Source organism: Cytobacillus firmus DS1, from assembly GCF_000565285.1.
In the GTDB taxonomy this organism is placed as follows: Bacteria; Bacillota; Bacilli; order Bacillales; family Cytobacillaceae; genus Cytobacillus; species Cytobacillus firmus_A.
Genome location: NZ_APVL01000001.1, coordinates 229,529 through 344,871 on the forward strand (window position 1 = coordinate 229,529; position 115,343 = coordinate 344,871).

General features: G+C 44.3%; 107 protein-coding genes and 1 other annotated feature (2 of these 108 running past the window's edge). Of the genes, 83 read left to right on the top strand and 24 right to left on the bottom strand.

What is annotated here, in order from left to right; genetic code table 11:
- The 16 genes from PBF_RS01180 to PBF_RS01255 form a co-directional block, all read left to right on the top strand.
- Positions 1 to 171: the 3' end of a DUF3231 family protein gene (locus PBF_RS01180; protein WP_035326011.1), read on the top strand. Its footprint begins 831 nt before the window's first position; only the last 171 of its 1,002 coding nucleotides appear in the window; its start codon lies off the left edge, out of view; it ends in the stop codon at positions 169 to 171.
- 144 nt (positions 172 to 315) lie between these two features.
- Positions 316 to 1,524 carry a benzoate/H(+) symporter BenE family transporter gene (locus tag PBF_RS01185; protein WP_035326014.1) on the top strand — a complete coding sequence of 403 codons (1,209 nt, stop codon included), beginning with the start codon at positions 316 to 318 and terminating at the stop codon, positions 1,522 to 1,524.
- A 92-nt stretch (positions 1,525 to 1,616) separates the two neighbouring features.
- On the top strand, positions 1,617 to 3,203 hold the full coding sequence (locus PBF_RS01190) for a helix-turn-helix domain-containing protein (RefSeq protein ID WP_035326016.1): 1,587 nt from the start codon (positions 1,617 to 1,619) through the stop codon (positions 3,201 to 3,203).
- Between the two features lie 107 nt (positions 3,204 to 3,310).
- Entirely contained in the window at positions 3,311 to 4,807 is a 1,497-nt protein-coding gene (locus PBF_RS01195) for an aldehyde dehydrogenase family protein (protein ID WP_035326019.1), read from the top strand.
- 11 nt (positions 4,808 to 4,818) lie between these two features.
- Entirely contained in the window at positions 4,819 to 5,679 is an 861-nt protein-coding gene (locus PBF_RS01200) for an NAD(P)-dependent oxidoreductase (RefSeq protein WP_035326021.1), read from the top strand.
- A gap of 26 nt (positions 5,680 to 5,705) precedes the next feature.
- The gene (locus PBF_RS01205; protein WP_035326022.1) at positions 5,706 to 6,527 is read left to right on the top strand and encodes a DUF3100 domain-containing protein; all 822 of its coding nucleotides are present in this window, start codon (positions 5,706 to 5,708) and stop codon (positions 6,525 to 6,527) included.
- The gene (locus PBF_RS01210) at positions 6,520 to 6,972 is read left to right on the top strand and encodes a hypothetical protein (protein ID WP_035326024.1); all 453 of its coding nucleotides are present in this window, start codon (positions 6,520 to 6,522) and stop codon (positions 6,970 to 6,972) included. Before PBF_RS01205 ends, PBF_RS01210 begins: the two co-directional genes overlap by 8 nt.
- 271 nt (positions 6,973 to 7,243) lie before the next feature.
- Entirely contained in the window at positions 7,244 to 8,527 is a 1,284-nt protein-coding gene (locus PBF_RS01215; protein ID WP_035326026.1) for a M20 family metallo-hydrolase, read from the top strand.
- 17 nt (positions 8,528 to 8,544) lie between these two features.
- Positions 8,545 to 9,042 carry a GNAT family N-acetyltransferase gene (locus PBF_RS01220; RefSeq protein ID WP_035326028.1) on the top strand — a complete coding sequence of 166 codons (498 nt, stop codon included), beginning with the start codon at positions 8,545 to 8,547 and terminating at the stop codon, positions 9,040 to 9,042.
- A 391-nt stretch (positions 9,043 to 9,433) separates the two neighbouring features.
- The gene (locus tag PBF_RS01225; RefSeq protein ID WP_035326030.1) at positions 9,434 to 10,450 is read left to right on the top strand and encodes a TAXI family TRAP transporter solute-binding subunit; all 1,017 of its coding nucleotides are present in this window, start codon (positions 9,434 to 9,436) and stop codon (positions 10,448 to 10,450) included.
- A gap of 13 nt (positions 10,451 to 10,463) precedes the next feature.
- Positions 10,464 to 12,428 (top strand): TRAP transporter permease, encoded by a 1,965-nt coding sequence (locus PBF_RS01230; protein WP_035326032.1) that lies wholly within the window; start codon positions 10,464 to 10,466, stop codon positions 12,426 to 12,428.
- Between the two features lie 13 nt (positions 12,429 to 12,441).
- Entirely contained in the window at positions 12,442 to 13,161 is a 720-nt protein-coding gene (locus PBF_RS01235) for a FadR/GntR family transcriptional regulator (protein ID WP_035326034.1), read from the top strand.
- Complete coding sequence (locus tag PBF_RS01240; RefSeq protein ID WP_035326036.1) at positions 13,158 to 14,573, top strand: FAD-binding oxidoreductase; 1,416 nt, start codon at positions 13,158 to 13,160, stop codon at positions 14,571 to 14,573. Before PBF_RS01235 ends, PBF_RS01240 begins: the two co-directional genes overlap by 4 nt.
- Positions 14,566 to 15,831, top strand: coding sequence for a (Fe-S)-binding protein (locus PBF_RS01245; protein ID WP_035326038.1), 1,266 nt, complete (start codon positions 14,566 to 14,568; stop codon positions 15,829 to 15,831). Before PBF_RS01240 ends, PBF_RS01245 begins: the two co-directional genes overlap by 8 nt.
- 18 nt (positions 15,832 to 15,849) lie before the next feature.
- A complete protein-coding gene (lhgO, locus tag PBF_RS01250) occupies positions 15,850 to 17,058 on the top strand; it encodes an L-2-hydroxyglutarate oxidase (RefSeq protein WP_035326044.1) in 1,209 nt (402 codons plus the stop codon).
- Positions 17,059 to 17,119: 61 nt separating this feature from the next.
- Entirely contained in the window at positions 17,120 to 17,575 is a 456-nt protein-coding gene (locus PBF_RS01255) for a hypothetical protein (RefSeq protein WP_035326046.1), read from the top strand.
- 37 nt (positions 17,576 to 17,612) lie between these two features.
- Here the strand turns inward: PBF_RS01255 and cbpA are convergent, their stop codons facing one another.
- A complete protein-coding gene (gene cbpA / locus PBF_RS01260) occupies positions 17,613 to 18,257 on the bottom strand; it encodes a cyclic di-AMP binding protein CbpA (protein WP_035326048.1) in 645 nt (214 codons plus the stop codon).
- 118 nt (positions 18,258 to 18,375) lie between these two features.
- On the opposite strand from cbpA, the gene PBF_RS01265 reads away from it, so the two are divergent.
- From PBF_RS01265 to PBF_RS01275, 3 genes are all read left to right on the top strand, one after another.
- Positions 18,376 to 19,041 (top strand): LytTR family DNA-binding domain-containing protein, encoded by a 666-nt coding sequence (locus PBF_RS01265; protein WP_430515272.1) that lies wholly within the window; start codon positions 18,376 to 18,378, stop codon positions 19,039 to 19,041.
- 130 nt (positions 19,042 to 19,171) lie between these two features.
- Positions 19,172 to 20,695 (top strand): acetyl-CoA hydrolase/transferase family protein, encoded by a 1,524-nt coding sequence (locus tag PBF_RS01270; protein ID WP_035326050.1) that lies wholly within the window; start codon positions 19,172 to 19,174, stop codon positions 20,693 to 20,695.
- 107 nt (positions 20,696 to 20,802) lie between these two features.
- Complete coding sequence (locus PBF_RS01275; RefSeq protein ID WP_035326052.1) at positions 20,803 to 21,996, top strand: class I SAM-dependent rRNA methyltransferase; 1,194 nt, start codon at positions 20,803 to 20,805, stop codon at positions 21,994 to 21,996.
- Between the two features lie 58 nt (positions 21,997 to 22,054).
- Here PBF_RS01275 and PBF_RS01280 read toward each other — a convergent pair whose 3' ends face one another.
- Entirely contained in the window at positions 22,055 to 23,110 is a 1,056-nt protein-coding gene (locus tag PBF_RS01280; RefSeq protein WP_035326058.1) for a TRAP transporter substrate-binding protein, read from the bottom strand.
- 90 nt (positions 23,111 to 23,200) lie between these two features.
- On the opposite strand from PBF_RS01280, the gene PBF_RS01285 reads away from it, so the two are divergent.
- The 5 genes from PBF_RS01285 to PBF_RS01305 all read left to right on the top strand — a co-directional run bounded on the left by PBF_RS01285 (position 23,201) and on the right by PBF_RS01305 (position 29,421).
- The gene (locus tag PBF_RS01285) at positions 23,201 to 24,793 is read left to right on the top strand and encodes an ATP-binding protein (RefSeq protein WP_430515275.1); all 1,593 of its coding nucleotides are present in this window, start codon (positions 23,201 to 23,203) and stop codon (positions 24,791 to 24,793) included.
- Complete coding sequence (locus tag PBF_RS01290; protein ID WP_035326065.1) at positions 24,783 to 25,469, top strand: response regulator; 687 nt, start codon at positions 24,783 to 24,785, stop codon at positions 25,467 to 25,469. Before PBF_RS01285 ends, PBF_RS01290 begins: the two co-directional genes overlap by 11 nt.
- Before the next feature lie 122 nt (positions 25,470 to 25,591).
- The gene (gene dctP, locus PBF_RS01295; RefSeq protein WP_035326067.1) at positions 25,592 to 26,881 is read left to right on the top strand and encodes a C4-dicarboxylate transporter DctP; all 1,290 of its coding nucleotides are present in this window, start codon (positions 25,592 to 25,594) and stop codon (positions 26,879 to 26,881) included.
- Positions 26,882 to 27,183: 302 nt separating this feature from the next.
- On the top strand, positions 27,184 to 28,497 hold the full coding sequence (locus tag PBF_RS01300; RefSeq protein ID WP_035326069.1) for an MFS transporter: 1,314 nt from the start codon (positions 27,184 to 27,186) through the stop codon (positions 28,495 to 28,497).
- A 78-nt stretch (positions 28,498 to 28,575) separates the two neighbouring features.
- Positions 28,576 to 29,421 carry an STAS domain-containing protein gene (locus tag PBF_RS01305; protein ID WP_035326071.1) on the top strand — a complete coding sequence of 282 codons (846 nt, stop codon included), beginning with the start codon at positions 28,576 to 28,578 and terminating at the stop codon, positions 29,419 to 29,421.
- A 40-nt stretch (positions 29,422 to 29,461) separates the two neighbouring features.
- Here PBF_RS01305 and PBF_RS01310 read toward each other — a convergent pair whose 3' ends face one another.
- Positions 29,462 to 31,144, bottom strand: a complete 1,683-nt coding sequence (locus tag PBF_RS01310) for a membrane protein (RefSeq protein WP_035326073.1) — start codon at positions 31,142 to 31,144, stop codon at positions 29,462 to 29,464.
- A 137-nt stretch (positions 31,145 to 31,281) separates the two neighbouring features.
- Here PBF_RS01310 and PBF_RS01315 point away from each other — a divergent pair, with 137 nt between their 5' ends.
- The 6 genes from PBF_RS01315 (at position 31,282) to PBF_RS01340 (ending at position 34,865) form a co-directional block, all read left to right on the top strand.
- Positions 31,282 to 31,674, top strand: coding sequence for a DUF3139 domain-containing protein (locus tag PBF_RS01315; protein WP_035326075.1), 393 nt, complete (start codon positions 31,282 to 31,284; stop codon positions 31,672 to 31,674).
- A gap of 66 nt (positions 31,675 to 31,740) precedes the next feature.
- Positions 31,741 to 32,139 carry a GNAT family N-acetyltransferase gene (locus PBF_RS01320; RefSeq protein WP_035326077.1) on the top strand — a complete coding sequence of 133 codons (399 nt, stop codon included), beginning with the start codon at positions 31,741 to 31,743 and terminating at the stop codon, positions 32,137 to 32,139.
- Positions 32,140 to 32,235: 96 nt separating this feature from the next.
- A complete protein-coding gene (locus PBF_RS01325) occupies positions 32,236 to 33,060 on the top strand; it encodes an MBL fold metallo-hydrolase (protein ID WP_035326079.1) in 825 nt (274 codons plus the stop codon).
- A 58-nt stretch (positions 33,061 to 33,118) separates the two neighbouring features.
- A complete protein-coding gene (locus PBF_RS01330) occupies positions 33,119 to 33,661 on the top strand; it encodes a DinB family protein (protein WP_035326081.1) in 543 nt (180 codons plus the stop codon).
- Complete coding sequence (lepB, locus tag PBF_RS01335) at positions 33,654 to 34,175, top strand: signal peptidase I (protein ID WP_035326084.1); 522 nt, start codon at positions 33,654 to 33,656, stop codon at positions 34,173 to 34,175. Before PBF_RS01330 ends, lepB begins: the two co-directional genes overlap by 8 nt.
- A gap of 96 nt (positions 34,176 to 34,271) precedes the next feature.
- Complete coding sequence (locus tag PBF_RS01340) at positions 34,272 to 34,865, top strand: histidine phosphatase family protein (protein ID WP_035326086.1); 594 nt, start codon at positions 34,272 to 34,274, stop codon at positions 34,863 to 34,865.
- 95 nt (positions 34,866 to 34,960) lie between these two features.
- Here the strand turns inward: PBF_RS01340 and PBF_RS01345 are convergent, their stop codons facing one another.
- From PBF_RS01345 to PBF_RS01355, 3 genes are all read right to left on the bottom strand, one after another.
- The gene (locus tag PBF_RS01345; protein ID WP_035326092.1) at positions 34,961 to 36,013 is read right to left on the bottom strand and encodes a DUF4030 domain-containing protein; all 1,053 of its coding nucleotides are present in this window, start codon (positions 36,011 to 36,013) and stop codon (positions 34,961 to 34,963) included.
- Complete coding sequence (locus tag PBF_RS01350; RefSeq protein WP_051488777.1) at positions 36,010 to 36,579, bottom strand: sigma-70 family RNA polymerase sigma factor; 570 nt, start codon at positions 36,577 to 36,579, stop codon at positions 36,010 to 36,012. Before PBF_RS01350 ends, PBF_RS01345 begins: the two co-directional genes overlap by 4 nt.
- A 105-nt stretch (positions 36,580 to 36,684) precedes the next feature.
- Positions 36,685 to 37,944 (bottom strand): sensor histidine kinase, encoded by a 1,260-nt coding sequence (locus tag PBF_RS01355; RefSeq protein WP_035326094.1) that lies wholly within the window; start codon positions 37,942 to 37,944, stop codon positions 36,685 to 36,687.
- Between the two features lie 454 nt (positions 37,945 to 38,398).
- Here PBF_RS01355 and PBF_RS01360 point away from each other — a divergent pair, with 454 nt between their 5' ends.
- Both PBF_RS01360 and PBF_RS01370 read left to right on the top strand, forming a co-directional pair.
- Positions 38,399 to 40,486, top strand: coding sequence for a catalase (locus PBF_RS01360; RefSeq protein ID WP_035326096.1), 2,088 nt, complete (start codon positions 38,399 to 38,401; stop codon positions 40,484 to 40,486).
- Positions 40,487 to 40,984: 498 nt separating this feature from the next.
- The gene (locus PBF_RS01370) at positions 40,985 to 41,848 is read left to right on the top strand and encodes an AraC family transcriptional regulator (protein WP_035326105.1); all 864 of its coding nucleotides are present in this window, start codon (positions 40,985 to 40,987) and stop codon (positions 41,846 to 41,848) included.
- A 43-nt stretch (positions 41,849 to 41,891) separates the two neighbouring features.
- On the opposite strand, the gene PBF_RS01375 is transcribed toward PBF_RS01370, so the two are convergent.
- On the bottom strand, positions 41,892 to 43,406 hold the full coding sequence (locus tag PBF_RS01375; RefSeq protein ID WP_035326107.1) for a glycine betaine uptake BCCT transporter: 1,515 nt from the start codon (positions 43,404 to 43,406) through the stop codon (positions 41,892 to 41,894).
- Between the two features lie 140 nt (positions 43,407 to 43,546).
- Between PBF_RS01375 and PBF_RS01380 the strand changes: the two genes are divergently transcribed.
- The 4 genes from PBF_RS01380 (at position 43,547) to PBF_RS01395 (ending at position 46,955) form a co-directional block, all read left to right on the top strand.
- Positions 43,547 to 44,029, top strand: a complete 483-nt coding sequence (locus tag PBF_RS01380; protein ID WP_035326109.1) for a DinB family protein — start codon at positions 43,547 to 43,549, stop codon at positions 44,027 to 44,029.
- Entirely contained in the window at positions 44,010 to 44,810 is an 801-nt protein-coding gene (locus PBF_RS01385; protein WP_035326114.1) for a GNAT family N-acetyltransferase, read from the top strand. The genes PBF_RS01380 and PBF_RS01385 overlap by 20 nt, the downstream gene beginning before the upstream one ends.
- Positions 44,811 to 44,944: 134 nt before the next feature.
- Entirely contained in the window at positions 44,945 to 45,496 is a 552-nt protein-coding gene (locus PBF_RS01390; protein WP_035326116.1) for a cytochrome c oxidase subunit II, read from the top strand.
- Entirely contained in the window at positions 45,489 to 46,955 is a 1,467-nt protein-coding gene (locus PBF_RS01395; RefSeq protein ID WP_035326122.1) for a cbb3-type cytochrome c oxidase subunit I, read from the top strand. Before PBF_RS01390 ends, PBF_RS01395 begins: the two co-directional genes overlap by 8 nt.
- 243 nt (positions 46,956 to 47,198) lie before the next feature.
- Here the strand turns inward: PBF_RS01395 and PBF_RS01400 are convergent, their stop codons facing one another.
- Entirely contained in the window at positions 47,199 to 48,155 is a 957-nt protein-coding gene (locus PBF_RS01400) for a calcium/sodium antiporter (RefSeq protein WP_035326124.1), read from the bottom strand.
- An 81-nt stretch (positions 48,156 to 48,236) separates the two neighbouring features.
- On the bottom strand, positions 48,237 to 48,965 hold the full coding sequence (locus tag PBF_RS01405) for a DUF3784 domain-containing protein (RefSeq protein WP_035326126.1): 729 nt from the start codon (positions 48,963 to 48,965) through the stop codon (positions 48,237 to 48,239).
- Between the two features lie 114 nt (positions 48,966 to 49,079).
- On the opposite strand from PBF_RS01405, the gene PBF_RS01410 reads away from it, so the two are divergent.
- Both PBF_RS01410 and PBF_RS01415 read left to right on the top strand, forming a co-directional pair.
- On the top strand, positions 49,080 to 49,304 hold the full coding sequence (locus PBF_RS01410) for a hypothetical protein (RefSeq protein ID WP_035326128.1): 225 nt from the start codon (positions 49,080 to 49,082) through the stop codon (positions 49,302 to 49,304).
- A 69-nt stretch (positions 49,305 to 49,373) separates the two neighbouring features.
- Positions 49,374 to 49,982, top strand: a complete 609-nt coding sequence (locus PBF_RS01415) for an exonuclease domain-containing protein (protein ID WP_035326130.1) — start codon at positions 49,374 to 49,376, stop codon at positions 49,980 to 49,982.
- Between the two features lie 39 nt (positions 49,983 to 50,021).
- Here the strand turns inward: PBF_RS01415 and PBF_RS01420 are convergent, their stop codons facing one another.
- Genes PBF_RS01420 through PBF_RS01430 form a run of 3 tightly spaced genes read right to left on the bottom strand, consistent with a single transcriptional unit; the run spans position 50,022 to position 51,700 of the window.
- The gene (locus tag PBF_RS01420) at positions 50,022 to 51,275 is read right to left on the bottom strand and encodes an ATP-binding protein (protein ID WP_035326132.1); all 1,254 of its coding nucleotides are present in this window, start codon (positions 51,273 to 51,275) and stop codon (positions 50,022 to 50,024) included.
- A gap of 39 nt (positions 51,276 to 51,314) precedes the next feature.
- Positions 51,315 to 51,512 carry a YwbE family protein gene (locus PBF_RS01425; RefSeq protein ID WP_035326135.1) on the bottom strand — a complete coding sequence of 66 codons (198 nt, stop codon included), beginning with the start codon at positions 51,510 to 51,512 and terminating at the stop codon, positions 51,315 to 51,317.
- A complete protein-coding gene (locus tag PBF_RS01430) occupies positions 51,512 to 51,700 on the bottom strand; it encodes a hypothetical protein (RefSeq protein ID WP_035326137.1) in 189 nt (62 codons plus the stop codon). Before PBF_RS01430 ends, PBF_RS01425 begins: the two co-directional genes overlap by 1 nt.
- 209 nt (positions 51,701 to 51,909) lie before the next feature.
- On the opposite strand from PBF_RS01430, the gene PBF_RS01435 reads away from it, so the two are divergent.
- The gene (locus PBF_RS01435) at positions 51,910 to 53,745 is read left to right on the top strand and encodes a M6 family metalloprotease domain-containing protein (protein ID WP_235192177.1); all 1,836 of its coding nucleotides are present in this window, start codon (positions 51,910 to 51,912) and stop codon (positions 53,743 to 53,745) included.
- A gap of 42 nt (positions 53,746 to 53,787) precedes the next feature.
- Here the strand turns inward: PBF_RS01435 and PBF_RS01440 are convergent, their stop codons facing one another.
- The 4 genes from PBF_RS01440 to PBF_RS01455 form a co-directional block, all read right to left on the bottom strand.
- Positions 53,788 to 54,708 (bottom strand): ketopantoate reductase family protein, encoded by a 921-nt coding sequence (locus PBF_RS01440; RefSeq protein ID WP_035326141.1) that lies wholly within the window; start codon positions 54,706 to 54,708, stop codon positions 53,788 to 53,790.
- Positions 54,709 to 54,924: 216 nt separating this feature from the next.
- Positions 54,925 to 56,376 carry a carbon starvation CstA family protein gene (locus PBF_RS01445; RefSeq protein ID WP_035326143.1) on the bottom strand — a complete coding sequence of 484 codons (1,452 nt, stop codon included), beginning with the start codon at positions 56,374 to 56,376 and terminating at the stop codon, positions 54,925 to 54,927.
- Positions 56,377 to 56,582: 206 nt separating this feature from the next.
- Positions 56,583 to 57,314: a LytR/AlgR family response regulator transcription factor gene (locus PBF_RS01450; protein ID WP_035326145.1), complete on the bottom strand. Its 732-nt coding sequence runs from the start codon at positions 57,312 to 57,314 to the stop codon at positions 56,583 to 56,585.
- Positions 57,283 to 59,052 (bottom strand): sensor histidine kinase, encoded by a 1,770-nt coding sequence (locus PBF_RS01455; protein ID WP_035326147.1) that lies wholly within the window; start codon positions 59,050 to 59,052, stop codon positions 57,283 to 57,285. Before PBF_RS01455 ends, PBF_RS01450 begins: the two co-directional genes overlap by 32 nt.
- A gap of 159 nt (positions 59,053 to 59,211) precedes the next feature.
- Here PBF_RS01455 and PBF_RS01460 point away from each other — a divergent pair, with 159 nt between their 5' ends.
- The 9 genes from PBF_RS01460 (at position 59,212) to PBF_RS24830 (ending at position 67,224) form a co-directional block, all read left to right on the top strand.
- Positions 59,212 to 59,997: a DUF2268 domain-containing putative Zn-dependent protease gene (locus tag PBF_RS01460; protein ID WP_235192178.1), complete on the top strand. Its 786-nt coding sequence runs from the start codon at positions 59,212 to 59,214 to the stop codon at positions 59,995 to 59,997.
- A gap of 37 nt (positions 59,998 to 60,034) precedes the next feature.
- Positions 60,035 to 60,667 (top strand): NUDIX hydrolase, encoded by a 633-nt coding sequence (locus PBF_RS01465; RefSeq protein WP_035326157.1) that lies wholly within the window; start codon positions 60,035 to 60,037, stop codon positions 60,665 to 60,667.
- The gene (locus PBF_RS01470; RefSeq protein ID WP_035326159.1) at positions 60,657 to 61,232 is read left to right on the top strand and encodes a nucleotidyltransferase family protein; all 576 of its coding nucleotides are present in this window, start codon (positions 60,657 to 60,659) and stop codon (positions 61,230 to 61,232) included. Before PBF_RS01465 ends, PBF_RS01470 begins: the two co-directional genes overlap by 11 nt.
- A gap of 17 nt (positions 61,233 to 61,249) precedes the next feature.
- Positions 61,250 to 61,603, top strand: coding sequence for a hypothetical protein (locus tag PBF_RS26670; RefSeq protein ID WP_235192179.1), 354 nt, complete (start codon positions 61,250 to 61,252; stop codon positions 61,601 to 61,603).
- Complete coding sequence (locus PBF_RS26675) at positions 61,604 to 61,810, top strand: hypothetical protein (protein WP_235192180.1); 207 nt, start codon at positions 61,604 to 61,606, stop codon at positions 61,808 to 61,810.
- 59 nt (positions 61,811 to 61,869) lie between these two features.
- On the top strand, positions 61,870 to 62,610 hold the full coding sequence (map, locus tag PBF_RS01480) for a type I methionyl aminopeptidase (RefSeq protein ID WP_035326161.1): 741 nt from the start codon (positions 61,870 to 61,872) through the stop codon (positions 62,608 to 62,610).
- A 110-nt stretch (positions 62,611 to 62,720) separates the two neighbouring features.
- Positions 62,721 to 62,928 (top strand) — a binding site (T-box leader).
- 48 nt (positions 62,929 to 62,976) lie between these two features.
- Positions 62,977 to 64,224 carry a tyrosine--tRNA ligase gene (tyrS, locus tag PBF_RS01485; RefSeq protein WP_035326163.1) on the top strand — a complete coding sequence of 416 codons (1,248 nt, stop codon included), beginning with the start codon at positions 62,977 to 62,979 and terminating at the stop codon, positions 64,222 to 64,224.
- Between the two features lie 78 nt (positions 64,225 to 64,302).
- Positions 64,303 to 65,295, top strand: a complete 993-nt coding sequence (locus PBF_RS01490; protein WP_035326165.1) for a zinc-binding dehydrogenase — start codon at positions 64,303 to 64,305, stop codon at positions 65,293 to 65,295.
- 138 nt (positions 65,296 to 65,433) lie between these two features.
- Positions 65,434 to 67,224 carry a methyl-accepting chemotaxis protein gene (locus tag PBF_RS24830; RefSeq protein ID WP_051488778.1) on the top strand — a complete coding sequence of 597 codons (1,791 nt, stop codon included), beginning with the start codon at positions 65,434 to 65,436 and terminating at the stop codon, positions 67,222 to 67,224.
- 34 nt (positions 67,225 to 67,258) lie between these two features.
- Here PBF_RS24830 and PBF_RS01500 read toward each other — a convergent pair whose 3' ends face one another.
- Complete coding sequence (locus PBF_RS01500; RefSeq protein WP_035326167.1) at positions 67,259 to 68,302, bottom strand: lactonase family protein; 1,044 nt, start codon at positions 68,300 to 68,302, stop codon at positions 67,259 to 67,261.
- Between the two features lie 122 nt (positions 68,303 to 68,424).
- On the opposite strand from PBF_RS01500, the gene PBF_RS01505 reads away from it, so the two are divergent.
- The 9 genes from PBF_RS01505 to PBF_RS01545 all read left to right on the top strand — a co-directional run bounded on the left by PBF_RS01505 (position 68,425) and on the right by PBF_RS01545 (position 77,546).
- On the top strand, positions 68,425 to 69,192 hold the full coding sequence (locus PBF_RS01505; RefSeq protein ID WP_035326169.1) for a hypothetical protein: 768 nt from the start codon (positions 68,425 to 68,427) through the stop codon (positions 69,190 to 69,192).
- 150 nt (positions 69,193 to 69,342) lie between these two features.
- The gene (locus tag PBF_RS26680) at positions 69,343 to 69,510 is read left to right on the top strand and encodes a hypothetical protein (RefSeq protein WP_235192181.1); all 168 of its coding nucleotides are present in this window, start codon (positions 69,343 to 69,345) and stop codon (positions 69,508 to 69,510) included.
- A 249-nt stretch (positions 69,511 to 69,759) separates the two neighbouring features.
- The gene (locus PBF_RS01515) at positions 69,760 to 70,578 is read left to right on the top strand and encodes an STAS domain-containing protein (protein WP_035326172.1); all 819 of its coding nucleotides are present in this window, start codon (positions 69,760 to 69,762) and stop codon (positions 70,576 to 70,578) included.
- A 148-nt stretch (positions 70,579 to 70,726) separates the two neighbouring features.
- On the top strand, positions 70,727 to 71,950 hold the full coding sequence (mtnK, locus tag PBF_RS01520; RefSeq protein WP_035326174.1) for an S-methyl-5-thioribose kinase: 1,224 nt from the start codon (positions 70,727 to 70,729) through the stop codon (positions 71,948 to 71,950).
- 13 nt (positions 71,951 to 71,963) lie between these two features.
- Positions 71,964 to 73,025, top strand: coding sequence for an S-methyl-5-thioribose-1-phosphate isomerase (gene mtnA, locus PBF_RS01525; RefSeq protein ID WP_035326176.1), 1,062 nt, complete (start codon positions 71,964 to 71,966; stop codon positions 73,023 to 73,025).
- Positions 73,026 to 73,427: 402 nt separating this feature from the next.
- The gene (locus PBF_RS01530) at positions 73,428 to 74,699 is read left to right on the top strand and encodes a S8 family peptidase (protein ID WP_035326178.1); all 1,272 of its coding nucleotides are present in this window, start codon (positions 73,428 to 73,430) and stop codon (positions 74,697 to 74,699) included.
- 176 nt (positions 74,700 to 74,875) lie between these two features.
- Positions 74,876 to 75,664 (top strand): class II aldolase/adducin family protein, encoded by a 789-nt coding sequence (locus tag PBF_RS01535; RefSeq protein WP_035326180.1) that lies wholly within the window; start codon positions 74,876 to 74,878, stop codon positions 75,662 to 75,664.
- 100 nt (positions 75,665 to 75,764) lie between these two features.
- Positions 75,765 to 77,102 carry a CoA-disulfide reductase gene (locus PBF_RS01540; protein WP_035326182.1) on the top strand — a complete coding sequence of 446 codons (1,338 nt, stop codon included), beginning with the start codon at positions 75,765 to 75,767 and terminating at the stop codon, positions 77,100 to 77,102.
- Between the two features lie 96 nt (positions 77,103 to 77,198).
- On the top strand, positions 77,199 to 77,546 hold the full coding sequence (locus PBF_RS01545) for a VOC family protein (protein WP_064503394.1): 348 nt from the start codon (positions 77,199 to 77,201) through the stop codon (positions 77,544 to 77,546).
- 33 nt (positions 77,547 to 77,579) lie between these two features.
- Here the strand turns inward: PBF_RS01545 and PBF_RS01550 are convergent, their stop codons facing one another.
- Complete coding sequence (locus PBF_RS01550; RefSeq protein ID WP_035326186.1) at positions 77,580 to 78,791, bottom strand: MFS transporter; 1,212 nt, start codon at positions 78,789 to 78,791, stop codon at positions 77,580 to 77,582.
- Positions 78,792 to 79,058: 267 nt separating this feature from the next.
- Here PBF_RS01550 and PBF_RS01555 point away from each other — a divergent pair, with 267 nt between their 5' ends.
- The 12 genes from PBF_RS01555 (at position 79,059) to PBF_RS26980 (ending at position 96,837) form a co-directional block, all read left to right on the top strand.
- Positions 79,059 to 80,516, top strand: coding sequence for an alanine/glycine:cation symporter family protein (locus tag PBF_RS01555; RefSeq protein WP_035326188.1), 1,458 nt, complete (start codon positions 79,059 to 79,061; stop codon positions 80,514 to 80,516).
- A gap of 180 nt (positions 80,517 to 80,696) precedes the next feature.
- Complete coding sequence (locus PBF_RS01560) at positions 80,697 to 82,337, top strand: PhoX family protein (RefSeq protein ID WP_035326190.1); 1,641 nt, start codon at positions 80,697 to 80,699, stop codon at positions 82,335 to 82,337.
- Between the two features lie 9 nt (positions 82,338 to 82,346).
- A complete protein-coding gene (locus tag PBF_RS01565) occupies positions 82,347 to 82,532 on the top strand; it encodes a twin-arginine translocase TatA/TatE family subunit (RefSeq protein WP_035326193.1) in 186 nt (61 codons plus the stop codon).
- 55 nt (positions 82,533 to 82,587) lie between these two features.
- A complete protein-coding gene (gene tatC, locus PBF_RS01570; protein WP_035326196.1) occupies positions 82,588 to 83,313 on the top strand; it encodes a twin-arginine translocase subunit TatC in 726 nt (241 codons plus the stop codon).
- 105 nt (positions 83,314 to 83,418) lie between these two features.
- Entirely contained in the window at positions 83,419 to 84,552 is a 1,134-nt protein-coding gene (locus PBF_RS01575) for a zinc-dependent alcohol dehydrogenase (RefSeq protein ID WP_035326198.1), read from the top strand.
- 142 nt (positions 84,553 to 84,694) lie between these two features.
- Positions 84,695 to 85,942, top strand: a complete 1,248-nt coding sequence (locus PBF_RS01580; protein ID WP_035326200.1) for an ATP-binding protein — start codon at positions 84,695 to 84,697, stop codon at positions 85,940 to 85,942.
- A 149-nt stretch (positions 85,943 to 86,091) separates the two neighbouring features.
- On the top strand, positions 86,092 to 87,408 hold the full coding sequence (locus PBF_RS01585; protein WP_051488779.1) for a globin-coupled sensor protein: 1,317 nt from the start codon (positions 86,092 to 86,094) through the stop codon (positions 87,406 to 87,408).
- 203 nt (positions 87,409 to 87,611) lie between these two features.
- Positions 87,612 to 91,130: a bifunctional 2',3'-cyclic-nucleotide 2'-phosphodiesterase/3'-nucleotidase gene (locus PBF_RS01590; protein WP_035326202.1), complete on the top strand. Its 3,519-nt coding sequence runs from the start codon at positions 87,612 to 87,614 to the stop codon at positions 91,128 to 91,130.
- A gap of 230 nt (positions 91,131 to 91,360) precedes the next feature.
- Positions 91,361 to 93,751 carry an immune inhibitor A domain-containing protein gene (locus PBF_RS01595; RefSeq protein WP_035326204.1) on the top strand — a complete coding sequence of 797 codons (2,391 nt, stop codon included), beginning with the start codon at positions 91,361 to 91,363 and terminating at the stop codon, positions 93,749 to 93,751.
- 166 nt (positions 93,752 to 93,917) lie between these two features.
- A complete protein-coding gene (locus PBF_RS01600; RefSeq protein WP_035326206.1) occupies positions 93,918 to 95,042 on the top strand; it encodes a DEAD/DEAH box helicase in 1,125 nt (374 codons plus the stop codon).
- Between the two features lie 123 nt (positions 95,043 to 95,165).
- Positions 95,166 to 96,647 carry an amidase family protein gene (locus PBF_RS01605; RefSeq protein WP_035326212.1) on the top strand — a complete coding sequence of 494 codons (1,482 nt, stop codon included), beginning with the start codon at positions 95,166 to 95,168 and terminating at the stop codon, positions 96,645 to 96,647.
- 55 nt (positions 96,648 to 96,702) lie between these two features.
- Positions 96,703 to 96,837 carry a hypothetical protein gene (locus PBF_RS26980; RefSeq protein ID WP_258549819.1) on the top strand — a complete coding sequence of 45 codons (135 nt, stop codon included), beginning with the start codon at positions 96,703 to 96,705 and terminating at the stop codon, positions 96,835 to 96,837.
- A gap of 326 nt (positions 96,838 to 97,163) precedes the next feature.
- Here PBF_RS26980 and PBF_RS01615 read toward each other — a convergent pair whose 3' ends face one another.
- Positions 97,164 to 98,690, bottom strand: a complete 1,527-nt coding sequence (locus PBF_RS01615; protein ID WP_035326218.1) for an FAD-dependent oxidoreductase — start codon at positions 98,688 to 98,690, stop codon at positions 97,164 to 97,166.
- Between the two features lie 196 nt (positions 98,691 to 98,886).
- Between PBF_RS01615 and PBF_RS01620 the strand changes: the two genes are divergently transcribed.
- From PBF_RS01620 to PBF_RS01640, 5 genes are all read left to right on the top strand, one after another.
- A complete protein-coding gene (locus PBF_RS01620; RefSeq protein WP_035326221.1) occupies positions 98,887 to 99,117 on the top strand; it encodes a hypothetical protein in 231 nt (76 codons plus the stop codon).
- 50 nt (positions 99,118 to 99,167) lie between these two features.
- Entirely contained in the window at positions 99,168 to 100,289 is a 1,122-nt protein-coding gene (locus PBF_RS01625) for a GerAB/ArcD/ProY family transporter (protein ID WP_035326229.1), read from the top strand.
- On the top strand, positions 100,286 to 101,875 hold the full coding sequence (locus PBF_RS01630) for a spore germination protein (RefSeq protein WP_035326232.1): 1,590 nt from the start codon (positions 100,286 to 100,288) through the stop codon (positions 101,873 to 101,875). The genes PBF_RS01625 and PBF_RS01630 overlap by 4 nt, the downstream gene beginning before the upstream one ends.
- Positions 101,872 to 103,065, top strand: coding sequence for a Ger(x)C family spore germination protein (locus tag PBF_RS01635; protein ID WP_035326234.1), 1,194 nt, complete (start codon positions 101,872 to 101,874; stop codon positions 103,063 to 103,065). The genes PBF_RS01630 and PBF_RS01635 overlap by 4 nt, the downstream gene beginning before the upstream one ends.
- A gap of 124 nt (positions 103,066 to 103,189) precedes the next feature.
- Positions 103,190 to 104,323 (top strand): trans-sulfuration enzyme family protein, encoded by a 1,134-nt coding sequence (locus PBF_RS01640; RefSeq protein ID WP_035326241.1) that lies wholly within the window; start codon positions 103,190 to 103,192, stop codon positions 104,321 to 104,323.
- A 5-nt stretch (positions 104,324 to 104,328) separates the two neighbouring features.
- On the opposite strand, the gene PBF_RS01645 is transcribed toward PBF_RS01640, so the two are convergent.
- Positions 104,329 to 104,820: a hypothetical protein gene (locus PBF_RS01645; protein WP_051488780.1), complete on the bottom strand. Its 492-nt coding sequence runs from the start codon at positions 104,818 to 104,820 to the stop codon at positions 104,329 to 104,331.
- Positions 104,821 to 104,992: 172 nt separating this feature from the next.
- On the opposite strand from PBF_RS01645, the gene mutM reads away from it, so the two are divergent.
- A complete protein-coding gene (gene mutM / locus PBF_RS01650; protein ID WP_035326244.1) occupies positions 104,993 to 105,802 on the top strand; it encodes a bifunctional DNA-formamidopyrimidine glycosylase/DNA-(apurinic or apyrimidinic site) lyase in 810 nt (269 codons plus the stop codon).
- A gap of 31 nt (positions 105,803 to 105,833) precedes the next feature.
- Here the strand turns inward: mutM and PBF_RS26360 are convergent, their stop codons facing one another.
- Positions 105,834 to 105,980, bottom strand: a complete 147-nt coding sequence (locus tag PBF_RS26360) for a hypothetical protein (protein ID WP_200869990.1) — start codon at positions 105,978 to 105,980, stop codon at positions 105,834 to 105,836.
- Between the two features lie 180 nt (positions 105,981 to 106,160).
- On the opposite strand from PBF_RS26360, the gene rraA reads away from it, so the two are divergent.
- Positions 106,161 to 106,640 (top strand): ribonuclease E activity regulator RraA, encoded by a 480-nt coding sequence (gene rraA / locus PBF_RS01655; protein WP_035326252.1) that lies wholly within the window; start codon positions 106,161 to 106,163, stop codon positions 106,638 to 106,640.
- Positions 106,641 to 107,023: 383 nt separating this feature from the next.
- Here the strand turns inward: rraA and PBF_RS01660 are convergent, their stop codons facing one another.
- Together PBF_RS01660 and PBF_RS01665 are read right to left on the bottom strand one after the other, a co-directional pair.
- A complete protein-coding gene (locus PBF_RS01660; protein ID WP_035326255.1) occupies positions 107,024 to 107,959 on the bottom strand; it encodes a VanW family protein in 936 nt (311 codons plus the stop codon).
- Between the two features lie 175 nt (positions 107,960 to 108,134).
- The gene (locus tag PBF_RS01665) at positions 108,135 to 108,644 is read right to left on the bottom strand and encodes a membrane protein (protein ID WP_035326257.1); all 510 of its coding nucleotides are present in this window, start codon (positions 108,642 to 108,644) and stop codon (positions 108,135 to 108,137) included.
- Positions 108,645 to 108,892: 248 nt separating this feature from the next.
- On the opposite strand from PBF_RS01665, the gene PBF_RS01670 reads away from it, so the two are divergent.
- The 6 genes from PBF_RS01670 to PBF_RS01695 all read left to right on the top strand — a co-directional run bounded on the left by PBF_RS01670 (position 108,893) and on the right by PBF_RS01695 (position 113,870).
- Complete coding sequence (locus tag PBF_RS01670; protein ID WP_035326260.1) at positions 108,893 to 109,240, top strand: hypothetical protein; 348 nt, start codon at positions 108,893 to 108,895, stop codon at positions 109,238 to 109,240.
- Positions 109,241 to 109,257: 17 nt separating this feature from the next.
- Positions 109,258 to 109,890: a PspA/IM30 family protein gene (locus PBF_RS01675; RefSeq protein WP_035326262.1), complete on the top strand. Its 633-nt coding sequence runs from the start codon at positions 109,258 to 109,260 to the stop codon at positions 109,888 to 109,890.
- Between the two features lie 491 nt (positions 109,891 to 110,381).
- Complete coding sequence (gene liaF, locus PBF_RS01680) at positions 110,382 to 111,116, top strand: cell wall-active antibiotics response protein LiaF (RefSeq protein ID WP_035326264.1); 735 nt, start codon at positions 110,382 to 110,384, stop codon at positions 111,114 to 111,116.
- A complete protein-coding gene (locus tag PBF_RS01685) occupies positions 111,113 to 112,129 on the top strand; it encodes a sensor histidine kinase (RefSeq protein ID WP_035326265.1) in 1,017 nt (338 codons plus the stop codon). The genes liaF and PBF_RS01685 overlap by 4 nt, the downstream gene beginning before the upstream one ends.
- Before the next feature lie 43 nt (positions 112,130 to 112,172).
- Positions 112,173 to 112,805 carry a response regulator transcription factor gene (locus PBF_RS01690; protein WP_035326266.1) on the top strand — a complete coding sequence of 211 codons (633 nt, stop codon included), beginning with the start codon at positions 112,173 to 112,175 and terminating at the stop codon, positions 112,803 to 112,805.
- Positions 112,806 to 112,919: 114 nt separating this feature from the next.
- Complete coding sequence (locus PBF_RS01695) at positions 112,920 to 113,870, top strand: cation diffusion facilitator family transporter (protein ID WP_035326268.1); 951 nt, start codon at positions 112,920 to 112,922, stop codon at positions 113,868 to 113,870.
- A 43-nt stretch (positions 113,871 to 113,913) separates the two neighbouring features.
- Here the strand turns inward: PBF_RS01695 and PBF_RS01700 are convergent, their stop codons facing one another.
- A complete protein-coding gene (locus tag PBF_RS01700; protein WP_051488791.1) occupies positions 113,914 to 114,594 on the bottom strand; it encodes a TspO/MBR family protein in 681 nt (226 codons plus the stop codon).
- A gap of 442 nt (positions 114,595 to 115,036) precedes the next feature.
- On the opposite strand from PBF_RS01700, the gene PBF_RS01705 reads away from it, so the two are divergent.
- On the top strand, positions 115,037 to 115,343 hold the 5' end (the start) of the coding sequence (locus PBF_RS01705) for a sigma-54 interaction domain-containing protein (RefSeq protein ID WP_035326273.1). Its footprint extends 1,070 nt past the window's final position; 307 of the gene's 1,377 nt are visible here — the first part of the coding sequence; its start codon is at positions 115,037 to 115,039; its stop codon lies off the right edge, out of view.

Genomic DNA, 115,343 nt, shown 5'->3' on the forward strand with positions numbered 1-115,343 from the left:
AAAAATGCAATCGGAACAGCCTTCAGCCTAAGAAACGACATTCCGGCCAAAGCCGCCATCTTTACAAAAGACATCTTCGAATACGCCCACCGCGGCGCCAAAATCATGATCCAGAACGGCTGGATGGAAGAACCGCCGCAAATGGAAGAGCGCCGGAATCTCATAAAGTGACAGGCACCACCCGAAATTTGTCGAATCAGAGAAATATCCTTGTGAGGGTATTTCTTTTTTGTTTCTAAATGCGGAATAGTTTGACAATTACCCCGTTTAAAATCATGATAGTAAGTAAAATATTCGAAAGTCGGGGGCAGAAAAATGGGTTTGCCGAAGGAGAGGCATAACGGATACAGTCAGGCGGAACAAAAGGGTTCCTTCATAAGGGATTTGACAGCGGAAAACATTTCATCTGGAATCATTGCAAGCACGCTGGTCATGACGGGGCCGGCACTGATCATTCTTCAGGCGGCGTCAGCAGGGGGATTCACGGATCAGCAGACGATTAACTGGATGTTTGCAGTATATTTTTTCGGAGGTGTCTACAGCATTCTTATGCCGCTACTTTATCGTATTCCCATTACAGGGGGGCATTCGATTACAGGTGCTGCATTTTTGGCGACGGTGACTGCGCAATACTCATATCCTGAGCTGATCGGCGGGTATGTGATGTCCGGGCTGCTGATATTTCTGGTCGGCATATCCGGCCTGTTTACAAAAATCATTGGCTGGGTGCCAAAAGAGGTCATCGCCTCCATGCTTGGCGGGCTGGTTGCCGGGTATGTCGTGAAGCTTGTGCCGGCCATACAGGAAATGCCTGTTGTCGGAGGAGCGGCATTAATCAGTTTTCTTCTTTTTACGAGGTACGTGAAAAAGTTTCCGCCTGTGCTCGCAGCCGGTGCGGCTGCCTTTGCCGCATTGCTTTTGACAGCCGATGTACATCCGGCCAAAGAGATAGCTTATTTCCTGCCGTCTATCCAAATGCCGGAATTCAGCTGGATGGGGCTCGTAACAATTGCTCTGCCGCTGGCGATGCTAATACTCAGCAATGATGCTGCACCGGGAATCGGGGCTCTCGAAAGTGAGGACTTTAAACCGCCAATTCGTAAAATCGTCTCGTCCAGTGGTTTCTTCTCCGTAATCACAAGCTTCTTTGGCGGCCAGTGTGCCAATATTGCCGGCATGATGAGCGCCATCTGTGCCGGGCCGGATTCAGGGCCGAGGGAGAAAAGGTATATGGGAGCAGTTGTATCAGGCGCGATTACGATTGTCTTCGGCATATTTGCCTGGAAAATCGTGCCCTTTATCCAGTCGCTTCCCCAAGCTTTCGTTTCATTGCTGGCAGGGTTCGCTCTGATTGGCGTCCTGCATTCCAGCCTGCAAACAGGCTTTTCCGGAAACCGGTACAGGTTAAGTGCCCTCGCAGCCTTCATCGTCACCCTATCAGGCGTGAGCTTTCTCCATATCAGCGCGCCAGTTTGGGGACTCATTGCCGGGGCGGTATTGGCGCGGACAATAGAGAGGCATTGAAGTGAAAAAGGATAGATTGTCAGAAAAATAGACAGGTTGAGCAATAATAGACTGTAATGACATTCACCAACCAGTTAGAAAGGAGAACAGCCATGACCATCTTACGGAACAAAATCTCAAGTCTGCTGGAAATCAATCGCAGTTTAACCCAGTCTCTTGAACTTGAGGAGATTCTAAAGAGGCTGGTACAAGCAGCCTTTGATTTAGTAGATCATGCGGACACGACCATTCTTTACACATTAAAGGAAGATGGTTTATTGCATTTTTCCAGCGGGGTTGGGGTGGAGACAGGCTTTATGAGCCAGGTGAAGTTTGAGCCTGGAGAATCCCTGACTGGACAGGTATTTCTGACTAAGAAGGGCGTAATTGCTTCAGGATATGAGTTCAGGGAGCATATGAGCCGGATGTCTGAGACAAATTATGTTCACTTTTTTAATGGCGTTTTCCAGCGGGAAGTGAAAAGCGGAATCGTCGTCCCATTGGTTTATAAGGAGAATTGCATCGGCGTTCTTGTGGTGGATAACTTCGACAGGGATGTACAGTTTACTGAAGCTGACTTTCGAGTGCTGGAGGTGGTGGCAGATCAGGCGGCTATTGCTATCATGAACTCAAAGCTTTACGAAGAAGTGAAGCGGAAAAATGAAGAACTGAGCCAATCCCTTGATATCCACCGGAAATTCACGAAGATTCTGTTGGAGGGAAGGGGGACTTCGTATATCCTGGATACGATCAGTCATATTTTGAGTACCCCGGTAATCTTTGCAGAGTCGACAGTTGAGCCATCTCATTCATTTCCGATCATAAATTCCAACGAACTTTTCGGATACTTCCTTTTGAATGAACCAATCGAGCGTTTGACAAATATCCAGAAGGCTGCTCTTGAACATGCTTCAACGGCTTTGTCGCTGGAGTTTGTCAGGCAGAATACGCTTTTTGAAAAAGAGATGCATCTAAGGGAAGAGGCCTTTCATGATTTAATCAATGGAGGACGCCTGAATACCAGGATTCTGGAAACCTTCCGCCTGAACGAGAAAAGCAGCGTCGCCTGTATGATGGTGGACTGCAAGTCTGGTTTTATATGGGATGCAGCGTCCATCCTTCAAAAAGAAAAGCTTATCCGATCGATTGAGCAGGTCATTATGAAATACTGTGAAACCTCAATCGTTTTTACGAAATCAAACCAAATCATAGCTCTCCTGGTGAATGGACGGAAAAAATATGACCAATCTCTGGCTGATGCTATTCAGAAAAAAGTGAACAGAGCTGTCATAGGTTTGGGCAGAGAGGTTGCCTTAACAGATATGACAGATACCTATCAGGAAGCGGCCGAAGCCCTGTCATTTGCCAAAAATCATCAGCACAAATCCTTTATCACTTATTCTGAGCTTGGTGCTGAAAGACTGTGGCTCAACACCGACCGCAGCTTGCTGAATAAATTTGTATCCGATAAAATTGGCTCTCTTTTAAAGATGGAGCCTGAATATTTGAAAACGATGCAAATCTTTCTGTCACATAATCAAAGCCACAAACAAACAGCAGAAGAGATGCATATCCATCCCAATACCCTGGCATACCGGCTGAAAAAAATCGAGAGCGAACTGCAGCTTGATTTTTCCCGGAAAGAAGATTGGATTACAGTTGTCCTTGCCTTCCAGGTTTTCGACTTTTTAAACCCTTAATTGGGGATTGCCACAAAGAAGAGAAGGAATATTTGTCTACTGGCACGTGTACATAGAATATTCTAAATATTATAATAATCTCAACTTAAGCGATAAGGAGAGATTGGATGAGTACAGAGGTTAATAGCCAGAAAACTGCGGTCAGGAATACTGGTGCAGAAACTTATTACAATTACATTGGAGGGGAATGGGTTCCTTCTGTGACAGGGGAGACTTATCCAAGTGTGAATCCAGCCAATACAGATGAGGTACTTGGTTACTTTCAGAAATCGAATGAGATTGATGTGCAAAAAGCAATCGAGAGTGCAAAGAGGGCTTTTCCCGAATGGAAAAATACATCTCCAATCAGCCGGGGGGACATCCTTTTTAAACTGATCTTTCTTATCCAGCAGGAAAAAGAGGAATTAGCAGAAATCATTACGAAGGAAGTCGGCAAAACGATCGGGGCAGCCCGCAAGGAAGTGGATGCAACGGTTCAGGCTCTGAAGCATTTCAGCGGCGAGGCGAATCGGATTTCAGGTGAAACCGTGCCTGCGATTGATCCGAAAACCTTTGCCTGCACGATACAGGAGCCGCTGGGAGTGGTGGCTGTTGTTACGCCATTTAATTTTCCGCTCGGAATCGCCATTTATAAAATTGCACCTTCCATGCTGGCTGGAAATACGATCATCTATAAGGCTGCAAGCGATACGTCTCTAATCGCAGTGAAGGTAGTCGAGCTGTTTGAAAAGGCTGGAATGCCAGCGGGCGTGCTGAATATGATCACGGGCCCGGGTTCTGTCGTGGGAGAAGAGCTTGGAACCAATCCGGAAATTAAGGCAGTCTCGTTTACAGGCTCCTCCGATGTCGGCATCCATCTTGGCAAGCTTGTGACAGCCCATGGCGGAAAAATGCAGGCAGAAATGGGCGGGAAGAATGCGACAATTATTCTGGAGGATGCCAATCTGGAAGAGGCTGTTCAGAGCGTGGTCATCAGCGGATTTTATAATAACGGCCAAAGCTGTACGGGAACCAGCCGCGTGATTGTGCCCCGTTCCATTTCGCGAAAGGTCATTGATTTATTAGTTGAAAAAGCGAAGCAAGTAAAAGTCGGCAATGGAGTGCGGGAAGGATATGACAACGGTGCGGTTGCGAATAAGCATCAATTGAATACGTATCTCCATTATGTGAATAGCGCCATCGAAGAAGGAGCGGTTCTCGAATATGGTGGAAAGCAGCTGACAGATGGCGATATGGCGAATGGCTATTTCGTTGCTCCGACAGTTTTCAGTAAAGTGACGAAGGATTTTACAATCGCCCAGGAAGAGATTTTCGGGCCGGTTGTGGCTGTGATGGAAGTGGATTCTTATGACGAGGCAATTGAGCTTGCAAATGATACGGACTTTGGCCTGTCATCTGCCATTTTTACGAATGACCTTCAAAAAGCATTCGATTTTGTCAGGAAAATTGAAACAGGCGTCACACACGTGAATATCCCATCCAACCATTATGAAAACCAGCTTCCATTTGGCGGCAAAAAGACATCCAGCATTGGGCCGCGTGAACAGGGCAGCACCGCATTGGATTTCTGGCTGGATACAAAAACAGTTTATATAAAACCTTAAGGAGGGAGAGGATGAAAAACATAGGCGTGATTGGCTGCGGGGCCATGGGAAAGGGCATTGTGAAAAATTTAATCAAAAACCGATATCAGGTGTATGCTTATGACCCAAGTCAGGAGGCACTCGCAAAATGCGGGGAGCTGGGGGCGATTCCCCAGCCTTCTCCATTCGAGGCAGCAAGACAGGCGGATCTAGTAATTTCTTCATTGCCTGGACCAGGTATTGTAAAAGATGTTATGATGGGTGGAAGTGGAGTCTTTTCCGCTTTAAAGCCTCACAGTTTCGTTCTGGATATGAGCACCATTGACCCAAAAACAGCCCAGGAATTGAATCAGGCTGCAAAGGCGAACGCCATCCATTTTTATGACTGTCCGTTAAGCGGGGGACCAAAGGGTGCTGATGCCGGTACGCTGACCATAATGGTTGGGGGAGACGATAAATTCTTGCCGGAAATTCGCCCGGTCCTGGAGAGCGTTGGAAAGGATATCTTTCTGCTCGGCCCTTCAGGATCAGGCCAGGTGGCGAAGCTGTGCCACAATATGCTGGTTGCTTTAACGACTGCAGGCCTGGGTGAGGTCCTTGCAGTAGGGGAGAAAGCAGGTGTCAGCCGGTCTCAGCTGGCGGAAGTTATTCAAAGCGGGTCTGCGCATAATCGCGTGCTGACCGTATTCGGTGAAAATATCCTTCAGCATACATACGAGAATGTGCTGTTCAGCCTGGAGCACATGAATAAGGATATTCACTTATACAAGAACACAGCTGAATTTTATAGCGAAGATTCTCCTTTGGGCCAGCTGGTGTGCGATATCTATGAAAAGGCGATGGAGCAAGGGAAGGGCAAGCTTGATTCTTCCGCCGTGTGCGGATCTATCTAGTAATCTTTTAATCCAGGGGGGAAAACATGAAAAACGAAAAGACAGAAATTTTAAAAGATTGGCGCTTGCATGCCGTTGTGCTGGTTCTGGTTGCGGCAACCGAAGCGATTGGACAGATCAGCTTTAAAGTAGGAGCAGGGGTTATTCTGCTGCTGCCTATGCTATATGCTTTTTTCCTGGGGCTGGGTCTTTACTTCACTCCGCTTATTAAGGAAAAACAGGCTAAAAATGCAGAGCCCCTCATTGTGCTCGGGGTTACTCTTTTAATTGCGAAAATTGGGGTAACAATCGGGCCGCAAATCGAGGCAATCATTGCAGCGGGGCCATCATTATTGCTGCAGGAACTTGGTAACCTGGGAACGATCTTATTTGCACTGCCAGTGGCCATTTTTCTTGGTTTTAAAAGAGAAGCCATTGGCATGACTCACTCGATTGGCCGGGAGCCGAACGTCGGGCTGATTATGAATAAATACGGATTTGATTCGCCAGAAGGCAGAGGAGTTATGGCTATTTATATTTTCGGTACTGTGTTTGGTGCTGCCTTCCTTGGATTGATTTCCGGATTCCTGGCAACCATTACCCCGCTCCATCCGCTGTCTTTCGCGATGGCATCAGGGGTGGGAAGCGGCAGCATGATGGCGGCCGCCAGCGGATCGCTCGTTGCTGCCTTCCCTGAAATGGAGGCGCAGATTGTTGCCTTCGCAGGCGCCAGTAACCTGCTTTCACTTTCAACGGGTCTGTATGCCAGTATTTTTATTGGATTGCCTCTTACTGAGAAGCTGTACAGCATCATGATGAAACGCAAGGAGAAAAAAGCTGCGGACAAAGGGGGAGATATCCATGCTTAGAAATATCACTGAATGGTTTTTGATATTGGCGATTTTTGGTCTTTCAGCGCTGATCGGAAACTGGGTAGGCTACGATATCCTGCCATCTGCAGCCATTCCGGGCATGCTCGTTTTAATTGTCATCAGTGTGCTGGGCCTGATTCTTGAAAAAGTGCTGCCAGGAAATATCCCGAGTGTCGGATATATCGGGATTATCGGAATCATCGTTTCCATTCCGGGAGTACCGGGATCTGAATATGTTGTCGAATGGACAACTCAGGTGAATATACTCGCTCTTGCTACGCCAATTCTGGCTTATGCAGGGATCTCAATCGGAAAGAACTGGGCTGACTTTTCCAAGCTGGGCTGGAGAAGCATTATTGTCGCAGTCTTCGTGTTTTTCGGAACCTTCATCGGATCTGCAGTAATTGCCGAGATTATTCTGCGAATGCAGGGGATTATTTAATGAATTGCGGCCTGGCAGGTGGAAATCTGCCGGGCTTTTGCTCTGAATCAGACATAAAGTCATTATTTTGGCACTGTTTCTAAAGATATCGGCCTCTTTTACAGGTTTATCGGCCAGATTAATAATTTATCGGTTACTTTTTTGATATATCGGTCGAAATTCTATTTTATCGGTCAGTTTTCCAAAATATCGGTCACTTCGCGCAGAATCAACATTCCAGTAATCTCACAGTGTCAATAGTATCTCAACAAAATTAGAAAGAGTGAAACCCATGAACCTTTATGAACAGTTAATAAAAGATTATGACCAGGAACTTACTCATTCGGGTGTAAACGGCGAAAGAATGGCCTCAAGACTTGATGAGCTTTCAAGGATAGGCCTCATGAACAGCGGCGGGGTGACCCGCCCGGGCTATTCTGCCGAAGAGAAAGAAGCGAAAGAGCTAGTAATCAAGTGGATGAAAAACGCTGGTCTTACTGTGGCTGAAGATGGAGCAGGGAATGTATTCGGCAGATTGGAAGGCAAAACAGCAGGACCCTCAATCGCTTCCGGTTCCCATGTTGACAGTGTTCCAAATGGAGGGCACTTTGATGGGCCGTTAGGGGTTCTCTCAGCATTGGAAGTTGCCGAGTCATGGAGAGAAACAGGACTCATACCGGAGAAGCCGTACGAGATTGTGATTTTTTCAGATGAAGAGGGTTCGAGATTCAAGAGCAGCTTAACAGGCAGCCGGGCATTTATGGGTCAGCTGAAGCCGGAGGAAATGGATAGCCTGCGGGATGAAAATGGCATGTCGTTTCGGGAAGTGCTGACCGAATATGGCAGCAGTGCGGAAGAGTGCTTAAAGGCAGGAGAAAACAGACGTGAAATCGAAACCTTTGTAGAAGTCCATATCGAGCAGGGGAAGGTGCTGGAAAGAGAGAATCAGCCAGTTGGAGTGGTAAAAGGCATTGCAGGGCCAGCCTCGCTGGAGGTTACCTTTACAGGAGAAGCCGGCCATGCAGGAAATACGCCGATGGCTGGACGAAAAGATCCGTTGGTGGCTGCCTCATTGTTTGTAGCTGCCATTGAGAATTTTCCAAAGCAGGTCAGTGATACGGCTGTTGCGACTGTCGGAAAGCTGAACGTGCATCCAAATGGCTTCAATGTCATTGCCCAGAAAGTAATATTAACCGTTGATATCAGGGATATTTTTGAAGGAACCCGGGATCAGCTGCTTGATCAAATTAAGACCGAAGCGGTGAAAATAGCAGAGGAACGAGGTATTGATGTGCAAATGAACCTGAATGCCAAAATCAAACCTCTGCCAATTAGTGAAATTCTGCAGGCTGGTATTGCAGAATCCCTGACTAAGTTTAATATTAATCCTGTTTACATCCCGAGCGGCGCCGGCCATGATACCATGATCGTCGGGACCGAAGTGCCGGCCGCCATGCTGTTCGTCCGCAGCAGGGATGGCATCAGCCACAATCCCCGGGAATGGACGTCATTAAATGACTGTGTATATGGTGTACATGTTTTGAAAGATTTTGTTGAAGGGCTTATGAAAAAATAAAAAAAGGGGAAATCCGCATGATTATCCGCCACATAACCCCAGCAGACGCTCAGTCCCTGGCAGATCTAATTACCCAAGTAGAAAACGAATCAGACTACATGCTATTTGAGCCAGGTGAAAGGCAGACGTCAGCCGATGCACAGCGTAAAAGAATCGAGACCATCCAAAAAGAAGATCATTCAACCATAATTGTAGCGGAACAGAATAACAGATTGATCGGCTTCGTAATGGCCATCGGCGGTGCAGCAAAAAGAAACAGGCACTCAGCCTATCTCATTGCAGGCATCCTCAGAGAACACAGAGGCCAGGGAATCGGCACAAAGTTGTTTGAAGAGCTTGACCGCTGGGCACGTAAACACGATATCCACAGGCTGGAACTTACTGCAGTTATTCACAATCAGGCCGGTGTAGCTCTCTATAAAAAGGCGGGATTCCAGATCGAAGGCACCAAAAAACACTCGCTTATAATAAACGGCGAACTTGTGGATGAATACTATATGGGTAAGCTGCTATAACAGAAAGGTCATTTCCTTTAAAACAAGGGGAATGGCCTTTTCTTTATAGGGAATAGCTAAACCCTGATGGCACTACAGACAGAGACAGAAGAAATCGGGGAGTTTGAGTCCGAACCCGGTTCAACTTCTGACAGAGAAAGCCGAAATCCCGCTGGCAGAGTCCGAACCCCCTGCACAACCTAACTTAATAGAATAACCCTATAAATCCCCACAAGGTAAATTGTCCTATTTTCAATTCAGAAACCCCTGTATTCTCAAGGAATCTAGCATACAATTCCACAAAACAAAAAGAAAAATCAGAATTTTAATTGAATTCAAAACATGTAATCTTGTATACTTGTAATACAAGTTTGAAAAAGCGCTTACATCTTTGATGGAAAGGGAGGATTTTATGATTCGAAAAAAGTGGAAAATTATCATATCGGTGCTGACACTTGTCTTTATTGCGATTGTTGGCGTGCGGACAGCGGCCGAGAACAAGGATAAAAAATTCGTATCCGTTGCGACCGCATCAACCGGAGGTACATATTATCCGATTGGGGTTGGAATGGCCAATATCTGGAGCAGCCATTTAAAGGGTGAGAAAATCCAGGCGAGCGGCCAGTCCTCTGCCGGATCTATTGAAAATATTGAACTGCTTCGTGAAGGGGAAGCTCAGCTTGCCATTCTTCAGGGGTTAATTTCGTCCCAGGCTTATGCCGGTGACGACTCTTTTGAAGGAAAGCGCTATGAGGATCTGCGCACAATCTCCATGCTCTGGCCCAATGTGGAACATTTCGTGCTGATGAACAATAAGATCAAAAGCGGAACTATCGACGATATAAAAGGAACGCAATTTTCTGTTGGGCCGCAGGCCAGCGGTACGGAGCAATCCACAGTCGTGATGATGGATGGCCTTGGTCTTACGAAGAAGGATATTTCTCCTGAGTATCTGGGCTACAGTGACACGGTTTCCGCGATGCGTGACGGGAGATTGGATGGAGGCTCTCTTCCGGCAGGTATCCCGATTTCCGCTGTAACAGATATGTATGCAAGTAATGTCAAAGCATCAATCCTGGAAGTAACTGATGAGCAGCTGGATGCCATTAATGCAGTGTCTGACAGCTGGTACCGCTATGTAATTCCTGGCGGGACATATCCTCGGATTGACGAAGATATCAACACCATTGCCCAGCCGAACCTTTTATCCACAACAAAAGAAATGGATGAAGAAACCATCTATATTTTAACCAAAACACTCTATGAAAATCTGGATGAAATGTATGAGGTTCATAGCTCTGCCAAGGAGATGACTCTTGAAACTGCTCTTGATGGCGTATCTGTGCCATTGCATGCCGGAGCCTACAGATATTTTAAAGAAGCAGGTCTTGATATACCTGAAAATCTAATTCCGCCGGAAGCGAAATAAAGGAGGGAAAAGAATGACAAAATCAACAAACGAACCTATTGTACAGCCAGCCGATCTTGATAAAGAAGCTGGCGGCGGCATGCGCCTCCTGGAGGGTCCATACAAAAAAGCTGCTGCCATCATCGCTGTATTGTTTTCTGTTTTTGCCATTTATTCGAATGGATTATCCAATATTCAAGAGATTTATAGAAACCTGATTTTCCTGGGCATCCTTTTGGTAATGACTTTTTTCTATTATCCGGCCGGAAAATCTTCCAATCAAAAAAGGTTTACAGTCCCTGATTACATATTTGCGGCACTTGCCATTGCAGGTCTGGGCTACCTGCTCCTGAATTACACAACGATTCATGTGGACAGGGGCTCACAGCCGATTATGATTGACTATGTCTTTGGAGCCATTACGATCATCGTCCTCCTTGAAGCTTCGAGACGGGCTGTTGGAATCTTTATCCCGATCCTGTGCGGAGGCGCTATTGTATATGCCCTGTTTGGCACATACTTCCCGTGGATTTTCGGACATGCCGGCTTTTCACTGGAACGCCTTCTGTACCGTCTTTATATGACTACTGAGGGCGTGCTGGGATTAACGCTTTCGACGGCATCCACGTTCATCGTCATGTTCGTTCTCTTCGGCGCCTTCCTGTCTGTCAGCGGTGCCACCCAGCTTTTCAATGATCTCGCCCTTGCCATTGCAGGCAGAAAGCGCGGAGGCCCTGCTCAGGTTGCGGTCATCTCCAGTGCACTGACAGGATCTTTGAGCGGAAGTGCGGTTGCCAATGTTGCGACAACAGGAGCATTTACGATTCCATTGATGAAATCCATTGGCCTTAAGCCAAAGTTTGCCGGTGCCGTTGAGGCGGCTGCTTCAACAGGAGGTATGATCATGCCGCCGATTATGGGTGCTGCTGCCTTCATCATGGCCGGTTTCCTTGGAATCTCTTATACGACGGTCATTCTCGCAGCGATCATTCCAAGCTTTCTCTACTATATTGCATTGATTTTTGCCATTGATATTGAAGCGAAAAAACAAGGCCTGAAAGGCATCAGTAAAGAAAATATCCCGGATGTCGTCCAAATCCTGAAGGAACGCGGGGTTCTCCTTATCCCAATTATCGTTGTTATCACCACACTTTTAATGGGAAAAACAGCCCTGTTTGCCGGATTTGCCGGAATCGGCGCTGTTATTGTGGCGAGCTGGCTGGCAAAGGATAAATCTTCAAGAATCACGATCTCAAAAACAATTGAAGCTTTTATTGAAGGCGGAAGAGGGACGATTCAAGTCGGGATTGCCTGTGCCGCCATCGGAATCATCATCTGCGTTGTCACCATGACGGGAATTGGATCTACATTAGCTTATAATATTGTTGAATTAACGGGCGGTCAGCTTTGGCTGATTTTAATCGTCGTCATGCTCACTTGCATCGTTTTAAGCATGGGGCTTCCATCCACAGCTCTTTACATCGTCGTTGCCGTTACGGCAGCTCCTGCACTTGTGGAAGCGGGCGTTAACCCGATCGCGGCACACTTCTTTGTGTTCTGGTTTGGTGCATTGTCCAATATTACACCGCCTGTGGCATTGGCATCTTATACAGCCGCAGGATTGGCCGGCGCCAATGCGATGCAGACATCATGGGAAGCGCTTAGAATTTCACTTCCGGGGTTTATTATCCCATTCATGATTGCCTATAATCCTATTATTCTGCTTCAGGCAGCAGAGGGAGAAACGATATCCATTTTATCAGTTGCGTTAGTGGTCATCACAAGCACGCTGGGCATTTACGCCCTGGCAAGTTCACTTGGAAACTACCTGAATGCCAGGCTGACGATTGTTGAAAGAGTCCTAATGTTTGCAGGGGCATTAATGCTGATTAAGCCAGGCATGATCACGGATATTGCCGGACTCGGGCTTTGTGTGTTTGCGATTCTCTTCCATATCATCAGAGTTAAAAAAAGCAGTTCAGTCGAAATCACCATATAAGGAGCTAACATCCATGAAAATCGAACGAAAAAAAATCTCGGCCCAGGTGCTGGACCAGCTGAAGAACATGATAAAGGACGGCAAGTTCACGACAAATGAGCCGATGCCATCCGAAAATGAACTGGCCAAACAGTTTGGCGTCAGCCGTGCGCCTGTTCGAGAAGCATTGAGCGTATTATCTGCCAGCGGGATTATTGAGTCCAGGCAAGGAGGCAGAAGCTTCGTCAAAGAGGTTAATATGGCAGACATGCTTGGTTCGCTAGCGATTGAATACATTCCTGTGGAACAGGTTTTTGAGCTATTGGAATTGCGGATGGTTATGGAGACACAGGCAGCAGCGATTGCTGCCTTGCGTCGTGATGAGGCCGACCTGAAAAATATGAAAATGGCACTTGATCAATTTGAAATCACACTGACGAACCCTGAAGCAGTCGGCGACCAGGCTGACGTAAATTTTCACAAACACCTGATTGCTGCAACGAAAAATCGCTTCATGATACAGGTAATGGAAAACATCGATGATCTGTACCGAAAAGCAATTGCGTTTTCCCTTCAGAAAAACGTGGGTCTTCCGGCAAAGCGCGAGCAGGTATTTCAGGAGCATATGAGCATTTTTACAGCTATTAAAGAACAGGATGAAGAAAGAGCGGCAAAGGCGATGCGAGTGCATCTTGAGAATGTTACAAAGAAATTAAAGGTGAACGAAGGGGAAGGAAAGAAGGTGCCGTTGTGATCACCGAACAGATTGTTGACCGGCTTAAAAGCATTATGGGATCAGAAAAGCGCATTCTGCTTGAAAAAGCGGACCTGGTTTCTTATTCATATGATGGCTCATTTGGAGCCTATATGCCGGAGATCATCCTGCAGCCGGTTTCGGCTGAGGAAGTGGCAGGCATTGTAAAGCTCGCCAATAAAATGAAAATACCAGTCTATCCAAGAGGCAGGGGAACGAGCCTGAGCGGAGGACCGCTTCCTGTCCACGGCGGGATGGTCCTTGATTTTTCCAGGTGGACACAGAAGCTGATTATCGACCCGCAAGATACTGTTGCGATTGTATCTCCAGGTGTCATTACAGCTGATATTGACCGTGAAGCACAGCGGCATGGGCTGATGTATCCGCCAGACCCAAGCAGCTCCCATGTTTCCACAATCGGAGGGAACCTTGCTGAGAATGCAGGCGGACCACGCGGTTTAAAATACGGGGTAACAAAGGATTATGTGCTTGGTCTGGAGATCGTCACGCCGGAAGGGGACATCATCCGGACAGGCGGACGGACGGTCAAAAATGTTACAGGCTATGACCTGACGAAGCTGATCGTTGGATCCGAGGGGACGCTGGGTATCATCACAGAGGCCACCCTTCAGCTGATTCCAAGACCGCAGGCCACCCAGACGATGATGGTCATATTTGATGACATTATTGATGCCGGAAAAGCGATATCGGCTGTGCTCACATCTGGCATCCTGCCTTCTAAAATGGAAATCATGGACCAGGCTTCCATCCAGGCCGTGGAAGAGTTTCAGCCAATCGGGCTCCCGACAGATGTGGATGCCATTATCCTGATTGAGCTTGATGGCCATCCAATCGCCATAAGGGATGAAAGCGAGCAGGTGAAGCAGGTTTGCCTGGAAGTTGGGGCGAGGGAAGCCATCATTGCCAGGGATGAAGAATCTGCCGGGAATCTATGGAAAGCGAGAAAACTCGTTTCGCCGGCTATTGTAAGGAAAAAGCCGACGAAAATCTCAGAAGATGCCACCATTCCAAGGAGCAAGATCCCGGAGATGTTCAGAAGGCTTCAGGAAATTAAAGCAAAATATAAAATCGACTTAGTCGTATTCGGCCATGCGGGTGATGGAAATCTGCATCCGAATATCATAACTGATAAGCAGGATAAAGAAGAAATGAAGCGCGTGGAAAAAGCAGTTGCGGAGATTTTTACGGCAGCGATTGAATTGGGAGGAACACTCTCAGGCGAGCATGGAATCGGGACCATGAAGGCGCCATTTATGGAGATGGAGCTCGGGGAAGCGGGACTGGACATGATGAAACGTATGAAAAAAGCTTGGGATCCAAACAACATTATGAATCCGGGCAAAATTTTTCCCGAGACAAAAGGGCAAAAGCTGGTGTTAGTCCATGACTAGCCAGCTCGCCTATAAAGAAACGTTTGACTGTGTCCAATGCGGCTATTGTCTTCCTGCATGCCCCACATACGCCACCATGGGGAAAGAAAGGCACTCCCCACGGGGACGGATCAATCTTGTGCAAATGGCGGCGGAAGGGAAAATAACCATCGATGAAATTACCGAATCGATGGAGCTCTGCCTCGGCTGCCGCGCCTGTGAGACGGCATGCCCAACCAATGTTCAATATGGAAAAATCCTCGAGTCCTTTAAGCAAGCAAAAGCTGCCGAAGCGAAAGCTCCATTTATGGAGAACATGGCTCTGCAGAAGGCCTTGCCGAATAAAAAACTGCTGGCAGCCATGAGAGCTTCACTTCGTGCCTATCAAAAAACAGGCATGGATTCGTTTGCCCGCAAAAGCAAGGCGCTCAGCATTCTTCCCGAACAGCTTCGGGCTTTTGAAGAAGTTGCCCCTGCTGTGGAAATGCCAAATAAACAGCTGAGAACAGGCATCCTGCTGCCAGAGCGCGAGCGGAAAGCCCGCGTTGCTTTTTTTACAGGCTGTATTATGGATGTGTTTTTTGCCAAAATAAATGACCTCAGCATCAAGCTGCTTCAGCAGGCCGGCTGCGAAGTCACTGTAATCAAGGAACAGACCTGCTGCGGTGCCCTGCAGAACCATAGCGGAGATACGGGAACATCCAGGAAACTGGCGAAGGAAAATATTGCAGCATTTGAAAAAGGGAACTTTGATTATGTGGTTAATGCGATTGGCGGCTGCGGTGCGATGCTCGTTGAATATGATCACCTTCTTGCAGATGACCCGGAATGGGCAGAGCGTGCCAGGGTGTTCGCACAAAAGAATAAGGATGTAAGTGTAATACTGAACAAACTCGAAATCGATTTCAGCCGGGAAATCTCAGGTGCTGTGACCTATCAGCCATCCTGCCATCTGTTAAATGTTCAGAAGGTGGCGGATGATCCCGTTCAGCTCCTCGAAAGCATACCAGGCATTACATATGTTCCGCTTCCGAAAGGGGATATGTGCTGTGGATCTGCGGGGATTTATAATATTGTCCACTACGAAGAATCCATGGAAATTCTTGATAGCAAAATGGAACAAGTCCAAAAAATCTCACCCGATATCATCGTCACGTCCAACCCAGGCTGCCATCTGCAGATGTGCCTCGGGATCAAACGAGAGGGGCTTGAAGACAAGGTTCGTGTGGTCCATATCATCGAAATACTGGCAGAAGCCTGCGGGATAGATCATAAATAAGAGAAAGGGTGTAGGATCATGTATGATTACATCATTATTGGCGGGGGCATTGTCGGACTGTCAACAGGAATGGAGCTGCTGAACCGGTTTCCAACGGCAAAAGTGGCTATCCTGGAAAAAGAAAGCCATGTGGCGGCCCATCAGACGGGCCATAACAGCGGCGTCATCCATTCGGGGATCTATTATAAGCCTGGAAGCTATAAAGCCAGGCTTGCCAAAAAAGGCAGCGAGTCCATGACGAATTTTTGCCATAAGCATGGTCTTGAAGTGGATATATGCGGAAAAGTCATTGTTGCAAGCGAAGAGTTCGAGCTGCCTCTATTGGACGATTTATATCAGCGCGGTTTAGATAATGGCCTTGGAATCCGCATGATTGACCAGGCTGAGCTGCATGAAATCGAACCGCATGTGAACGGAAAAAAGGCCATCCATGTGCCAATGGCCGGCATTGTCAATTATAAGCAGGTTTCGGAAAAAATGGCTGAGATCATCACAGAAAAGGGCGGGGACATTTTGCTGAATCATAAGGTATTAGCCATAGACGAAACGGCTCAGGAAGTGATCGTCCAGACCAGCAGGGGAGAGGTAAGGGGAGCTTACTATGTAAACTGCGGCGGCCTGCAGTCAGACCGAATCGCCAAGCTTGCCGGTTTGAAAACAGATGTCAAAATCGTGCCATTCAGGGGCGAGTATTTTATGCTAAAGCCGGAGAAAAGCAGCCTCGTCAAAAATCTGATCTACCCTGTGCCAAATCCAAACTTCCCTTTCCTTGGTGTCCACTTTACCCGCATGATTAACGGAGCCATTGATGTGGGTCCAAATGCCGTTCTAAGCTTTAAGCGGGAAGGATATAAAAAGACGGATCTGAATGTGGCAGACCTGATGGAGGTTGTCGCCTATAAAGGGTTCTGGAAGCTCGCAAAGAAATATATGAAAGAGGGAGTGGAGGAAATGATCCGCTCAGCATCCAAGGAGCTGTTCATGAAAAATGTCCAGAAGCTTATGCCGGACATCCAGAAGGATGATATTGTTCCCGGGCCGGCGGGTGTCAGAGCGCAGGCCTTGAAGGACGATGGCTCATTAGTCGATGACTTTTTCATTGTGCCGAGCAAGCGCTCCATTCATGTTTTAAATGCACCATCTCCGGCAGCGACAGCATCCATTGAAATTGGGAAAGAAATTGTCAGGAAGATGGACGGAATGTTTAAGATGGAATCAGCTGTTTAATAAAAAATGGAGAATAATTCAAATCCCCCTAAACCATAATATGGAATAAGGGGGATTTTAAATGAAAGCCACAACTGTGATAAGGCTGATGCACCTGGTCATACCCTGGCTGACCATCGTTTTTCTGCCTAAAAAGTCATTCAAAAAATTTTCAACCGTTTCGGTTTTTGCAGGTATTTTAGTGTTGATTTTAAGCACACTGGCTATACCCTTTAAATGGTGGACTGTGGAAGGGGGGCACTTCAAGAAACTGCTCAATGATCTAACCTTCATACTGGGTCCATTTTTTATCGGGACTCTTTGGATCTTCCATTTCACCTTCGGCAGTTTCAAGAAGTACCTGGCAGTAAATGCAATCATGAATCTGGTATTTGCATACCCGTTAAATTACTTGTATCAAAGGTTTAACTTATACAGGCTCGTAAAATTTAAGCCCATCCATATTTTCCTGTTCTTTACCTCTTACGCATGGATTATTTACGGGTACCAGGAATTCTTTCATAGAAATAACAGGTGAAAATAGCCGTTTCCATCAAGGAACGGCTTTTCATCTATCAGCATTCTCCATTATGACACTCGACTCCAATCACACGGAAGCCATTTGCGTCCAGTTCTTTCTTGATTTTATCTAAAGTTTCTTCTGTTGTATCCTTTGGCAATGTAAAAAGGATACGGCGGATCAGACTGACATGGAAGTTGGATGAATCCAATGAGATGACTCCCTGGATATCGCTGTACTTACTGATAATACTGCTTATCTTTTTCAATGTTCCCTGTGTGCCATAGCTGCCCACAGTCAGCGTATAGCTTCCGCGGTTCAGTCCCCACGCTTCCTCCAGCAGCTCCAGTACGGCCGCATGTGTCAGCAATCCGACAAACTGCCCCTGGTCATTTTCAACCGGAAGATAAGGATATCTCTTCAGCGTGAAAAAGGCTTTCATGAAGGAGTCATCCTCATCAATTATGGTCTGCTGGTCTTTAGCAAGTGCCGTAATCGGATCATCCAAAGAATGATTCTCCTTGTATTCTAAAATATCAACCTTATAAATATTGCCGGCAAACTTTGTATGTGCCGCATCCAGTATAGGGACACAGCGGTAGCCAGTTTTATTTAAAAACTGCAGTGCCTGTTCCAAGTTAAAGGTTTCATCACAAAACCGGACATCTTTTTTCTCAACCATCTGATGGCGAATCAGCATACGAGCATCCTCCTTTACCCCTAACCTTCTCTATTCTATGCCGGTGCCTTTTCGGCAATGATAAGAAATTAAGTGAATCCCCCTCCGAAAACTTGTAAAATAAGAAAAAGCCATCATCATGAAAGGTGCTGAAAAGAACGTGGAAAGCATTACAGTTGTATCGCTGCTGGATGTAATTGGAGAGCTGTTTTCAGATGAGATTTCCATAGCGGTTTCCAATACGAGTGAATATATCTATTACCGGCCGAGCAAGCGCATCGATTTGAAAATAAGGCCGGGGGACATGGTAAAGGAAGGGACCATTGCCTATAAGGCTTTAGGGACACAGCAAAGAGTGTCGGAGTTTATTGACCGAGATGTATTTGGTGTTCCGTATCACGGCATGGCCGTGCCTTTTTTGCATGACGGGAAGCTTGAGGGCTGTGTAACCGCCATTTTTCCGGCTCTGACGGACGGCAAATCGGTTGTGACGATGAAAACGAATGATGGCTGGATTCCGATTCCTTTTTCCGAGGTTGTTTACCTTGAGGCAAAGGATAAAAAGACCTATGTACATACTGGCGGGCATTCAGGTACCCATAAATATTCGCTTCAGGATTTTGAGTATTCACTGCCGAAGGACAGTTTCATCCGCTGTCACCGCTCATTCATTGTAAATGTCAATCAAATCAAGGAAATCTTTCCTGATACCCATTCCACCTTTCTCCTCGTCATGAAAAATGGGGACCGGGTGCCTGTCAGCCAGTCCTATTCCAGCTATTTCAGGAAAATGCTCGGTTTTTAGAAAATTCTTTCTGTTTCAGCTGTGAAATTTGCTGTTTTATCGGAATTTTCCGTAAGATAACCGGAAAATTCCTGGCTCCCTCTTTATCCGGGTAGAATGATTACATATATCTTGAGAGGGGATGAGCATCATGGAGAAACATTTAGAACGGATTCGCGACAGCCGCCTGCATGACCGGGTAGTTACACCGGAAAAAGCAGCATCCTGGATACAGAATGGGATGACCCTTGGGTTAAGCGGATTTACCCGTGCGGGTGATGTGAAAGCGGTGCCATTTGCGCTAGCGGACCGTGCCAAACATGAGAGCTTTAAAGTAAATGTCTACACGGGTGCTTCTTTGGGATCTGATGTGGATAAGCTTTTTGCGGAAGCCGGGATTTTGGGAAAAAGGCTGCCATTTCAGGCCGATCCGACTATGAGAAAAGGGATTAACCAGGGGGATTTTCTGTTTGTCGATCAGCATTTATCCCACACGGCAGAGCTTATCCGCGCCAATGTTATGGATCCTATTGATTTCGCTATTTTGGAAGCGGTTTCTATTTCAGAGGAAGGGCTGATCATTCCGTCTACTTCTATCGGAAACTCGCTGTCTTTTGCGGAAAATGCGAGACATATCATTGTTGAAATCAATTTGGCCCAATCTACACAGCTGGAAGGATTGCATGATTTATATGAACCTGGCAGGCAGGGGGAGCGGAATCCGATCCCGCTGAAGAAAGCTGACGACCGTATCGGTGCTCCGGGAATTAAAGTGGATCTGGATAAGGTGAGGGGTATCGTATTCACGAATCAGCAGGATTCTCCGTCGACAATCGTGCCGCCGGATGAAGAAACCGCCATTATGGCACAGCATCTGCTGCAATTTCTCCGCGGGGAAATTGCAGCAGGGAGGCTGACAAATAGCCTGGCACCACTGCAGTCAGGTATCGGGTCGGTGGCGAATGCTGTGCTTTATGGAATGCTTGATTCTGAGTTTGATAATCTGGAAGTCTATTCAGAAGTGCTGCAGGATGCGGTATTTGATTTGATGGATGCCGGAAAGGTGAAATTTGCATCCTGCTGTTCTATCACTCTATCAGATGAAAAAATGAAAGAAGTTTTCACGAACTTTGACCGGTACAGGGACCGTTTAATCATGCGTCCGCAGGAGATTTCCAACAATCCTGAAATCATCCGCCGCCTCGGCCTGATTTCGATCAATACAGCACTGGAGCTTGATATTTATGGAAACGTGAACTCCACCCATGTCCTTGGAACGAAAATGATGAATGGGATCGGCGGATCCGGCGATTTTGCCAGAAATGCGCGGCTGGCGATCTTCGTGACAAAATCCATTGCCAAAGACAGCAAGATTTCAAGCATCGTCCCGTTTGTCTCCCATGTCGACCACACCGAGCATGATGTCGATGTCATTGTGACAGAACAGGGCTATGCGGATCTGCGCGGGCTTGCGCCAAGGCAGCGCGTCGAACTGATCATCGAAAATTGCGCACACCCGCTGTACCGCGACCAGCTTCGCGAATATTACCGGGAAGCCCTCACAAGAGGCGGACAGACTCCGCACGTACTGGAAAAGGCGCTGTCCTGGCACACAGACTTTGCAAAGAATGGAACCATGCTGAAAGAAACAGCGGCAGCTGCTGCCCGTCAGTGAAGAGAGATGGTGACAGGCACCTATACCACTTCATTCAACTGGTATAGGTGCCTGTCACTTTTAATGTTACAATGATAGCTATACTAACAAAATGATTGGGTGAATTTATGAGTAATGCTATCAAATTAATCGCGGCTTCTAAATATAAGAATAGTTTTAGGGATGGCTATCCGCTTGTGACGGAGGAGTCGGTGCAGCGGATTCCGAATGGCATCAAAGAGGGTGCGGTCATTGAGCTGACTGACGAGAGCAGCCGGTTTATAGGTAAAGGATATTATGGAAAGCAGAATAAAGGCAGGGGCTGGATACTGTCGCGAAATCCTCAGGAAACCTTTGATGAAGCATTTTTTGCGAAGAAATTCCAGGAAGCGTTAAGGAGGCGGGAAGCTCTGTTCCTTGATCCCGATACAACCGCCTTTCGGGTTTTTAATGGAGAAGGAGACGGAATCGGAGGCATCACGATTGATTATTATGATGGCTTTTATGTGATCAGCTGGTACAGCGAAGGCATTTATACGTTCAGGGATGCGGTGATCCAGGCATTCATGAAAAGTGCTGATGTAAAAGGATTATATGAAAAGAAACGGTTTGCTGTAAAAGGCACTTATATAGAGGACGATGATTTTGCAGCAGGAGAGCGGGCATCTTTTCCGCTGATGGTGAAGGAGAATGGAATCAGCTTTCCCATTTATCTGAATGATGGCGCTATGGTAGGTGTATTCCTTGATCAGAGGCATGTCCGGAAGACGATCAGGGACAAGTATGCAAAAGGAAAAAAGGTCCTGAACACGTTCTCTTATACGGGTGCTTTTTCAGCTGCCGCTGCATTAGGGGGGGCAGTGAAGACAACCAGTGTCGACCTTGCCAACCGCAGCAAAAGCAAAACCATCGAAATGTTCAGCGTCAACGGAATTGATTTTGAGGCACAGGATATCATTGTGGAAGATGTGTTCAACTACTTCAAATATGCTGTCCGGAAGCAGCTGAAATTTGATATGGTCATTCTTGACCCTCCAAGCTTTGCCCGTTCCAAAAAGCATACTTTCAGCGCCAGAAAAGATTATCCGGAATTGCTCGCTCAGGCGATTCAGATCACTGAAAAGAACGGAATCATTGTGGCCTCATCCAACTGCAGCACATTCAATATGAATAAGTTCAAAGACTTTATCAAAAAAGCGTTTGCCCAAACAGGTGACCGCTACAAAATCCTTGAGGAATTCACCCTTCCTGAAGACTTCCGCACCATTAAGGAATTCAAAGAAGGAGACTACCTTAAAGTAGCATTCATACAGAAGCTGTAACAACGGGTGACAGGCACCTATACCACTTCGCCAACTGGTATAGGTGCCTGTCACCTTTTTACTCATATTTAGCCCGCAGTTCCTTCATCTCTTCCACCAGGTTCTTCCCGATTTCCTGTGAAAAGTCTTCATAGACGGGATCCAGCACAGCCTGCCACTCCTGATTTTCTTCCGGTGTGAGTTCATGAATCTGAATGGAGGAATTCTGTTTGATTTTTTCAAGCAGTTTTTCGTTCATGTCAAAAGCCATCCGGCTGTTCCATTCAGTTGTTTCTTCCATTGCCTCTAGCAGAATCTTCTTTGTTTCCTCACTCTGCTCATTCCAGACCTTCCCGCTCATCATCACGGCATATCCAAGATAACCATGATTGCTGATTGTCATATGCTTTTGCAGGTTATAAAATTTCTTTGAGTAGATATTGGAAATGGTATTTTCTTCTCCATCCACATCGCCTTCTTCAAGAAGCTTGTAAGTGGAATTGAATGAATCCTGAATAGCCTTTGCCTTAAGACGGCTGAATTGGGCCGATATCACATCACTTTGCATGATACGGAAGGATTGCCCTTTCAGATCCTCTGGTTTTTGGATAGGACCCTGATTCGAAGTAATCTGCTTAAATCCATTGGGCCAGTGGGCAAGCCCTTTAATGCCGTCCCCCTGAAGAGAATCCAGAAGCTGCTTTCCGATATCCCCATTCAGGCCTTCAAGTGCAGCTTCACGCGAAGGGAACGCGAAAGGCAAGTCCAGCACGCCCCATCGCGGAGAAAGCATGCCAAGCTTGGAGGTGGAAGGGGCAATAAAGTGAACCTGACCTTCCTTAAGCGCATTAATTTCTTCAATATCAGAATAAAGGCTGCCGTTTGGAAACACTTCTATTTTAATATGGCCATCCGATTTTTCGGCGACAAGCTCAGCAAACCTTTGGGCGGCAAGGCCCTTCGGAGTATTTTCAGCCACCACATGGCTGAACTTGAAGACAATTTGATCCTTAAGTCCTTCCTGGTCATCATCAAAGGGAATCTCTTCCCTTGGAAAAAAGCTTTGATAGCCAAAGAAGGCAGCCAGCAGCAAAACCATGCCGGCAAGGAGAATATAGCCTGCGGCGCTTTTCATTTGAATCCTCCTTTTTAAAATTATTAATGTTATCATACTTACAAGAATTCTATCCGTAAAGGCAGAAGGGAGGGACCCTTGTTGAATCAAATGCCCATCCGCTGGAAGATTACCATCCTGTCCTATGCAGTCGTTATTTTTTCTTTATTGATTGGCGGAATGGTCGTAATTGCAAACATCCAGGAGCAGGAAGAAACGGAACTGAGGATACGGTCGATGAATACAGCCAGAACGGTGGCAGAGCTGACAGATGTGAAAAAAGGAATCCTGCAGCCGCAGGGCTGGAAGACGGTTAACAAAGTTGCAGAAGAAATCAGGATCATTAATGAAACAGACTATATTGTGATCATGAATATGGAGCGCATCCGCTATTCCCATCCGGTCAGGGAACTGATCGGCAGGCCTTCATCTGGTGAGGATGAGAAACCGGCTTTTGCCGAGCATATTTATTTTTCAAAGGCAGAGGGAGACGTCGGCACCTTTATCCGCGCATTCATACCGATTAAAGATGAAAGCCTGAATCAAATTGGTGTGGTTGTTGTCGGCAATAAGATCCCTTCGATTACGGAGATCATCGCAGATCTGGCAGACGAAATCAGCATTATTGTCCTCTTAACGCTCATATTTGGACTGATCGGCTCTTTAATGCTTGCCAATCATATTAAAAAGCAGATGTTCCAGCTGGAGCCCTATGAAATCAAACGGATGCTGGAGGAAAGGACAGCCACTTTCCATTCGATCAATGAAGGCGTAATCGCGATTGATAACCAGGAAAACATCACGATTTTCAATGAGAAGGCAAAGAAAATTTTTAATGTGTCCGGGAAAGTCGCAGGCAAGAATATTAGGGCCGTGCTAAAAGATACCAGGCTTCCGGAGATTGTAGAAAGGAATCGTGCTGTCTATAATGAACAAATCATTGTAAGCGGCAAGGTCATTTTAAGCACCAGAATTCCCATCCGGAAAGACAATGAAATGATCGGAGCTGTGGCTATTTTCCAGGACCGCACGGAAGTGACGAAGCTGGCCGAAGAGCTGACCGGTGTGAAAAGCTTTGTAGAGGCACTGCGGGTGCAGAATCATGAACATATGAATAAGCTTCATACCATTGCCGGATTGATCCAGCTCGGGAAAGCAGACAAAGCACTTCAGCTGACGTTTGATGCATCTGAAGAGCAGGAAAACCTTTCGAATTTCCTCAGCGATAAAATCAGGAACGATGCCATTGCAGGCCTATTATTAAGCAAAGTGCGGCGCGGAAAGGAATTGGGCATCACGGTAGTCATCGACCCCAACAGCAATCTGGATGAGTTTCCAAACCGTCTGGATCACCATGACTTTGTTCTGCTTCTGGGCAATCTGATTGAGAATGCTTTCGGGGCTTTTGAGCATAGTGAACGTGAAGATCGAAAAATTGATATAAGCATTGAACAGACCGATGAGATTTGTGCGGTACTGGTGGAAGATAACGGCAGCGGGATAGAGGAAGCGATTTTGCCGAAGCTATATGAAAAAGGATTTACCGCCAATAAATCAGGCGGGACAGGCTATGGGCTTTACCTTGTCAAACAAATTACAGAAAAAGGCGGAGGAGCGATCGAGGTTTCAACAGGCCGGGATGAAGGAGCTTCCTTTACGATCACTTTTCCAATGGAAGCGGAGGGAGAAGCATATGGCGGTTAAAGAAGAAATCAATGTGCTGCTGATTGAAGATGACCCAATGGTCCAGGAAGTGAATAGAGAATTCATTGCAAGTGTGGAAGGATTCACGATCATTGCGGCAGCCGGAAATGGTGAGGAAGGAATCAGCCTTGCGAAAAAACTGAAGCCTGACCTGGTTATTTTGGATATTTTTATGCCGAAAAAAGATGGCATTCAAACCCTTCAGGAATTTAGAAAGCAGCACCTCGATTCAGATGTCATCGTCGTTTCCGCTGCAAAGGATAAGGAAACCATTAAGCTGATGCTTCAAAACGGCGCCAGGGATTATATTATCAAGCCATTTAAGCTGAACAGGATCCAGCAGGCTCTCGAAAAATACCGCCATTATAGGGAGAGCCTGAAGGAATCGGGCACACTGTCACAGGAGCAGCTCGATGCCCTGATTTATGCCAGGCAGGCGAAAAAGGAAGCTACCATTCTGCCAAAAGGGCTCAATGAATTCACCTTAAATGAAATCACAGCATTTATGCAGCAGCAGACCGAACCCCGATCTGCCGAAGAGGTCGCTAACGGAATCGGCATCGCAAGAGTCACCGCCCGCCGCTATCTTGATTATCTTGAAAAAAGGGGTGCGATCCGGCTGGATGTGCAGTACGGGGGCGTGGGCAGGCCTGTCAATCGCTATGTCATAGTTTAGTTATCACATTCCGAGACCAAAATGAACAAAATATCCGTTATGACCATAAACTTCTCGCTTTTATCTGAAAACGCTATCATTTCTAATAGAATGAATAGTTAGAAAAAGGAGATGAGACAAAAGTGAAGAAGCAGCGGATTTATAAAAATTTAACCTTTCAGGTGTTAACGGCTATTTTTATCGGTGTTATGGTCGGGCTGATTTGGCCGGAAGTCGGTAAAGAAATGAAGCCTGTAGGTGATACCTTCATCAACGCAGTCAAAATGGTCATCGCCCCGATTATTTTCCTGACCATCGTCCTTGGAATCGCCAAAATGGGTGATATGAAAAAAGTCGGCAAGGTTGGCGGTAAAGCGTTCATCTATTTTGAGGTTGTTACTACACTTGCTTTAATGATCGGTCTGATCGTCGTTAATGTCATTAAACCAGGTGCAGGCCTGAACTTTAATGAATTGGAAAAAGGAGATGTTTCACAGTATACATCCAATGGCGGAGAGGGCATCAACTGGATTGAGTTTGTGACACATATTGTTCCTTCCAATATGGTGGATGCCTTTGCAAAAGGGGATATCCTGCAGGTATTATTTTTCTCTATCTTATTTGGTGTCGGTTTGGCTGCACTTGGTGAAAAGGGCAAAATCGTCATTGAATTTTTGGATAAGCTATCATTAGTCTTCTTTAAAATTATCGGCTATGTCATGAAGGCAGCCCCGCTTGGAGCATTTGGAGCCATGGCCTATACAATCGGGCATTTCGGACTGGCATCACTTGTTCCGCTTGGCAAACTGATGATTTCCGTGTACGTGACGATGTTCTTATTTATCTTTGTTGTTTTAAATATTATCTGCAAAATGTACGGATTCAGCTTATGGAATTATCTGAAGTTCATCAAAGATGAAATTTTAATCGTATTAGGCACAAGTTCATCAGAATCAGTGCTTCCGAGAATGATGGATAAAATGGAGCGCATCGGCTGCTCCAAATCAGTTGTAGGTCTTGTTATCCCAACAGGGTACTCCTTTAACCTGGACGGTACATCGATTTACCTTTCCATGGCTGTTGTTTTCCTTGCCCAGGTATTCGGTGTGGATCTGACAATCGGCCAGCAGGTTACCATTCTATTAGTGCTCATGCTGACTTCAAAAGGTGCCGCAGGTGTAACCGGCAGCGGATTTATCGTATTGGCATCGACGCTTGCCGCCCTTCAGGTTATTCCTCTTGAAGGATTGGCGCTTCTTCTTGGCGTAGACCGCTTCATGAGTGAAGGAAGAGCAATCGTGAACCTGATCGGAAACGGAATCGCAACGATGGTTGTAGCAAAGAGTGAAAATGAATTTGATGAAAATAAGGCTAAGAAAGCCATCAGTGAAATGAAATTAATGAAGCAGGATCAGCAAAAGCAGGCAGTATAAATGGAAAGGCCATTCCCCGCTGAGGGGAATGGCCTTTCCTCAATTGTTGTCGAAAACCCTGCTGAGCAGACGACAATTCCTGCAGCTATTTCCCGGGAAAAAATGAGAAATGGTAGGACTTTCTTGTCATTTCAATCAAACGTTTGATTGAAAGTAAATTGTTGAATAAACGCGAAACACAAACAAAATTTAGAAAGTTTTAAAAATTGTGTGGTATATTATTTTTAAAAAACAGTGACAGGCACCTATACCAGTTGGCCCAACTGGTATAGGTGCCTGTCACCGGAAAGAAGGTTCACATCGTGAAGCGCTTAAAGGTTCATTATGCTTGGATAATTTTAGTGCTGACGTTTTTGGCTTTGCTTGCCGCGCAGGGTGTCAGATTATCGTTCGGGGCCTTTATGGCTCCATGGGAACAAGAGTTTGCCGCGAATCGCAGTGTTATATCCTTTATAGCATTTGTCAGCTATATTGTTTTTGCTATTTCACAGCCGTATGTCGGACGGCTGATTGATAAATACGGCATCCGTCATATTCTGTCCTTTAGTATATTGGTTATTGGCCTTTCAACACTTCTGACCTTTTTTACCACCAATCCTGTCCAGCTGATGATTATCTACGGTGTCATCGCCTCTGTTGGCTTTGGCGGTGCATCCAATGTAGCGGGAACTATGGCAGTGGCGACCTGGTTTGCCGATAAAAAGGGCATGGCCATGGGACTGATGTCTGCAGGCACAGCCGCAGGACAGCTTATTCTCGTCCCGCTGTCATTATTCCTGATTGACCAGCTCGGCTGGAAGGCTACCGTCCTTGTACTAGGCTGTTTTTTGATTGTGATCATTTTTCCTCTTCTTCTGCTCTTCATCCGTTCGAACCCGGCGGATCTTCACATTGATGCTTATGGAGCGAAAGTGAATGAAAGTGAGAAGGGGAAGCTGGGAAAAAAGGAAGCACCAAAAGGAACGCTATCCATATTCCAGCTCTTAAAGCGGAAAGAATTCCTTTTTCTCATGCTCCCTTTTTTCGTGTGCGGCGTCACTACTACCGGCCTGATGGATACGCATCTTATTCCCTTTGCCCAATATTGCGGATTTACGCCAGGCGTAACGGGAGCCGCTGTCAGCCTGCTGGCCGGTTTTAATATTCTTGGAACTGTTGTTTCGGGGTTCCTCGCAGACAAGTGGAATTGCAGAAAAATCCTTGCCTTTCTCTATGGGGTGCGGGCGTTAACCATTGTTCTTCTGCTCATCATCGTAAATGATGCTTCCTTGTTTGGTTTTTTTGTCACTCAGTCCCATCTGCTCATTCTGTTTGCCGTCAGTTTTGGAATTGTCAATTTTGCCACTGTCGCACCGACCATGAAACTGGCTGCGGAATATTTCAGGCATCTGTCCGCCGGAGCGGTGATTGGCTGGATCTATTTGAGCCATCAGCTGGGTTCTGCTATTGGTTCCTTCGTCCCTGGTGTATTATTTGATGTGACTGGCAGCTATGACAGTTCTTTCATTGCATCCATCATTCTTCTGGTATTCGCCTCAGCCTTAAGCATAATGCTTCCAAGGCAGGGGGCAGACTATCAGTATGCAACCAGCAGGGAATTGGCCGAAAATAGGTAGGAGCTTAAAAATGACACTTTATTTCTCTTCGGTTAAAATAATAATATTGAAATAACAGTTCTGTTAGGGGAGACGGGCATGCATCGTAATCATTATCTATATCAATTTTTCCTTAAGAAAACCTGGGATTTAACAGAAGAATGGTATAAAAATGTGAACAAAGAAGAAAGCGGCGGGGTTTATACTTCGGAAGACCCAGCTGTAATTGAAAAAGTCAAAAAGCAAAATTATGAATTCCACAAGCAGTTTTCCGAGGTCTTCCATAAAGAAGAAGAAGCGTTCTTTAATGATTTGGAAGCCTGGATTGTCAAAGTGGCGCAGGATGATGAACATCTTCGCACACCTCTTGAGATGATTCTGCAGGAGTTCTTCAACACCCAGGAACAGTATTTGAACCTGCTTGAGCAGTTCGTTGAAACCAATCAGGGCCAATATGATGAAGAACAAATCGCCTTATGGCGCAGGATGATCATCAGAACCATTGGGGAAGTGGTAACCTGGTTCACAGAAGAATATAATAACCATTCCCAGAAGAGGCTTCAGGCTCAGCAGGCTTTAATCCTTGAGCTCAGTTCTCCGGTCATTTCTTTGACAGAAGATATCGCACTTCTGCCGCTTGTCGGTGATATTGATACAGCACGAGCGAAAATCATGCTTGAAAATACACTTCAGCAATGCAATAAATTAGGCGTCAGCCAACTGTTCCTTGACCTTTCAGGCGTAGTCATGATCGATACCATGGTAGCCCATCAGCTATTCCAGCTGATCGAAGCGCTAAGCCTGATCGGCGTAAAGACCACAATCTCAGGCTTAAGACCTGAAATTGCCCAGACCGCAGTTCAGCTCGGTTTGTCATTTGATCATGTAAGCATCAAATCCACGCTTTCCAGTGCCATTAAATCAGCAAATATCATTGCAGGGTAATAAAAAACACGATGAAGATAATCTTCATCGTGTTTTTCATTTATTCCAATCCTTTAATGCTCATTTCCTTCACAGGCAGGAATGCATCACCTGTATCCAAATAGTTAACGTTGACCTGATCGCCTTCCTGCAGATAAATGGCCATCGGCACGGTTTCAGATGAAACCACATAGCTTTGGCGGTTGTCCAGAAGGAATGATACGACCGTGAAATCACCCGATTTCTCCTTGTACACCCGCACCACAGTGCCGCTTATCTGTTTTTCCTCTGCTTTCGAGCTTCCGTCTACCGTGCCGCCACCCCGCTGAAGAGCAGTTTTATACAAACGCAATGCTTCATTGGGCGTTGTTCCATAAGCGGATATTTCCGGATTGGCAGCTGATACAATAAAGTAGTTCTGCAGGAATCCGTTAGCATCAAGAACAGGCGTCAGCCAGCTCGCTTCACCGTAGAAGTTATACAGAACAGGCATTTCCCCGCTCCATTTCTTCTCGATGAATTTTTTCTCGATAATCTGAAGGGCACCCTGCGAATCCATATATGATTCCTCAAGATTGCCTGTAAAGAAGGTCGCTTCTCCAGTCCTTGAATTTGTCAGAGAATAGCCAAGCATTGAATCAACGCCTTCTTTTGGACTCGTAAAATCAGTGAAGTAGTACATGTCGCCGTTTTCATCAAAAATAGGGCTTACATTGGCTTCTGTTCCTTCATCTGATGGAAGCCTTACATCGGACTTTCCGAATTTGCTGTTCCAGAATCCATGGACATAATTCCCGAAATAGCTGTTCTGCAGACTGACCGTCTCAGGGGAAACTGCTCCATCAATAAAGGCCGGCACATCCGCAAGTTTATAAGACTTCGTCTGCCCGTTCAGCGGGTCAACCATGACCACCCCTTGAACATCAAAGCCATTTCTCGCCGAAATAAACTCTCCATATGAACGGATATAAAATGGCTTTCCGTCGTCATCCACTTCCAGCTGCACATCTCCGTAAAAGATGGCCTGGGGATACTGCATCCGGATATGGCGCTCTAAATTTTTATTAAAATAAGAAGATGGTGTGTACACCATATCGCTTTTCACAAACTTTGGATTAGCTGAGGAATCAGTCGCACTAATTCTAAAATAGCCTGGTGTCTTATCTCCATTCCACCATTTGAAAAAGCCGGAAAACTCTACAGGCGCAATATAAACATACTCTCCATTGACTTTCTGGATCTGCAGGCTGCCAAGTTCATAATAACTCGTATTCGGGACCTGCCCGAAAGCCTTCTTCATCTTATTGCGCGCAAACTTAGGCGGTACGCTTGCCGGTGTTTCTTTTTCATCAAACGTTTCAATCTCCGTTTTTTCCTTCATTTTGGCACTTTCAAATTTATCATCCGCATTAAACAGGAAAGCTGTCAGAAAGAAAGCCCCTGCAGCTAAACTAAGGACAAACACACCCGTTTTGATCATACGCTCTCGGCCGGTCGCGATAACTGCCCCGATTACAGAAGCGATAACCGCAAACAGCCACAAACTGGTCAAGTTCCGGTCCAAGCTGGTGAAGTAATACACGGCAAAAACAAGCAGCACAGATACAGCGGCAGTGGCAGCCATGATTCCGGTTCCCAGTTTCCTGCCCTCCTTTTCCTTCGCCTTCGGTTTATAGCTGAACGGAATCAGCAGGATCGAAATCGCCAGTCCGGCAATCAGTGAAAAAATAAAAATATTTCCCATAATAATCTCTCCTAAAATAAGTTCGTTAGTAGTTAATACGGGCGGCTGGCAAAAAAGTTTCATAAAGAAAAAACTACCACTGTAAGTTATCTTTGGTGTAAAATTACACTAAACTGAAAAATGGGAGTGTCAAAAACATGAAGAAATTACTGTTGATTATAGCAGGCTTGATATTTCTGACTTCACCCGCCCTTTTTCTTTATGTATTGAATAATGGAAATCCAATCATGAACAAGTGGATAACACATGAGGTGAAGAAATATCTGGATGGAACAGGCTATGAAGAAAGAGATTTTCAGGAGCACAGCTACAACATAGCTAAGATGGACATCAATCATGACTTTTACCATACCCATTATTATGTCATTTTCAAAGATGAACCGAACATAATCTATTACTATGGTAAAAAGAAGTGGTTTGGAGATGTCGTTCAGTTTTGTGAAAAAGAGGACGCTGCCACATATGAGTTTGTAACGGAGAATATGGAACATGACGAAGAAGCCTGTGTATCGATGCTGGATAATCGTTAGAAGAAAGAGGATTCTTCCCCCTTGAACCAGATTAGGATTAGCATTCACGTATTAAGGAGTTTTTTTATGATCAAATATGAATTGGCCATACCGGATCAGGATCAGTTATTTCAGTTATATGAAAATGACAGCTGGAATGAATTTTTGAAGCTGCCGAAAGACAAATTGCATAAGGCGATGGAGCAGAGCTGGCTTGTGATCAGTGCCTATGATGGAGAGTGCCTGGCCGGGACAGGACGCATTATTTCAGACGGAGTGATTAATGCTTATCTTTGCGGATTAATCGTTGATCCAGATTATCGCAGCCGGGGCATCGGAAAGGAAATGGTGAGAAGGCTGGCGGAAGAATGCAGGAAGTCCCGGCTGCATTTACAGCTGCTGGCCGAGGAAGAAAAAGCGGGCTATTACGAAAAGCTGGGCTTTGAGGTTTTTACAGTAGGCTTAAAGTATAAGCTCTCAGACTAAAGCTGTAGCCGTTTTCATCCGAAACGGCGATTTAACAGAACGTTTCTAGTATTAAAATGGTTAATATAACCAATATGAGAAACGGAGGCAATATTTATGGAAAAATATATATGCAAAACGTGCGGAACGCAATTTCCTCCATGCGATCATCAGCCTGAAAGCTGCCCGATCTGCATGGAAGAGCGCCAGTACGTTGGACCCTGCGGCCAGGAATGGACTACTTTACATGAAATGACCATAAGCCAAAATTATACGAATGAAATAAAGCGGGAGGAACCCAATCTTTACAGCTTGAAAACAGCCCCGGAGTTTGCCATCGGCCAGACATCCTATCTCATTCAGCATAATGGCTTTAATCTGATGTGGGATTGCATTACCTTCCTTGATGAGTACACGATTGAAACCATAAAAGAACTGGGCGGAATTAGCGCGATCGCACTATCCCATCCTCATTATTATTCAGCACAAGTTGAGTGGGCGGAAGCATTCAATGTGCCGATCTATATCCATGAAGACGATAGGGAGTGGGTGATTAGGGAGAGTAATCACATCATTTTCTGGAGCGGAGAAAGTCTCAAGCTTCATGATGGCCTGGTCATCCACCGCCTTGGCGGCCATTTTAAAGGCGGTGCTGTCCTTCATTGGGAAAATGGGAATGAGGGCAAAGGCGTCATGTTCACCGGCGACATCATTCAGGTCGTTGCGGACAGGGATTGGGTCAGCTTCATGTACAGCTACCCGAACCTCATTCCGCTTCCCGCGGAAACGGTTGAACGGATGGCCGGCAAAATCAAACCGCTGGCATTTAACCGGATTTACAATGCTTTTCACAGAGTGGTAGAAAAAGAGGCAGACCTTGCGGTGCAGCGGTCAGCCGAACGGTATGTCAAAGCAATCAGGGGCGAGCTTTTTCGGACCTGAAGTTGGCTCTTTATATGAGAATTTAGTAAAATAAGGTAATAGAATGGGAGGGAACGAGATGTTAAAAAAACCTGAATCGGGTGAATATGCGCCGTATTATGAGAAATATGTCAGCTCTATTCCGGAAGGTGATCTTCTGCAGATCCTCGATGAACAAATGAAGGAAACAGTGACTCTGGTAAAAGATCTGAATGAAGAACAGGCACATTTCCGCTATGCTCCGGAAAAATGGACGGTTAAGGAAGTGCTCGGCCATATCACAGATACTGAACGCATCATGAGCTACCGCCTGCTTTGCATTGGCAGAGGGGAGATGGCCAAGCTGCCGGGCTATGATGATAACCAGTATGTAAAGAATGGCAAATTCAACCGCTACAGCATTGGGGAGCTTTCAGCGCAGCTGTCCCAGGTTCGCCAAAATACGATTGCTTTACTGAAAAGCCTGGATGGTGAGGACCTTCTAAGGAGAGGGAATGCGAACGGCACCGGGGTAACCGCCAGGGCCATTGCCTATATTATTGCCGGACATGAACTTCATCACCGTACCTTAATCAAAGACCGGTATATGGGCGCAGAAAGCTTTGGTGGAGTACATGAATAAGCATGAAATAGCGAGCTGGTTAAAGTCCCTTCTGATTGCCTTTGGGATTGCATTAGTGATCAGGGTCTTTCTTTTTTCACCGTACTATGTGGAAGGAGCCTCCATGGATCCGACCCTTCATGACGAGGAAAAAATCTTTGTTAATAAATTTGAAGAACTGAACAGAGGCGATATTGTCATCATAAGGGGCGATGAAAAGAACTATGTAAAAAGATTAATAGGTTTTCCAGGCGATGAACTGGAAATGAAGAATGATCAGCTGTATATTAACGGCCAGCAGTGGAATGAAGACTACCTTGATGAAAATCGCGAAGCAGCAGAAGGAATTGTCAGCAAACTGACCGGTGACTTCGGCCCTCTCACGGTCCCTAGTGATCACTATTACGTCATGGGGGACAACCGTCTTGTCAGCCTGGACAGCCGAAATGGGCTCGGTTTTATTGAGAAAGAGCGCATCATCGGCGTCAGCGAATTTGTCTGGTATCCTTTTACAAGCATGAGGAAAGTAGAGTAGCTGCAGGAGCGGCAAGCACCGCTCTTTTTATTCAGATGAGGGAACGCTTATTTTAATAGAATAACAATCAAGTCAAAAGAAAGGACGTGTTTACATATGACAAAAATTGGACTGATCAGACACGGGATTACATCCTGGAATAAGGAGGGACGGGCACAGGGAAGCTCGGATATTCCTCTCCATGAAGAAGGATTGGCTGAGGCAGAACGTCTGGCGGAACGGGTTAGCGGCGAAAACTGGGATGTGATTTACTCCAGTAATCTCCTAAGGGCAAGGCAGACGGCAGAAGCCATTCAGAAGAGAAACAGCTCCATTCCCCTTCACCTCGATCCCCGAATAAGGGAAGTCGGTGGCGGGATGATTGAAGGTACGACCGAAGCAGAGCGTCTCGAGAAATGGGGCAAGAATTGGCGTGAAATGGACCTTGGTTTTGAGCCGAAAGAAAGTGTTATAGAAAGAGGGCTTGGCTTCCTGCAGGAGATTACAGAAAAGCATCCGGGTGAAAACGTGCTCATCGTAAGCCATGGCGCCTTTATTCGTCATCTGTTAAGAGAGCTGGTTCCGCAGACAGACCTTTCCACTCCGCCGAGAAATACCTCCATCACTAAACTTCTTATAAAAGAAAGCAAGTGGAACTGTGAGCTGTATAACTGCACGAAGCATTTGGAGGCGGAGCAGATAGAATCATGATGAAAAAAGCATAATGCCATAGTGGCAGGAGGTTTTTTCCGGGGAAAAAATAAAAGCCTCCCTGAATCGGGAGGCAAAGCTTACCTGTACATATTTTAATTTATTTTCTTTTTATCTTTACTTAAGATTGTCAGCTCATATGGATCATTTCGAATATCTTCTGCTTTTTCATGTGTTTGTAAGAAGCTCTTGATTTCCTCTTCAATACGTTCTGCCAGCACCTTTGCATCCGGGTCATCTGCTTTCACAGATGTTTTCACCTTTATTTGCAGCGGGAGAGGATGGAAAGAGTATGAAAACCCTTTTACCTTGAATTCTTTGTTTTCCATTAAGCCGCTTGCGATGACGTGAATGACTCCGGCTTCATCCCATCGCTGTTCCTGTTCTCTGGCTTCCATATCAATCTGTCTAATGTCATATTTGAACCCCTTTCCATATTCACTTGAAATGGAATTCAATAAACTATTAAGCTCGTCAGTCCTTTTTTCAGTCTTCGGAATAGCTACAAAAATGTATTTCTCAATTTCATTTATCCTTGCCTGAACTGGGAAGGCCATCGTGTAATTATTCGCTTCAAGCGCTTTAATGATTTTTTGTTCCAGCTCCAGGCTGTCAGCTTGCTGCTTTTTCATTTCAGGGGTTTCTTCTGGTATCGTGTAATTATGTTTGTCTCTTTTTATTCTGATATCATACGCACCAAAGTTATGATCTTTTAATGAGTGGCTGAAGGTTTTTTTTACATCTCCTTTAATGCTGTTTACTTCCTCCTTTGTTCCTCCAAGCCAGACGGTTAACTCTTTATCAGGGATGGAGGCATCCATTCTTCTTAAGTCATAGCGATGCTTATTAGCAGTATCACTAATGACATCATATAAAGCATATTTGTATTCTTCCTGTTTTATAAATACGCTGAAGTAAGGAATCTTGGCGGCAACCTTTGCCATTCCGGGAGAAAAATAAGCTGTCCCGATAAAAAGAATGAACAAAGCTGCTGCAGCTGTACCTGCGTAAGCCCATTTCTTTTTCCTGCTTATGCTTTCTTTCTTTTGAAAAGAATATGAGTTAGGTTTTACAGCTTTTAATACCATTTCTTTCTGTCTATCCTCGAATTGAATTTGATTATCAGGGTATTTAAAATGATTGGTCATGTCTGTTCATCTCCCTTCTCTGAAAGAACGTCCTTTAAGGAATTTCTTGCCCGGTGAAGCCGCGTTTTGACTGTATTCATATTTATGCTCAGGAGGTCGGAAATTTCGGCAAGCGTCAGTTCTTCATAATAGTGAAGGATAATGACTTCACGCATTTTCAAAGGGAGCCTAAGAACTCTGCTATACAGATACTCATTATTTTCTATATGAAGCAGCTCAGTTTCAACAGAATCCATTCGATCTGCCAGCAGGGATCCAATCCACTCTTTATAAAATAAATTTTTATAAGACCAGCTTTTTAATAAATCCTTGCATTTGTTGACAGTGATCCTGTAAAGCCAGGTTTTATAGGCAGCTTTCTTCTGAAAACCTTCAAGGTTCTGATAGCAGCTGATAAAAACTTCCTGAGATACGTCTTCAGCCAGCTGCTTTTGTTTTAAATAGGAGAAAGCAACCCTGATAACCATGTCCCCATATTTATCCATTAGCCAAATAAGCTTCTCTTCTTTGGACTCTGTATCGGATTGAAGGGGCGGCCCTTGATTGTCTGTTATTTTTACCAGCATGTTTATGCTCCTTTCGTTGGTAACACTTAGACGAGGGGGACTGGCTGGAGGTTCCATAAAAATTGTAAAAAAGAAAAACAGCAGTGTTGACCCTGCTGTTTTTTGTTAATCCTTATGTAGTTCCGACTTATAATTTGGAAAAGTAAAGCTGAAAACAGTTCCTTTATCGACTTCGCTTTTGACCCGGACATTGCCATCCATGGCTCTTACAATACTGAATACGACCATCATTCCAAGGCCGGTCCCTTTGGAGCCTTTAGTAGAATAATAGGGTTCTCCCAGGCGCTGAAGCTGTTCGGGAGTCATGCCTACGCCGGTGTCTTTTATTTCGATGGTGATCTGGCTGCTGCTGTAGTGCGTTTCTATGTATAATTGCCCGCCGCGCGGCATAGCCTCGATTGAATTTTTAATTACATTCAAGAAGCATTGGTGGAATTTTTGCCGGTCCCCCTTAATAGATCCGAGGAGGGCAAAGTGAGCATTGATCTCGACGGAATTTTGGTTGGCTGTCGGTTTTAATATATTCATTACCTGCATGAGTTCTTTTTTTACATTGATTTCCTCGATTTTATCCAAGGATGGCTTGGAAAAAGTTAAATAGTTCTGGATGACCTGCTCCGCTGATTCCAGCTCAGCCTTAACAATGCTCAAATACTCCACCCTTTTTCGCGGAGGGAGCCGCTGCTCCTGCAAAAGCTGTACAAATCCAATAGCGGCTGTCAGGGGATTGCGGATTTCATGGGAGATGGCTGCACCCATTTGCTCGACGGCTTCAAGTTTTTCGGTCCGGACTAGATTCTCACGCATATCCAAATTTCTTTTAGCGAACTCAAATACATATGTAATCATAAAGACACCCAATGGCGGAATCATTAAATAGGCAAACCAGGCATCGAACCGGTTTTGTGGCGGTGCGCTTATTTCCATTATCATGACCGTCAGTACACTTAAAATCAGAGTAATGATTACCGAAAAGCGAATTCTTTTTCGGGGCACCTGCTTCCAAAACCAGGGATAGAGCTTCCAAAGAATAATCCCCATGGGCAAATATAAAAGAATATTAGAATAAAACCCAGGCTCTATTCCATAAAAGCTTCTCATCAAAATCACAGTCCCGGCTAATGTGAGGCCAATTCCCGCATATAAACCGCCGATGATGACAGGTATCAAACGTAAATCAAAAAAATAATGGGCGCTTGTCTGAAAGGAAAACTGAAAGCATATCCAGATCATAAACAAAAGCCATACAAAAGAGCAGCCTTTAGAGAACCGGAATTTAGAGCTTTTTTCCGCCCATACAAGCACAATGAACAAGATAACGATCAAGAGCGATAGATTAAAGAAAAAATGCTTTGTAATTTCCACCGTTTCACCTGCCTCTTATGTGAGGGTTATATGAAAATTCTATATTGTTTTACTATTATTGACAATACTCATTTGCTTTTTTTATATAATATTGTCAGAAAAAACAAAATTCTAAAGGTTTTCCTGTTCTAATGGGCAATTCAATCAGCATCATGTCTTCTTTGGCTTTTTACTTGAAAAGATGCCTGTCTGGATCCTGCTTGCTGCATGCGCAGGCAGTATTCTGGTGCTAATCCTGTATCATCTGCAAAAAAGGACCTTTATCCAGCTGCTGAGAGACACAGATCAGCCTAAAACAGAGATTAGCCCACATGCCTGAGAGGAAAGCAGTTTTTCGCTGCTTTCTTTTATTTTGCCGTTTACAGCCTGTATTCTGGGGTATTCCAACATATAGATACATAGTTTACATCGTAGCCAAGAAGCAATTGCTTCTTTATATAAGGAGGATGACCATTTGAAACAAGATCCGCAAAACAAAGGCGTAAATGAGCACAGTAAGGACAGGCAGCTTGATGAGTTCCGCATGGATAACACAGGCAAGAAGCTGACGACCAATCAGGGAGTCAAGGTTTCAGAGGATGAGCATTCGTTAAAAGCCGGTTCCCGAGGCCCGACTTTGATGGAGGACTTTCACTTCAGGGAAAAAATGACGCACTTTGACCATGAGCGCATTCCTGAAAGGGTTGTCCATGCCCGCGGTTTTGGTGCACATGGCTACTTCCAGGTGTATGAATCCATGGCAGACTATACCAAGGCAAAGTTTCTGCAGGATCCATCCGTCAAAACACCGGTCTTTGTCCGTTTCTCGACTGTTGCCGGTTCCCGAGGCTCAGCAGACTCTGTACGTGATGCCCGCGGCTTCGCGACAAAGTTTTATACCGAAGAGGGCAATTACGACTTAGTCGGCAATAATATTCCGGTATTCTTCATCCAGGATGCCATCAAATTCCCTGATCTCGTTCATTCATTCAAGCCGGAGCCGCATAACGAAATGCCGCAGGCCTCAACTGCCCATGACACATTCTGGGATTTTGCCGCCAACAATACTGAAACAGCCCATATGATTATGTGGACAATGTCAGACCGTGCCATTCCGCGCAGCTTCCGCATGATGGAGGGCTTTGGGGTTCATACGTTCCGATTTGTGAATGAGCAGGGCAAGGCGCGTTTTGTAAAATTCCACTGGAAGCCTGTTCTCGGAACGCATTCACTTGTTTTTGATGAAGCCCAAAAACTTGCCGGAAAGGATCCGGATTTCCACCGCCGCGATCTTTGGGAAGCCATCGAAATGGGGGATTACCCTGAATTTGAGCTTGGTGTTCAGATGATTGATGAAGAAGATGAATTCTCCTTTGATTTTGATATTCTGGATGCGACAAAGCTGTGGCCTGAGGAAATGGTCCCGGTTAAGATCATTGGAAAAATGACGCTGAACCGAAATCAGGATAATGTATTTGCAGAAACGGAGCAGGCTGCCTTCCATCCGGGCCATGTCGTACCCGGCATTGATTTTTCTAACGACCCGCTGCTGCAGGGACGATTATTTTCTTATACAGACACCCAGCTGATCCGCCTGGGAGGGCCGAACTTCCATGAGATCCCAATCAACCGTCCTGTTTGTCCGTTCCATAATAATCAGTATGACGGCTACCATCGCATGACGATTAATAAAGGGCCGGTTGCTTATCATAAAAACTCTATGCAGAATAATGATCCAAGTCCTGCCACAGCGGAAGAGGGCGGCTATGTTCATTATCAGGAAAAAGTAGAAGGACGCAAAGTTCGCCAGCGCAGCGACAGCTTCAAGGACCATTACAGCCAGGCGAAAATGTTCTGGAACAGCATGTCTGAAGTGGAAAAACAGCATATGATCGAGGCGTTCCGCTTTGAAGTCGGAAAAGTTAAGAACAAAGATGTGAAGCAGCAGGTTGTCGACATGTTCAGTAATGTGGATCATTTCCTTGCAGAGCAAATTGCCCTCGGAGTTGGCGCAATCGTGCCGGATGCTGCGAATGAATCCAAAGTGACGCTCTCTTCACCAGCATTAAGCCAAATGAACACAGTCAAATCACCTAAGACCCGAAAAGTCGCCATCCTTGCTGATAATGGCTTCAGCTATACTGAAGTCAATAGCGTAATGGAAGCTTTGAAAAGTGCTGGGATTATGCCTGAAATTGTCAGCAAAAACCTGGGTATGATCAAAGGAGACGGCGGAAAACTTGAAGTTATGAAAACATTCCTGACTTCACACTCCGTTATGTATGATGCCATTTATGTGGCAGGAGGAAAAGAAAGTGCCAAAGCTCTGAAAATGATGCCGCAGGCAAAGGAATTCGTCAGCGAAGCTTACAAGCATTTTAAAACCATTGCGTTTGGCGGTGAAGGAGCCGAACTGCTGCCTGCAGAAGCTTTAAACCTGCTGGGGCAATCCCAAACTCTTTCCGATATGGGAATCGTCGAAATCAAAAGCGGCGATGCATCCGCAAGCGAGAATTTAATTAATAGCATTGCCATGCACCGTCATTGGGAACGTGCCATATAAAATTGATGCCAGCTGCCAGCTATCGGGCGGCTGGCTTTTTTTCTGATTACTTGATAGATTAAGGGCTGACCGTTAAAGTTCAAAAGTGACAGAAATAATGCAGAAACTGACCAATAAAAACGAAAAGAAACTGATAAATTAAAATTCTTACCGATAAATCTGATGAAGTGGCCGATAAACGGAATGTGACAGTTCGGCCGATAAATTGTTGAGTTTGGCCGTTAAATTTACAAATTCGGCCGTTAAACCTTCATTTTTGGCCGATAAAATCGGGAAATTGGCCGGTAAAGCTTTCAAGGCAGGATGCTTATTCCTTTCGGCCGGTATTTTCCTGATTCTTCCCCGACCCGTCAGCATCTGTATCAAAAATTCCCCAATAAGCAGGTATTCCCCTCCTATAATAAGAATTCTTTATTATCCGCCTGCCAAAACAAAGCAAAAAATGACAGGAAGCCAAAAAGAGAAAAAGGTAGGATATATTCAAGGGAGTGATCAGTAATGTCATGGATCGTCTCGCTGCAGAAGGCGATTGATTTTATAGAGGAGCACTTGCTGGAAGAGGATCTTTCTATTGGGAAAGCTGCGGAGGCTGCAAACTCCTCCGTATTTCATTTTCAGCGCACGTTCGCCATTCTCACAGATATGCGGGCTGGCGAATATATCCGGGGAAGGAGATTAACCCTCGCCGCACAGGACCTGGTTTGTACAGATCTCAAAGTGATTGATCTCGCATATAAATATGGCTATGACACTCCCGAAGCTTTTACTAAGGCTTTCCGCAGACAGCATGGCATGAGCCCGACGGAAGCCAGAAATTTTTCAGGAAAGCTGAAATCATATAACCGCCTGGTGATCCAGGTGAGTCTGAAAGGGGCAGAACCGATGCAATATGCAATTGTCGAAAAAGAAGCTTTTCATGTAGCCGGTATCAGGAAAGAGTTCAGTTTAATTAATGAAGAAAATCTGGCCGGCATCCCGAATATGTGGGGTGAAGTGAACAGTAACGGAATCTCCTATAAGCTGTTCAAGCTGAATAATGGGGATATCAAAGGTATTCTAGGCGTGTGTGTCGATAACCGCAGCCAGAAGCCTGACAGTATGGATTATTGGATTGGGGCAAGCTTCAAAGGTGACAAGCCTGAAAGCTTCGAGAGCATGGAAGTCCCGGCATCCAAATGGGCGGTGTTTGAAGTTCATGGCGCCATGCCGCATGCCATGCAAAACATATGGAAAAAAATCTTCTCGGAATGGTTTCCATCAAGCGGCTATGAACATGCTGCTGCACCTGAACTGGAAGTCTATACGGCAGGTGATGCTTCCAATTCTGATTATTATTCAGAGATCTGGATTCCGGTAAAATAACAATCAAAAAACCTGCAGATGCCAAATCTGCAGGTTTCTGCATCTACACCTTCTTCTTCGGAATCTTCCCAATCCCCAGCTCCTTCGCTTCTTTCTGCAGAGCCTTGATCAGACTGAAGGTCATTAAAGCCATGATAACGGAAAAAGGAAGAGCTGCTGCAATCATAGTATTCTGCAGAGCTTGAAGCCCGCCGGAATAGAGCAGGACCAATGAAATGGCAGCAAGCAATATTCCCCAGACCATTTTTATCTTGTTGCCAGGATGGTGCGAGCCGTTTGTTGTCATCATACCTAAAACATATGTGCCGGAGTCGGCAGAGGTAATAAAGAATGTACAAATGAGCAGAATAGCGATGACTGAAAGGACCGTTCCCATCGGCAAGTTGGAAAATACACCAAATAATGCTTCCTCAGTAGCCAATTCGGAAATTTTGGCAACACCGTTGTGCTCTTGCATTATTGCAGTTCCGCCAAATGCGGAAAACCATATGAAGCCTATTAGCGATGGTACAAGGAGGACACCAAAGACGAATTCCCGGATTGTTCGTCCTTTTGAAACACGGGCGATAAAAATCCCAACGAAGGGTGCCCAGGCAATCCACCAGGCCCAGTAAAAGATCGTCCATCCATTAATCCATTCCCTGATTTCTGGATCTAACGGCGCAATTCTGAGGCTCATGCCAGGCAAATTCTGCAGATAAGACCCAAGTGTATTGGTGAACAGGTTTAAGATGAACAAAGAAGGTCCCAGGAAAAAAGTGAGCAAAAATAGAATCACTGCTAAAATCATATTGGCATTGCTCAAGATTTTAATGCCCTTACCAAGTCCGGACCATGCAGATATCATGAAAAGAACTGTAACAATAGCCACAATAATGAACTGGACTGTAATGTTAACCGGTATACCAAAAAGATAAGACAACCCTCCGTTAATCTGCACAGCGCCGAACCCAAGTGTCGTTGCCACACCAATAACAGTCGCAACCACTGAAAGAATATCAATGATCTTCCCTGCAGCTTTCTGTGTATGGTCGCCTAAAATCGGTTTTAAAGTGGCACTGATTAAACCAGGTTCCCCGTGGCGGAAAATAAAGTAAGCCAAAACAAGCGCCACAATTCCATAAATCGCCCATGCATGGATTCCCCAATGGAAGTAAGTATACCTCATGGCATGCCTAATGGCCTGGTCTGTCCCTACTTCTCCGCCAGTTGGAGACCCAACTGCATAGTGATAAATCGGTTCTGCTGCACCCCAGAAAACCAGACCGATCCCCATTCCCGCACTAAATAGCATCGCAAACCAAGTTGGGCGGGAAAATTCGGGTTTGTCATCCGGCTTCCCAAGCTTAATTCTGCCTAATGGACTTATTAAAAAGTACAAATTAACAATAACGATAAATGATACAAGAATTAAATAATACCAGCCGAATTTATCGGTGATAAAAGCCTGTACATTTGCTGTCACACTCTCCAGCGAATCCGGGACAAAAACACCGAATAAAACAAGCAATAATAAAATGCCGACCGATATATAGAAAACCATTAAGCTTTTCTTCACATGCAATCCCCTTTCTTCTCATGCTGCTTCCTTTAGGATTAAATATATGGCAAGTAATTATGCGGCTGAAAAATAAATTTGCAGGAAATTCCCATATGCTGGCGAAATTCATTGGTATCTGGACAAGGAGGTAAGTGGATTTGCTGACTTTATTCCGCTATAACTGGCAAGTGCGTGATGAGTGGTTTGAATGGTGCCGGCAGCTCTCAGCCGAAGAGCTGAATGCCAACCGGATTGGAGGCGTTGGAGGCATTCTTAAAACCCTTTTTCATATCGTTGATGTAGAATACAGCTGGATTTGTGTGATACAGGGCAAGGAAGTGAAAGATCCCCAGTTTTCCGACTATGATGAATTGGATAAAGTAATGGCACTTTCTGAAGAATACCGCAGGGGATTAGAACCCTTTTTTCAGGAGGAATGGCCAGTTCCATACAATGAGTTTGCTGCACCGCCATGGATGGAGCAGCAATATAAAAAGGGAGACATCTTGAACCATGTGATTGCCCATGAAATCCATCATATTGGACAGCTGTCAGTCTGGGCAAGGGACCTGAATCTCCCTCCTGTATCAGCCAATTTGATCGGAAGGGGATTAATTGAAAATGATCAGACAACTTACTGAACAAGATCATGAAATGTGCTTCAGTCTTTTAAAACAGCAGCCGGCTGAGAATCTGTTCATTATAGGAGATATTGAAGCATACGGCTATGAACAGGACTTTCAAAAGGTGTGGGGGGACTTTGGGAAAGACGGCAAATTAAAGGCTGTTTTATTAAAATATGAGGAAAATTTCATTCCATATGCAGCAGGAGACTTTCACGCCAAGGGATTTGCGGAGATAATGCTCGAGGACTCGAACTTTGGAATGATGTCCGGCCTAAAAGCTGTAACGGCGAAAATTGAACCTTATGTATCACATCGCATAAAAAGAAAACGGGAAACCTATTATGCAAAATGCAGAAAGTTAAATGTGGAAGGTGTTGAAGTATCAGCAGTGTGCAAGGCTGTTCCTGAAGATGCAGAACAGCTTGTGGAGCTTCTGAACAGTATTCCTGAATTCAGTGATTCGGCCATTACGGTTGAAAGAAAGCGCAGGGGGCTAAAGGATGGCTCATCCCGGTCCTTTTTTATCAAAGAGGATGGAAAGATGGTCAGCACTGCTTCAACGACAGCTGAAAATTCCCTTTCAGCCATGGTTGTAGGCGTAGCAACAGACAGTGAATACAAGAAGAAGGGGTATGCCACGCAGTGCATGGTCAAGCTCTGCTGCCAGCTTCTTTCGGAAAATAAAGAGCTGTGCCTGTTTTATGATAACCCGGCAGCAGGTGCGATCTATAAACGCATCGGATTTGAAGATATAGGTTTTTGGATGATGTACACGATAGAGAAGAAAATGTCCTGATAATCCAGGGCGTTTTTTTTTGTGGGGAAATTTTTAAAAAAACGTCAAATAGGACATATATCACCGAATTAATTTTTATGCTTCCATAAAATAGGATTTGGGGGATTGTTGAATATTTTATGGGAGGGGAAGAAATGTATCAGGTTATCGCCATGTATGCGACTGTTTTCTTTGTTTTCCTGCTGGCGCTGGCTTTTGCGTTTGTTTACGGTGAATCCAAGCGCAGCGGTGAATATAGTGCCATTCAGGAAAGAGGATATAAAATAAGGAAATTCTATTTTCTCGGACTTATTGCAATTATGGCTTTTGCCACAATTATGACGCTTGGCAGGCTGCCGTATGACCGAAATCAGGCAGAAGCGGAAGGCATAATTGAAACTAAGGTAGTAAAGGTAACCGGAATCCAATATGCATGGGAGATGAGCGAGGAAAGATTCGAAGTTGGGGACAAAGTTCAATTTGATGTGACGGCTTCGGATGTTACCCACGGTTTCGGATTATACAATGAAAAAATGGAGCTTGTCGCACAAACTCAGGCCATGCCTGAATATACAAATACCGTTTATTATACATTTGAAGAGCCAGGAACTTATCAGATATTATGTCTTGAATACTGTTCTACCGGCCATCATGTGATGGTCAAAGAAATTGTTGTCGAACCGGAAGGGGGAGCATCTGATGAATGAAGCTATTCACCCTTTAGCCAGGAAAGCTGTGATATGGCACCTGGCAGTGACGGCACTTGTTATAATTCTTATGATGATCTTTGGGGTTATTATGCTGATGAATCAGGGGGAAATGATCAGCATCACACCGCAGTGGTTTTATAAAATCATGACTGCGCACGGAACAGGCATGGTTGGCATCGCGGCATTGGGCGGAACGGCCATTCTTTGGTACTTCCTGTCTAAATACGTAAAGCTTAACCCTGCCATTCTCATTGTAAACTTTGTCCTTTTTTTATCCGGAGTCACGATGGTCCTCATCTCGATTTTTGTCTTTGACTTTTCAGATGGGTGGACGTTCTTATATCCGCTTCCTGCTCAGTCAGCCAAAATGTACGGGGCAGCAGGGGCAGTTTTCTTCTTATCTGGCATGCTAATTCTCGGCATTGGCTTTTTGCTTCTGTACATGTATCTGGCTGCAAGGCTGACAGCAGTTTATGGTGGTCTCGGAAAGGCACTCGGATGGGATATCATTTTCAGGGGGAAGAAAGGATACGGGCCTCCTGCTGCTGTCGTGGCAACAGCCATGGTTATCATCACCAACTCGACTGCACTGCTGGCAGGTGCCACGGTGCTGGCCGCATCATTGGTGAATATTATCAATCCGGCCATTACGATAGATCCGCTGCTTGCCAAGCATCTTACCTATGCGTTTGGCCATATCTTTGCCAACTGCACCATCTATATGGCTGTTATTGCTGTCTATGAAGTCCTTTCAGAATATACAAAACGGCCGTGGAAAGCTAACAAAGTCTTTTTAATTGCTTGGAACTGCTCAACCCTTTTTACCTTAATGATTTATACGCACCATTTACTCATGGACTTTGCAGTGCCAAAATGGATGCTTATCATCGGGCAGGTGTTTTCCTATGCAAACGGCTTGCCCGTTATGGTCGTTACGGCCTACGGCGCGCTGATGATTGTCTACCGCTCGAGGATGAAATGGGACTTTGCCTCAAGCCTGTTTTTCCTTTCCATGTTCGGATGGGTTGCAGGAGCAATTCCGGCCATCATTGATGCCACTATTGTTGTCAATCATGTGATGCATAACACGAAATGGGTTCCGGGCCATTTCCATACGTATATGGGTATGGGTGTAGTCGCCATGATTATCGGATTTATGTATTATTTCAATAAAACCGAAGGCAATCAGCAGCACAGGGGAATCGATACATTCACCATTGCACTCTATTTTGCGTTTTTTACGGGTCTGGTGGGATCTTTCCTTTATGCAGGCGGAATCAGTGCACCAAGAAGATGGGCGGAGCACCTGCCGCAATGGGTGCTGTCCGATCAGGTTGGCGCCGTCAGCGGAATCTTTATCGTTCTGGCTGCGATCATCTTCACCGCAAGGTTTTTTGCCGGATTAAGAAGCGTTGGCACAAACGTTCCATACAACAAAAACTCAGCTGCTGGATGAAAATTAAAAACTCTGGAGAAAATATTCTCCGGGGTTTTTTGCGGTAAAGCAATACTCAGAAATTCTAAAAATAGATTGCGGAAATCTATTTCCGATCTTCTGCAACATTGTCACCCTGGCATGCCTTAACTAATGCATTCTCTTTATGTCTGCTGGCAGCTTTTAAAGCCGGGAAGCAGCAATATTTTTCAGAACAGCGTCCGCTTAAAAGGAAATGCCGATCCTAAAGGACCGGCACTGTTATTAATTACGCATAATGATATAAATCAAATACATAATGTAAGAGGCTGCGAGAAAGCCACCCTCATATTTTCCAACAGCATAATGACTTCTTGAGAAGATAAGGAGCACAAATGTAATTAAAATTAAAATCGTAATATCGACGAACATTTTAGGATCTACCGGAAGCGGCGATATGGCAGCCGATGCCCCAAGGACAAACAGAATGTTGAAGATATTGCTCCCGACAATATTTCCTAAAGCAATTTCGCTCTCTTTTTTTATGGCTGCAGCGACTGAAGTTACCAGTTCCGGAAGAGACGTACCGATGGCTACAATCGTTAAGCCGGCCAATGTTTCGCTCATCCCCAATGCTAAAGCAATTTCTGTACTGCTTTTAACAACCAGGTCACCGCCAAAAATAATGGCAGCCAATCCGGCAATCGTCAAAAGACTTTGCTTTGTCCATTGGGCAGTACTTGTTTTGACAGGGTCAGACACTGTGCTGTTTCGGCTCTCCCGGGCCACTTCAAATAAGTAGTACATGAATACAGCAAATATCAGCAGCAGCACAAGGCCATCACTGCGTGAAACCACATTGCTTTTGATAGAGTCAAGATATGTATCACTGATGAAAATCATAAGTGCGGCCGTGGCAAGCAAAGTGAAGGGAATCTCCTTGCGGATGGTTGCACTTTCAACTTTTAGAGGGAAAATCATGGCAGTCACACCGACCACCAGCGTGATATTAAAGATATTACTGCCGACAACATTTCCTATAGCCACATCCGCATTTCCATCCAGCGCAGCCAGAATGCTGACAGTGGCTTCAGGTGAACTCGTTCCAAATGCAACGATTGTCAGCCCGACCAGCAGCGGGGAAATCTTTAGAAACCCCGCAATTTTTGAAGCGCCATCCACAAAAAAGTTTGCTCCTGCAATCAATAAAGAAAATCCAATAATTAAAAGTAAATATGACACTTTTACAAATCACCTCTGTTTTTACTTTGATTAACCAATTATGGCTTTAATTAAAAGCCGGGACTATTTTGCCGGACCGCTTCATTTGATTTCCGCTTCTTCTTTCAATACCTTATACCAGCTCTCAGTTTCTGCAGAATCTTTGCTGTTCACAAAGATCTGCTCATCTTTAAGCTCAATGTACAGAATCGGCGTATTGCCTTTCTGGATGAATAATAAGCAGCTGCCATAGCCAGTCACTTTAAAATGCCCCTGTGAAAGGGCAGGGAGGCCAATTCCATTCTGCTTCCAGGTTACCTCAGGGATTTTCTCCAATAATTGAACAGACAGAATATCCCGATAAGCCCATTCGTCTCCGTACATTCCGGTGATTTCAAATGAATCCTCTGCTAATGCCATTTCATAGCCTTTATGGCTGTAGACAGTCAGGTAAATGAGAGGGCCAAGCGTCACGATAAAAAGAATGAGAGCGATAATATAACTTCGTTTTCTCTTAGCCGGGACTTCATATCTGGATAAATAGATGAATCCTCCAAGCAAAACAACCAGCATAAAGCCGAATTGCACTTCCGCGGCGAATCTGAATCCTGTAAACGATAAAGGCAGAAGGACCAGCATCCCGATAGCGGTGCCAATGAGCAGAATGCCGGTTTTTTGCGGATAACCGCTTTTAATTAACTGTTCTTTTTCGATCTCTGGCCGCGAGGCGAAACCGGAAATGAGCCAGTAAGCTTTTTTGACTCGTACAGCCCATCCCAGAACCAGGAAGAGCAGGATCACAGAAATCTGTGTAATGACAAGTCCAATCATGGCAAAAACCTCCTTGTTATTCTTTACGGATAAGTCCGACGTATTGTTTCGTTTTTGGTATAATAATAAAAGAGTTTCTTTTAATAATGTATTGGAATAAAAGGAGGCACATCCTTGAAAAACAAAAATATTTTATTTTATATATTAGTCACGCTTTTGATCACTACTGTTGCCAGCATTGTCATGGGCTACCACAATTTCGGCTTTGGGGTAGGCTTTCTGTTCGCATTTTTGTCTCTTTCCACAGGATATTTCTATTCCATGAAAAACCGTGAATACATGCATCAGAATTACCATGCCGACTATGTGGATCGCTTAAAAAATAATAAAAAAATCTAAGAGCGGTTCCGCTGGTATTCAGCACTCCTCTAATATATGCTTAATTTAAAATAATAGAGGAGGCTGGCCATGAAAAACCAGGAAAAGATGGGATTGCTTCTGGATGTGGAGACGACAGGTCTTGGACCAAATTCCGATGAAATCATCGAACTCGCATTAAAGCTGTTTTCCTACCGTGCGGATACGGGTGAGATCCTTGATATAAAAGAGAAAGCTGCATTCCTGCGGGAGCCCGTCAGCAAATCGGCCAAAAACAATTACAGCCGCGCTTTCAGGGTTCACGGGATTCCTTATGAAGCTGTCAGCGGAAAAAGTTTTGATGATATCAAAATAAAAAAATACTTCTTTCATGCTGATTCTGTTTTCGCTCATAATGCATCCTTTGACCGCAGCTTTTTGTACCGGATGTATCCTGAAGATATTAACGAATTAAAATGGTATTGCACGATGAGAAGTGTTCCATGGAAAGAATACGGCTTTACAGACAGCAAGCTGCTGACGCTTCTTCAATCCCACCGGATTGCAGACAGCCAGACACACCGCGCTATGGATGATATTACATACCTCTTGGAACTGCTGAAAAAAACAAATCCGGCCGGTGATTTCTATATGCGTGATGTTCTGGCAAAAGGCCCGATGAGAAAATACCAGCCAGCAGCCCAGGGCCGGCTCGGTTAAAAATCTATACAGAAAAGAGTGCACACAGGCACTCTTTTTCTAATCATTCTTCAGTAAAGGCAGTATGATGTTCACTGTCGTCCCCTTGCCGATTTCGCTATCATACTCAATCGTTCCCTGCATTTCACGGATGATTTTGTTCGTAACCATGCTCCCCAGGCCTGTTCCCTTTGTTTTCGTGGTGTAAAAAGGCAGACCGATATTTTGTAATTGCTCGGATGTCATGCCCCGCCCATTATCCGCAATCGTTAATTTAACGGTATTAAGAAAATAATCTGCTGAAGTATCGATAGAGATTCTTCCTTTTTCCTGAACCGATTCAATTCCATTCTTGATCACGTTCATGATGGCCTGTTTTAGGTGGTCTTCATCACCCCTCACATAAAATGGCCCTTTATTCCCGTACTCAATCACAACATTTGAATAAGAGGCAAGCGGCCTCATGAGCAGGACGCAATCCTGAATCACCTCATGCAGGGGGACATTAGCCAGATGAAACTGTTCGGGTTTTGAGACTTTAAGATAGTTGGTAATGATGCTGTTTGTGCGATCCAGTTCTTCAATTATAAGAGGGGAGAACTTTTTAAAGTTCTCATCCGCCGTATCCTTGCTCAAATATTGAATGAATCCCCTCACAGTAGATAAAGGATTTCTGATTTCATGAGCAATCGAAGCTGCCAGCTGGCCTACCATTGTCAGCTTATCCATATACACCATTTCACTGATCTGTTTATTCGTTCTGAACAGACTCTCAATTATAAGTATTAGAGCAATAAATGTCAGGTAAAATGCTGCGAAGTAGGTCAGATAAAAAAAAGTGTCCAGAAACATCACGGCTGTCGCAAGGATCGATATATACAGGTAAAAATAAAAAAAGAGAATAAGTGAACCAGTTATCACCCGGTGTTTGGAATTAAGAAACACTCTTCTTAGGGAAAATGTAACTACAAAAGATAAAATAGAAACCAAAATTCCAATATAAATAAACTGGCCGCCTATTACATAACGGGTAATGACGGTACTCAGCATCACGATGGATCCCGGCAGCCATCCTGCATAAAGCGTCACAATCATGATCGCAGCCATGCGCAAATCAAAATGGGTTTCCCCAAGTGTTTCAATGGGGTAAAACATACACAGAAGTGCCCCGAATGAGCCAAGCAGGCCGTATATCAATTTTTGCATAAAGGTAAGAGGGGCCTTTGTCTGATAGGGAAAAAACAAATTTCCGTTAAACGTAAATGAGAATAGTATCGTAATATTTACCAGTAAAGGTTTAATCAGTGTAACCAATAGTCTCCTCCGTGAGTGATCAAAATAAAAGGCCGCTCCTTAAGGGCGCAGGATTTGTTTGACCCGGCCCACCTGCCCATCTTCAAGCCTTACTTTAATGCCATGCGGATGGGAAGAGGCCTTCGTTAAAATGTCTTTCACGATTCCTTCTGTCAGTGCACCTGTCCGCTGATCTTTTTTTAGAACGATCTTCACCTTTAATCCTGGCGCAATGGCAGCTCGATTTTGGCCTTCCATTAGACACCCGTCCGTTTCCGCTGATTATTGGTCTTCTTAGTTTGCTGGCTTTTCAGCGCTTTCGTGGATTTAACCGGGGCATTATTGAACGTTCCGCCTGACTGACCCTGCTTTTTATTCATAAGCTGCTGTTTCATTGCTTCTTTAAGGCTGATTTTTTTTGGTGTATTATCTTCTATATTAGTCATGTTAAAGTCTCCTTTATTTACATATCCCTCTATTATAAATCATTAACCTATTAAAAGAAATTTCTCAGAGAAATAATCTTTTCACCTGTAACTTTTCTGAAAAATAAGTCTTTAGAATCACGCTATTTTCTATCAAACCATACCTTCCTCCTATTTTGAAAATACTGAATATTTTGTAATATTTAGATTATAGAAATAGATTATAGGGAGTGAGTTCATTGTTAAAAGTTCTATCAACTTCAGCTTTATCCCTTGCTTTAGCTGGAAGTGCCGTTTTTGCAGGAGCCGGACCGGCAGATACTCAGTCTAAGCAGGAAAATAAGCATCAAATAAGCCTTGCCCATCATGTCGGTGCATCGCCGGAGCTTGCTGCAAAAGCAAAAGAACTGGGCATTGATCTGTCAAAGGCAGATCCTGCTGAGAAAGCAGCCAAGGCAGGCGCTAAGTTCCAGCAGCCTGGCGACAATCATGCAGCATATAAAGAAGCAACAGGGGATATACCAGTTCTGGTTCTTCTCGCAAAGTATCCGGATGGCGATGAGCCGGTCGGCGATATGCCTGGACAAGTCCCGGCTAAATATTATGAGGATTTAATTTTTGGCACTGAGTATAACCCATATGAGCTGCCTCAGTTCGAGAAATACGACGGTCCGGATGTTCCAAAGGATCGCACGATGCAAAACGCTTATAAGGAATCCAGCTATGGCAAAACCAATCTGGTCCGCAAGGAAAATACTGAATTTGTCTGGGTGGAGATGCCAAAAGGTGCTTCATATTACTTGGATCAGGAAGGAAAGTTTGCTGAAAACGGCACATATGTAAATGGGAATGTGAATGGGGATGCCCATTCAGGCGAATTCATTCGTGACTTGCTGAAAGCAGCAGACGATCAGGTTGATTTTTCGAAGTATGCCGAAAATGGGGAAGTGCCTAACATTTTCGTCATCCATGAAGGTACAGGTGCTGAATTCAGCCGTGACCCGGCACAATTCTGGTCTCATAAGTGGAATATCCTGAGCGCGCTATACTATGGCAAATACTATGAAACTGGCAATCCGGCACCAGCAGAGGAAGGGATGTCAGAAGAAGCCTGGATTGATAAAACCGTTGCAGATGATATGACATATGATGGTGTAATCGTTAATAACTACAACATCCAGCCGGGCATCGGAGGAAACGTTGCCGGATTTGATGCTGCAACAAACACTTACAAGGAAGAAGCAAAAACAGGTCCATTCCCTGCACAAACTGGGGTTTATGCCCATGAATTTGGACATGCCCTGGGATTGCCCGATTTCTATGATACGGTCTATAGCTCTGAAGGGGTAGGGAACTACTCGATGATGGCAGGCGGATCATGGCTGCGCTATCCGAATAAACCTGAATTTAGCGGAAACTCCCCGGCGCACTTTGATCCATTCTCTAAAATTTTCTTAGGTTGGGTAAATCCGGTTGAAGTGAAACCGGAAGATGAGCCGCAAACTATCACACTGCCTCCAATCAATAAAGCGACTGCTGACAACGGCATCGTCAAAATGGAAGTGCCAGGCTCAAACGGAACGGAATACTTCCTATTTGAAAACGTTCAGCAGGATGGCTTTAACAAAGGATTTATCCGTCAGGGTGAGGATGCGAAAGGCTTAGTGGCATGGCATGTAGATGAGAACATCATCAACCTGTACCAGACAGCCGGCTTCCGTCCAAACAATGTGGAAAACTGGATGAACAAACGCTTCCAGTACAACCAATCGGAAACAGCAAGTGACGGAACAGTCGTTACGCATTATGGATTATCTATCCTTCAGGCAGACGGCAAGTATGACCTGGAGAAAAATATAAACCGCGGGGATGCTGGCGATTTCTTCAAAACAGGAAGCAAAATCACACCTGTCTCCGGAAATGTTCATACGGGCTCTTACTATTTCTGGAAGGGCGACAGCTCAACACCGGCTGACTCCGGAATCCATGTAACAGGCATTAAAGAAAATGCGGATGGATCCATCACAGCGAAATTCTTCTATAATTCGAACAGCAGTACAAAATAATAGACAAACAATCCGAGCAGGCTACCCTGCTCGGATTTTTGTTTAAAGACTATTTTTCTCATAAACTTGCAAGTTTGCATAAATCGCTCCAAGAACAGGAGCATCTAAATTCAGCAGTTCAGCCTTTTTCAGCAAGTATCCGAAGAAATGATCCGCTTCAATAGCCTGCAGCTTTTCCATATCCCGCTGCAGTGAAGATTTCATTTCATAGCCCATTTCATGAATTTTTTTAACCTGCGTTTCTTCAATCCCATCAGCCAGCGGAGCACCCAGGCCTTTCATTATGACAGATGCCTCTTTTAGTACCTCTTTAATCGAATTTAATCCGAAAGCCTGCTCGCGGATCGGACCGATAGGTGAGCGGAACAGGGAGGTAACGCCGGAAAGCGTGGAAATAAACAGGTACTTATGCCACATCTCCTGTTCAATATTTTCAGAGAGGCGGAAATTTGCTTTTGTACCTGAAAAAGCTTCTTGAAGCTGCAGAATCCGCTCTGTTTTCTCACCGGAACGCTCCCCGAAAACCAAGTCATGGACAGGGCTGGTCTGAACCACTTTCCCATTTTCACCAAGAGTGGTTTCAATAAAGCATAGGCCCCCCAGAACGTTCTCTTCTCCGAAAGCAGCTGTCAGCTGATCCATATGAGCAATTCCATTTAAGAGAGGAAGAATCAAGGTTTTATGGTCTGTGTATGGACGGATATCCCTTATGGCTCCTTCAAGATGATAAGCTTTGGTAGAGAGCAGGATGACGTCGAATGAATCCGCCTTTTCTCCAGCCTGAATCGTTTTCGGGGCAGGAAACTCCATATCCCCATGCACACTTTCCGCTTGCAGCCCGTATTTCTCAAGCTGAAGTTTTCTTTTTTTCCTTACCAAAAACGTAACATCCACGCCTTTTTCCAAAAGCCTTCCGCCAAAATAGCCCCCAATGGCTCCGGCTCCGACAACCAATATTCTCATACTATAGTGCCTCCTTTGTTTAAATGGAAAAGTGCACGCATGTACGTGCACTTTTGCCAGATTGCTAAGTTAAATAGAAGAAGAAGCCTGCTCCTGATAACATAACTGCTGCTAAAATCAATTTGGCAGAATGGGAAAGTGAATCCACGCCTTTCGCGTTTATTCTCTTTTCTTCCTCATTTACCGTTTCCCGGTATTTGGGATTACAGCAGCCCATTAAGCAGATTTTTTCCAGCCGGAAATATCCTCTTCAAGCGGCAGATTGTTCGCCCGAGCTTTTTTAGCCGCGGAGAAGAACAGGGCTACAAGAGCAACTGTGCCGATTGCACCGCCAATCCAGGCAGCATTCCAGGATAATCCGAAACCGATTGGTGCATTTAAGATATACGTTAAGACCATCAGCAGCATGAACGTGCCAGGAATAAGCGAAATCCAGTAATTTTTCTTTGCGATATACAAATACATGGCACCGACAAACAGTGCGATGACTGCTGTTGATTGGTTTGCCCAGCTGAAGTATCTCCATAGAATGTTAAAGTCGATTTGCGTAAGCGCCAAGGAAGCAGCAAACAATGGAATCGCGATCCATAAACGGCTTGAAATTTTCTTTTGTGAGAAATTGATATAGTCAGCAATAATCATCCGGGCACTTCGGAATGCAGTATCACCGGAAGTGATTGGAAGGACCACAACTCCAAGAATAGCAAGCGTTCCGCCGATCGCACCAAGCATCATAGTGGAAGCTTCGCTGACGACTGCTCCCGGACCGCCGTTTGCAAGGAAATCACTTAATCCGTTATAGCCATCAAACAAGCTCATTGCAGCAGCAGCCCAGATCATCGCGATAATTCCTTCTGCAATCATCATGCCATAGAAAATTTTGCGTCCCTGGTTCTCATTCTGAGTTGTCCGGGAGATAATCGGTGTCTGTGTCGCATGGAAGCCGGAAAGTGCACCGCAAGTGATCGTGAAGAACAGCAATGGGAAAATAGGTGCGTTAGCCGGATGGAAATTCTGCAGTGAAATTTCGGGAATATTAGCGCCGGTCGCAACTAAACCGATCCCAACACCAAGTGCACTGATTAAAAGCAATGCTCCAAAGTATGGGTATAAGCGGCCAATAATTTTATCAACAGGCAGTAAAGTCGCCAAAATGTAATAAATGAAAATTGCAGCAATGATAAGGGTTACAGATACCTTCTGATCCATCACCACATAAAGCAGATCAGCCGGAGTCGTAACAAACACCGTACCAACCAATAACAGAAGCAGTACAGCGAAAGCGTTCACAACATGCTTCATGACTTTCCCGAGGAACTTACTCGCAAGCTCAGGCAAATGTGCGCCACGGTTGCGGATGGAAATCATACCTGTTAAATAGTCATGAACAGCACCGGCAAAAATACAGCCGACCACGATCCAGATAAAAGCCACAGGTCCGTAAAGAGCTCCCATAATCGGACCGAAAATCGGGCCGGTACCAGCAATATTCAACAGCTGGATTAAAGAGTTCTTTGGTGTGCTCATAGCGATGTAATCCACACCGTCAGCATGTGTGTAGGCAGGCGTCGTACGTGCCTCCTTCACACCGAAAACTTTTTCAACAAACTTGCCGTACGTAAAATAACCAACAATTAAAAGTGCAATACAGGCTAAAAAAGTTATCATATTTATCCCCCTTTATGAATGCGTTTACATTAATTATATAAAAGAAGGAGAAGATTTGAACAATTTGTGTCCAACATGTAAAAAATGAAGATTAAAAGGCAATCAAGGGGGATTAAGATGCATAAAAGGGTGGGAATGATTCGAAAATTCACGATATTTATTGAGGTACAACCACCAAAACAAAAAAGCACCGTCCCGATGCTTTTTCACAATTCCAATCGCACCCTCAGTGCCTTCACATAGTTCCTGCTCACAGACAAGAGTTCTTCCCGGCCTTCCATCTCAAGCTGATAGGCCCCGTTAAACCAAGGGGTCAATCGAGTTACATACTCCAGATTCACCAGGTAACTCTTGTGAATCCTGAAAAAAGAGAAGGGTAAAAGCCTGTTCTCCAAATCCTTCAGCGGGGTTTTGGTTTCATGGTCTCCGGTCCTGGTGATAATCCGGGATACTTTTTCATCCCGGTAGATATAGAGGATTTCTTTTGGCTCCAGGTAAAGAATTTCTCCATCTTCTTCAACAGCCAGTTTGCCGGCCGGCTTGCCGATGTCATTTTCTTTTTTTGCGCCAATCAATTTTTCCACGCGCCTGATGGTCTGCTCGAGCTGTTCTTCGTCGTAGGGCTTCAGTAAATAATCGGTTGCTTCATAGCGAAAAGCTTCAGCAGCAAACTGCGGGTAGGCTGTTGCAAAGATGATAAGCGGTACTTTTTTCAGCTCGTGCAGGGATTTGGCCGCTTCCATTCCATTCATTTTAGGCATCTCGACATCAAGGAAAATAACATCCGGCTGAAGCTGGAGGGCTTTCATCACCGCTGCTTCGCCTGATTCAGCCTCGCCGACAACCTGAATTACAGGATATTCTTCCAGTAAATGCTTTAATTCATCTCTGCTGTACCGTTCGTCATCAGCGATTAAGGCTCGGATCGTTTTTTCCATCAGCTTTTTCCTCCGTTTGTGGAATGGCGAATTGGATGTCAGTGCCTATGCCTGGTGTGCTGGCAATTTGCAGCGAAGCTTCCTCACCAAACATCATGGTCAGCCGGCGGTTTACATTGTACAATGCAAGTCCTGATCCCGATTCTGACTGCAGGGTTTCCTTGCCGAGCTGCTCGGCTCTTTCCCGGCTCATTCCCTGTCCATTATCCTTCACTTTTACTTTCGTCATTCCGTCCTGTTTCTGAATTTTGATCATAATGATACAGTCTTGTTCCTTGTTCTTAATCCCATGCTTTACGGCATTTTCCACAATCGGCTGCAGAGTGAGCGGGGGAATTCTCTCCAGAAGGGCCTCCTCTTCAATGTCATATATGACTTTAAGCCGATCCACAAACCGGGTTTCCTCTATTGATAGATAGGCCTTTACATGTCTGAGCTCCTGTTCAAGGGTCGTACAGTTGACTGTTGTGGCCGTAAGGTTCTGCCGCAGAAAATGTGATAGTGATACAAGCAATTTCCGTGCCTGGGCAGGCTCGATCCGCACAAGGGAAATTATCGTATTTAATGAATTAAATAAGAAATGCGGTGAAATTTGCGCCTGCAGCGCTTTAATTTCAGCTTCCTTTGCCAGTTGGTAGGCTTTATCAGCCTCAGCGATCTCGAGCTGATTGCTGAGCAGAACACTGAGCCCCGAAATCAGCTCCATTACGAGATTTGTCATTTCTTTTTCAGAAGTGAAGTAAAACTTCAGCGTTCCGATCGTTTCGCCGCGCAGCTTTAAAGGAGCGACAATGGCAGCACCAAGAGGACAGTTCTCCTCCCGGCAGTGAATGGTCTGGTCATTGGCAGCCACGATTTCTCCGTGTTGAATGACATCCCGTGTGATCTGGGTCTGAATTGGGCTTCCGGAACGGTGATGGTCATTTCCAAGGCCGACATGGGCAAGGATTTCAGTGTGATTAGTGATTGCAACTGCTTTCATTTGAAGTTCCTTATGTAAAATCAGGCAGACTGCCAGAGCGGACTTATGATTAATGCCTTCCCGAAGGTGAGCAAGGGTCTGGTCTGCGATCCGAAGCGTTTTCTGTGCGTGAAAAGCACCTGCCTTTTCTTCTTCGTTAATGACATTTTTTATGATCAGCAAGAATAAGGCACTTCCAAGGCCATTTGCTATAATCATGGGAATCCCAATCATTTCAACAAGCGCTACCGCTTTTTCCATGGGCCGTGAAATTCCAAGGATAATCAGCATTTGCACGGCTTCAGCCGCAGCACCAATGAAAAAGGCTGATGACAGCTTCACATGTTCGTTCTTTCGGCGGAAAAAGCCGGCAAGCAGCCCTGCCACTATGGATGCAAGTCCGCAGGCGATTCCGGTAAAGCCGCCAAGAGTAAACCGGTGGAACCCTGCTATAATACCCGCACCAATTCCTACTTTAGGACCGCCAAGCAATCCGGCAAGCACGACACCGATCACGCGTGAATTGGCAATGGCTTCATCTGAAGCAAGCTCGGATGCCCAGCGGTTAAACTGCAGAGTGTCTGTATTAAAGGCCAGGCCGGAATAGGTTCCAATGATGCCAAAGAAACCGAAAAAAAGAATGGCTTTATACTCCTGCTGCCGTTTTAAGCGTTCCCCATATATCATCTCTCTGAAAAAGCGGAACCTTGTCAGTATTAGCGCAATGGTGACAATAATTCCAAGCCGCTCCAGCATTGTAATCAGCAGTTCCAGCATTATTTAGGCCCCTTTAAGCAAGTCTTTTATCATTATTTTAATAGATTAAAGAGTAAATGAAAAATAGCCTGTTTGAATTTTTCAAAAAAAGGCACAGGCTTTTCAAAGCTGTCTGTCGAAAGTTAATTGAAATTAGTTGCTGAAAAGGAGAGATTGTTCATGGGATTCACGCTGAACCAAATCACACCAGCCCGACTCTTGGCAAACCGCCTTGATATGAAACGTTTCCTTCAAGCGGAGTTCAGCCCCCTGATCGGCAGGAAGGCTTGGATGCAAAACTGGGAGCAGCTGGCGAAAAGGTTTCAGCTTTTTAAATTTGAAGCCTTGTCAGACACAGAAGCTCTTGAGTATAGCTGGGATCCCGACGAAATTGCAGCCATCGCCGATGAAACGTGTAAAGAAGCTGAGAGGCATCTTCATTTTAAAAGCCTGTCTATAACCATTGTGCCTTCCCTGCCTTTCCCATGGTTTCAGAATATAGATCAAACCCTATGGACAAATGGCTACACACTTGGTCCGGATACCATTTTCCTAGCCATTCCGCCTCGGCCGGATCCCGACTTCTTAAAACATATGCTTGCGCATGAACTTCATCATGCTTCCCCTGAAAATCCGGTCTACAATCTTACACTGGAAACCTTTACTCTCACTGATTGGTATAAAATGGAGGGGTGCGCCGAGTACTTCAGTCTTTCGCTTTATAGAGATAAGCGGTGGTGGAAAGCAAGCTTTACTGAGGAAGTCCAGCATCACTATTTGGAGATTGCCAGGCAGAATCAGCATACAGCAGACGATGTGTTAAAAAGTAAAATCTGTTTTGGTGATAAGGAAATGGGCATCCCCATATTTTCCGGCTATTCTTTTGCTTATAAATATAGTAAGGCATTACGCAGAGCAGGAAAAAATCACATGCTATCGGGATTTATTTCATATAGATCCGGTTGAACTGCTTAATCGATATATGATCAGGGAGGACATGTAATTGGAGACAGAAATGCTGAATATATTTGATGACAATCGGAATCAGATTGGTGTTGCTTCCCGAGAAGAGGTACACCTAAAAGGACTCTGGCATGAAACTTTTCACTGCTGGTTCATCGATAAACAAGAAGAAAAGGAATATATTTATTTTCAATACCGCAGCAAGGACAAAAAGGATTACCCGGGATTACTTGACATAACCGCTGCAGGCCATCTTATGAGCCATGAATCCGTCATGGATGGGCTGAGGGAAGTGGAGGAAGAACTGGGGATTCAAGTTGATTTTGCGGATTTGGTGCCATTGGGCGTTATTGATTATATGGCAAAGAAAGAAAATTTTATCGATAAAGAACTGGCGAATGTATTTCTTTATCACAACGGCCATACCCTGGAGGAGTTCAAGCCGCAGCTGGAAGAGGTATCAGGAATCTACCGGATTGCCCTGGAAGACTTTCATGAGCTTTGGTTTGAAGGAAGAGAACATATTCAGGCAGAGGGGTTTCAGGTTGAAAACGATGAAAAAATCACCTCCGCCATAACCGTGTGCAAAGACAACTTTGTTCCGCATGAGGATTACTATTACAGGCGTGTACTGCATTCTATCAGGGAAATGGAGAGGGAATATGCAGATTAAAACAGAAGAAGACATCGTGAAGCTCGTAACACAGGACAAATGGATGATGGATATCCTTTCAGCCGCAAAGTCATTAAACCTCCCTGACTGGTGGGTATGTGCCGGCTTTGTGAGGGCAAAGGTATGGGATACTCTTCATGGTTTCAGGAATAGAACTCATTTGCCGGATGTCGATGTCGTATATTTTAATAAAAGTGACCTTAGGGAAGAAACGGAAAAAGAGCTGGAGTCCAAGCTTAAATCCCTTCTGCCCCAAGTGCCCTGGTCTGTTAAAAATGAGGCAAGAATGCATCTGCTTAATGACCTTCCCCCATATACTTCATCTGTGGATGCGATTTCGAAATTTCCTGAAACGGCTACTGCACTTGGATTAAAGCTTGATGACAAATGCAATGTTATACTCACGGCTCCATGGGGAATCGAGGACCTGCTCTCTTTTAAAATAAACCCCACTCCTCTGTTTGCTGAAGATAGCATGTTATTTGAAGTATTCCTGCAGCGAGTTGAAAAAAAGAACTGGAAATCAATATGGCCAATGTTAGAAGAAATTCAATCAAACGTTTGATTGAAAGGAAGAAGCCAATGAAAAAGGTGTTTTTACTATTGATGCTGCTCATGCTGCCAGTTTCGCAGACATTGGCTGCAAAATGGGTGGAATTAAAGCCGGAAGAGATTGTATCCCGTGCACAAATCATTGTGCTGGGAACATATAATTTCAATAGTAAATTAAAATCAGGCAAGAGCTTTTTTTATGGAAGTCAGTTTCATGTTGAAAAGGTGTATAGAGGGGAAGCGGCAGAAATCATTACGGCAGGCATTGATCAAAACGATACTGGATGGGCAGAGGAATTCCAGCAGGAGGGCGGCAAGTTCCTGTTATTTTTGGAAAAGACAAAGGAAGCCCGCTTTCTTGTACCCGTTGCCGGTTCCAATTGAATGGCGGAAGTTCAGGATGGCAGAATTGTATCGGGGCACGAGGATTATTACGGAAGGATACTGGCTGCAGGAGCAAGAATTCCAAGCCCTGCTAAAGAAAAAGGGGAAGGGCACCTGATGGAATTCCTGCTGTTTTCTTCAATAGGGCTCATCACACTGCTGGTCATTTTAAGGTTTTTATCCAGAGAAAATGCGAATTCTTATTAAGCGCGTCACATTTAGATTATAATAGAGAAATAACAACTAAAGAAAAGGCAGGATTCTGTATGATTGTAAAAAATGAAGAAGAATTAGCAAAACTGAAGGAAATCGGCAAAATTGTCGCGGAAATTCGCGATGCGATGATTGAAAAAACCAAGCCGGGTGTCACCACCAAAGAGCTGGATGATTTAGCCGGAGAGCTGTTTGAAAAGCACGGAGCCATTTCAGGGCCTAAAGGAGAATACGATTTTCCAGGCTTTACATGCATAAGCGTGAACGAAGAGGTAGCCCATGGCATTCCCGGAAGCCGCATAATAAAAGAAGGCGATCTGGTAAACATTGATGTTTCAGGATCAAAGGATGGCTATTTCGCCGATACTGGCCTTTCTTTTGTAGTTGGAGAAGACGAAAAGCTGCAAAAGTTGTGTGATGTGGCACAGGAAGCATTCGACGAAGGTCTGAAAAAGTTAAAGGCGGGCGGCAAGCTGAGCCTTGTTGGTAAAACGGTTCATAAAGTGGCAAGAAACAACGGATTCAACGTTATCATGAATCTGACTGGCCACGGTGTCGGCCGCTCCCTTCACGAGAAGCCGGATCATATTCTGAACTATTTTGATCCTTGGGATAAACAGCTGTTAAAAGAAGGAATGGTCGTAGCCTTCGAACCGTTTATCTCAAGCGGGGATGATGAAGTCAAAGAAATGAGCGACGGCTGGACGTTTGTTACACCAAATAAAAGCCATGTGGCGCAATGTGAACATACGGTTGTGGTCACAAAGGAAGGACCTATTATCTTAACGAAATAATCGTGAACAGGGGCATTGGATGCTCCTGTTTTTTTTATGGTTTATTGCTGCCCGCGAAAAAACGCTTGAACTCTCCAGAACATTCAGCTAAAATAATAAAAATTTCAAATTTTAAAGTAATGACAGAAACAAGTAGCTGTTCATCTCCCTGTTTTAGAGAGCTGATGCCCGGTGTAAATCAGCACATAGATAACAGTGAATTACCTTCTTGAACTTTTCCTGTGAACAAGAGTAGCAGGGAACGGCCCGGACCGTTATTCCGCTGAGTGGAAGAGCAATCTTCAAAAAGGGTGGTACCGCGTTAACCACGTCCCTTTCTTTAGGGGCGTGGTTTTTTATATTCCAATTAGAGAAAGGATGGGAATCATGGACAATTTTTTTGAAAAATTAACAGCTCAACAAAAGCTTGAAGCAGAGAGGCAGCTGGAGATTTACCGCAATGGCTCCCAGGAGATTCTGCCAGAAGCAGAGTTAAAGAATAAAATAGCCAAATCCATTTTTCAAAAGCAGCCTTTAAAAATTAAGCTCGGGCTTGATCCTTCTGCACCGGATGTCCATATCGGCCATACGGTTGTGCTGAATAAATTAAAGCAGTTCCAGGACAACGGTCACGTCATCCAGCTTATTATTGGCGATTTCACCGGGAAAATTGGCGACCCGACAGGCAAATCGACAGCCCGAAACCAGCTTACTGATGAAGAGGTGAAGCATAATGCCAAAACATACTTCGAGCAATTCAGCAAAGTGCTGGACATGGATAAGGTGGATCTCCACTACAACTCAGCATGGCTTTCTGACCTCCAGCTTGAAGACGTTATCCGCCTGTCTGCAAGCATAACAGTTGCCCGCCTGCTGGAACGAAATGACTTTTCGGAGCGGCTGGCCACAGGTAAGCCGATCTCGCTTCATGAATTTTTCTACCCGCTGATGCAGGGCTATGACTCGGTTGCTCTTGAAAGCGATATCGAGCTTGGCGGCAATGACCAGCACTTCAATGTCCTCATGGGACGCCATCTGCAGGAGCATTTTCAAAAGGAAAAGCAGGTGGTCATCCTGATGCCGCTCCTTGAGGGCCTGGATGGCAAAGAGAAGATGTCTAAATCGAAAAACAATTACATCGGTGTGGATGAGGATCCGAATAATATGTACGGCAAAACCATGTCCATACCGGATGTGCTGATCGCAAAATACTTCAATCTCGCAACAGATTTGCCGGTGACCGAAAAACAGCAAATCGCAGAAGGGCTTGAAAACGGAACTCTTCATCCGCGTGACACCAAAATGCTTTTAGGCCGAACAATCGTCCGCATGTACCATGGTGCAGGTGCAGCCGATAAAGCGGAGCAGCATTTCCAAACCATTTTCCAAAAAGGAGCCATGCCGGATGAGATCCCGGAAACCGAATGGAAGGGGGAGGGTGAAATGCTCATTACGGATCTTATTGCCTGCCTTGGCCTTCTTTCCTCCAAAACAGAAGCAAGAAAAATGATTGCAGGAGGCGGCATCCGGATAAACGGAAAAAAAGTCAGCGATGTAAAGCTGCTCGTGAAAATTACAGACGGATTAGTTCTTCAGGCAGGAAAAAGAAAGTTTGTGAAACTGAGGGTGAACTAGGCAAAACACTTTTTTCTCCCATCCTTTTCAAGCTATGATAGAATTGACGAAATTTTTAAAGAAAAGAAGGTGGAGGAAATGAAAGCAATCATTCATGAAGGAAAAGCCGGTCTCAGCGGGTTATCTTATGGTGAAATTGAAAAGCCTGAGCCGGGTGCCGGTGAAGTCAGGGTGAAATTAAAAACGGCAGGGCTGAACCATCGGGATTTATTTGTCCTGAACCGCCACAAGCCGGAAGATCCTGCGCTTGTCATCGGTTCAGACGGAGCGGGAATTATCGACGCAGTCGGAGATGGCGTTACAGACGTGAAGCCAGGCGATGAAGTCATCATTAATCCCGGACTCGGCTGGAAGGAAAAAAGCGATGCACCGCCGGCAGGCTTTGAAATCGTCGGTTTGCCGTTTCATGGCACATTCGCGGAATACATCATTATTCCCGCTGAAAACGCAGCACCCAAGCCAGGGCATTTAACCTGGGAGGAAGCAGGCGTTCTTTCCCTTGCAGCACTAACCGCCTACAGAGCATTATTTACTAGAGGAAAGCTACAGGCAGGCATGAAGGTGTTCATTCCCGGAATTGGAGGAGGAGTGGCAACCTTTTTAATGCAATTCGCAAAAGCGGCAGGGGCAACCGTCTATGTGGCTTCACGTTCAGAGGAAAAATGCCAAAGAGCTCTCGAATTTGGTGCAGATAAAGCCTTGAACAGCAGCGAAGATTTTACGGTAGCACTTGGCGGGGAAAAGGTGGATCTTGTCATTGAATCGGTTGGCCCGGCTACATTTAATAAATCTTTGGAAATCCTTCGGGGTGGCGGTACCATCGTAACATTCGGCTCCTCCACAGGAGATGTGCTGGAACTCAATCTCCGCAGTCTCTTTTACGCTCAGCAAAACCTGCTTGGTTCAACAATGGGAAGTGCAGAGGAATTTCATGAAATGCTCCAGTTTATAGAAAAGCATCAAATCAGGCCGGCAGTGGATCAGTCATTTAACCTGGAACAATATGAACAGGCTTTTGGTCGGATTGAAAACGCAGAGCAATGGGGGAAAATTGCTTTTAATATCAGCTAAAACACAGACACCTCAGCAATGAGGTGTTTTTAATTATAGTAATAAATTTTAAGAATGTTCAAAAAATTAATTGTTATAGATCTTTTGGGATGGTAAAATAGACTTAAATTCTGCATGTTTCGACTTTTGGAGGCTAATATGAAATTTTATCAAACTTTAAGATTTAAAATGAGCCTGATTATGATCCTTCTTTTATTAGTTCCGCTTATGATCATCGGTTTTTTATCTTATCAGCAGACTCAAGCGCTTGAATATGCTATCATCCCCAAGAACTCATTGGAAGAAATCAATCCTGATTTTAAAAACATTTTTGTAAATTATGAGCAATTCCTCACAGCTTTGACAGAATCGGAAGAAATGGAGTCAGATACATACTCATTCCCAAATACAATGGAAAAAGAAATTACAAATATGCCGGCTGCCAACGATCCATTGAAAACTCAATTCTATGAAACATATCTGAGCAGCAGGGCAGAAAATTACGAGAACACCTTAAATCTATATTTTGCAACAGAGGATGAGGGAGAATTTTATCTCTCTAACATCCCGCCGGCTGAGGTTGATCTAAGGGAGTTTGATCCGAGGCAGCGTGACTGGTATTTAAGTGCCAAGCAGGCTGATGGGAAGATGGTCTGGACAGAACCTTATATTGATACGGGAACCGGCAAATCCACTATTACATTAGCAAAAGCTTTTAAAGACGAAGATGGGAATATCGCTGGAGTGGCAGGACTTGATTTTGATATGCATAAGCTTGCTCTTCTAATAAGAGGAGATATTCTGAATAAGTCCTTATTCATTGCCGGTCTATCTGTGCTGGCCGGACTGCTGATTGTTTATATCTTTATGAAAAATTTCATAAAACGTCTTGAAGCCCTTCAATCAGGCATGTATAGACTGGCAAAGGGGGATCTTTCCGTCGATAAACTGTATTCAGCCCAGCAGGACGAACTCGGCAGGTTAGTCTCAAGCTATAACGAAATGATGGAACATTTAAAAGAGCTGATAACCAATGTGATGGATACCTCTCAGCAGGTGGCGGCATCTGCAGAACAGCTGAACGCAAATGCGGATGAAGTGGCAAAGGCCACAGACCAAATTGCAGGGTCCATTCAGGAAGTATCTGAAGGGACGGAAGGGCAAGCAGGAAAGGTTGTCGAGTCCCGCGAACATTTGAACCGAATTAAAGAAGATATCCTGGAGATTTCTTCTTTGTCAGGAAAAGTCGCTAAGTCTTCTGAATATACAGCTGCCAGGTCAGAAGATGGTATGCTGATTGTTAATCGTGCAATTAAGCAGATGGAGATCATCAGCCAAAACACGGATGAGACGGGCAGCATTATTCATAAGCTGGATGAAAAGTCTGCAGAGATCGAGAAGATTCTATCGATTATCAGTCAGATTGCTGACCAGACCAATTTGCTGGCATTGAATGCTGCAATCGAGGCTGCCAGAGCTGGAGAGCACGGCAAAGGGTTTGCAGTTGTTGCAGATGAAGTCCGAAAATTGGCCGAGCAATCAAGTGCTTCTGCAAAGCAAATTTCTTCACTCATTCTCGACATTCAGGATCGAACCAAAATTGCGGTTGAATCCATTTCAAAAGGGGAAGGTACTGTAAAAGAGGGAATCACACTTTTTAGTAAGGCATGGAATTCCTTCGATGAGATATCAGCTGCTGTAAAAGAAACGTATGTACAAATGGAACTTGTGTCCGGGAAAATGGAAAAGATACAGATTAGAACATGCCAGCTTTCAGATTCGTTTAATACCGTTGATGAATATGCAATACAGGCTGCGCAGCACACTCAGGAGGTCGCCAGTGCAACAGAAGAACAGAGCGCTGCCATTCAGGAAGTTTCAGCCGCAACTGGTGTCCTTGCAGACATGGCACAGGAGCTTCATGAAAAGGCTATGAAGTTTAAAATATAAAGAAAGAGCCTGTGGGCTCTTTCTTTTCACTGTCTTATACATGTAAAAACTTTACACAAACCGGATCCGGAACTTTCACATCAGACTGAAGCAATGTTAGCTTCCCTGTATTTTTATCTCTCGAGAACAAAACAATATTGCTGGAATTCTGGTTCGACCCAATAACAAATTTTTCGGTTGGATCGAGCACAAAATCACGCGGCCAGTTTCCTTCTGTAGAGGTATGCTCCAAAAATGCAAGCTCTCCATTATCCAGATTGACGGAGAAAACAGCTATGCTGTCATGCCCGCGGTTGCCGGCATAAACGAAGCGGCCGTCGGAAGAGATATGAATGGCGCTGCCCTGGTTATTTTCCTTAAAACCTTCCGGAAGCGTGGAAATAGCCTGCTTTTGAACGAAGCCTCCATCTTCATGATACTGAAGTAAAAGAACTTCAGAGCTAAACTCGGTCATCACATAGGCATACTTTCCATTTGGATGGAACACAAGGTGTCTGGGACCGCTCCCAGGTTTAACGGCCATGGTGCTATTTTCCTTTAGAATGCCTTCATTCACTTTATACGTAATCACCTGGTCTGTTCCCAGGTCAACTGCAGCTAAATACTTTTCATCCGGAGTCAGCCCGGCATAGTGAGTATGCGGTTTTTCCTGCCTGCTGTCAGGACCTGATCCGCTATGCTCCATAACCGAAACAGCAGGATTTAAAGAGCCGTCCTCATTTGTTAAGTAAGACTCGACTGTCCCTTTATGGTAGTTAGCACTGAAAACATTGCGCACGGAAGAATCCACACTGACATGGCATGGAGGGGAGCCGGCAGAAACCTGGCTGTTGATTTTCTCAAGTGAACCGCTGCTGCTGTCAAGGCGATACGCAGCCACTCCGCCGGATTCGCCTTCCTTGGCTACTGAGAATAAAAATTGATTATCCAGGCTGATTGTTAGATAGGTGGGATTATCTAAATGCGCTGCAGTCCTGACATCGGAAATTCTGCCTGCTTCTGTATCCAGAATAAATGAATAAATCCCTTCACTTTCACCCTTTGTGTATGTGCCTATGTATCCTCTATACTTGGCCATATGAAGCCTCCTCTATATGTTTTCTTCTGAAAATACTCTATCATAATTTGCCTTCTAAACAAAAGGAAGAGGAGTTTTACATTGGAAAAAGAATAGTAAAAAGGAATATATATGAGAGGAGGATGAGGTTGAACGCACCCCATTCAATAATGTCTGTCTGGAGAATCTTTGATTGCTTTCCGATGGAAACTCTGACAAAAGCATGGTTTTACGATAAAGCAGGAACAAAAAAGCAGCGGGATGTTTCTTTAATGAAGGAGCACCGTACCCGATATGGTGTAGCCGGAAACTGTTTTGACCTCGCAATTTGGCTTCTGCACGAATTTAAGGAGGCGGGAATTAAGGCATATCCGGTTGGCCACGAATTAAAAAAACTTTCTGCACATGCTGCAGTGGTGGCGGTAGATGAAGAGGGCCGCCGCTTTCTATGTGATCTGGGCGATCAATGGCTGCAGCCCATATTAATTGATCCGGAGGAAAGGGATTTTACACGGGAAAAAGTAAGCGGATTCTTCCCGGCAGCAGATGTCCAGGTTACAACTGAACGTGGACAGCTGGAAATTGCCTATCACCGCCCAAACGGAAAAATATCGCGGCAGAGTTATGATACGGATCCGGTTGAACTGAAATCCTTTCTGGAAGCAGCTGAACGATCCCAAAACTCTATTTATCCAAAAGCTTTGCTGGAGCAGCGGATTCCTTTTAAGAACGAAACCGCACACTGGGAATTTTACAACTGGAAAAGTTTCCTCAGTACCACAGAAGGCCTGTACCATGATGCCCCTGCGGAATCTATTGAAGAATGGGCAGCACGGATTCATGGAAAGACAGGGTATGATCGGGAGTTTTTAATAGAAGCACTGGGCATCTATAAAAAGCTGGGAGATTGAAAAACTGATGCAGAATGTTTTTTGTCGCCTCTAAATATCTGAGAATCGTTTTTTTTCTGAATGTCTCTCAAAAACTGGATTCGCTCAAAAATGTGGATATCGCCCATAAACACAAAATCGCTCATAACACCAGCAACCAAAGGAGATGCCATGTACATAAAACTCTATCAATATCATATCCGCCCCGAAAACGAACAGGAACTGATGCTGATCCAGAGGAAAGCCGTTCAAATCTACCGGAATTACATCGACGTTCAGACCAAAATGTTAAAAAACAATATAGATGAAACAAAGTGGACAGAAATCAGTTTTTTTTAATCGGAAGAGGACTATCAAAACAAGCTGCCGCTGATAAATAGCGACCCCGACATCCAGGAACTTTATCAAAGGTTTGAATCTCTGCTGATCAGCGATATAAGGGAAGAAGATTATGAGGAATGGCTTTAAAACCAAAATTAATAACTAATCCTCTTAAGGAAATTCTCCTGTTTATTTCCTATTCTGCCATTTTGAAGATATAGTAGGATATAATCGAAGCAACACATAAGAGAGGGGATATACACACATATGGAGCCAATTCAAAAAGTTTCAGCGTATCTTACTCAAAATGCGGAGGTATTATCCGAAGAGATTGTTGCAGAAATTGTAAGCCGGTTTGGTTTCGAAATTCCGAGACAGGAATTTGATGCGGCCGTTTCGATGTATGTTGAGTTTATAAAATATCTGGGAACCATGATTGCTAATATTGAAGACCGGGTTCCTGAAGGATTGGTCGAATGGAGCAAAGGAAACGGCGAACGGGCTGCCTCCATGGGAGGAAAAATTTCCGATATAGTCACCCGATATCCGGACACTCGCCTCGTTTTTACCGATAGATTGCGTAATATAGGGAAAGAGTTTGAGCTAACAGCGGATGAATTTATTTCTATTGTGAAAAAAGTAAACTACATACTCGACATCAGCATTAATGAAACCGTATTCGCTTTTGAGCGCCACTCCGAGGAACAATTAAAGGAGACTCAATCCCAGGTAAATGAGCTTTCGGCAACCATCGTACCGATTCAGGACAGTATTGCAATCCTTCCATTGATCGGGAATATTGACTATGACAGAGCACAGATCATCATTGAGAAAACAGTTCCGCGGGTAAGCCAGCTGGGAATAGAAACCTTAATTATCGATTTTTCCGGCACGGTGAATATAGATATTGAAATCGCCAAGCATATTTTTGATATCCGGAATATCCTCCTTCTGATCGGTGTTAACACCATTGCCACAGGTGTCAGACCCGATTTGGCAAAGAAAGCCGTTACCCTTGGCATTGATTTATCATCCCTTGAAGTCTATTCAAACGTCCTGCAGGCGATTAGAAGCATAAATAAATGAATTGATTGAAGCTGCTCAAGCGGCTTCTTTTTATATAAAAAAATATTGTCGAACCCCCACTCACATGATAGTATTTAGATATTTTCAAATATATTAAATTCACAAAATCATAGATACTATCAAAAAGATTCGTATGGGAGGCTTTTGCATGACTGTTTTTACATCCGCCTATTTTACAATGACTGAACAGGAAGCCATTGAATATGCCAGAACCAGACTGAGTTATTTCGCTCCAGATGCTGAATTGGACTGCAGGGAAATTGGAGATGGCAATTTAAACTATGTGTTTAAGCTGACTGACCATAAACACAATAAGTCTCTGATTATCAAGCAGGCCGGACCGGTTGCCAGAATATCTGATGAATTTAAGCTGTCTCCTGACCGCAACCGCATTGAATACGAAATTCTCGACCTGCAAAACAAGCTCGCTCCAGGTTTCGTTCCACAAGTGTTTAACTACGATCCCATAATGAATTGTACCGCAATGGAGGATCTGTCAGATTACACGATTATGAGGACAGCCTTAATGCAACATGAAAAATTCCCGCTGTTTGCTGACCATATCTCAACTTTCCTGGTAAACACCTTATTGCTTACTTCAGATGTCGTAATGGGGCATAAGGAAAAGAAAGAGCTCGTCCAAAGATTTATCAACCCGGAACTGTGCGAAATTTCAGAGGACCTCGTCTTCACAGAACCATTTTATGACTGTGCGAGAAATGAAGTGTTTGAAGGCACCAGGGAATTTGCCAAAAAGGAAATTTGGGAGGATCCAAAGCTTCAGCTTGAAACGGCAAAGCTTAAATTTGAGTTTATGACCAATGCCCAGTCCCTGCTGCATGGTGATCTGCACACAGGTTCAATTTTTGTAAAAGAAGATTCTACTAAAATTATTGATCCTGAGTTTGCTTTTTATGGCCCGGCCGGATACGATGTCGGAAACGTGATTGCCAACCTGATTTTCGCCTATGTGAATGCGAAATATACCATCACTGAAGATGAAGCAAGAACTGATCAGCTTGGTTACCTTGAAAACACAATAGAAGATATTATCGACTTGTTCCAAACGAAATTCCTGCAGGCCTGGGATGAGAAAGCAACTGAACAAACAGCCAGCAATAAAGACTTTAAGGAATTCTACCTGCATACAATCCTGTGTGACACAGCAGCCGTCACGGGACTTGAACTGTGCAGGAGAATTATCGGACTAGCATCCGTAAAGGATGTCACATCCATTGAAGATTACAGCAGCAGAGCTGCAGCCGAAAAGATTTGTCTGGCAGCCGGAAAAATGTTTATTATGGATAGGGAATCTTTTAAAACAGGAGCGGATTTTGTGCGCACTTTAAAAGACTGTGAAAAAAGATTCTAAAGGAGGCAGCATGATGGGAAAACCAGTGGATGTCATCCAGTCAGTCAGATTGGACGATGAAAACGACACGCTCATTCTATTAGATCAAACAGTTCTGCCGAATGAAAAGAACTTTTTGCATTTGAAAGAATTAAAGGATATTTGGGATGCAATCTATCATCTGAAAGTACGAGGTGCACCTGCCATTGGAATTGCCGCGGCTTACGGTGTCTATTTGGGCACAAAGCAATCAGCGGCAGCGAGCTATGAAGAACTTTATCAGGATTTTAAAAAGGCGAAGGAATTCCTGGCGTCATCACGGCCAACTGCGGTTAATCTGTTTTGGGCGCTCGACCGCATGGAAGCCCGTTTCCAGAAGGAAGAAGGCAAAGCGGCAGCGGAAATAAAGCAGGCCCTGAAACAAGAAGCAGAAAAAATCCGCGCTGAGGATGAAAAGGTGTGCGAGTCGATCGGACAGCACGCGCTTTCCGTGCTTGAGCCTGGATGGGGAATTCTGACACACTGTAATGCCGGTACGATTGCGACCGCTAAATATGGAACAGCTCTTGCTCCGATTTATTTAGGCCAGGAAAAGGGATATGATTTTAAAGTATACGCCGATGAAACCCGCCCGCTTCTGCAGGGGGCCCGCCTGACTGCATGGGAGCTCGGAGAAGCAGGTGTCGATGTTACGCTGATCTGCGATAATATGGCCAGCATCGTTATGAAAGAAGGCAAGGTTCAAGCGGTACTTGTCGGCTGTGACCGCGTTGCAGCCAATGGGGATGCAGCCAATAAGATAGGAACATCAGGCGTTGCGATTCTTGCAAAACATTATAAAATACCATTCTATGTTTGTGCCCCGCTGTCAACAGTCGATCTCGCATGCCAGACAGGGGACGATATTCATATTGAATTAAGAGATTCAGAAGAAATTACGTCTAAATGGTACGAAAAGCCGATGGCGCCAGAAGGTGTGCAAACCTATAATCCCGCATTCGATGTCACAGATCATGAATTAATCACAGGCATTATTACGGAGAATGGCATAGCTTATGCACCGTTCACTGAAAGTCTGTCTAAGATGTTTAAATAGGAAGAATACAGTCTCCTGGCCAAGAGGTCAGGAGGCATTTTCATTTTCATGCTTGCACTTCTATTCTTTATATCTTTAAAGCGTTTAACTAGGAAAATATCCCTGATCAAGATGAAGAACGAGTGTAATTTAACCCTTTGCATCAATCAAAGGTACTATTTTATTTGGGGTAATTCCTTTTTTTATGGAAAATTCATCAAGAAAACAACGTGTGAATAGTAGAAATTATTTGTAAACCCTCCAAAATGCCTGATACTTTTTGAGAAACTATGTTTTTATTCCTGATTCCAAAGTCTGATAATTAAATAATTTAGCATATTGTTAGAGTCTGAATATTTTAAATATACTTTAATTACAACAAGAAACGACAGGAAAAAATATAGATTCGAGAGGAGAAAAAGGATGAAGAAAAAAAGGGCATTAGGAGCAGCACTTCTAAGTATGACCATGGGTTTATCAGTTTTCACTGCGGGGGCTTTTGCAAAAGAGCCAGAGACTCAAAACGAAACTTACCGGGTATTGATCCAGGGACCATCAAACGCTAAAGCTTCTGTGAATTCACAGGTGGACAAGCGATGGGATTTTGGAAGCGATGGCATGACTGCAGAAGTCAATGCAAAGCAATACCAGGCACTGATGAAAAATAAGAACTTAAAGATTGAAAAGGTAAACGAAGTTACTCTTGATACTGCCAGAACGGAAGCGTCCAAGAAAGATTCTGTTTCTATTCAGGCAGCAGGATATCCAAGTGATCAGACACCATGGGGAATTGCTTCCATCTATAATAACAGCAGCATTACAAGTACGTCAGGAGGAAGCGGAATTAAGGTTGCTGTTCTTGATACAGGTGTTTATACAAGTCATATCGACCTCGAAGGCTCTGCAGAGCAATGTAAGGATTTCACTCAATCCAGCCCGATTGTAAATGGCTCATGTACTGATCGTCAGGGACATGGTACACATGTAGCTGGGACAGTTTTAGCACATGGGGGATATGATGGACAGGGAATTTATGGAGTAGCTCCACAGGCGAAATTATGGGCATACAAAGTGCTTGGAGATAACGGCTCAGGCTACTCAGATGATATTGCAGCAGCAATCCGCCACGTTGCAGACGAAGCATCCCGCACAGGATCAAAAGTGGTCATCAATATGTCACTTGGTTCAAGCGGCAAGGATTCTCTAATCAGCAGTGCGGTTGATTATGCCTACAGCAAAGGTGTCCTTGTTGTTGCCGCAGCAGGAAATTCCGGCTACAGCGCTAATACAATCGGCTATCCTGGAGCTTTAAAGAATGCGATCGCGGTTGCAGCCCTTGAAAATGTTCAGCAGAACGGTACATACCGTGTGGCAAACTTCTCTTCCCGCGGAAACCCAAGCACTGACGGCGACTATGTCATTCAGGAAAAAGACGTAGAAGTGTCTGCACCAGGTGCAAGCATCGAGTCTACGTGGTATAACGGAGGCTACAACACAATAAGCGGCACATCCATGGCTACACCTCATGTAGCCGGCCTTGCAGCGAAAATTTGGTCATCAAGCCCTTCCATGAGCCATACTCAGATTCGCACAGAGCTTCAAAACCGTGCCAAGCAATATGACATTAAAGGCGGATACGGGGCAGCTGCCGGTGACGACTATGCGTCAGGCTTCGGATACCCTCGCGTAAAATAAAAGAACAGCATCATACCCCCCGAAAACCGTCTGATCTCTGATCAGGCGGTTTTATAATATTTCCGCGGAAATGATCAAATTTTAGCGAAACATGAAAACTAATGGAAAATGCTGAAAGAAACTAACTTTGAATATACAATAGGGAGTAGATGTGAATAGGAAAGGGGATGATAGTCATGGCTTTTAATAATACATATCTTAATGACCAGGAAGCAAAGGAACTCATCTGTGAAATCGGCAGAAGAATTTACAATAAAAACTTCGTTGCTGCAAACGATGGAAACATTTCCATTAAAGTGAACGACCGTGAACTCTGGACAACACCAACCGGAGTGAGTAAAGGGTTTATGACACCGGATATGATGGTTAAGCTGGACCTTTCAGGGAATGTCCAGGAAGGGAAGCTGAAGCCATCTTCAGAAGTAAAGATGCACCTTAGAGTGTATCAGGAAAATCCTGAAGCAAAGGCTGTTGTACATGCCCATCCGCCTGTGGCCACATCATTTGCCATAGCCGGAATCAGCCTTGAAAAACCCGTTTCACCGGAAGCGGTAGTCCTGCTTGGCAGAGTGCCGGTTGCGCCGTATGCCACACCAGGTACACAGGAAGTTCCGGACTCAATTGCCCCATACTGCAGGGATTACAATGCTGTACTTCTAGCGAACCATGGTGCCCTAACCTGGGGAAGGGACTTAACAGAGGCCTATTTTAGGATGGAGTCATTGGAACACTATGCACTCATGCTGATGTATTCCGAACACATCATTCAAAAGTCAAACCAGCTGAGCCCTGGACAAATTGCAGAGCTGATCTCGATCCGTGAAAAAATGGGCATTCATACAGGCGGAATCCCGGTTCCGAAAAGTGATAAGGAAATCCGGACAGCTCCCGGCCTCCCGGAAGAAATGATCGAAAATATCGTTCGGAGAGTAACGGAAGAAGTCTTGAAAAACGTTTTAAAATAGCGAAAATAGGATAGCTATAAGGGTATAGAAATTCTGTATATTTTTAACCTTTTAACGAAACCTATCTTGAAAACCTTAAAGAACGTGAGGAGAGATTCCGATGAAACTGCTGGTCATTGGCGGGGTGGCTGCAAGTATGTCAGCCGCATCGAAATTAAGGAGAATGGACGAAAAAGCGGAAATTACCGTGTATGAAAAAGGAAAATTTTTATCTTACGGTGCCTGCGGTCTTCCGTATTACATTTCCGGCGAAAATGATGATTACCGGAAAATGATCGCAAGAACACAGGAGCAATTTTCTGAGAGAAACATTAAAACACATCTTCAGCATGAAGTATTAAAAGTGGATACAGATAAGAAGAAAGTAACGGTTAAAGACCTTGGATCAGGAGAAATATTTACGGATACTTACGATAAGCTGATGATCGGAACAGGCACGTTTCCCATCATGCCTCCATTTCCTGGAGCTGATCTTGAGAACGTTCAGGTGCTGAAAACAATGGAAGATGGGATGGTACTAAAAGAAATTTCCCGCAAACCAGAAGTGAAAGATGTTGTTATTGTCGGCGGAGGCTATATTGGAATCGAAGTGGTCGAAGCGATGAAAACCCTCGGCAAAAATGTGCGAGTTATTGAAATGGGTGAAAGAATCTTAGCGCCTTTCGATAAGGAAATAACCGATATCGCTGAAAAAGAAATCCGTGATCACGGTGTAGAACTTAACCTGGGAGAAAAGGTGGAAAGTTTCAGCGGCAATGGGGAAGTGGAAAGTGTCAAAACTGATAAAGGCACTTATAAAGCAGATTTAGTGCTAGTTGCTGCAGGTGTAAAGCCAGCTACGAAATTTCTGGAAGGATCGGGAATAGAAATGGCGGAAAATGGTGCCATTATCATCGACCGTGAAATGCGGACAAATATAGAAGGTGTTTATGCAGCGGGGGATTGCGCTCAGGTTTATCACAAAGTGCTTGAAGAGAATGATTATATTCCGCTTGGAACAAATGCAAATAAATGCGGCCGCCTGGCTGGGGCCAATATAGCCGGAAGTCATGAAAAATATGTGGGAACTCTGGGAAGCGCCGCGATTAAAATTTTTAATATGGAGCTCGGAAGAACGGGACTTTCCGAGAAGGATGCAAAAAAGCTTGGCATAGGCTATACAACTGAATTCGTGAAAGCCGCCGATCATCCGGATTACTATCCCAATCAGACCCCTATCTGGATCAAGCTGATCTGTGAAAAGGGAACAAACCGGATTCTCGGAGCCCACGCCATCGGAAATAAAGGAGTGGTCCTTCGAATCGATGTATTTGCTGTTGCCATCCACAATAAGATGGCAGCAGAAGATCTTGGAATGGTGGATCTTTGTTATGCTCCGCCATTTGCAGGTGTCTGGGATGCTGTCCATATCGCAAGCAATGCAGCGAAAATAGATTAAAGTCAGCGGAAGCGCTGGCTTTTTAAATTTTTTAGAAGGTTTTTGTAAGAAGCTGTTGAATATTGTCCATATGAAATCCCTTTTATGGAGGCTGAAATGTTTACAAGAATCGATACAGTCTTTTTGCAGGTAACTGATTTTGGAAAAGCCATTGAATGGTACAGCACAGTGCTTGGCTTCCCGGTAAGATGGAGGGATGACCAGGGAGGGTATGCAGCCTTGGAAGTCGGGGAAACGCCTTTAACCCTTGTGCGCTCTGAAAAGGTAATCCCTTCCTTCCATATGCCATTTAACTTTTATGCTTCCGATATTGATGAAGCACATCAGCATCTGGCAGGGCATAATGTCAAAACCGGTCAAATCCAGGAAGATGGAACGGTAAAGTGGTTTGAGTTTGAAGATCCTGACGGCAATAAGCTTGGCGTATGCCATTTTAAAGAATAAGGAAAAGCTGCCTTTTTAGGGCAGCTTTTACAGTTAAGAATATGAATCCTTTGCTAGCTTCGGATGGCGGTTCATGGCACCAAGCAGAATCAGTCCGCTCAGGATAAGCAGGAGGCTTGTGACCACGAAGACTGCAGAAAAACCCAAATAGCCAGAGATCAAACCGCCGATGACAGGTCCGATGATATTGCCGAAAAAGCGAAGGCTTGTGTTGTAGCCAAGGACCTCACCCTGCATGGCGACGGGAGCTTCCTGCCGTATATAGGCAATACGGACAGGAATGATGCCTCCGATGGTGACGCCAAGTGCAAAGCGGACAAGAACAAGCTGCCACATGTTTGAGACAAATCCTCCCGGCAGATAAAACAAGCCTGCAAGAAGGAGGAGAACAACCAATGTTTTAATATATCCATGCTGGTCCCCGATTTTCCCCCATTGCCTTGCCATCAGCAGATTGCCAAGCCCTGCAGCTGAAAAAGCAATTCCAGCAAAGAACGCCAGATTTTCCGGTCCATGCAATTCACTGACATATAAAGATAGGATAGGCTGGATGCTGAAATGTGCGATTTGAACAAGCGTTGATATTAGCATAACTGTCAGCAGGACAGGATTGCTGATAATATGCCGGATGACTGCCTTGCTTGAATACCGTGTTTTCTCGCCCTTTTGCGTTTGGATTTTGTGTTCTTTTGTGAAGAAGACAAGAAAAGCAGAAACAAAGATGGCGATGGAGGTCCACTTAAAGGTATCTGCAAACCCGAATAAGTCTGCAAGAACTCCGCCAAGAAGCGGACCCATTAAAGAACCTGTAATGCTTCCGGTCTGCAGTGTCCCCATCACCCTGCCGGCAATTTCCTTCGGAGTCTGCGTGGAAATGAACGCCTGGGACATTCCGATGAAGCCTGTAAAAATTCCCGTAAACAGCCTGAGAAAAAACAGCTGCCAGACGTTTGTCACGTACCCCATCAGGAAAATGGATATGCCCATCCCGATACCGGACAGAATCAATATTTTCCTGCGTCCAAAAAGATCCCCGATTCTTCCCCAGACAGGTGAAAAAAGAAACGCAGTCACAAATGTGATCGCAAACGTCCACCCTGACCAATGCTGCACATAGGTTGGAGAATAGTCACCAAAACTCTCTATATATAATGAAATAAAGGGGAGCACCATCGTCATGCTGCCTGCCACAAAGAAATTGGCAAACCACATGATCATTAAATTTCTTTTAGTCTGTTTTACCATATTTGAAACACTTCTTTCCGGTCAACATTTCGTTTCCCTAAATATATAATAACGAAAATTACAAAAAATAGGAAGGATTATGCTATCACTCTAATTTTTTAATTATCCTTTAATCTATGATGAAAACCGCTTTACTCAGGAAAACCAGAAACTTCTATGACATTTTTACCAGAGTCCGTGAAAAAAGCATTGTCTTATAACAGTATTTATTCTATAATTCCTAATAGGAAAAAGATTCAGAATATATACGAAAAAGGGGGAAGTTGTTTGGAAGCTTTTATTAATCAGCTAAACGGAATTTTATGGAGCACACCTGTTATTTACATCTGTTTAGCAATAGGATTGTTCTTCTCAGTTTTAACTCGATTTTTGCAGGTCCGCCATATCAAGGATATGGTACTGCTCATGTTTCAAGGGAAAAGTTCCGCAGCGGGCGTTTCGTCTTTCCAGGCCTTATCTATTGCTCTTTCCGGCCGTGTAGGAACTGGTAACATCGCAGGTACTGCCACTGCCATCGCAATGGGTGGACCTGGTGCTGTATTCTGGATGTGGGCCATCGCTTTTATCGGAGCAGGCAGTGCATTCGTTGAATCAACGCTGGCACAGATTTACAAAGTGAAAAAAGACGGGCTATACCGAGGCGGTCCGGCCTATTATATTGAAAAGGGAATCGGAATTAAATGGTTTGCCGTACTTTTCGCTATTTCTGCTTTGCTTGCTATGGCACTTTTAATGCCTGGCATCCAGTCAAACTCAATTGCACTCGGTATGGAAAATGCGTTTGGCATAGACAAAACAGTTACGGGCCTTATCATTATCGGTTTACTTGCCCTGATTATTTTCGGCGGTGTTAAGCGTATTGCAACTGTAGCTCAATATACCGTTCCTTTTATGGCAGTGGGTTATATTTTAGTCGCTTTAATTATTATTGCCATGAACATTGGTGAGCTGCCTGGCGTAATATCGTTAATCTTCAGCAGTGCCTTTGGTGCAGACTCCATGTTTGGGGGAATTATCGGAAGCGCAATCGCATGGGGTGTAAAACGCGGAATTTACTCAAACGAAGCTGGTCAGGGTACAGGCCCGCATGCTGCTGCAGCTGCTGAGGTTTCTCACCCTGCCAAGCAAGGTCTTGTGCAGGCATTCTCTGTATATATTGACACGCTATTCGTATGTTCCGCTACTGCTTTCATGATCCTGTTTACTGGAATGTTCAATACAGTCGGAGCTGATGGAAAGACTCCAATTGTAGAATACCTTCCAGGAGTGGAAGCTGGACCTGGATATACTCAGGCAGCTGTTGAATCTGTGCTTCCAGGCTTCGGTGCCGGATTTGTTGCTGTTTCTCTTTTCTTCTTTGCTTTCACAACTATCATGGCCTACTACTATATGGCTGAAACAAACGTAGCTTACCTGATTAGCGGCAAGAACAGCAAGCTGGCGATGTTTATCCTGAAGATAGTTTTGCTTGCTGCAACATTCTATGGTGCTGTTAAAACAGCAGGCCTGGCATGGGCTCTCGGAGATGTTGGCTTGGGACTGATGGTTTGGCTGAACTTAATTGCCATCGTAATCCTAAGAAAACCGGCTTTGATTGCCCTGAAAGATTATGAGGCCCAGAAGAAACAAGGTCTTGATCCAGTATTCAATTCCAAGAAGCTTGGCATTAAAAATGCTGAGTATTGGGAAGAGGAATACAAGCCTCAGGAAGAAAAAGTATCTTAATAGAATGATAAGAGATGTCCGGCTGATGCCGGGCATTTTCTTTTACAATTTTTAAACTGTTTTTACAATTTTCAGGTTATTTCTTAGCATTCTCTTAATATTCATCTTTTAGTATTGTACTTGGGTTTGGTACATAAATACGATGAAAACATTATCAAATAATATGAAGAGGTGCTGAGGATGACTGAATTGAATCGCCGCAAGTTTTTAACGTATGTTGGTACAGGTATGGGAGCATTGACTGTAGCTTCGACAGGTTTGGGGGCAATGGTTCCAAAAGCGGAAGCTAAGGGGGTTGAGGCAGCCTCCCATTTATTCGGATTCCAGAAGAAAATCTCTGGCTTGAATTTTAAGCCGATTGACCCGACGGATAAAGACGATCTTGTTTTGCCGCGTGGATACAAATACGATGTGGTGGCAGCCTATGGAGATGTGATTAATAAAAGCGGTGATACATTCGGCTTTAACAATGACTTTACATTATATTTTCCAATTGATAAGGACAAGCGCGGTCTCTTATGGGTGAATCATGAATATTCAAGCGATCTATTTGTTCATGGTGCAAGGCCGGCAAATGGCAAGTATACAGCAGCGCAAATTCAAAAAATGCTTTACAACCAGGGCGGATCGATAATCGAGGTATACCGTGATAATGAAGGTACCTGGAAAATGGACACAGATTCCAAATATGCGCGCCGTATTACAGGCTTGACTCCGTTCCAGCTTACAGGTCCTGCCAAAGGTTCAAAAGCAGTGGGTGGTGCAACGAATGTACAGGGGACTTTTGCCAATTGTTCCGGCGGCATGACATTGTGGGGCACTGTTTTATCAGCTGAGGAAAACTTCGAATCTACTTCAAAGGATGCAGGATTAAATGATACACATTATGGCTGGATTGTGGAAATCGATCCGTTTGATCCCAATTTTAAGCCGCGCAAGCACACCGCCCTTGGTCGCTTCAACCATGAAAATGCAGCAGTCGGCTTGACGAATGACAATCGGGTTGTGGTTTATATGGGTGATGATAAGAAAGATGCCTGCGTGTATAAGTTCATCAGTAAAAATAAATATGTAAAATCCCGCGGAAAAGCAAATTCTGACCTTCTTGAAGAAGGGACGCTTTATGTGGCTAATATGGGCAGCGGAAAATGGGTGCCATTAACGATCGAAAATGTACAGAAAGCCGCAAAAGGGAATTCAGATCGTTTAAAGAAATTCCAGACACAGGCGGATGTGGCTGTTCACTGCCATGAAGCAGCTCTCCTTGTTGGCGGAACGCCTACTGACCGTCCGGAGGATGTGGAAATCAGCCCATTCGATAAAACGGTATTCATTGCCCATACAAACAATGATAAACATGGAAACTTCCATGGCCATATTACCAGATTTATCGAAGAGGGAGATGACCTGGGGGCACTGGCTTTTGATTTTGAAATCTTTGCAGCCGGCGGAAAACAGAGCGGCTTCAGTGCACCTGATAACCTGACTTTCGATAGCCTTGGCAATCTCTGGACTGTCACCGATATGTCTTCAAGCAAACTGAATACAGGAATCTACACGCATTTTGCCAACAATGGCATGTTCGTCATCCCGACAATCGGAAAAAATACAGGAGAAGCCTTTCAGTTTGCTTCAGCTCCTGTTGAAGCGGAACTGACTGGACCATCCTTTACACCAAACGAAACGACCCTGTTCCTGTCCATTCAGCATCCGGGAGAAGAGACGGAAGACCTGAACAATCTGACAAGCAAATGGCCGCACCGCAAGGGAGATACCATGCCGCGTCCGGGAGTTGTGGCAATTACAGGCTTCAAATACTAGGAGGTTACTATGCTATCAAATATCGGGATACCAGGATTGATTATTGTTCTAGTGCTGGCGCTGATCATTTTCGGGCCATCCAAGCTTCCTGAAATCGGAAGGGCATTCGGCACAACCCTGAAAGAATTCAAGAAATCCACACGCGAACTTGTTTCCGACGAACAGCCGGAAGATAAGAAAAAAGAATTGCTATAAGAATGAATAGGGAAGGGAGGGATATCTTCCTTCCTTTTATATTGAGGTGATTAATATGAATAATGACGCAGTGAATGTCCTCCAGCATTTTGAAGAGCTCCGGAAGAGGCTGATGATTATAGCTGCTGTCTTTATAGCATTCTTGGCACTATCCTTTATTTTCGTCAGCGACATTTACCAGTGGCTGGTTAAAGATCTGGACTTTAAATTGGCTGTTCTCGGTCCCTCTGAGATTCTATGGGTCTATTTTATGCTTGCGTCAGTTGTCGCCATTGCAGCCGCCATCCCGGTAGCTGCCCATCAAATCTGGCTGTTCGTCAGCCCGGCGCTCACCGGAATGGAGAAAAAGGTGGCATTATCCTATATTCCCGCGTTATTTTTCCTGTTCATTACCGGTATAGCATTCGGATATTTCATTCTTTTGCCGCTGGTTCTGAATTTTTTAATGACCTTATCGGGAGATATGTTCACCGCCTTTTTTACAACGGAAAAATACTTTCAATTCGTGCTGCATTTAACACTGCCATTCGGCTTTCTGTTCGAGCTTCCGGTTGTGATTATGTTCCTGACCAGCCTTGGCATCCTCAATCCCTATTCGCTGCAGAAGATAAGGAAGTATGCCTATTTCGTGCTGATTGTGGTGGCGATTTTAGTTACACCGCCCGATTTTATTTCAGATATTTTGGTTACATTGCCTCTCCTGCTGCTGTACGAGGCGAGTGTAAGCCTGTCCAAAATTATATATAACAGAAAGCTGAAAAAGCAGGCTGTTTTGCAGTAAAGAATGAACATTGGAATTATTTTCAAAACGCATATTGGATATTTATGGAGTTAACTCCTTTCTTAAATGGGTATAGCCTATTAAGTCATTTAAGGAGTGTGAAGCATGAGAGCTGTAACTTATCAGGGAGCGAAAGATATTCAAGTGAAAAATGTAGAGGATCCCAGAGTTGAAAAAAGGGATGATGTTATTATCCGGATCACATCAACAGCCATTTGCGGATCGGATCTTCACTTATATCAGGGAAACATGCCATTGCGGCCCGGGTATATTATCGGGCATGAACCGATGGGAATCGTTGAGGAGACAGGCCCTGATGTGACGCGGGTAAAAAAAGGCGACAGGGTAGTCATCCCATTTAATGTGTCGTGCGGGCATTGCTTCTACTGCCAGCATGATATGGAAAGCCAATGTGACAATTCCAACCCCCATAACGATTCAGGCGGCTATTTTGGCTATACAGAGAAATATGGAAATCATCCCGGCGGCCAGGCAGAGTTTTTAAAGGTGCCCTTTGGCAATTTCATGCCCTTTGTCATACCGGAATCATGCGAACTGGAGGATGAATCGCTGCTCTTTTTATCGGATGTTCTGCCGACAGCATATTGGAGCGTGGAACATTCAGGCGTTAAAGCGGGAGATACGGTCGTCGTCCTCGGCTGCGGCCCTATCGGGTTAATGACCCAAAAATTCGCCTGGATGAAAGGAGCTAAACGGGTAATAGCAATAGACCATCTTGATTACCGTCTGAATCACGCCAAACTCACCAATGATGTGGAGGTCTATGACTTCACGAAATATGATGACATGGGTGCTTATCTAAAAGAAGTTACCCAGGGCGGAGCTGATGTGGTCATCGATTGCGTAGGCATGGACGGGAAGAAATCCGCAGTGGAAAAGATTGAACAGAAACTGAAGCTGCAGGGTGGAACGCTTGGCCCGATCCAAATTGCGACGAAAGCCGTACGTAAATTTGGGACAGTCCAGCTGACAGGTGTGTACGGGCTGACTTACAATATGTTCCCGCTGGAGGAATTTTTCTCGAGAAATGTTACCATTAAAATGGGACAAGCCCCTGTTGTGCACTACATGCCTGAGCTGTTCGAAAAGATCACAAACAAGGAATTTGATCCAAAGTCAATCATTACTCATCAGATTCCTCTCGAAGAAGCAGGTCGTGCATATAAGATTTTTAATGACCATGAAGATGACTGCATTAAAGTCATCTTAAAACCTTAGCTGTTATACACTAACCGGCCTGGATATACCAGGGCCGGTTTTTTGAAGTTTAAGAATATAACATAATATACATGTTTCGACACAAACGTATATAATAGTGCTAAAGGTATATTATTAATAGAGTTATCCAAGGAGCATGTAAATGAAAGGCTTTAATCAAGTTACTTTGATAAAGGAAGAAACAAAAGCAGTCACCGTTTTTATCTGGCTGTTTTATATTATTTTAACACTTTATGATTTATTTTATTATTATCTGCTTCCCCTCAATACAGGCGGCACTACCGGGCTGCCAAATGGCGGACTTGGTTGGGGGTATTACCTGGCTATTATCTTGCTCTTGCCCTTAGCGGTTTATCTAATCAGGACAAAACGCCCTTTTCAGGTAAAATACTTATTTTTTGCAGGTTTTTTTCTGATAGATTTTAGTAACAGCATGCTGATCTATTTGGGTGAGTCGAAGGAATTTCAGAGCGGAAGCGCAGTAGAGCTTTTGTTTATTATATTTGCGCCGATTTTTGTGAATAAGCGCTATTTTTGGATAGTAACGGGCGGAATGATAGCAAAGTATCTTCTGGCTGGTTTACTGTTGAGCAGCCAGAAGGTAATGGTGCCAATCGTGCTTATGGTCATTTTTTCAAGTGTTTCATATGTTCTGCTTAACCGCTTCTATTCATATATTCACTCGCTGACACATGTTTTCCAGGAACTTCGCCAGACGGAAAAGCTGGCTGCTGTCGGACAGATGGCTTCGGCAGTGGGCCACGAAGTGAGAAATCCTTTAGCAGCATTAAGAGGGTTTACTCAGCTGCAGATGGAAAAACACCCTGAAGATAGGGATCGATATAAAATTATGATTGAGGAAATCGACCGGATTAATCTGATTGCCGATGATCTTATGATCCTGAGCAAACCAAGGCTGCCTATGTTTAAAAGGGTTGAACTGAATTCAGTGATTCAATACGTCCTCTCGATTATTAAAGAACAGGCGGCCAATCAGAATATCCGTTTTGAAACAGAGAATCTGAAATCCCTTCCTAAAGTGCAATGTGACGAACATATGCTGAAGCAGGCATTTATTAATCTGATCAAAAATGCGATGGAATCTATGACAGAAGGCGGCACGATCCTGATTACGGCTAAAATGGCGGAGAATGACAGCGTTCTGATCAGCATTAAAGATGAAGGCTGCGGAATTGGTACCGAAAATATAGATCAGGTATCGGATCCGTTTTATACAACTAAACCGGATGGAACCGGTCTGGGTCTGATGGTTACCAAGCAGATTATGGTTGAACACAAGGCGGGAATCACATTTGAAAGTGAAGTGGGGAAAGGGACAATTGTGAACCTTACGATTCCTATAGAGCAGCCCAGAATAAAAGAATCTTAGGGGATGTACCTTTAATGTGCATCCTCTATTTATATTTAGGACGAATGGCCGATATAAACAGAGAGATAATAGTTGCTATTTACCTACTTGTTATACATAATATATACAATACATGTACAAAATGGCTAAAGGGCCGGGGGGACACGACTATGCTATTTCAGTTAAGAAAGAAGAATCCACCTTTATTTTTTCAGCCGGAAATGAGCTTTCCAGGATTAGAGGAAACAGTGGATGTAAAAGATAAGCGTATTTCAGAACGATTGTGGTATATGGGCTTTTCAAAGAAGCATCTTGAGACACTTCAGGATCTGAACCCTGTGATTTCACCACTGCTGGATGAACTGCTTCAGAAGGTTTTGGATCATCTTTATAAGCAGTCGCCATTAAAGAGAATTGCTGAAAATAATACAAGCAGAGAAAGGTTATATGGCGTATTTGTCCGGTACTTCCAGAGCTTATTAAGCGGCAATCTTGATGAGGAATACTTCGCGATGAGAACTCGGATTGGCAATACCCATAACGGGGCTGGTCTTCCAGTTGAGTGGTTTCTGGCCACATATTCTGCCATTAATTCATTATTGGTTCCTAAGGTCGTGGCGGAACTGCACCAGGACCCTGAGAAGCTGACGAACGCATTGCTGGCTCTTACGCATATCATCAATTTGGATTCCCAGCTTGTTGTTGAAAATTATCTGCAGGCCAGAATGAATGAACTGAATGTATTAAATGATTCGAATGCCCAGCTGCAAAAAGAATTAAATTCGATCAGCCAGGAAGTAGCAGCCTCGGTCCAGCAGACGGAAGCTTCGATCAATGAGACAAGCTTAAAAGCTGATCAAATCCGCAGTGAAACCGAAACAACGCAAAAGAGCAGTAAAAATCTGCTGAACCTGACTAATCTCAACCAAACGCAGATGGACGAGATGGTTCATGCATTCAATAAAGTTCTTCAGGATGTGGAGCAGTCTATAAGCGGAATTGAAGCATTAAAAGGAATCTCGGAGCAAATTATTACGATGACAAAAGGGATTGAGGATATTGCCGATCAGACGAATCTGCTGGCGCTGAATGCATCAATTGAGGCGGCCCGGGCGGGTGATGAAGGCCGGGGATTTGCCGTAGTGGCTACCGAAGTGAGGAAACTGGCAGAAAACTCTAAGAAGATGAGCAGCCATATCAAGGAACAAATCGAAAAAAGCGACAATCAAATCAGCGTGCTGGTTGATACGATGAACTCCATGAATCTCTCAACAAAAGAATCACAAGCTCAGATTCAGCAGGTAAAAGGCGGGCTTGTTACCGTAAAAATGGAAATGGAACAGTATCTGGACATGTTCGGCCGCAACAAAACGGACCTTGACAGCATCGTTCAGTCCATTCAGGAAATTAATCATACAACTGAAAGTCTTTCCCTTCTTGCAAATGAGCTGAAGGAAAAGGCTGAGGGCGGAGATAGGAATCTTTAACTGCCAATATAATAACTATTTAAAATGATGCAGCATCCTTTGAGGGTGCTGTTTTTTTAGGTATTTAGAAAGTGATTTTTACAAAAAATTAATAAATTGCCACACGAATTGCTCCTAATTGCTCATTCTCAAATAAGTCTAAAAATAGATAGAATTATGAATGTTATCATCCTAATCTACTAAAATCGAGGAGATGTATTCATTTGAAAAATCCTGCGCGCAAATTAGGTAAAACAATTCTTGCTGCAACGATGTCCCTTTCTGTCTTAGCAGCACCTGTTTCATATGATTCTGTCATGGCGGCAAAACCTGATCATGCGAGTAAACCGGAACACAAATCCAGCCATGAAGTAAGCCTGCGGATACTGGGAACAACAGATATACATACACACCTTTATAACTATGATTATTATAAAGATGCAGAAACCATTGAATTTGGACTGGCTAAAACAGCTACCTTAATCAAACAGGCAAGGAAAGAAGCAAAGAATACATTATTATTTGACAACGGCGACTTAATTCAGGGAAATCCGCTTGGCGATTATAAAGCAAAAGTAGATAAGCTTGAGGATGGGGAAATGCATCCTGTATTCAAGGCTATGGAACTATTAGATTATGATGCCGCTACGGTAGGAAACCATGAATTCAACTATGGCCTCGATTATTTGGATGAGGTCCTGGATGATTCGCCATTTCCTTATGTAAATGCCAATGTCTACAAAGATGACCACGATCAAAATCCGAAAAACGATGAAAATTACTTTAAACCATATAAAATCATCAAGAAAAAAGTGGTTGACGAAAAAGGCCGAAAACAGGTCATTAAGGTTGGGGTTATCGGTGCTGTAACTCCGCAGATTACACAATGGGATAAAGCCAATCTTGATGGGGAAATCATTACAAAAGACATTGTACAATCAGTAGAAGCCAATATTCCTAAAATGAAAAAAGACGGGGCCGACATTATCATTGCACTCGCGCACTCCGGCATGGGGGACGCGGCATATGCTGAGATGGAAGAAAATGCAGCCTACGATTTAACAAAAATTAAGGGAATTGATGCGGTCATTTCCGGACACAACCATAAGAATTTTCCGGGAGATTTCACCGATCTTCCTGGTGTGGATACAAAAAAGGGAACGGTCAACGGAGTGCCGTTCATCATGCCGGGCAGTTGGGGCAACCAGCTTGGCGTTATGGACCTGACCATTGCCAAGGTGAAGGGCAAGTGGCAAGTGAAGGATTCCCAGTCATCTTTAAGGTCTATTTTCAGAAGCTATAAAAATGAATCCGGTGCGACCGTCAAGGAAAGCCTTGCAGATGCAGATCCTGCTATTTTGAAAGCTGTAAAGGAAGAGCATGAAGGAACCTTGAATTATGTCCGCCAGCCTGTCGGGGAAACAACAGCTGATATTCACAGCTATTTTGCACTCGTAAAAGATGATCCGTCCATTCAAATTGTGACCAATGCACAGAGGTGGTATATCGAGAAGCAATTAATAGGAACACCAGATGAAAATACACCAGTGCTTTCAGCGGGAGCACCTTTTAAAGCAGGCGGACGCAACGGGGCGAGCTATTACACATATATTCCAGAAGGCACAATCGCCATTAAGAATGTAGCCGATCTATACCTGTATCCGAATACAGTCGCTACGGTAAAAATTAAAGGAGCAGATGTGAAAGAATGGCTTGAAATGTCGGCAGGCCAGTTCAATCAGATCAAAGAAAATGAAGCGGAAGAACAGTCATTGATAAATAATGATTTCCCAACCTATAACTATGATGTAATCGATGGTGTGACATATGAGATCGATGTAACAGAACCTGCCAAGTATGATAAAGATGGCAAGCAGGTTAATGCCGATGCAAGCAGAATCAAAAATCTTCAGTATAACGGAGCGCCTATTGATCCAGATCAGGAATTCATCGTTGTGACAAATAATTATCGGGCCAGCGGCACTTTCCCTGGAGTCAGAAACAACACAGCAGTAGAGCTTTATCCGGATGAAAACCGCCAGGCGATCATTGATTATATCCGTGAAGAACAAACCATCGATCCTTCTGCAGATGCCAATTGGTCATTTGCACCGGTTGCCGGTGAAGTAAATGTAACGTTCGAATCTTCACCGGATGCAAAGAATGCGATTGCTGAAGGCAGTGGAATAGGCTATGCGGGGGAAGCAGCAAATGGTTTTGCGAAATATTCACTTCAATTCCCGGAGCCAAAGCAATTTGAAGTCCAGCTTTTGGGAATCAATGATTTCCACGGCCAGCTTGATACATTTAATGCCGGCTTGAATGCGGGTGGAATCGAATATTTAGCTGCACATTTAAAACAGCGTGAAGCAGCTAATGCCAATACAATCATGCTGCATGCCGGTGATGCAGTCGGGGCGAGCTCCCCTGTTTCTGCCCTTCTTCAGGACGAGCCAACCATTAATATGCTTAATGAGATCGGTTTTGATATAGGTACAGTCGGCAACCATGAATTCGATGAAGGGGTAGACGAAATGCTCCGTCTCATCAATGGCGGTGCCCATCCTAAAACGGTGGAGAAGTATGGCGAGTTTGAAGGAGCAGACTTTCCGTATGTTGCAGCAAATGTAGTTGATGAAACAACAAAGGAACCAATCCTTGATCCATATATTATTAAAGAAGTAAATGGAGTGCCTATCGGCTTTATTGGCATTGCCTATTCCGATACTCCTGGAATCGTAACGCCCAGCGGGACAGCTGGAGTAGAATTCACAGACGAAGCGGAAGCAATCAACAGGTACACGGCAGAGCTGAAGGAGCAGGGCGTTAAATCGATTGTGGTCATTACTCACAACCCTGCAGTGTCTGATTTGGATGGGGCTAATCCTCAAGAAGAACTCGCTGAAATTGCAAATGCGGTTGATGATGAAGTGGATGTGATGTTCGGCGGGCACAACCATAAGTACACAAACACTGTAGTAGACGGAAAATTGCTTGTTCAATCTTATTCCTATGGTACAGCTTTTTCTGATGTGGATTTAACAATTGATCCAGTTTCGGGAGATATTGTTGCTAAAAAAGCCGAAATCGTAAGCGCCACACGTGATATTGAACCAAATGCAGAAATCAAGGAAATGCTGGATGTTTATATTGCTGATGCAGCTCCAATTTTAAATGAGGTTATCGGCCATACTTCTACTGGCATTTCGAGGGATGTAAATGCTGACGGAGAGTCTCCGATGGGGAACCTGATTGCAGATTCCATGATTGCACAGACCAATACAGATTTTGCCTTCATGAATTCAGGCGGCGTCCGTGCAGGCATTGACGCTGGAGATATTACTTGGAAAGAAGCTTTTACGGTACAGCCTTTCGGAAATGACCTTGTGACATTGACATTGACCGGTGCCCAGATTAAAGAACTTTTTGAACAGCAGTGGGGTTCAAAAGAAAGAATCATGCATGTTTCCGGTTTAAAGGTGACGTATGATTCTTCGAGAGCTGCTGGAGATCGGATCGTTTCTTTAGTAAAGACTGATGGAACGCCAATCGCAGCAGAACAGGAATATTCTGTGACGGTAAACAATTATATGGCTGATGGGGGAGACGGCTACAGTGCACTGTTAAACGGCAAGAACCGCACTGTGGATATTGTCGACCTTGATGCTTTAATCAACTACATTAAGGAACAAAAGGAAGTAAATCCAGCGGTTGAAGGGAGAATTACAAAATTGAATAAATAACAGGAAGGGAGCATCGGATCAGTCTGATGCTCTTTTTGTGCTTACCGCAAATAAGTGTAAATACCCAATTCTATTTCTTATGATGGATAAATTAATTCCATTTACCTACTCATATTTTATCAAATTATTAAAATAACAGTATTGTTAGACTATTAAAAATCTTATATTAGTTTGATAGAATTAATCTCGCAATCCGAAAATTTAGAAAAATGAAACAGGAGGCTATTAGAATGAGTAATAAGAATAAACCTTTTAAGGTTGTATCTTCCATTACAGCCAGCACGATGATGGCAGCTGCACTATTTGCGGGATCTTTTGCCGGAACAACAGCAGCTCCTTCAAAAGTTTCAGCAGACGAACTTTCCGCACCAATTGATTTGAACATTGTGAATGAAGACCGGCTGGGAAAGGCTTTAATAGAAAGAGGGTTAGTTAAAAAGGATGCTTCCTCAAAAGAAATAGAAAAGGCAGTAAAAGATTACATAAATGAAAAACAAGGTGAAAAGCAGCCTGGAAGTACCAAAAATAGCCATGACCATAAGGATGAGTTTGACAAAAAAACAAAAGATTTTTTAACCAAACAAAAAGACAAGCTTTCAAAGCAGCTGAATAAAGGTCATAACAACTATAAAAAGGGCAAACCGGACGGCTATGTAAAAGTAGATCCGGCCAAAGAAGCAAACTACAATGGTGATGTCAGAACAGACAAAGTGCTTGTGCTTCTAACTGAATTTGAAGATTTCAAGCATAACAATGTAACACAGGAAGAGGGCTACATGTACGCTGATGATTTCAGCAAAGAGCACTATGAAAAACTGATGTTTGGCGATACTGAATTTGAATTATTTAATGGAGATAAAGTAAAAACATTTAAGCAGTTCTATGAAGAGCAGTCCGGAGGCAGCTACACGGTGGACGGCACTGTGTCTGAATGGCTGACGGTTCCTGGAAAAGCTAGTGAATATGGTGATGACAGCCCTAACGGAGGCCATGACAATCTATCTCCTCTTGGACCTCGCGACTTAGTAAAAGAGGCTTTAAAAGCAGCTGTAGACGCTGGAATGGATCTTTCAGAATACGATGAATTTGATCTATATGATTTAGATGGTGATGGAAACCTTAACGAGCCTGATGGATTGGTTGACCATCTCATGATTATCCACGCTGGTACAGGACAGGAAGCTGGCGGAGGTGCGCTCGGTGATGATGCCATCTGGTCTCACCGCTGGACGCTTGGCGGAGTATTTGCTGTTCCAAATACAACAGCCGAGGTAGATTACTGGGGCGGAAAAATGGGTGCATTTGATTACACGATTCAGCCTGAAGACGGAGCTGTCGGGGTGTTTGCCCATGAGTTCGGACATGATTTAGGTTTGCCGGATGAGTATGATACTCAATACACTGGACAAGGCGAGCCGGTTGCTTCATGGTCCATCATGAGTGGAGGCAGCTGGAACGGCAAAATAGCAGGTACTGAACCAACCAGCTTCTCACCGCAAAACAAAGAATTTTTCCAAAAAGGCATGGGCGGAAACTGGGCTAATATTATGGAAGTAAATTATGAAGATATTGATAAAAACGGCTTGGCAACGGTTATTGACCAAAGTGTAACCAAATCTAAAAATCCGGGAATTGTAAAAGTAAATCTGCCTGAAAAAAAGGTGAAGGGAATTACACCTGCGTTCGGGGAGAAATATTACTACAGCACAAAAGGTGATGACCTTCATACCACTTTGACAACGCCTGAATTTGACTTAACAGCTGCGAAAGAAGCAGTCTTCAATGCTAAAGTTTATTATGATATTGAGTTTGATTATGATTATCTGACTGTTACTGCAAAAGCAGCCGATGGGACAGAAACTGAGCTCGATGTAATTGGTGATGATGATACAGATGGCGATGCCCGTGCTGAATCTTCAAAAGGACAATGGGTAGATAAGACATATGACTTAAGCGAGTTTGCCGGTAAAAAAGTTAGCCTGACATTCGAATATGTAACAGATGGCGGCTTAGCATTGGACGGATTTGCGATGGATGAAATCACTGTAACTGCTGATGGAAATCTGATTTTCACAGACGATGCTGAAGGCAGCTCTCAGATGACTCTTGACGGATTCATTGTTTCCAACGGAATCAGCTATGCAAAGAACCATTATTATCTGGAGTGGAGAAATTACGCAGGCTCCGACACGGCCCTTGCCCACTCAAGAGGAGTTAAATACAACACTGGTTTAGTTGTTTGGTATGCCGATGACAGCCACACAGACAACTGGGTTGGCGTTCATCCTGGGGAAGGTTTCCTTGGAGTGGTGGATTCACATCCGGAAGCCATTACCGGTCTGTTAGACGGCAAAGAAACAGTATCTCAAAGCACAAGATATCAGATTGCAGATGCTGCGTTCTCCTTGGACAAAGCACCAGCATGGGAAGTAAGTTCTCCAACCCGCGGGGATTATGACTACCCTGGCCTTAAAGGAATTTCAGTTTTTGATGATTCCAATAAATACATCAACAGTCTGATTCCTGATGCAGGACGAATTGTTCCTGAACATGGCTTGAAATTCCAAGTGGTCGGTGAAGCAAAGGACAACTCTGCCGGAGCCGTATGGATTCACAAGTAAGATTTAAAGGTGCGAATGCCAGAAGTGGCTTCGCGCCTTTTTCTGTTATGGGTAGACAACTTCCTGCCTATAAGCTAGTATCATTACCGATACTAGTTTTTTCCGATTTTCGGCTATACTAAATATAATTATCTGATTACACGCAATAAAGTTAAAGGAGTAACATATGACACAATCTTTTATTGAAAATATGAAGCCATTTATCCAGGAGGCATGGAAAAAGTCTGCATTTGCGCAGCCGACGACCATTCAGGCAGAAGCGGTTCCGCCGGCTTTGGAAGGCAGGGATATTATTGCCGAGTCACCGACTGGAACAGGCAAGACGCTTGCTTACCTGCTGCCGGTACTGGAAAAAATCGATCCGGATAAACAGGCGGTACAGGCTGTTATTTTAGCCTCTTCACAGGAGCTTGTGATGCAGATACTTAGCGAGATCCAAAAATGGGCTGAAGGCAGCGGAATTAAAGCCGCGTCTTTTATCGGCGGAGCCAATGTGAAAAGGCAGCTTGAAAAATTGAAGAAGCATCCGCATATTGCTTTAGGAACGCCGGGACGGGTGCTGGAGCTGATTAAACAGAAAAAGCTGAAAATGCATGAAGTCAAAACCGTTGTCCTTGATGAAGGCGATCAGCTTCTTGTTAAGGAACACACTCAGACGGTTCAAAACATTGTTAAATCTACACTTAAAGAACGCCAGGTGCTGCTGTTTTCAGCGACACTGCCGCCTGTTGTTGAGCAGCTTGCAAAAGAACTGACAGCAGATGCTGAAGTCATTCGTGTCGAGAAAGATGAAACCATTCAGGCTGAAGGTGTGGACCATATTTACTTTGTAGCAGAAGCGCGGGACAAAATCAAAATGCTCGAAAAGATCTCAAGGCTTGAAGACATAAAGGCACTGGTATTTGTCAAGGATATCGGCAACCTAACCGTTATGGCAGAAAAGCTTGATTTTAAGAGTATAGCTTCAAGCACTCTGCACAGCGACCTGAGCAAATTTGACAGGCAGAAAGCCATCAAGAACTTCCGCACGGGCAAAACGAATATGCTGATTGCCACAGATGTTGCGGCAAGAGGGCTGGATATCAAAGGAGTTACCCATGTTGTACATTTCGACTTCCCGAAGGATATGAATCAATATGTCCACCGCTCGGGAAGAACAGGAAGATTCGGCGCAGGCGGAACCGTTATTTCTCTCGTCACTGAAAGAGAAGAGCGCGAACTAAAAAAAATGGCGAAAGAACTGGGCCTCACCGCAGAAAAGAAAGTCATGCGCGGCGGCCAAATCGTATAAAAATCAAGTGCCGGGCACCTAAATGAGTTGGTGTCCGGCACTTTTTTAAAAAGGAATTTCTCCTTTCCTCAGCGAATTAGTAAGTGGAGCTTTATTTCACTAAAGAATAAGGGGAAATCAATGATGGAGAATCCAAGACTAAAGAGTTTTCAAGATGGCTATTTGCTTGAAGCCACGATAGATGAATTGCAGGAAAAAATGCGGAATGGGGAAATTACCTCCAAAGAACTTGTATTGATGTATATGAACCGAATTGGACAGCTGGATCAAAACATTCATTCTGTTTTAGAGCTCAATCCGGATGCCCTGCATATTGCAGCTGCTCTTGATGCGGAAAGAGAAGAGAAAGGGCCGCGCAGCCCTCTTCACGGCATTCCCATATTGTTAAAGGATAATATTGATACAGGAGACAAAATGCAGACAACTGCCGGGTCGCTTGCTTTAAAGGGTCACTGTGCACAAAGTGATTCATTTGTGGCATCTCAATTAAGACGAGCGGGAGCTGTTATTCTAGGAAAAACGAATATGACAGAATGGGCCAATTTTATGACAGAAGGGATGCCGAGCGGATACAGCTCACGGGGCGGACAGACCTTAAATCCTTATGGGCCTGGGAAGTTTGATGTAGGAGGCTCAAGTGCCGGATCCGGTGCCGCTATTGCCGCTAATTTTGCAGCCGCAGCCATTGGAACGGAGACATCAGGCTCCATACTAAGTCCAGCCAGCCAGAATTCTCTCGTTGGAATAAAGCCGACAGTCGGACTTGTCAGCCGAACCGGGATTATTCCAATTGCCCATAGCCAGGACACTGCCGGGCCTATGGCAAGAACGGTAAAGGATGCAGCATTATTATTGAACGTGCTGGCAGTCTCTGATGAAAATGATCCGGTTACTCTGACAAATCAGAATCTGCAGGGGACGGATTTTACCGCTTTCCTTGATGAAAATGGACTGTATGGCGCACGAATCGGCATTGCCAGAGAGACTTATTTTGACTACCTAAGTTCAGAGAAGCTCGCCGTTATGAATCAAGCTGTAGCCCGGTTAAATGAACTGGGGGCAGAGGTGATAGACGAAATAGTGATTCCTTCCACAAAAACTGATTGGAGCTACGACGTCCTGACTTATGAATTTAAAGCGGATGTGAATGCCTATCTGCGGACTGTCGCACCGCATCTTCATATTCGCACCCTGTCCGATGTCATTGATTTTAATGAAAAAAACAGCGGAAAGTGCTTAAAATACGGTCAATCCATTCTGATTGAAGCGGAGGAAACAAGCGGAGATTTAACGGAAATGGCCTATATATCAGCACTTGAGAAGGATATCTATTTTTCAGGGGAGCAAGGCATTGACTGCGTTATGCAAGAGCATAATCTGGATGCCATCGTGTTCCCTAATAATTATGGAGCAGGCATCCCTGCAAAAGCGGGATATCCATCCATCACAGTACCGGCCGGGTATACCCCCGAAGGAGAGCCGGTGGGCATCACATTTACAGGACTTGCCTACAGTGAGCCGCTCCTGATTAAACTTGCTTATGCCTTTGAACAGGCTACGAGGTATAGAAAAGCACCTGAACTTGGAGTATTGGCATCAGAATAACTGCTCCATAATTGACTCATACTACTCCTGATAAAACAAAAAAGGAGCAGATGATATGGGCAGAACCAAACTTGGAAATGGCAATGCACAGCGCAATAACAATAAACACAGACCGCAGCGCACAAGCGAAGAGCTTGTTGAATTCACAACCGGCAGCAAAGAAAAGAAAGAAAACAACGTGCAGGACTGATGAAAAATCCTCCTTTTTAAAGGGGGATTTTTTTGCTGCAGCTATCCGAAAAAAAAACGAGCTATCTGCAAGTAATATCCAGTTATCAGAAAGTAAAAGCGGGCTCCTGCAGTTCAACATCTATATGGCAGCCGTATTTACAGCCCAAATGTCTAACCGCACATAAAATGAGCTATCCGCACAGAAAAAATCTTATATGCACATAAAATTCAGCTATCTGCACAGAAAATAGGTTTATCCGCACATAAATGGATGGGAATCCGATCAATTACCCCAAATTCCACAAAAAAGACAGTTTCCCATGGGAGACTGTCTAAAAAATATTATTATTCTTCAACCTTTTTCAGCGGTTTGGCAGCAGGACCTTCCACAACGGTTCCATCATAGGAAAAGCGGGAGCCGTGGCATGGGCAGTCCCATGTGCGGTCACCATGGTTCCATTCGCATTCACATCCCATGTGGGTGCAGGTTGTGTCAACAAGGTGAAGGCTGCCTTCAGGATCCCTGTATGCTCCTGTCCGTTTGCCTTTGATCATCACGACGCCGCCCTCATCATGTGATAGATCTCCTGTTTCTTTTGGCACGAATTCAAGCTTGCCTTTGATCAGCTGTCCGGCAACATCTGTATTGGCTGCGATAAATTTTTTGATGCTTGGGTCAGCCTGGAATCTCGATGGCGTAAACAGTTCGGCATAAGGATTGGCTCTTTCCATAATCTGATCCTTTATCAGCATGGCAGCTGCTGTCCCGTTTGTCATACCCCATTTCCGGTAGCCTGTTGCGACAAAGATATTCTTCTGTTTGGACGTGATCGGGCCGATATAAGGGACCTTATCAAGTGTGTATAAATCCTGGGCAGACCATCGATAAGGATAATCGGTTATACCAAGCACCTCTTCCGCAAAGACTTCCAGGGCGTCGTAGTGCTTCATCGTATCCGGCCCATGGCCTGTCTTGTGGCTGTCGCCGCTCACTAAAATGAGTTTGTCTCCATTATAGGGTGTGTACCTCAGCGAGCGGGTCGGTGAATCGGCACTGTAATACATGCCTCCAGGGAAGTCCTCTTTAATTTTTACGCCAAGTACATAAGATCTCTCCGGAGATAATCTGGAAAAATAAAACCCTTTCATATCGGCAAAAGGGAAGTGGGAAGCCGCAATAACATATTTGCATTTCAGGCGATGGCCATCTCTTGTTACAACATCAGGAAGACTGCCTTCTTCAATATCTGCGGCTGTTGTATTTTCATAAACAATTCCGCCCATATCCACAAAGTCTTTAAGGAGCTTTTTCAGGTATTTCACCGGATGAAACTGGGCCTGGTCATACATGGAAAGTACGGTTTTCGTGTTGATGTTAAACGGGATGCTCTCCTTCATTCCGTGTGGGATTCCGAGTTTTTCATAGGCTTGCCGCTCTTTATCGACTTTTTGTTCATAATTTTCCGATACAGCATAGATGATTGCTTCTTCATTACTGAAGTCGCATTCAATTTGTTTTTCAGTTACTGTGTTCCGGACGAGATTCAGTGCATCAGCCGAAGCCTGATAATAGAGCTTGGCTTTTTCCAAACCAAAGTGGCTGATCAATTCATCATATATTAAGCCATGCTGTGCCGTCACTTTGGCTGTTGTATGGCCAGTGGTGCCGTTCAGGATATTGCCGGCTTCAAGAATTGCCACTTTAAAGCCTTCCTTGGCAAGAAGGTACCCTGCTGTAATCCCGGTAATGCCTCCGCCGACAATCGCAATGTCCGCATGAGCATCTTCTCTGAGTTTGTCAAAGGCAGGAAGTTCCTCTTCCCTCCAATATGGCTCCGGATATTGGGGTGTTTTGTGGTTGGATGTCGTCATATCTGTCCTCCTACGGTATATTCGTACATAATTTTTCCTGTAAACCCTATTTATATACAATTTCTCCTTCTCTAACCATACCCAAATAATTGTTAATTAATCCGGTGGAAATGGTAAACGGTTTTTTCTTTTATTCTGGATAAAATGTGCAGACCGAGAAAAGATATACAATATCCAATGTTAACGGGGTACAGTCATGATTACATTTAGCTATCTGACCATTTTTCTGCTCTTGGCTATATTGAGCACTATATTTGATATGAAAATATTTGATTATACGTTTTTTGAATCTTTGAGGAATCTGCTGTTTTCAGAGATTGCCACTGGAAGAATGATTATTATTTTTACTGTTTTGATTGGATTGGCCTCGAGTGCCGCTGTTGATTTCCGCCTTTTGAAAGCCAGGAAAAAGAAGCACCCATCATAGAAACGCTTGCTTAATTGAACGTACACATCTTAAAAGGGATTGGTGATGGAATGTTAAAAGAGAATATCTCTCTCAGCCAGCTGCTGACATTGTTGATCAATTTCCTTTTAGGAAGTGCCATTGTTGTCGGAGTAGGCGGGGATGCCAAGAAGGATGCCTGGATTGCCATTGCAGCTTCCATAATGTTTGGGTTTGGGATCATGCTATTCTACTACTTCCTGATCAGCAGGGTGCCCGGGAAAAATTTGTATGAGCTCATGGAAATTGGTTTTAAAAGACCGCTTGCCATTATTTTTTCTAATATATATTCAGTATATTTTCTGTACCTTGCCAGCCGGGTGGTCAGGGATTTTGGCGAATTGATTGCTTCGGCCATTCTGCCATCGACGCCAATTGAAATCATCTCGCTGACCATCTGTCTCCTCATGGCTTATATTTTATATCTCGGACTTGAAGTCCTTGGCAGAACTTCGGAAATTTTTACTCCTTATTTATTCGGATTTTTATTTCTTCTAACCATCCTATTATTTGCAAGCGGCAATGCCAACTTACATGAGATTAAGCCTGTGCTTGGGGATGGGCTTAAGCCAGTTTTGAATGCGCTTTTTCCAACTTTGATCGTGTTTCCTTTTGGCGAGCTTATTGCATTTACACTCATTCTCCCGGTTGTAACCAACTTTAAATATTGCCTGCGTGTGTCATTGCTGGGAGTGGCAATTGCAGGTGCGCTTTTATTATTTGCGATGTTTCTGATGATTGTGACACTTGGAGCAGATGCTTTGCTGCGTTCCAATTTTCCCATGCTCAGTTCAGCCCGTGAGGTCTCTATCGGCAATTTCATTGAAAGAATTGATGCACTCGTTGTTTTTATTATGATGCTGGGGATTTTGGTCAAGGGGTCGGTGTTTATGTTTGCAGGATTGAAGGGCCTGGAATACACATTCAGACTTCCGTACCGGTATTTTTCCCTGCCGGTTGCGATGATTGTTTCTGCTTATTCTGTATTGATATCAGTAAATTTCGGTGACCATTGGCAGGAGGGACTTGAGATGGTCCCATACTTCCTGCATTTGCCGATGCAGTTCGGGCTGCCTTCACTTTTATTAATCGCAGTTTTATGGAAGAAGCGAAAGAAAAAGGCTAAACCCGGCACGAAGGGGATGAAGTTTTGAGTATTATTAAATCACTCTTAAAAATGCGCAAAAAAAAGGAATACCCTGTTCAAATTGAAGAAGCTGCAGTCGCAGGTCCGGATCTTAAAAGCATGAATCTGGAACAGCTGAAAGAAAAAGTTAAAGCAGAATTCGGGAGCACGGTTGATTTAAGCATGGATGAGCTGAAAACGGAAGGCAAAGATGCACTGCTTATCTATCTTACAACCATGATTGATACAAAATTGCTAAAGGAAACGATCCTGCAATCCATCAGCGGGAAAGAGGATGGTTTTAAATTAACAACAGAGGATGATTTAAAGTCTTTATGCAAGGGAAAATTCGGAGGAGCGGGCTATCAGCTGATTGGGTCATTCGATGAGATTATCACCTCTCTGCTTTATGGAAACATCATCATTTTATTTAAAGATATGGAAAAGGCGCTTTCCCTTTCCATGGCTATCGGCGAAGACCGGTCCATTACAGAGCCAAGTACTCAGACGGTCATCCGGGGTCCTAAGGATGGGTTCGTGGAGTCAATAAATACAAATGTAAGCCTGCTGAGAAGAAGAATAAAAAACAGGAACCTCCGTTTTGAAAAATTCATCATTGGTTCTGAGACAAACACTTTTGTATACATCGGGTATATGGAAGGCACGGCAAATGAAAAGATCGTTGGAGAGGTACGCAAAAGGCTTGGTCAGATAAAGGTGAACGCCATCTTTGAATCCGGAAATATTGAAGAGCTGATTGCAGACAAATCCGCTACACCCTTTCCGCTGGCGCTGAATACAGAAAGGCCTGATGCGGTGGCATCCAACTTGCTTGAAGGGAAAATTGCCATCCTTGTTGACGGGACTCCTTTTGTGCTGGTAGTTCCGGCTGTTCTGGTTGATTTCTTTTCCATCGCAGAAGATTATTATCAAAATTTCATGATGGGAAGCTTCTTAAGAATAATCCGATATTTATCCTTTATGATTGCCTTGATTACGCCCTCCTTATATGTGGGGATTTTAACCTTTCATCATGAGCTGCTGCCCACGCCCCTGCTTCTCGGGATCATTGCACAGCGGGAAGGAGTGCCGTTTCCGGCAGTCATTGAAGTGCTATTGATGGAGGTTACCTTTGAGATTCTGCGGGAAGCAGGTGTCCGGATGCCAAGGGCTGTCGGGCAGACAGTATCAATTGTAGGCGCTCTCGTCATCGGACAGGCTGCAGCTGAAGCAGGGATTATATCAAATATCATGGTCATAATTGTCGCCATCCCAGCCATAGCCAATTTTGTATCACCCACTTATAGTTTTGCTGCTGCAGCAAGGCTGCTAAGATTCCTGCTGATTATCGTTTCGGCTTTCCTGGGCCTGTATGGAGTCCTGATTGTTCTTGTTTTTATTGTCGCACATTTAAGCTCTCTCAGATCCTTTGGTGTTCCATATCTATCACCAGTTGCTCCATTTCTCATTGAGCAGCAGAAAGATGTCTTTTTCCGATTCCCGATCTGGAGCATGAGGAAAAGGCCGGCTTATTTAAAAACGCAGAATCCTGAAAAGTTTCCAAAGACAGGCTCGCCTTCTCCACCTCCCATGAAAGGAGATCAGTCCAATTGAAAAAATGTGGTGTGATGTCCGCCATTCTGTTAGCGGCAATACTGCTGGCCGGATGCTGGGATCAGAGAGAACTGGGTGAAATAACTGTTGTCACAGGAATGGCTGTGGATAAGGGAGAAAACGATAAGTATATTCTGACTGTAGAAGGCATTAATGCAACTGAATTGAATAACCGCACCGCCAGCGGCTTTGCTCCATCAATTGTTTACTCTGCAGAGGGAAATTCTCTGGCAGAGCTGACCTATAGAGTGAATGAAGGGATGTCCAGACACCTGATCTATTCTCACATGCGTACACTGATTATTGGTGAGGAGCTTGCGAAAGAGGGGATTATAGACTTTATTGATTTTCTGGAAAGAAACCGGGAAATACGTGATGATTTTAATATATTGATTGCAAGAGAAGCCAAGGGCTCTGATGTTCTAAAAGTGACGTATCAATTCCAGAAATCCACTTCTTTAAAATTACACACTCAGCTGGACACGATGATGAAGGATTGGGGAGGTGACCCGGGAGTGAGGATGAATGATGTCATTACAGCCTGGACCGCTCCTGGCCGTCAGCCTGTAATGGCTGCTGTCAGGATCAAGGGTGATCCGGAGGCTGGAGCCAGTTCGGAAAATATGATGAAGGTCACCCCTGACGCGCTTGTTGTCCTGGACTCACTGGCTATTTTCAAAGGTGATAAGCTGGAAGGGTTTCTGACCCTGGAGGATTCAAGAAATTACTTATGGATTCAGAATAAAATCGTAAAAACCTCCATTACGGCCGAATGCAGTGAAAATAAGTATATGGGATTGCGAGTATATGATACAAGAACAAAGATTAAAGGGAAACTCGAAAATGGAAAAGCAAGAATTAAAATAATGATCAGAGCAGAAGCATATATTGACGGGACTCATTGCAACGATCAGTTTGATAAAGCGAAGACATACGAAGAAAATGGAGAAATTGCCCAAAAGCAGATTAATGATATGGTTACAAAAACGATTGAAAAGGTACAGAAGGAATATGGCACCGATATTTTTGGTTTTGGTGAAGTTGTGCTGAGACAGGATTATCAGAACTTCAAAAAAGTCCGGAATAATTGGGACGAAAAATTTGCTGATGCGGATATACAAGTAGACACAACATTAATCATTCGGCGGACGGGCATCAGGACTAAAAGCTTTCTAAAGGAAGTCAAGTAGAGATCCTTTCATTCATTGACGCATAAAAGCTGTATTGATATAATTTTTTATAAATTCAGCTAATTTTAATTAAAAAGGTCTGGGCATTTCTCCAGACTTATTTCTTTTAAAGGGGAAAGGGCAAATGAATTTCGAAACTTCTGTTCTGCATAGAAAAAATAACAGCAATCGCAAAATTAAAAGTAAAGTCACACCCATCTTTCAAACCTCTGCTTTCGCTTTCAGCGATCTTGATGAGCTGGAGGGATTTTATCAGGGGAACGGCAATTATCTTTATTCCCGGGTAGGAAATCCGAATACAGATGAGCTTGGTGAATTAATTGCCGGCCTTGAAGGAGCACCGGCCGGGACAGCTGCCTCATCCGGTTTATCTGCCATCCTCTCGGGAGTGCTTGCTGTGGTCAAAAGCGGCGACCATATTGTGGCTGCCGATGACCTGTACGGAGGCAGCTTCCATTTAATTAAGGAAGAGCTGACACAGCTCGGTATAGAAGTTACCTTTGTGCCATTTTCTGATCCTCACCAGGTGGAGGGGGCCATTAAGGAAAATACAAAACTTCTATACTCAGAAAGCATCACAAATCCTTTATTGCGAGTGGAAGACCTTGAAGCAGTCGTCCGCCTGGCGAAGAAGCATCATCTCGTTACGCTGATTGATAATACATTTGCCACTCCTTATCATTGCCAGCCCTATTTGAAGGGCATTGATCTAGTCGTCCACAGTGCAACCAAATATATAGGCGGACACAGTGATATCACTGCAGGTGTTCTCGCTGGAGATGAAGAGCTGGTTGGAAAAGCGCGAGGGAAAATTGTTAACCTCGGGGCAAATCTAAGTCCGTTTGAAGCCTGGCTGACCTGCAGGGGAGCGAAAACGCTGGCTCTCAGAATGAAGCAGCAGTCAGCCAATGCCAGAAAAGTGGCAAGCGCATTAGAACAAAATGAGGAAGTAAAAAAGGTCTATTATCCTTTTCAGCACGGTGAAGAGGGGTTCGGCGCCATCGTCACGATTCAATTGTCTGAGAGTGCAGATGTGAATGAATTTTTCAAAGAGCTTGGATGGATAAAAATTGTGCCGACACTTGCAGGCGTGGAAACGTCCGTATCTCATCCGCTGACAACATCGCACCGGGCACTGCCACCTGAAGTGTGCCGGGAGCTCGGCATTACTAAGCAGGTGGTAAGGATATCCATTGGCATTGAACATGCGGATGATATTATTGCACAGCTGAATGAGGCTGTTAATCGGAGTCTGTGAGGATCTTAGATGTTCTCGAGCTGGTCAAACAGCCAAAACTTCAATAAAACCAAAAAAATAACAGTTAAGATGAAGTTTTTCAGACTGAATGTCAACTTGCCATTCTTGGGCAAAACAATGCCCATTGAAACCAGGTACCAGAACCACTTCTTATTGGTCAATCTATTCGGATTGGAGAAATGTCCCCGCTGCTTCTTTTTATTTTCATGCCGGGCCCAGAGAAGTACAACGATGATATCAAGACATGAGCCGATGGAGATGGCTGTGATCACAAAAGTATTGGATGGCTGCCATTTTCCTTCGTTCTCAGCTTCTTTCTTTTTCTGATTGTGCTTTTGAATCTGGAGTTCTTTGGAGAAAGCAGAAGTAATTTCTGAAGGCTGTTCCTGTTGAAAAGTGGGTTTTAATAAGACAGCCGCAAAAATTAAACTTCCTAATAACGCAATATAAATGATAAAAAACATTAAAGCCTGATTGCTGGAACGGTTCTTTTGCATATGGAAAAACCTCCCTATATCATCATCGTACCATTTCCAACATCAAAATATTGGAAACTATTGTTACGAAACGTTGAACAAACGAATAAAATTGATTGTGCAGTTTTTAGGAATGAAGTGAATCCTTCCATTAAATACTAAGGTAACAGTATTTTAGGAAGGAGCTGATACCATGCCTGAGCTTCCGGAAATGGAAACCTGCAGAAGGCTGTTAACGGAGAAACTGGTCCGTAAAGTCATTACTGATGTAGAGGTGAACCGTGAAAAATCAATAAATGTGCAGCCTGCCCAATTCAAAAGTCAGCTGATTAATGTGCAAATAACGGAAATCCAAAGAAGGGCCAAGCACCTTATTTTTAAGTTGAGCTCCGGTAAAAATCTGCTGCTGCACCTTATGCTCGGGGGCTGGATGTATATCGGCAGCGAAGCGGACAATCCTGACCGAACTAAACAGGTTATTATTTCTTTTGGTGATAAAAAGCTTTATTTTATTGGACTAAGACTTGGCTATCTGCATTTGCTGACAGACGCAGAGGTGGATAAGGAGCTTTCCCATCTGGGACCGGAGCCTCTGGATCACACATTAGGGTTTCCGGCCTTCCGCGAACTGATCGGAAGCCGAAGAGGAATGCTGAAGACGACATTTGTCAATCAGAAGTTTCTCTCCGGAATCGGCAACTGTTACAGTGATGAAATCTGTTTTGAGGCCGGACTGCTGCCTATGAAAAAAGCAGATGAATTGGATGAGGATGAAATAAAAATCCTGTATCAGTCCATGAAGGGTGTATTAACCCGGGCCATTCAGTTTGGGGGCTATATGGAAGAGCCCTTATTTAAAGGAGATGCCAAAACCGGGGGTTATAATGAGCAGTGCAGGGTCTATGACAGAGAAGGAGAACCATGCCTCCGCTGCAGCAGCCCTATAGTCAAAGAAGAAATATCCTCACGGAAAACGTTCTATTGTGCAAATTGTCAAAGCTAGAAAAGAGGCTGCCAATTCCGGCAGCCCCTTTTCACTTCTCTTTCGAATCACTCTGAATCCTGTCAACAGTCGTGGAATCGCGGGAATCCATTGCACCCTTTAGAAAATGGACAAGCATAAATCCGACAAGCCCCAATGAAACAATAAAACCGATTGTAATAGCCCACATTAAAGCCATCCTTTAACCTCCCTTTTCTATTAGCGCAGAGTTTCCTTACTAAGAGTTATATGCCTGAAATCAGCAATCTTTCCCTTTCAAATATGAAAAAAAGGAAGGGAACAGGCTGCTGCATCTCGAAGTATTGAAAGATGGCATAAAGAGGTTTACAGCCAAAAGCGCTAAAGGAGGAGATCTCTTTTGGATTTCAAGACGGCAGATTTATGTGATGATCACAGCCAGGAGCTGCGTATTTGCCAGCAGGAGTTTAAATTCTATGGAAAAAAATGCAAGTTTTCCGGTCCCATTTCTACGGTTAGAGTGTTTGAAGATAACGTGCTGGTCAAAGAGGCGCTGGAGTCGATTCCGGAGGGAAGTGTACTGGTGGTGGATGGCGGCGGTTCAAAAAGGTGCGCACTAATGGGTGACCGGCTTGGTGAGATTGCTCAATCAAGAAAGCTTGCCGGTGTGATTATTTATGGATGCGTTCGGGATACAGTGGAGCTTGGAAGTCTCGATATAGGCATCCTGGCACTTGGCAGCAACCCTTTAAAAAGCCGGAAAGAAGGAAAAGGGGACAGCAGCATCCCTGTCACGTTTGGCGGGATTGACTGGAAGCCGGGTGAATATGTATATGCAGATGAAGATGGCGTGATTGTCTCTTCAGAACCGCTTATTTAAAGTTGAACACCCGCTTATGAGCGGGTGTTTTCTATCTTTGCACTTGCCTGCTTAACATAGAATACCGTATCTAAAGGGGGTGCATAACATGATTGTAATCTTTTTGCTTTTATGGGCAGCCGGCATTTATCTTTTGTTCCGCAGCAGGAATGAGGAAGAAGAACACTTGTTGCTGAAGAAGAGATTGGTTATTATTTATTAGGAACATTTACTTTTAGCTTTAATGGCATTGTTCTGCCGGTTGGTTTTTTGATCAGTTTATTCCTGAAGCCACGGCAGAACAGGAGCGTGAAACGGGTCTCTGCGATCTTTGGGCTGGTAATAATGCTCCTTGGTCTTTTTTTATAGACTGCAGTAAATTGGCCCGAATGAAATGAAGGCTTTCAATCCTCTTTCACCGCTTCCTTTTCAATGCTGATTTCTTCCGGCAGCATTGTTGAAGCCTTCGGAACCTGGCGGGGCTCATAGTCTATTTCATCAGATGAATATACTCTGACCACAATCTGGCCGTGTATTGCTTTTGCCCGTATAAGCAGGGGAGAGCTGTAATGGTTCTTAAAGGTGAAATCAGGGCCATACCAGCTTACGGTTGCATCCCGGCCGGGCGGAACATATGGAACCTTTTTGCTGTGGGAATAACGCTCGAGTACCTTGACGCCCGCCCGGTCAACTGCATTGAACAAAGTGGAGGATACCTGACAGATCCCGCCCCCGATATCTTCCGACAATTCCCCTCTTACGATAACCGGAGCGCGCATATAGCCTTTCCCAGCCGTTCTTTTACCGACAGCACGGTTAAAAGAAAACACTTCATCCGGAAAAACAACAGTATTATCAAGGGCTTCGGCTGCAAGCTGAATATTATGAGAGCGTGAAGTATTATTCGGATTAAAGTATGTAACATACTGGCCGATCATTTTAACCCGGATATGGGATATAAGGTCCCTGTCGACTCTTGGATAAACGGAGAGCATCGGAATCTCAATTCTGGCCGGCCCCTTATTATAAAAATATGAATAAAAAATATCTGTGAATGCTTTACGGTGAAGTATTCTCCCGGGTTTCTCAGCAACGATCCGCCCGCTATCGCCTACATAAGCGTTCATAGGCGGAATATACGTCTGACGATCCAAATTTTCCAGAAGCTGGATGAATCGTTCGCTGTCGACCAGCGGAAGACCGGGAAACGGAATTTGATAATCTATTCTGCTGACATTTGAAATGGATTTGCCGTTATTTTCGATGGATAAATCTTCTGGAACTCCGGCAGTCTGTGTTTGTGCTATTAACATAATCCCTAATATCCATGAGAAATACATTTCATACTTTCACCTCCGCCATTAGTATTGGCAGGAAGGAATTCTTTCATGTGCCGAAGGAGCTCTTTGATCAGATAGTTTCAATCAGCATTGGCTGACGGCAATAAGCCATTACCAAAAGGAATTTATACAAAAAAGAAGCTCCCGGTGATCGGAGCTTCCTTTTGTATGCACACTATTTTTTCTCATCGACCAGCTGGCAGTCTGCTGAGGAATCATCTTCATTCCTATTAAACCAGAGCTTGTACATGGCCTTCCCGTCACTAAGCGTGCCATCTGCCATATCCATTGGCAGCAGGGCGAAAAAGACGTAATAAAAGGAAAAATAGACAAATTGATACCACAGCATATTAGCATCCAGAATGCCGATTCGGATCAAGTAATTGACAAGAAAAATACTGGCAATGTTTAAAATGGACCCTCCTAAAAAGATAAGAGATTTGGTCAGTTTATTGCTGTATGTTAAAGAAGTATACTCACACCCTCCATACCAGAAATAAAATCGTCTAACCTCTATAAATCTCCATGAAAATAGTACTTTACCAGTGCCAATGACAACCCGGATCCCTTTCCCGCCAAAAATGGCTGCAAAGAATATATGACCCAATAAATGAATGAGTGTCACTATTGGAAATACCACAAAAAAGGCTTGCATGAACTTCAAAAAATCATCATACCCAAACATGGAAATACCTCCACTTCACTAGATGTATAAAAAACTGCGCGGTGCAGACATCATTATTTGATTGCATACCCCATGTGTACCCCCAAATCTGCTGTACTAACGTACATTCTTTTTCCAGATTTCCCAGCTTACTTGAAAGGGGCCGACCAACTGCTACGTCTCAGGTCTTATTTGAAAATAAAGCTGAGGCTCGTTATAGCTTTTTCATAAAACAGGTAAGATGAAATCAAGAAAGGAGGAAACAAAAAATGAAAAAACTTGGATTATTGATAGCAGGTGGAATTGCTGCGATGGTGCTGATCTCAAATCTTGGCCCGATCGTGGGTATGGCAGTAAGTGCGGCAATTTTGTACTTTGTGTTTAAACAATTTTTAAAAGCGGAAAGCACCATGGCGAAAATCGGTTTTGGCATCATCGGGTTTATTGCTTTGATGGCCACAGCTTCCAACTTTCCGGCAATCCTGGGGCTTGCAGCTGCATACGTTCTTTACCTGGTTTATAAAAAGTGGAATGATTCAGGATCAAATGTAATGGAAGAAGATAATGACCCTTTTGCCAGCTTTGAAAAACAGTGGGCAGAATTAAACAGAAACTAAAAAGAGGAGAGATTGATATGGCAAACTTATTAACAAGGATCAAAGATACAGTAATGGCAGACCTTCATGAAGCATTGGATAAAAAGGAGAAAAAGAATCCAATTGCCCTTTTAAACCAATACCTTCGTGATTGTGAGCGGGAAACTGAGAAGGTGCGCAAGCTGTTGGAACGTCAATATACATTGAAGGAAGAATTCACCCGGGAATATGAGCAGGCAAAAAACCTTGCAGACAAACGCAAGCGCCAGGCAGAGGTTGCCTCACAGGCAGGTGAAGAGGAACTCTATCAGTTCGCTTCACAGGAGCAAATGCAGTATGAAGAGCGTGCCGGCCGTTTAAAGGATCTATTGAACCAGGCAGTAAATCAAATGGGTGATCTTGAAAGAAAATACGAGGAAATGAAGCATAAACTGAAGGATATGCATATCCGCCGCATGGAACTGATGGGCCGCGAAAACATCACACGCGCCAACCATCGAATGGATAAGGTGCTCGATCAAAACAATGACAAATCCTTTACAAAATTCCAGGAAATCGAATCCTATCTTGACCGTCTTGATCATCAGGTGAAAAGCTCATATCACCGCAGCACAATCGATGCACGCATAGCGCAGCTGGAAAAAGAGATGGAGAAGAAGCCAGTATTGTAATGTTACACGCAAACTAAAAAGAGACTGAAACAAAAATGAATTCCTGTCTGTATGATCTTTTTCCCAAAAAAGATAAAAAACTCTTTCTACTTAATGAACAAAAAATGGTATTCTAAAAAGGCGTGGAAATACTGCGCCTTTTAATGTCTAAACTGTCTAGCTCCAGCGCCTACCCCCTCGAGGTCACAAGCTTGTTTAGTTGCGGCTCCTAGGAACTCGTGGTCATAAGCCGTTTCCTTTCAGAAGGAAAAACACCTTCTTACAGGAACCGTCTTATGCCTGTTGTCCCTGGGCAGTCGCCTCCACATTTCGGGCAATCCTCCCAAAAAGGCGAAGAACGCCTTTCCGTGAGGCTCGTCTTGTGCTTGTCGGGGTGAGCACCAAGGGAAAGCGTCCTTGGATGTTCTTCGCAGGAACAAGCGTTTTTGGCTTGTTCCGAAGGCGCTTCCGCTTTTCTTATCATTCCATATTACACAAAAGGAGGATGCCTCTTGAATACGAACAACAAAAGCGATTATATGAGCTGGATTATCATATTGGGCATTGTCTTTCTCTTTGTGGAAATAGCCTTTTTTAACAGCGGAGTGGTGTTCTCTCTTCTTGTGCCAATTGGAATGGTATATATTGGAAGGAAGTGGATGCCTAAGAGCTCCGGTAAATGGCTTTTCTGGCTTGGATTAATTTTTCTGCTCATCAATATTTTAAGTATGATGACGCTGAAATTTTTCCTGCTGGCGATTCTGGTACACCTGCTGATTCAGTTTTGGCAGTCCAAAAAAGAACCTAAACGAATTCAGCCAGAATTGAAGGAACCGGCAGTAAATCTCCAGAAAGAAACAGTCATAAAAAAGAATCCTCTTTTTTCCAATATATTTGTCGGCCAGCAAAAAACGCCTGAGCAGGTGTATGAATGGAATGATATCAATATCCAGACCGGCATAGGTGATACGGTCATCGACTTAAGCTATACAGTTATTCCAAAGGGAGAAACCGTCATTTTCATCCGGAACTTCATCGGAAATGTGCAGGTGCTTGTTCCCTATGACGTGGAGGTTACTGTTAGTCATTCAGCTATAGCCGGAAAGGCAAGGATATTCGAATACGAGGAATCAAAGATGTTTAATCAGCATCTGCACCTCCAGACACCTGGCTATGAGCAATCAGGACAGCGCGTTAAAATTTTCACTTCTTTTGCAGTCGGGGATATCGAGGTGAAGCGCGTATGAATATCATTCAGCGGCAAATTGTATGGGGAGCGGGGATGTCCCTCCTCATTCTTGCTGTCCTGACAGCCTCTTTTTTTACGATATTTCCCATTCCCGGCTGGCAGGATCTTTGGGAAACGGAAATACTTGATATTCCATTTATCTTATTTGTGCCGAGCATAAGCCTGGCTATAGGCCTGATCTTTGGATTACTGTCAGGCATTTACTGGCGCCGGCGGTTTTTTGCAGTAGACACTATGCTCCACCAGGTCGAAGAAGGCAGGCAATTGGATGTGCGGGAAACGGGTAAAGAATTGCAGTCTATAGCAGTCAGGGCCGAGAAGATTCAGAAGAATATGGCTGAACAGGCAAAGATCTCTCAAAAACTGGCAAATGAAAAAGCGGAAGATATCGAGAGCAGGATGCAGGAAATCGTATCCCAGGAGCGGAACAGGCTTGCCCGTGAGCTTCACGACTCTGTCAGCCAGCAGCTGTTTGCAGCGTCCATGATGATGTCCGCCATTACGGAAACCCAGCAGGATCCGGAAGACAGGCAGGCAAAGCAGCTGAAAATGGTGGAGGAAATGATCCATCAGTCACAGCTCGAAATGCGTGCCCTGCTCTTACACCTTCGTCCTGCTGCACTTAAAGGCAAAAGCCTGCAGGAAGGAATCGAAGAGCTTTTAGTCGAATTGCTTCAGAAAGTTTCCATGGAGATTGAATGGAAGGTTGAGAGTTTTCCGCTTGATAAAGGGGTGGAAGACCATTTATTCCGCATCCTTCAGGAGGCTGTGTCCAACACACTCCGCCATTCCAAATCGCAAAATCTTGAAGTGCTCCTGATTCAAAGAGATGATTATGCGATACTCCGGGTGGCTGATGATGGAGTCGGGTTTGATGTAGAGGAAACAAAGGCTGGCTCCTATGGTCTGCAGAATATGTATGAGCGGGCAGCAGAAGTTGGCGGCAGCATGAAAATCATCAGTTTGAAAAATAAAGGAACCCGCCTTGAAGTAAAGGTTCCGATTATGTAAATAATGTCTGCTTAGGCAAGACTAAATTTTGAGGATGAGGCCAATGATTAAAGTACTTTTTGTGGATGATCATGAAATGGTTCGGATTGGAGTGTCTTCCTATTTGACGGCACAGCCGGATATTGAGGTTATAGGAGAAGCGGATAACGGAAAAACAGCGATTGATATGGCACTTGAATTGCGGCCGGATATCATTCTGATGGATCTCGTCATGAAGGAAATGGACGGAATCGAGGCGACCAGAAGAATCATCGAACAATGGCCGGAAGCTAAGATCATCATTGTGACAAGCTTCCTGGATGATGAAAAAGTGTACCCGGCTTTGGAAGCAGGGGCGACAAGCTATATGCTGAAAACCTCCAAAGCCAGTGAAATTGCTGAGGCAGTCCGCTCGACCTATCATGGACAGTCAGTGCTTGAACCGGAAGTAACAGGCAAAATGATGGTGAAAATGAGGCAGAAAAATCAGCTGCTGCCCCATGAAGAGCTGACAAGCCGCGAGATGGAAATCCTCCTTTTAATGACAGAAGGTAAAACGAACCAGGAAATCGCCGACGAGCTTTTCATTGCCTTAAAAACAGTCAAAACACATGTGAGCAATATACTAAGCAAACTGCAGGTGCAGGATAGGACTCAGGCGGTCATATATGCCTTTAAGCACTCGCTGGTAAAATAATGTCTTTGGAGAGCTAATCATGATATTAGCTCTTTTTATTTTTGCCAAAAATGATTCAGAATCTGCTGATGAGGGTAACAATAAAACCAAACAAAAATATTTGGCGGTGATGTAATGTCTGTGATTGCTTTATTGAAAAAAGGAAACAAATCATCGGGAATGGCAGCAATCGGAAATACGGCACTCGCGATTGCTAAAGGGCTGGCAGCTTTTGCAAGCGGGAGCGGGGCCATGCTTGCCACGACCCTTCATTCTCTTGCAGATGCACTGAATCAGGGGTTTGTGTTCTTTGGCAGCGCGCTTGCAGAAAAGGCGCCAACCAAAAGATTCCCAACAGGATTTGGCCGGGTGATCAACCTGTTTGTATTAATTGCTGTTATCGTCATTTCCATTATGGCCTATGAAACGATACATAAAGGCTGGGAATTGATTCAGCATCCAAAGGAATCAACCGACCTCTGGCTCAATGTGGGAGTAATGATACTTGCCGTCGCTGTCGATGGATTTATTTTATTAAAAGCCATGAAGGAAATCGGCCATGAAACGAGGAATCCTGCCAAAGGATTTGGCATTGTGCCGGTTGCCTTTAAAAATGTCAGGCTTGCCTCTCCACCAACACGCCTGGTTTTTTATGAAGATATTATCGCGACATTTGGTGCGCTGCTTGCCCTTGTTTCGATTCTAATCGCTCATTTTACAGGGCTTTACTTTCTGGACGGAGTGGGCACGATTTTAATTGGGCTGCTTCTGGTGGGCATCGCTGTGAAAATCGGATTTGAAAATACGCTTGGCCTGATTGGAGTGGCCGCCCCGAAAGATATTGAAGACCGTATTGCCGAAACTATTCTTGGTGATCCCCAGGTCGTGGATATTAAACAGCTGCGACTGATCCAGGAGGGAAGAAGATATCATGTGGAAGGATACATTGAGCTGGTTGAAGGACTGACCCTTGCGGATGCGGATGATATAAAAATCGGTGTAAGGAATCAGCTGCTTGATGATCCTGATATTAGTGACGTAACGCTCGGAATACTTGAGACAGACCAAATCCAGACATGGAAATGAAGAGAAAAGGAAGCCTCGCAATGAGTCTTCCTTTCTTGATGTCTTACCTTTTTTTCCTGGTCAGCAGAATCCCTGCGGCTGTAAAAAAGGCAGCGAAGTAAGCGGCAAAAGCCACATTTGGATCATTTTCCATATTTCTGACGCCTATGCCGATAAATGCCCAAACAAACACAAGCGGATAAACCCAGTCATTATTCTTAATCCGGAACACAAGGGCCAGGGTGGTGGCCGCTGCGAGCATAATGTATGTCCACACACTGTCTTTAAGACCCCATCCATCCCAGCCAATATAGGTAAGATAAAAGCTGATATTTGCAATCACCGCTACAGAAATCCATCCTAAGTAAACAGAAAATGGGGCAATATCCAGAAACTCAGGATCAAATTCCGAGGCACTTTTGTATAAAAAAATGAGAATAAAAAGAAGTGCAATCATAATAATTACGGATAAAAGAAAATACTCGTAGTGCCAGGCAAAAATCCATAGACTGTTTAATATACAGCTCACAATAAATAAAATACTGGTTTGCCTATAAATGGGCAGGCTCCTGCGCCTCTTTGGAATTTGCCTTGCCAGCCAGACCCCCAGCAGCAAATAGATAAATCCCCAAATGCTGAATACATACCCTGCCGGCGTGAACAGAACCTCCAGCTTATTGGATATCTCACCTGTTGTCTGCCCATTCAAAGGCAGAATGTTTGCCAGTGCATTTACTGCAATCATGACCAAATAGGCCGCTATTTCAAACAATAGAATCAAAAATACCTCTCCTTCCCCTAATAAGAGTATATATTCCACTATTAATGCACCTATAATCTTTAAAAGTTTTTTATTTTATTTTTGGCATTTTCGCAAGGTTTGTTGCTTTTTGTATCTTATTTACATTGATTATAGCGGACCCGAGAAGCCTGGAGCGGAAATCAACGGAAAATATTGATAGGTTAAACAACAATTTATATGAGGGAGTACTAATTTTTATACCAAAATACGAATTTTTATTAATTTATTCCCTTTGTATCTTTTCATTTTCACTAAAATGATGTATAGTCTTATACAAATCTGAATAATTATTTAAATTTGAATAATCTAAGGGCGAATCTCCTAAAACACAATATTCTTTAGAAATATGATTATTCAATAATGAATAATCTGCGGGAGGAACTGGATGAACAGCTTTTTCATGGACTGGAATAATGACAGAGAAGTCATTTCTTCAATGGAAGAAGACATTATGGTCACCAATGCAGACGGCATAATTATAAAAGTCAGTAAAGGCAGCGGCAGCCATTACGGGGTTGAACCGGAATCTCTCCTTGGCGAATCTGTATATGATCTGGAAAGGAAAGGGGTTTTCAAGCCTGCGATCACTCCAGAAGTATTAAAGAAAAAGAAGAAAGTCATTCTGGTGCAAAAAGCCGGTTCAGGCAAAAAGATCCTGGTTACCGGTATTCCAGTATTCAATGAAACTGGGA

Excerpts from the sequence above, each read along its gene's own strand:
- PBF_RS01185 (WP_035326014.1), top strand. The coding sequence starts at position 316 with ATGGGTTTGCCGAAGGAGAGGCATAACGGATACAGTCAGGCGGAACAA.
- PBF_RS01190 (WP_035326016.1), top strand. The coding sequence starts at position 1,617 with ATGACCATCTTACGGAACAAAATCTCAAGTCTGCTGGAAATCAATCGC.
- PBF_RS01195 (WP_035326019.1), top strand. The coding sequence starts at position 3,311 with ATGAGTACAGAGGTTAATAGCCAGAAAACTGCGGTCAGGAATACTGGT.
- PBF_RS01200 (WP_035326021.1), top strand. The coding sequence starts at position 4,819 with ATGAAAAACATAGGCGTGATTGGCTGCGGGGCCATGGGAAAGGGCATT.
- PBF_RS01205 (WP_035326022.1), top strand. The coding sequence starts at position 5,706 with ATGAAAAACGAAAAGACAGAAATTTTAAAAGATTGGCGCTTGCATGCC.
- PBF_RS01210 (WP_035326024.1), top strand. The coding sequence starts at position 6,520 with ATGCTTAGAAATATCACTGAATGGTTTTTGATATTGGCGATTTTTGGT.
- PBF_RS01215 (WP_035326026.1), top strand. The coding sequence starts at position 7,244 with ATGAACCTTTATGAACAGTTAATAAAAGATTATGACCAGGAACTTACT.
- PBF_RS01220 (WP_035326028.1), top strand. The coding sequence starts at position 8,545 with ATGATTATCCGCCACATAACCCCAGCAGACGCTCAGTCCCTGGCAGAT.
- PBF_RS01225 (WP_035326030.1), top strand. The coding sequence starts at position 9,434 with ATGATTCGAAAAAAGTGGAAAATTATCATATCGGTGCTGACACTTGTC.
- PBF_RS01230 (WP_035326032.1), top strand. The coding sequence starts at position 10,464 with ATGACAAAATCAACAAACGAACCTATTGTACAGCCAGCCGATCTTGAT.
- PBF_RS01235 (WP_035326034.1), top strand. The coding sequence starts at position 12,442 with ATGAAAATCGAACGAAAAAAAATCTCGGCCCAGGTGCTGGACCAGCTG.
- PBF_RS01245 (WP_035326038.1), top strand. The coding sequence starts at position 14,566 with ATGACTAGCCAGCTCGCCTATAAAGAAACGTTTGACTGTGTCCAATGC.
- lhgO (WP_035326044.1), top strand. The coding sequence starts at position 15,850 with ATGTATGATTACATCATTATTGGCGGGGGCATTGTCGGACTGTCAACA.
- PBF_RS01255 (WP_035326046.1), top strand. The coding sequence starts at position 17,120 with ATGAAAGCCACAACTGTGATAAGGCTGATGCACCTGGTCATACCCTGG.
- cbpA (WP_035326048.1), bottom strand. The coding sequence starts at position 18,257 with ATGCTGATTCGCCATCAGATGGTTGAGAAAAAAGATGTCCGGTTTTGT.
- PBF_RS01265 (WP_430515272.1), top strand. The coding sequence starts at position 18,376 with ATGAAAGGTGCTGAAAAGAACGTGGAAAGCATTACAGTTGTATCGCTG.
- PBF_RS01270 (WP_035326050.1), top strand. The coding sequence starts at position 19,172 with ATGGAGAAACATTTAGAACGGATTCGCGACAGCCGCCTGCATGACCGG.
- PBF_RS01275 (WP_035326052.1), top strand. The coding sequence starts at position 20,803 with ATGAGTAATGCTATCAAATTAATCGCGGCTTCTAAATATAAGAATAGT.
- PBF_RS01280 (WP_035326058.1), bottom strand. The coding sequence starts at position 23,110 with ATGAAAAGCGCCGCAGGCTATATTCTCCTTGCCGGCATGGTTTTGCTG.
- PBF_RS01285 (WP_430515275.1), top strand. The coding sequence starts at position 23,201 with ATGCCCATCCGCTGGAAGATTACCATCCTGTCCTATGCAGTCGTTATT.
- PBF_RS01290 (WP_035326065.1), top strand. The coding sequence starts at position 24,783 with ATGGCGGTTAAAGAAGAAATCAATGTGCTGCTGATTGAAGATGACCCA.
- PBF_RS01305 (WP_035326071.1), top strand. The coding sequence starts at position 28,576 with ATGCATCGTAATCATTATCTATATCAATTTTTCCTTAAGAAAACCTGG.
- PBF_RS01310 (WP_035326073.1), bottom strand. The coding sequence starts at position 31,144 with ATGGGAAATATTTTTATTTTTTCACTGATTGCCGGACTGGCGATTTCG.
- PBF_RS01315 (WP_035326075.1), top strand. The coding sequence starts at position 31,282 with ATGAAGAAATTACTGTTGATTATAGCAGGCTTGATATTTCTGACTTCA.
- PBF_RS01320 (WP_035326077.1), top strand. The coding sequence starts at position 31,741 with ATGATCAAATATGAATTGGCCATACCGGATCAGGATCAGTTATTTCAG.
- PBF_RS01325 (WP_035326079.1), top strand. The coding sequence starts at position 32,236 with ATGGAAAAATATATATGCAAAACGTGCGGAACGCAATTTCCTCCATGC.
- PBF_RS01330 (WP_035326081.1), top strand. The coding sequence starts at position 33,119 with ATGTTAAAAAAACCTGAATCGGGTGAATATGCGCCGTATTATGAGAAA.
- lepB (WP_035326084.1), top strand. The coding sequence starts at position 33,654 with ATGAATAAGCATGAAATAGCGAGCTGGTTAAAGTCCCTTCTGATTGCC.
- PBF_RS01340 (WP_035326086.1), top strand. The coding sequence starts at position 34,272 with ATGACAAAAATTGGACTGATCAGACACGGGATTACATCCTGGAATAAG.
- PBF_RS01345 (WP_035326092.1), bottom strand. The coding sequence starts at position 36,013 with ATGACCAATCATTTTAAATACCCTGATAATCAAATTCAATTCGAGGAT.
- PBF_RS01350 (WP_051488777.1), bottom strand. The coding sequence starts at position 36,579 with ATGCTGGTAAAAATAACAGACAATCAAGGGCCGCCCCTTCAATCCGAT.
- PBF_RS01370 (WP_035326105.1), top strand. The coding sequence starts at position 40,985 with ATGTCATGGATCGTCTCGCTGCAGAAGGCGATTGATTTTATAGAGGAG.
- PBF_RS01385 (WP_035326114.1), top strand. The coding sequence starts at position 44,010 with ATGATCAGACAACTTACTGAACAAGATCATGAAATGTGCTTCAGTCTT.
- PBF_RS01390 (WP_035326116.1), top strand. The coding sequence starts at position 44,945 with ATGTATCAGGTTATCGCCATGTATGCGACTGTTTTCTTTGTTTTCCTG.
- PBF_RS01395 (WP_035326122.1), top strand. The coding sequence starts at position 45,489 with ATGAATGAAGCTATTCACCCTTTAGCCAGGAAAGCTGTGATATGGCAC.
- PBF_RS01405 (WP_035326126.1), bottom strand. The coding sequence starts at position 48,965 with ATGATTGGACTTGTCATTACACAGATTTCTGTGATCCTGCTCTTCCTG.
- PBF_RS01415 (WP_035326130.1), top strand. The coding sequence starts at position 49,374 with ATGAAAAACCAGGAAAAGATGGGATTGCTTCTGGATGTGGAGACGACA.
- PBF_RS01425 (WP_035326135.1), bottom strand. The coding sequence starts at position 51,512 with ATGGAAGGCCAAAATCGAGCTGCCATTGCGCCAGGATTAAAGGTGAAG.
- PBF_RS01430 (WP_035326137.1), bottom strand. The coding sequence starts at position 51,700 with ATGACTAATATAGAAGATAATACACCAAAAAAAATCAGCCTTAAAGAA.
- PBF_RS01440 (WP_035326141.1), bottom strand. The coding sequence starts at position 54,708 with ATGAGAATATTGGTTGTCGGAGCCGGAGCCATTGGGGGCTATTTTGGC.
- PBF_RS01445 (WP_035326143.1), bottom strand. The coding sequence starts at position 56,376 with ATGATAACTTTTTTAGCCTGTATTGCACTTTTAATTGTTGGTTATTTT.
- PBF_RS01450 (WP_035326145.1), bottom strand. The coding sequence starts at position 57,314 with ATGGAAAAAACGATCCGAGCCTTAATCGCTGATGACGAACGGTACAGC.
- PBF_RS01455 (WP_035326147.1), bottom strand. The coding sequence starts at position 59,052 with ATGCTGGAACTGCTGATTACAATGCTGGAGCGGCTTGGAATTATTGTC.
- PBF_RS01460 (WP_235192178.1), top strand. The coding sequence starts at position 59,212 with ATGGGATTCACGCTGAACCAAATCACACCAGCCCGACTCTTGGCAAAC.
- PBF_RS01470 (WP_035326159.1), top strand. The coding sequence starts at position 60,657 with ATGCAGATTAAAACAGAAGAAGACATCGTGAAGCTCGTAACACAGGAC.
- PBF_RS26670 (WP_235192179.1), top strand. The coding sequence starts at position 61,250 with ATGAAAAAGGTGTTTTTACTATTGATGCTGCTCATGCTGCCAGTTTCG.
- PBF_RS26675 (WP_235192180.1), top strand. The coding sequence starts at position 61,604 with ATGGCGGAAGTTCAGGATGGCAGAATTGTATCGGGGCACGAGGATTAT.
- map (WP_035326161.1), top strand. The coding sequence starts at position 61,870 with ATGATTGTAAAAAATGAAGAAGAATTAGCAAAACTGAAGGAAATCGGC.
- tyrS (WP_035326163.1), top strand. The coding sequence starts at position 62,977 with ATGGACAATTTTTTTGAAAAATTAACAGCTCAACAAAAGCTTGAAGCA.
- PBF_RS01490 (WP_035326165.1), top strand. The coding sequence starts at position 64,303 with ATGAAAGCAATCATTCATGAAGGAAAAGCCGGTCTCAGCGGGTTATCT.
- PBF_RS24830 (WP_051488778.1), top strand. The coding sequence starts at position 65,434 with ATGAAATTTTATCAAACTTTAAGATTTAAAATGAGCCTGATTATGATC.
- PBF_RS01500 (WP_035326167.1), bottom strand. The coding sequence starts at position 68,302 with ATGGCCAAGTATAGAGGATACATAGGCACATACACAAAGGGTGAAAGT.
- PBF_RS01505 (WP_035326169.1), top strand. The coding sequence starts at position 68,425 with ATGAGGTTGAACGCACCCCATTCAATAATGTCTGTCTGGAGAATCTTT.
- PBF_RS26680 (WP_235192181.1), top strand. The coding sequence starts at position 69,343 with ATGTACATAAAACTCTATCAATATCATATCCGCCCCGAAAACGAACAG.
- PBF_RS01515 (WP_035326172.1), top strand. The coding sequence starts at position 69,760 with ATGGAGCCAATTCAAAAAGTTTCAGCGTATCTTACTCAAAATGCGGAG.
- mtnK (WP_035326174.1), top strand. The coding sequence starts at position 70,727 with ATGACTGTTTTTACATCCGCCTATTTTACAATGACTGAACAGGAAGCC.
- mtnA (WP_035326176.1), top strand. The coding sequence starts at position 71,964 with ATGGGAAAACCAGTGGATGTCATCCAGTCAGTCAGATTGGACGATGAA.
- PBF_RS01530 (WP_035326178.1), top strand. The coding sequence starts at position 73,428 with ATGAAGAAAAAAAGGGCATTAGGAGCAGCACTTCTAAGTATGACCATG.
- PBF_RS01535 (WP_035326180.1), top strand. The coding sequence starts at position 74,876 with ATGGCTTTTAATAATACATATCTTAATGACCAGGAAGCAAAGGAACTC.
- PBF_RS01540 (WP_035326182.1), top strand. The coding sequence starts at position 75,765 with ATGAAACTGCTGGTCATTGGCGGGGTGGCTGCAAGTATGTCAGCCGCA.
- PBF_RS01545 (WP_064503394.1), top strand. The coding sequence starts at position 77,199 with ATGTTTACAAGAATCGATACAGTCTTTTTGCAGGTAACTGATTTTGGA.
- PBF_RS01550 (WP_035326186.1), bottom strand. The coding sequence starts at position 78,791 with ATGGTAAAACAGACTAAAAGAAATTTAATGATCATGTGGTTTGCCAAT.
- PBF_RS01560 (WP_035326190.1), top strand. The coding sequence starts at position 80,697 with ATGACTGAATTGAATCGCCGCAAGTTTTTAACGTATGTTGGTACAGGT.
- PBF_RS01565 (WP_035326193.1), top strand. The coding sequence starts at position 82,347 with ATGCTATCAAATATCGGGATACCAGGATTGATTATTGTTCTAGTGCTG.
- tatC (WP_035326196.1), top strand. The coding sequence starts at position 82,588 with ATGAATAATGACGCAGTGAATGTCCTCCAGCATTTTGAAGAGCTCCGG.
- PBF_RS01575 (WP_035326198.1), top strand. The coding sequence starts at position 83,419 with ATGAGAGCTGTAACTTATCAGGGAGCGAAAGATATTCAAGTGAAAAAT.
- PBF_RS01580 (WP_035326200.1), top strand. The coding sequence starts at position 84,695 with ATGAAAGGCTTTAATCAAGTTACTTTGATAAAGGAAGAAACAAAAGCA.
- PBF_RS01585 (WP_051488779.1), top strand. The coding sequence starts at position 86,092 with ATGCTATTTCAGTTAAGAAAGAAGAATCCACCTTTATTTTTTCAGCCG.
- PBF_RS01595 (WP_035326204.1), top strand. The coding sequence starts at position 91,361 with ATGAGTAATAAGAATAAACCTTTTAAGGTTGTATCTTCCATTACAGCC.
- PBF_RS01600 (WP_035326206.1), top strand. The coding sequence starts at position 93,918 with ATGACACAATCTTTTATTGAAAATATGAAGCCATTTATCCAGGAGGCA.
- PBF_RS01605 (WP_035326212.1), top strand. The coding sequence starts at position 95,166 with ATGGAGAATCCAAGACTAAAGAGTTTTCAAGATGGCTATTTGCTTGAA.
- PBF_RS26980 (WP_258549819.1), top strand. The coding sequence starts at position 96,703 with ATGGGCAGAACCAAACTTGGAAATGGCAATGCACAGCGCAATAACAAT.
- PBF_RS01615 (WP_035326218.1), bottom strand. The coding sequence starts at position 98,690 with ATGACGACATCCAACCACAAAACACCCCAATATCCGGAGCCATATTGG.
- PBF_RS01620 (WP_035326221.1), top strand. The coding sequence starts at position 98,887 with ATGATTACATTTAGCTATCTGACCATTTTTCTGCTCTTGGCTATATTG.
- PBF_RS01625 (WP_035326229.1), top strand. The coding sequence starts at position 99,168 with ATGTTAAAAGAGAATATCTCTCTCAGCCAGCTGCTGACATTGTTGATC.
- PBF_RS01640 (WP_035326241.1), top strand. The coding sequence starts at position 103,190 with ATGAATTTCGAAACTTCTGTTCTGCATAGAAAAAATAACAGCAATCGC.
- PBF_RS01645 (WP_051488780.1), bottom strand. The coding sequence starts at position 104,820 with ATGCAAAAGAACCGTTCCAGCAATCAGGCTTTAATGTTTTTTATCATT.
- mutM (WP_035326244.1), top strand. The coding sequence starts at position 104,993 with ATGCCTGAGCTTCCGGAAATGGAAACCTGCAGAAGGCTGTTAACGGAG.
- PBF_RS26360 (WP_200869990.1), bottom strand. The coding sequence starts at position 105,980 with ATGGCTTTAATGTGGGCTATTACAATCGGTTTTATTGTTTCATTGGGG.
- PBF_RS01660 (WP_035326255.1), bottom strand. The coding sequence starts at position 107,959 with ATGTATTTCTCATGGATATTAGGGATTATGTTAATAGCACAAACACAG.
- PBF_RS01665 (WP_035326257.1), bottom strand. The coding sequence starts at position 108,644 with ATGTTTGGGTATGATGATTTTTTGAAGTTCATGCAAGCCTTTTTTGTG.
- PBF_RS01670 (WP_035326260.1), top strand. The coding sequence starts at position 108,893 with ATGAAAAAACTTGGATTATTGATAGCAGGTGGAATTGCTGCGATGGTG.
- PBF_RS01675 (WP_035326262.1), top strand. The coding sequence starts at position 109,258 with ATGGCAAACTTATTAACAAGGATCAAAGATACAGTAATGGCAGACCTT.
- PBF_RS01685 (WP_035326265.1), top strand. The coding sequence starts at position 111,113 with ATGAATATCATTCAGCGGCAAATTGTATGGGGAGCGGGGATGTCCCTC.
- PBF_RS01690 (WP_035326266.1), top strand. The coding sequence starts at position 112,173 with ATGATTAAAGTACTTTTTGTGGATGATCATGAAATGGTTCGGATTGGA.
- PBF_RS01695 (WP_035326268.1), top strand. The coding sequence starts at position 112,920 with ATGTCTGTGATTGCTTTATTGAAAAAAGGAAACAAATCATCGGGAATG.
- PBF_RS01700 (WP_051488791.1), bottom strand. The coding sequence starts at position 114,594 with ATGATTGCAGTAAATGCACTGGCAAACATTCTGCCTTTGAATGGGCAG.